We start from the raw sequence: 114649 nt of genomic DNA on the forward strand, positions 1-114649 counted from the left end.
CTTCTGCGTAGCGAGCTTGTTGCAACGCCAAGGCCTTATTGAATACAAAACGACACGACCCAGCGAAACGACGCATTGCGCGCTGTTGCTCGCCGTTTGGCATGAGTTCGTCAGCAAACGCCACCGTAGCCTCAAACGTAGTATCAAAGGACGGCGTTGCCGTCCGCGCTATTCTTCCTCGCCCTAAACGACGAGGCTTTCCGCGCATTTTGGTAAATCTAATAAACTTAGTCAGAAAAATGTTTGGCAACAATACTCTCTGACTCACCCTTAAACACCGTATCGCCCCCCACAATAGTTTCAAGCACTTTAATGTCTTTGATTTTCATGGGGTCGTTATGAGCCACAGTTAAAGGATTACCCGAAAGAATCACAAAATCAGCGAGCTTACCTGGCTCAATGCTGCCTTTGATGTCTTCCTCAAAAAATTGCCAAGCGGCATTAATAGTAATCGCTTTTAAGGCATCATAAGGATTAATACGCTGATCTTCCCCAATGACATCACCTCCCGTAGACATACGGTTCACTGAAGACCAAACCATCTGTATACCATCTATAGGCGTAATATACGTATCTGTATGCGTGGAGAAAATCAACCCTTCGTCTAAAGCCCCTTGAAGTGGGCTCATGTGATTAGCGCGGTGTGGGCCAAAAAATATGTTTTTATGGCGATCGCCCCAAAAAAACGTATGACCTATAAAGAAACTAGGTGAAACATTTAAAGCCGCCATCTGGACTAATTGATCTGGTCTAGTGAACTGTGCATGAATCACACCATGGCGTGCATCCTTGCGAGGATGAGCACGTTGGGCTGCGGAATAAGCATCAAGAATATCTTGAATACCTTGATCCCCATTACCATGAATAGTGAGTTGATAGCCATCCGTGTGTAATTGCTCGATGATATCAAAAATTTCATCGCGATCATCCCAATAAGCAAAGCCGCGATACTCGCCATCATCCTCAGGGCGCTGCGTGGTGTATGGCTCAGAAAAATGAGCCGTATAACCTTGAGGTGAACCATCAATTGTAAATTTTACCGGCCCTTGTACCAGCATACGTTTACCATCACTTATATCCGTACCAGATTGCACGGCTGGAAAAGCATGCACGGCCTCTACGCTACGTACTCGAGGCCAGAAATTAACGCGTACTGTTTGATCACCACTATCTAACGCCGCTTTGAAGTAGTTAATTTGGTTAGGACTAACAAAATTATCAGAAGCTGTGGTAAAGCCTGCTGCTGCCCATATTTCTGAACCTTTTGCAATAGCAGCCACCCAATCCTCTTCTTTGCTTTCAGGGATTAACTTATAAAGTAAGGCCGTAGCATTACCCTGCATAACCCCTGTGGGCTCACCTTTCTCATTTTTAGTGATGCGTCCGCCATCGGGGTTAGCTGTATCACTATTAATTTCTGCCATTTCTAAGGCTTTGGTGTTGCCTGAGGCTAAATGGCCTGATATGTGCGTAATAATGACAGGAAACTCTGTAGAAACTTTATCCAAATCCTCTTTAGTTGGATGACGCATTTCCGTAACTAGCGTGTCATCATAACCAGAACCTAAAATGACACCCCCTTCTTTAGTGTCAGCCACTCGCGTTTTAAGTTTTTTGATGATGTCGTCAATATTTTTAACATCACCAATAGGAGGAGAGTTAAGGTCAACCTTCACTAACGCATTAGAACCGGTAGCCAAGAAATGACTATGCGCATCGATAAAACCTGGCATCATGGTTTTACCTTTTAAGTCCACACGCTCTGTTTTTTCATCCGCCATTGCTTCAATAGTGCGTAACCTATCTACTGCTATGATTTTGCCATCTTTAATGGCTACCGCTTCTGCCATTAAGGCATCATCATTCATGGTCACAATAGGACCACCATAGTAGATTTTCTCCGGTATCTGACTGACATCACCAGCTTGCTGTGCTCCCGCCATACCTATACCCGTTAGCAAGAGTGCTGCGGATAATGCTGTAAATCGCCTTATCTTCATAAATCCATCTCCACCTATTCATGATTTTTATTCAAATTTGTGGAACTAAATGTCTCATTAATAGCTAGATAAGGCAATAGGGCTAATGCCAATCGTCTCTATAGACAAAACGTGGCATCTGCCAATTAAAGCGTAGCGCTAAAAAGCGGAAAATTAGGCCAATCCCCATAGGAATCAACATGCTAGCTAACTCCCCTAGCTCTAAATGGATAGCGCCTAAATACAAACCACCTGTTACCATCGATACACTTGCATACATTTCTTTACGAAATAACAGCGGAATATCGCCGCACATCATATCGCGCAGCACTCCCCCCGCACAGCCAGTCATCATGCCACTAAGTAATATAATGGTAATGGGCAATTCCATTTCCAGCGCAATTTGACAGCCAATTACCGTAAAAGTCACTAATCCTAGGGCATCTAAGGCTAAAAACAACTTATTTAGATGACGCATCATACGTGCTGTTAAAGCCGTAAAAATAGCCGCACCTGCTGTTAGCCATAAGTATTCGGGGTGGGTAACCCATACTAGGGGATAATGCCCCAGCACCACATCACGTACTGAACCGCCTCCCAGTGCCGTAATACAGGCAATTACACACACACCTACCCAATCCATATCACGCTTACCAGCAGCCAGTGCAGCTGTCATAGCTTCTGCTGTAATAGCGATTAAATAAAATATTAAAAGCATCATGATGAAATAGGTGTATCTAAAGCAGATATAGCAGCGCGTTTACGCCACAATAACCAAAGTCCGGGTAAGGCTAACACCACGGTAACCAAGAAAAAACTAGGCCAGCCTAAGGATTCAACCAAAGGAGGAGTTAAAGGCCCGGCTAAATAAGTACGCCCTACCGCTGACAAGGCAGATAACAGAGCAAATTGCGTAGCAGAAAACTGTTGTTGGCATAAAGCCATTAATAAAGCCACAAAAGCAGCAGTGCCCATACCACCACATAAATTTTCAATAGCCACCACCACGCTCATCATAAAAATATGGGGCTCACTTACCGCCAAAACCCAATAACCAAAGTTGGATACTGCTTGTAATAAACCAAACAACATTAGCGATCTATATAGGCCTAAGCGCGCCATAAGGCCACCACCTATTAAGGCGCCAACCACGGTTGCAGCTAAACCAAAAATCTTATTGACCGTACCCACTTCAGCCACACCAAAACCTGCCCCACGAATGAGAAAAGTGGTAGATAAGGCGCCGGCAAAGGCATCACCTAATTTATACAAAACAATTAACACCAATAAACTGATGGCCTCGGGACGTTGAAAAAACTCCCTCAAAGGGTCTACAACAGCACGACCTAAGGAAAGCGGTGGCGTAACGGCAACCTCTGGTTCAGGCGCCAAAAAGGTTGCTAGGGCACAGAGCACCATAATGGCGCCCATTAATAAATACATCCCCCCCCAACCCAACCATTGATCAGCAATAATCAAGGCCAAGCCGCTAGACACAATCATGGCTAATCGATACCCCAAAACTTTAACTGCAGCCCCTGCCGCGCGCTCATTATTACGCAGCACATCTGTGCTGTAAGCATCAAAAGCAATATCTTGGGTGGCCGACATAAACGCCACAAAAACCGCTAGAAACGCAATAATCCCCAGCTGCCCCGCCGGATCAAAGCTGCCCATAACCGCTATAGACACCCCAAGTAACAGCTGGCTAAGCGCTATCCAACCTCGTCTGCGCCCTAATATAGGTACAGCGTAGCGATCTATAAGTGGGGCCCATAAAAATTTTAAGGTATAGGCAGAGCCCACCAATGTTAAAAAACCAATTTGCGTTAAAGAAACCCCAGCTACGGTGGCCCACGCTTGTAAAGTGCCACTCGTTAAAGCTAAAGGCAGACCACTGGCAAAACCTAAGACCAATAAAGGAAGAACTCGCGGGCTAAAATAAACATTAGACACAAAAGTAGCCGCCGGTCTTAACGTGCAGCATGAGGAGATTCAAACCTATAGACGGCTAATGTACCGCGCAAGCTAGGTAATAAACTTGTTTCTTTTTTACCCGCAAACACCACTCGATCGGTAATGTGTAAGCCTAATGATTTAGCCAAATCCTGAAAATCTCTAAGCGTACAAAGATGAATATTAGGGGTGTTATACCACTCGTAGGGCATTTCTTTAGATACGGGCATGCGCCCCGCTAATATAGATAAACCGTGCGACCAATGCCCAAAGTTAGGAAAAGACACAATGCCGTAACGTGCTACGCGCGCCATTTCACGCAGTATATGCTCAGTATTAAGCATAGACTGCAAGGTTTTAGAAAGCACTACCGTATCAAAGTGCTGATCTTCAAACAATGCTAAGCCTTCTTCTAAGTCTTGTTGAATAACCGGCACGCCTCGGCGCACGCTAGCCACCATTGCTTGAGGGTCTCGTTCTATACCTGCGGCTTGTACATTTTTAGTTTGCTGCAGATGTGCTAAGAGCTTCCCGTCTGCACAACCTAAATCCAAAACACGCGTGGAAGGTTCTATCCAGCCCGCTATACGTACTAAATCAGGGCGCTGCGCTAAGTTGACGGCATTAGTTGTATTATTTATTAGCTGATTCATGCTAAAACCCCTGTGGTGCGTTGCCTGGCGCCTAATCCTAACTGCTCCGCAATTTGATCATAATAGCCCTGCACCACGCCGTGGTAATTTTGATCGTCTAATAAAAAAGCATCATGCCCATGGGGTGCGTCGATCTCGGCATAGGTCACAGAACGTTTGTTTTTTAACAACGCTTGCACAATTTCTCGAGAGCGTTGGGGCGTGAATCGCCAATCTGTGGTGAAAGAAACCAGTAAAAACTTAGCTTTTGCTGCCGCTAAACCACGCGCTAAATCTCCGTTAAAATCACGTGACGGATCAAAATAATCTAAGGTGCGGGTTAATAATAAATACGTATTGGCATCAAAATAATTAGAGAACTTTTCTCCTTGATAACGCAAGTATGACTCTATAGCAAACTCCACGTCATAATCGTAACGATAGGCTCCATCATCCGTTGGGTTTTGCTGGGCTCGACCAAATTTCTCTGACATCAGCTCATCAGATTGATAGGTAATATGCCCCACCATGCGGGCTACTGATAACCCTTTTTTCGGGATAGTATTACGACTGTAATAATCTCCTTCGTGAAAATCCGGATCTGTAATAATGGCGCGTCTAGCTACTTCATTGAAAGCGATATTTTGTGCGCTTAACCGTGAGGTGCTGGCAATTACTATGCAGTTTTCAAGGCGATCAGGGCAGGTAATAGCCCAACTTAATGCCTGCATACCGCCTAAAGAGCCACCCATTACAGCAGCAAATTTTTTAATACCTAAATAATCAGCCAAACGCGCCTGAGCCCGCACCCAATCCTCTACGGTAAGTAAAGGAAACTGTGCACCCCAAGGTTTACCGGTATCAGGATTAATAGAAGCAGGCCCCGTTGAGCCAAAACAAGAACCAATATTATTGACACCGATCACAAAAAATCGATCGGTATCTAGGGCTTTGCCTGGACCCACCATATTATCCCACCACCCCACATTTTTAGGGTCGTGAGAATCTATACCCGCTACATGGTGCGAAGCATTTAAAGCGTGGCAGACTAAAACAGCATTATTACGTTTGTGATTAAGCTTGCCATAAGTTTCAAAGGCCAGCTCGTATTGCGGCAACACTTGACCACTTGATAAATGCAACGGTTCATCAAAGGCAAGTATTTCAGGCGTGACTACGCCTACTGAACCTTCGGGAATATCAAGAGAGACTGTGGCAGAAGAATTTGGAGAGTTATTTGAGACCATAAGAGGACCTCTTTAGCTGGATTTATGGGGCGCCCGCAAGCAGATCAAGCAAATCGGCGCTGACAAAGAAATACAGATAAGTGTAGCACCTCCACCAACAAAATCCAGATGCCTACCTATATTTCAATATTTTGCCTATTGATATATATACCTAAGGATTAGCCCTAGGTGTAAAAACTTGAGCTATTTTTCTTTTCAGCAAACAATTTACCCTACCGTAACAATTTGATACCTCGGTGAATCAATTTACTGAGTACAGAAAGGATATAGCTATGTTTAATAAATCATCTTTAAGCCCGAGAGAACATGATTGTTTACATTGGGCTGCCTTAGGTAAAACTTCTGAAGAAATCGCTATCATAATGGGATTAAGTCATCACACCATCAATTTTCATTTACGCAATGCTTGCAGAAAATTAGATGCACCAAATCGCTATGCCGCTATCGCCAAAGCCTTTCATAGCTCTATTTTTAAACCATTACAGAACTAATCACCTCCTTGAACTCTGTGAACGTTCCCTTAAATGGTAATGCCCATTACAATCAAGGCATAATTAGTCAGTAATAAGTGAATTCAGGTAATGACATCCAGTAGCCAACACATAAATACTTTAGCCGCTAACCTCCCACTGCTAGGCGATATACGCCGTGGTGTAGAAAAAGAGGGCTTGCGAGTTAATACCGCTAAATTTTTAGCTTCCACTCTCCATCCTACCGCTTTAGGCTCCACCCTATGTAATAGTCGCATTACCACTGACTACGCAGAGGCTCTGCTTGAGCTCATCACAGCCCCTCGCAACTCAGTAGAGCAATTACGCAGTGAGTTATTGCATGTGCACACCTTTGTGACGCAACACTTAGGCGATGAAGTGATGTGGAACCAATCCATGCCCGCCCAGTTGCCTCCAGAGCCTGATATAAAAATCGGCTGGTATGGCCCTTCTAACGCTGGCATGTTTAAGCATATTTACCGACGCGGCTTAGCCGAGCGCTACGGTAAGCGTATGCAGTGCATTGCTGGCGTGCATTATAATTACTCTTTACCTGATGCGCTGTGGCAAAAACTGGGCGTAGATGGTGGTACCTTGCAAGAAAAACGCTCTAATGGTTATTTAGCTCTGATACGTAACTTCACTCGTTACTCATGGCTATTAATGTATTTATTCGGTGCCTCGCCCGTGATATCTAAAGATTTTTTAGGTAACCATAACCTGCCTTTAGAAGAGGTGGCTCCTGACACTTACTGTTTACCTTGGGCCACCAGCTTACGCATGAGCGATCTGGGCTATCAAAATAAAGAAGCCCAAGCTGAGCTGCAGCTTTGTTATAACGATCTAGACACCTTTTTATTGCGCATACGACATGCGTCCAGTACCTCGTGGCCTGCTTACGCAGCCATAGGCACACACCGCGATGGTGAGCGCATACAACTCAATACCAACATTTTGCAAATTGAAAACGAATATTATTCAAATATCCGTCCTAAGCGTACCCCTAAAGCAGATGAACGCCCTTCTACTGCCTTAGCCAATGACGGCGTGGAATACATAGAAGTACGCTGCTTAGACGTAGATCCTTTTGACCCTATTGGTCTATCAGCAGACAGTGCACGTTTTTTAGATGCTTTTTTATTATTTTGTGCCACTGAACCTAGCCCTATATTCCCAGAGGGTGGTTTTTGCCAAGATAGTAAAAACAACTTTGCAAAAGTAGTGATTGAAGGTCGCAAGCCTGGTTTATTATTACGTAATCAGCATAAGCAAGAGGTAGAGCTCAAAAACTGGGCCGAAGACATACTTATTTCTATGCAGCCTTATGCTGAACTCTTTGATAAAGATTCTGGAGAATCTCTGTACCAAGAGGCTCTACAAGTACAGTTGGCTAAAGTCCAAGACTCTAGTCTGTGCCCTTCTGCCCAACTGCTACAACAAATCAAAGACTCAGGCCAAAGCTTTGTAGATTTCACCTATGCCCAAAGCCAAGCTCATAAACAAACCTTACTCCAAGCCGAGCTACCCGCGGCTGAGAAAGTGGCCCTAGAAGTCGCCGCCATAAAATCCATTGCGCAGCAAAAAGAAATTGAAGCCGCTGAAAATGAGCCTTCGTTTGAGGAATATTTAAAAAAGTATGAGGAAAACTCACACTAAAATAAAAAAGCGGCTCAGAATAAACTCTGAGCCGCTTTGAAATATTGCCCGACAGTATTCACATCAAAGCCCGTAACCCTTACAAACAAAGGCCTTGCGAAAGGCGTAAAAAATAAATACCGTCAAAAATACCGTCACTTATAAAAAAACATGCGGTTTTTGCCTTATTACCACTACTGGGCGCATTGAGTGCTGCCAGTCGTAAAAGTTTTACGTCCCCTCTTTAATTAATGCGGCGGTGGTCAGCTTAGGGTATGCGATTTCAAATCGCTAAGCCTCGATGGTGAGCATTAGCGCAAAGCTGCGTTGATGTTTGCACACCTCTTAAAGGGGCTTGCATGGGGTGTTTCCCCAGAACACCAATACGGGGGTCTCGAACGCGATTAGTCACTGGTTACTACAAAGCGGGAAAATCCCGCATCTACTAACTAGGTAAACGAAAAGTTTTCGCAAATACAGCCAATAGTGACTTAGAACCACTTTTGCTAGGATTAATCTATTTCTAATGATTGCATGGGATTGTTTTAGTATTACGCGTTTAGTGTGGTTTCGCGCACTCAAAGCGCGTGACGATGGTGCGCGAAAGGTGCGCAGTTGTTTCCATTTTGGAACCCATCATTGCGGCGGTGCGCTCAAATCTGAGCCTATCTCAATGCACAACGCAAATCTGCGTTATGTCTTGCTGCGTCCTATCACATACACGCCTGTGAGCGACTTTACGATAAATTTATCAAAAAGCTCTGGGTGTCCCACCACGTACGCGCCTGTGAGCAAAAGACCGATCCAAACTTGGGCTGATCTTCTGCGCCCCATCACGTACGCGCCTTTGCCTCAAATTGAGGAAAAGCCCACGCCTTTACGGTGTGAGCTGCCAATACGGGTTACTGTCTAAAATAAGTCTTTTAGAAAGTAATGCCTAACTTCCGCTAATCCCTCCCGTCGCGAGATGGGTTTGTAATTGAAAAAGTCATAGATTGCTCTTTGTGATGTTTTGCCAGTCTTCCTTATCTATTGCAGTCAATGAGCTGATAGTCATGGGTACTAGCATTTCAACAAATTTGCCTGAGCTGTCCACCGGTGACGATAAAGGCTGGCCAATGGACTCAATCACCATAGGCGCAAACATGCGGCCCTTATAAGCGAAGCCAATCATTACGGGCGAAACGGAAGGCATAAGCGCCTCCACTGCATCCCTCTCTCCTTTGGTTGAGTTAACCAGGCGCGTCAAAATGGTGCCATCGTTAGATAGCTTTTCTGGCAAAGCCCACTCCATAAGCTGATTTACCGGGGCTTCCACCTCGCTCTGAGGATTAAGCCACGCCCTAAATAACGCTTGCACCTGTATTTTTACTGGTGGCATACCTGTGAACACTTGCGTACTGTTGAGCTTTGTTATTCCAGTCCTACCTTCAGACTTATTGAGAAAATCGTCAGCTCTACGTCTTGCCGCAGCCATTAGACTACTGCTGTTTTCTTGGCTCTCTTTTTTCTCACCGAGGATAATGTCAGCAAACGGCTGCAATGCGCCTGATTGCAGCATGGCCATTAGCGCAGGCGCTTTGCTTTCAGGCCCAGCTTGCTCAAAAGGTGACTGCCAATTTAGACTCATCTCTAGTTCAGCTTCGGTCAAAGGTGCTTTTACTATTGGCCCCTCAAGAGGCAAACCATCCTTATCGCACTGAAAAAAGGACGCGATTAGGTGTGGCGATAAGCCATCCCAAAGCGAACTTAAAATAGGTGATGCTGTCTGCGGATTTGGATTTTTACTCGCTGTCATGGCCTACCCCATCTAAATTAACACCAAGGCGCTCAGCCCGGCCTTTAACAATACGCTCTTCAATTTCTTCAGCCTCAGCCAGCGCTTTCTCGTAAATAGCGTCCAACTGCTCTTTCGGTGGGAATACGTTTAGGTTTATATCTTCTTTTACCTCCACCTTATCTTTCCACAGCTTGGGCTGCCTGTTCTTTAGCCACCACGCAGCCGCCCACGGCTCCGGCGGATAGTGCTTTGTATAGGTAGTCTGTATCACCTCACCGTCAACTGTGGCGAAGTGAATCGCTTCATGCTCATAGCCCACTGCCCTCTGAAATAAGGCGCTTGCCACCTCAGCATCGGCTAGAAGTTTCCCCCCCTTCACGGACTCAAGAAATGACGCGTATTCAGACTTCCAATTATTGATGGTCGTCTCGGACACTCCAAAAAACTCCGCAAGCTGCTTATCTGTTGCACCTAGCAAGCAAAGCTGATGCGCTTGGTGGTCAAATTCAGGCCGATATTTAGCAGGTCTCCCTGCCTGAAACCCATGCCGTTTTATCCACTTTTCACGCCTTGCACGCTTGGCAATAGCCGAGGCGCTTATCCTGCCTTCCACAACCTCAGATGCCCCTACAAATGTCATGCCCGGGTCAGATTCCCACTGGCTGCGTACCTGCTGCCATTCGTCCGAAGTCAGTTTTGATCTAAAGCGCGTCATTGATGCTCACCTCTTCGCCGGTATGGTTACGCGCCCTCATAATAAAAAAACGCTCGGGCATTGATTCTAAGAACTCACGCTTAGGTATATCCGTCTCCATAAATTCGCGTATTTGATCTAGTATCTCCAGCAGCTCGTCCTTTTGAGCTTGTAGCTCCTCTAAGCTAAATTTAGGCGGGTAGAGCTTGAGCAGATTTTCTCGATTATGCCCTTTTTGAACTAGGTCGTTGAATTCTATGCCGCACTCAGATTGCCCTTGTGTCTCGATCCACTTCGCAATTCGCTTATTCAAATGCTCTAACTTCCCTTTTGTGTCGTACTGGTAGTTAACCACGCCATGAAGGTGCTGACTCTTTAGCGCCGTCCGTTTATTACGCTCCAACAGCCCCAGTTGATAAACGGTTTGCGTGTCCTCTAGCCAGCTGTCGAACAAGGCTCGTAATCGAGTAATAGCCCCTAGCTGCGTTTGCTCTGTGGGAAACAAACTAGCGGCCAATACCGCGATATGCAGCGGGTTTGAGCGATGATTGAATTGCAGTAGTGACTGCTGTGCCTTTCTTGCCTCAGTAAGGGCATCGTCTCGAAGACCAAAAGAGACTACATCTACGGCTGCTTGGTTTTGAATTACTTGCGCCTGTACATCACCGCGTAGCTCTGTTTTGATTTGAAAATTTGATTTCAATTTTATTTCCTTTATTTTTTATATGTTAAAACCTAATTCTCTCCCACGAATCCCCCCGTATTCCTGCACTTTTCCTAATTTGAGCGCCACTAAGACTTACACGCGCCTGTTTGTCTCCCGCCCCCTACGCTTAGGTGCGCTCTTAAAACTAAAGCCACCCAATAAACCCGTAATAACAGCCCGAAATAAGGCGCTAGGCACAAAAAAACCACCGCTAAGGTGGTTAAAACCACCGCTAAGGTGGTTAGGGATAGGTGAGTCAATAAAGACGCGCTAATCAACGAATAAACCTAACTGCTTCGATGTCTTTGCTGAAATTGCAATATCGCGCTTGTACTGCTTTAGTGAGCGGTCGGCGGCCTCTGATAACTCGTGCAGTTGATCTAAGGCAATAGCCAACTGGTTGCCACCCTTCATGTCTTCAAAGTCTGGGTTAAGCTCTACAAATCGTTCAAATGCGGCTTGCTGGCGCAATGACGTAGAGACCATGGCCGGTATATCCGTATTTACCGCGTCCACACGCTGCTTGAGCCACACCAGCACCTCTAGGTCTCTACGCCTTGCCAGCTCCCACGCCTCGTTAATCCACTGCGATTTTTCATGGTCAATCGTGTGCTTGGTGTCTATTTCCCAGTCTTCCGATATGCCCATTAGGTAGTCAGTGCTTACGCTGTAAAGCTCGGCGGCTTTGGCTATGGTGAGCAACGGTACTGAGTTTTCAGTAGCCCCCTCAATTTTGGATAGCTTAGCGGACGTTTGATAGCCTAATCGCCTTGCTGCATCAACTTGGTTTATGTTGCACATTTCCCGCGCTTCCCGCATACGCTGTCCAATAATACGCACAAGGTTTGTTTGCTCAGCCTTGTTGGGCCTTTTAACCTTTCTGCCTAACATTTTATCCGCCTTCATCACGCCCCCATAATTAAAAACCAACTCTAAACCTGCTCATGCGTCGTAAAAGAAACGGCATCCGCGAACGACACAGAGGGAGTTTCCCCAAACGACCAAAGGGCAGTTGGGGAACAACGCAAAAAGCCCACTCGGTAAAGTGGGCCTGGTCTTAGGTTGTTGGTTTAAGGTTTATCACTTGCCAGCCAAACTCATAAATTGCAATAACTCCCCAGCTTTGTTTGTAATGATACTATTGATACCATCGCTTTTCTCTGGCGGCAAGGCTACAGCCAGGTCAGACGCTAGGCACTTCATTGCGGCTTCAATCTCAGCCATGCTCTTTGGCTTAGCTGCGGCCTGAGTAGCCTGTAAGTAGCTGGCCGCATCATCAAAGCCATCTAGCTCGCCCCCCTCTTTACCAATACGGGCAAAGTCTAAGGCTACCTGTAGCTTTGTTTCGAGTGATGCCATGCCTGTAGGCTGCTCAATGACTGCAATAATGCCATCAAAAGCCGCTTGCATCGCGTCTGTGTTTAGTGGTGCAGACTTTGCTGTCTGCTTAGGTGTGGTTTTATCCGTCATAAAAATCCCCTATCTGATTATCTGCCTTATAGCAGAATCTAAAAATACTAGTTAACAGCAAATGCTAGTACACGGGCTTGCCTTTGCTACGCTGCATGTCATAAACATCAAGGTCAGTACCTATTTCACCAGCAATCTCAGCCGCCCACCCTGCTAACATCGCCGCATCACCTACTTGGTTGTCTGACGCATCATGCAATGCTGTGTGGATAGTTTCGAGTAACGCCTCTAGCCGTGTAGCTGTGAATTGAATCTGTATCAGCGCCTTAGCTTCTGGCTGCCCTGTACCTATAGTGCCTAGCTCAGTCTCCGCCTCATGCAGCATTAGTGAAGCAATACCCTCACCAGTAAAATAATCTCCAGTTATTACCGTTCCATCAACACCCACCTGAGCCATATTTTTGATTGCCGTCAGCTTCACCGCATCACTAGCATCAGCGCGGCTAGTCTCTACAACCTCAATAATGACTCTGAATATGGAACGGAAGTATTCTTCACGGTTTTGGTATTGCTCGATTGTGTATGTCATAAATAAATCTCTCTGTTAATAAAATTGCTATCGGTTGATAAGGGGGGTGATACTTAATCTAAGCGCTTTAGCGCATCGTCACGATAAGCCCCCCACTCAGCCCCACCCTTTGTAAAATCACTTACCCATTCCAGTCCGGCCTTGCCGATTAACTCCGCTTCTTCTTGGCAAAGCGTCACCTCAATGGTTTCAGCGTAATCAACAATCCTGCTGTGAGTCTCAAGTACCTCTATCAACGTTTTATCGTTGTCTTCGTACTCGTTTACAAGTGCAATTAATATTTTTTGTAGTTTGTTCATAAATAAACCTCTTTGTTTGTAAATAGATTGGTTAATACAGTAATGGTCAAAAGCCTATGGTTGGTGCTCAAGAAGAAGGCGGTATTCACTTGCTTTTCTCCTAGTTCCAGCCGTTACCAACTCAAGGACCTCATCAATCACGAGCGCTTTTAACATCTTGGCTGCGGTGCCATGGTCTACCCCTAGTAAATCTCCAGCAATCCTAGAAGATAAGTAAAAAGGCTTATCGCTGTGATGCTGCTGAGCCGCGATGCAAATCTTGATTAAATTGTTTGTACGGTCTCCGTACTCCATCTTGAGTAAGCAGTCAGGTAAAGCAATTAACTCGCTGGCCTTAACAATAGAATCCATTGTTTCTCCATAAGGAGTTCTAACTTTCTCCCAACCTCTTATGAAATCTGTCCACGTTTCAGAAAACTCTTTAGTTCCAATGACGGGTAAAACCTCTTTATGCCAAGCCAAAACAAAACTTCTTAACTCTGAAGGCTTAGCACCAGGTATTTGAGACTTAAGAAAACGTGCCAACTCAAAAAGGCATCTATTTCTTTCACCCTCTACCGTTGGATAGCAGCCAGTTGGAAACTGGATGTTTAACCCCCCCACCCCCTGACTTGTGTCTTCTTGAGTAGTCTGTGTAGTCTGTGTAGTCTTGTGTACCTCCTGTGTTCTCTTGTGTTCCTCTTGTGTGGTCTGTGTAGTCTGTGTTCTCTTGTGTTCCTCTTGTGTGGTCTGTGTAGTCTGTGTTCTCTTGTGTTCCTCTTGTGTGGTTTGCTCACCCCCTAACGCTTTAGACGCATCAACAAACCCATTGAGATCAACGATGCCACCATCAAGTAACGCATTGCCAGTGACGGTTAAATAACGCAGGTCTGTATAAAGCTCAGCCTTTACACCATCAATAACCCCTTGTTTGCGGCTTATTTCGCCTGTAGAGCGTCCAAACGCTCTCAAGCCCGTACCTGAAGGTGACAGCTCAACGTAAGCGGCGCCTATACGCTCTAAAATTGCCATTGCTTCAGGGTGTGGCCTGCCATTGACGACGCAGTCATCAAGATCTACACCCACGATGTCATCATCAGGACTCAGCACAAAGCCTAAGCCGCTAAACTTTCCTAATTCGCAGGTAATTTTTGCCTGCTCAAACGAAACCCAACTGCATGACTTTGTAATGTCTGCGGCCTTGCCTTGCGGTTTGGCAACGTAAGGCACTTTACGCTTGCCTTGTAATCGCCAAACTACCCAGCGTGGAATTTCTTTAAGCTCAGGCGCAATTTTGCTGAAATTAACTTCTAGCATATGCGCCTCCTTTTAACGGCTAGATGCTTCAGTAGTGGACTTGTCGTCCGTCTCGGTAAGCAGGGCATACGCTTCGTGAATTAGATCACTCAAAAGCCAAAGCACCGCGTCTCTATCAGCATCATGCAGAGCATCGACGCCAGCCTTACCATTGCCATGTGTCAGCAGAGAAAGGCTCTTTGACTGGGCGAGCACCGTCTCAAGGCGTAGTTTATTTTTAATCATGGCCACGGCCTCCAGCAATGATTAGATTGCCAATTTCACACGCAAAAGCAGTATCAAACGCAGAACCGCGCTCTTTAGGATTAGGTAAGCCGTCACAATGGGCTAGGCGGCACGTATCGCGCCACTGGGCAAGCGTTTGCACGGGAACGCCACAATACCACTGCCTAGCGGCTTTACGCGCGGCACGGGCGGCTAAATGAAATGTATTGGGGGAATGTGTTTGCTCAGAATGAGCGGGAATAGATATAGCTGCCATGTTATGGCCTCCTTGGACGGGTAAGTTACCCCGTGCCCTACTGCTAAATAGGGTGGACGGGCATATAGCAGGGTTAGCAGACTGGTGTCCAAGGGTACCAGCAGGGCTTACGCCCTCCCCACCATAACCCGCCCATAAAGGACGCTCTACGGCATGGCGCAGACGCAAAAAAACCGCTAAACAGCGGCGGTACGTCCGCCTTAGACTAAACAGGCTGCTAAACCCGGCGGCCATTTGTTTGACCGCAGATATAGAATAGCCGCGATTTAATTTAATTGCAATAGTCATGACTGTACCCCTTGCTGCATGAGACGGTAGTAGCCAGCCTGAACCGTCTCACCGAAGCGGTTTTCTACACTTCGCATCTCGCAATGAATAACAAAGCCTTTTGCACGAAGTCTGCGGATAATCTCAGGGCTATTAGACGATGCACAAACCGCATCTAGCTCTTTGCGGCTAATGCCTCGCTCCCCCGCCTTAATTAATGCGCTAAGGGCACGTGACTCATTAACGTTGCTTGTTTTTGGGTGATGGTGCGTGTTATTCTGATTGCAGTCTTGCAGTAACGCGCTCTCATTGCTATTTGTGATGGGGGCGTTTTTGTTTTGTGAAGTCATTACGCACCCTCCAGCAGACTGTCTTCGTAAGCATGACTATTGCTAGGCAGAGCCTTTGTTAGCACTCCTAGCTGCTCTTTTAGGTCTTTGTAGGCATGTTTCAAGTCGCCATCACTTTGACTAATAGACTGCACGGCCATCATTTGAGCCACCACCACAGCCGATTTAATAGGCACTGCCACCTGTGAGCGAGTCTCAAGCTCTATTCCTACGGCGTGATTAATAGCGCGATTAAAGTTGATGTGCTGGAATCGTCCGCCCCCAACCTCCTTTATTTGGTCATGCAATGCGTGATAGGTAGGCAGGTACTCAGTGTGATGCTGACTAGCAGCTTTACGTGCCTGGCTAAAGGCTTTGACTAGCTTCACCTTTAAGGCTCGTACCCGCTCTGAGTTGCGAGAATAGGTCAACAATAAGTAAGACTGGTCTTCATTGAGCATGGCGTACTTTTCAGGCTGTCCACGCCCTTTGATTACTTCTATTTGAAATCGAAGTATTCCCAACTCTTTGAAATCGCTTAAATATTTATTAAGCAGAGCAAAGGTACTATGATGCTTCGTGCCTAAGTGCTCAGCTAGGACGCGGCTATCAATGCGAGGCTCGTCTTTACCTACGGCTTGGATTAATAAGTCTTGATTTAGTGTTAAGGAGGTCGTCATTATGCGCCCTCCTGCTTTGCGGCCCAACCTTGTGGGTCTTCAACCCATTCTTTTAGGTCGCTAGCACGCCACGCTACGGCACGCTCACCTAGTCTTACGGACTCTGGAAATCGGCCCTTGCTGATCCAATCGTAGATAGTGGCTTTAGCTACGCCCCCCGCAATGCGTGTAACTTCCGGTAGACGGTAAAAGGCTTGTTCAATCATCTTTATGACTCTATCGTTGTTAACGGACAATGGAATCAATTTAGTTATTAGCTACAACATTTAATAGATGGGATGGTTGAGTAAACCTAGCACTAAAAAAGCATAGGGGGGGGGCGGGTTGTTCACCTTGTTTCAATAAAAACCTGTTAACAAAACGAAGAAATCCTTTGCTTTCAAGGCTTAGATGGGGTGGGTAGGTTATTTTTTACTTGGAGTTTTTGGTGCCCCACCTCCTAGCGACCAGTTAGCCACTTTAGATATTTCATCTACAGCCGACTCAAAAGGGTTGCCATCATCATTCAGCAAATTATATTCGGAGGCGTGTTTTCGCAACCATATCATCAGCTCTTGCTTTGGGGACTTTCCTGTCGGCTCAGTTACCGCCTCCCATGCTCTCACTGCCGCTGCTAACTTAGGTGCATATCGTGGGTGACTAGGGTTTAAGTAATCAGTCGACTCTTGTACCTTTGGAAAAAAGAAACCCTTATTAAATCCGCGTGACCTTAGCCAGTCTTTTAGCGACTCCACATCAACGGTAGATTCCATCACATCAACAGAACCCTCTATTTCACCGCAGGGGTTATCGTTTATATCGTAGTGTTGAAGGGCTATAAGCTGGCCTTCTATATTGCCTTTTTTAAGTGAGTTGGATATCGCTGTTTTAGCCGCCTCATAACCTTGCGGCCTTTCGTGCACTTGCCAGTTTTCAATGTAACTATGCTCGCCACTTGGGTCTTCTCCAATAATCAGTAAAGCCGCTTGAAATATGCTCAAGCTGTCGCATAACCTCCAGTAATCAAGGCTATCTAATTCACTAAAATCATTTGTATTCATAGCTCACCTGTCCTAGTAAGCGTCCAATTAATTAGTAGCTGGTGTCAGGCGGTGGACTTGCCGCTTTTCTTCTGGCCGGAATAGACACCAGCGTTAACTTTTACCCTGTTTTCTTAATAGGGAAATCTAATACATTACCTTTACGCAAGCCATCAAGGTAATCACCCCACCACGCCATCATCTTAGCGCGTGGCTCCAGATACAAAGCATGGTTATATGAGGCGCTTACTTCGTCTCGCTCTTGGTGGGCAAGCTGCAATTCTATATGCTCATGCGGCCACCCTTTTTCATGCAAGATAGTAGATGCCAAACCCCTAAAGCCGTGGCCCGTCATACGCCCCCTGTACCCCATGCGGTATAAGGCATAAAGAATAGTGTTATTGCTCATGTGACCACCTCTGCGATTATCAGACGGGAACACATAGCGGTCACTGTATGAAATGGCTTGCAGGCTCTCTACAATCTCCACGGCTTGATTACACAAAGGCACGATATGCGGGGTACGCATCTTCATGCGCTCAGCGGGTATCTCCCAGCGCTTAGCTTTTAAATCAAACTCAGCCCACTCTGCCTTGATTAGCTCAGCCGTGCGGACGAACGTTAAGGCGATTAGCTGCAAGGCTAGGCGCGTATGCTCGTTGCCTTGGTAGTCATCCATGTGGTTAAGTAACTGCGGTAACTCCTTAGCATCAATACGCGCATGGTTTTGCTTTCGCCTTGGTTTTAATATGTCGCTAGGCTGTATATCTGCGGCGGGGTTACGCTCTGCGTAGTCATGAGCCACCGCAAAGCGCATAATCTGGCTGCATCGCTGTAGTTGTCTCTTAGCCACGTCCAAGGCACCGCGTTTTTCTATTCGCTTTACGCAATCTCTAAACTGAGCGGCGGTCAAAGTGTCCACTAGGGCGTTACCAATAAATGGCAGTATGTTTATCTCAAGGCCGCGCCATGCGCCCGCTGCTGTTACCCCTGCTTTGTCTGTTTTCCAGTGCTCAAACCATAACAAGGCCACCTCACCAAAGGTTTTGCGCCCCTCTGTGCGCTTCCTTTGTTCGGACGGGTCTATCTCATTAGCCAGTAACCGCTTAGCCTCTTGGTGAGATTGCCTTGCTGCCTCCAGCGTAATAGTGGGATACACGCCATAGGACAATGTTTTACGCCTACCGTGAAATCGGTAATCATAGCGCCAATACTTACCCGCTTTGTTAACCAGCAAGTAAAGGCCCGTGCCATCGGTCAGCTTATAGGCTTTATCTTTTGGCTTGGCATTTCTAACGGCTGTGGCGCTCAGTTTTGGTCTCATGACGGTACTTTTTTCAGTGGTTTTGGTAGATACCGTCAAAAATGCTGCCTATTGACGGTATATGTCAATGTACCTTAACGGACTACTCCAGACAACAAAAAGCCCGCTAACCTTGTAGTGGTGCGGGCTTAATATGCTTTACTGAACCTTAATATACTTCGATATGGCGCGCCCGACAGGAATCGAACCTGTATCGAGAGCTTCGGAAACTCTAATTCTATCCATTGAACTACGGGCGCCTAACTTACCATTTTAACCGGTAAAATTAATTTTGTTGAGTTTAATTTCTGATTAATAAAATCAAACCTTATGCACTATACCCCAGAAAGCAGATAGTTCGCTATAATCACACTTTGGTACATACCATAACTTATAATCTTGCGGCCCCCATAGTGCTTTTCACGGTGGTCCGCCAGCCCACTTAGTACGAATTCGCAGGATCCGACTATGAGCCTTACGGAAAAAAACTCTCAAAAAGACAACCAATCAGTAGCCATCAGTAATCCGCTTACGATTTTTATCATAGCGATTATTTTTATGGTCGTGGCGGGGGGGATTATGTTTTATATCAATTCCCAAACTAACGACTTACGCACCGGTAAATCGCGCGTAGATACCTCTGAAGGGGTTGCAAGCCGCCTACAACCTGTAGCTAGTTTTGCTTTGCAAGTAATTGAAGAAGACGCTCCGCTTAAAACCGGTAAAGAAGTTTACGAAGCCACTTGCACTACCTGTCATGCCACCGGTGTAGCGGGAGCTCCTAAGTTTGGAGACGAAGCGGCTTGGGCTCCTTTCATTGCTGCTGGTTACGAAGACATGCTGAATGTGGCCTTAAATGGTAGAGGAGCTATGCCTGCTAAAGGTGGCAACCCTTCACTTGATGACTTAGAAGTAGAGCGCGCCATGGTGTATATGGCTAATGAAGCGGGTGCAGGCTATGCTGAGCCGGGTGAAGACGGTGCTCAAGCCGCTGCTCCTGCTACAGAAAGTACCGAAACAGAAGTCGCTGATGCTAATAGTAGTGCTGCAGCTACCGAAGTAGCTTCTGCAGAAACTGCCACGGCTGACGCTTCCGCCGCCGCTATTCCGGCCGCCACCCAAGAGCAATTAGATGTAGGTAAAGAGCTCTACAATGCCTCTTGTTTTGCCTGTCATGGCACTGGCGTAGCAGGTGCACCTAAAATTGGTGACAGCGCTGACTGGAAACCTTATATGGATACCGGTCTAGACACCATGCTGCAGCTTGCCATCTCAGGCAAAGGCGCTATGCCACCACGTGGCACAGCGATGAACGCCTCTGACGAAGACTTACGCTCCGCTATTCTTTATATGATTGAAGACGCGCGTTAAGATAACCATTACTAAGTTACTTAGCCAAATCTAACGGCTTACCTATGCCCAATACGGCATTAGCCTCCTCAAGGCTAAGGTATTGAGACAACTCAGTACCCGTAGACTGGGCATAGGCTTGCAATACATGCGCCCACGTGGCTTTATTTGTAAATTGCATACCAAACTCATCCAATGTGCCTCCCCGGTTAATATAGCCTAGCACCTTGCTGTGCGCTTGTGGCATTAAATGATGCAAGTGCCCCTTAAATATCTCTGGACGCATATGCGTTAAGGCCACGCTGTGTTCGTAATTATGTGGACTAAAGGTTTCAGCAATGTGTTCAACACTGTGCACCTGCTCCTGCTCATAATTATCACGCGCTAGGCGTACTCGGCCGGGCTCTTGTATATAAATCAACCTATAAGCACAACCACGTTCTTTAAGACGTGCAGCGGCTTTCAACATCTGCTCTAGCTGATAACTACCATTAGCGAGTAGCTGCACGGGCTTTTCTCCTGCCTGCTCAGCGACCACACAAAATCCTTCAGTTGCCAAATGTTGAGCCTGCTCAGCCGAGAAATAAACCTGACGATCGCGTTTAGCCACCACCAAACAAGCTATTTGCCCTCTGCTGCTATAAATAGTAGGCAACAATGCCATAAGGCTGTTGTAATCAGCGGGAAATAACACGCGTGATACATCGCTCATTTCCCCTAATAAAGCTTCGGCAAAGGTCGTATCTTGGTGCGATTGCTGATTTTTACCGTTTTCCCATGTGTGTGAAGTGGCAACTACCGGCCAGCTTAACCATTGTGCTGGACGGCCTATTTCTTTTTGTTGACGCGCAAAAATAATACGCTGACGCAATGCTCCTAACATCTTCACACAAAAGGCCTCATAACTGGCCACTAAATTAAGCCCACCCTGATTGCCTATACACGCCGACACCACGGCCTCTTCATTCAAGGCCGTAATGATGTCACCGTACACTGACTCATTTTCACTTTCAGGTTGGCTCACACGATGTTTTAAGGTTTTAAGCACAGTAGTGAGTTTATTACTAGCGAGCTCATCGGGATTACCCACGCGCGGGCGTAGCTCTGGGTTTTTTTGCACCAGCTCAACAAAATATTTATCGATGGCTGCCATAGGACTATTCACAGTGCCTTCAGCCACAAAATGCATCTCAGGTAAGACCGCAGCTTGAGGATTACGATTTGCCAAAGGTGTATCACGTTCTAAAACGCGCTGCTGCGTGCTGTGCGTTTTGAGTAGAGCCAAACTTTGCTTTAAGGTAGAAGGCTCTACCCATAAGGGTTTAGCGTATTGATTAAAAAGCGCTCTGGACTCAGCATCTTTATGGGGATTAGCTGGTAGAGGCAAATTATGTGCGGCATTTTCATCGGCACCATAAAAGCCAAAGCCTTTAGTGGTATGAGCAATACCATAAGGAATAGACAACGGGTAAGACATCTTACCGGCTTGAAGCGCTAACTCACGCTGCGCTAAACGCTGCTCCATTTCCCATAGGGTATATACAAACATGGCCGGATCACGGCCATCAAAGGCGATGGGATCAAAACCACAACCTTTAAGATGATCTATAAAACCACTCAAACCTTCTAAAGTTCCCATTTGCGTACGCTGCTCAATGCGGCGGCCATTCGCGATCATAATAGGCAAGGCCGCCCCAGAATCTTCGGCACGCCACCAACGCGGTATCCAATCACTACCACGTTGCTCCTCAGCAGCGCCATCAGATAAAAAGGTGACTAATTTCTCACCGGGCAATGGCATATGCGCGTATTGCAGCTCCGCAAAACCTAAATAACCGCCTTCAATCACACCGCCAGCAGTATGTGGATTCACATGACTACCTAAAGGTGCAGCTGCAGAACCATCTGCCGCCATCTCATAACCGTAAAAATCAGTTAAAAGACGATTTAAACCTGCTTCATTTAATTCACCACTTTGCTTAGAGCCATAGCGTTGCGCTTGTTCGGGGTGTAGATTTTCTAATAAGACATTTACCGCCTCAATGGCTGCCACACTGTGGCCTTGGCCCATTACCCAAGCACGGGTTTCACCCGTTAAGCTATTTAGCGCCATATAAGCCGCGTAAGCTGGCACCATGTTTAAGGCACCCCCCGTATGTCCCTCAGGAGTGACTTTAAAGTCAACGCTTTCTAAGTCTGAGCCATCTAGACGCACTTTATTTGCATAGGTCATATGCACCACTAACCACATAGCTGCCGCAGTTAGGTGATCTAGAGCAATCAGTTTTTCATAGACCGCTTCTACATTAGGTTGTTTGCCCGCATGCACTAACTGTTGAGCCAGCTGAGCGATTAAATTTTGGGTTTCTTTACTGTGTTGTATGGGCCCATGGCCTTTTTGCCACAATAACTTCATGTTTTCTGCCATATGGTTCTCCTACTAGGGTTTACCCTTGACTAACAGCTAGGGAAAACCCTATAATAGAGTTATTGTCAAATTAGATAAAAAGTCTAATAGATTAAGTTAATCAACTAATTAAAGGTTTATATGTCTACATTATCTGCAGATTTAAATACCCCATCCGTATCTGCAAGTTCTTTGCCACAAGCATCTAAATCACGTTTAAGGAAAGTAGCTGCTTCCATTGGTAAGTATATAGTTGCAGTATCGGAGTCAATTTACGAAGCGCGCAAAGAAGAAGTGCGTCTACGTGCACATTATCGTATCTAGTACACCTTAGTACTAAAATGAAAAGCAAGCCATGTAATTGAACATGGCTTTTTTATTATCTATGGGTTTTTTTTCAATAGTTCCTTCAGCATAGACAAACGTTCTTTGGGGCTCACATGAGCAGTTGCTGCCTCAACTATTGCTGTTTCTGCTAAGCCCATTTCAGTAATAAAACGAGATCTCTCACGCACGGTATATTCTTTACCTCGGCGTCTACGTTTGCACCAACTTAAACGTAAACTGCGTTGCGCTCGCGTAATACCCACGTACATCAGCCTACGCTCTTCTTGGATGCGTTGCGTCATTACGCTTTCTTCTTGCCCTACCGGAATGTCTTCGTCATCACGGCCTAAATGCGGCAATAGACCCTCTTCAACTCCGATCAAAAACACATGCCTATACTCTAGGCCTTTAGCAGCGTGTAAAGTAGATAAATGGACTGCATCGATTTCATCGTCTTTGTCATTACGCTCAAGCATAGTAATCAAAGCCACATGCTGTGATAGGTCTAATAAACTCATCTCATCGTATTCAGCTTTACTTTTCAACCAGTCAATCATTTCTAAGACGTTTTGCCAACGTGATAAAGCAGGCTTATCATCAAACACATCGTATAAATAGCCTTCGTAATTAATCGCTGAAACCAACTCATCTAAGACGGCAGCGCCTTCACGTCCAGTTCTCTCTGCTTTAATACGCAAACGGCTAATAAATTCCGCAAAAACTTGTAATGGTTTCAGCTGCCTAGGTGCTAATCTATGGGTAAGCGCAATCACATCAATGGCTTCAAACATAGATAATTGCTGTGCCATGGCCACCTCTCCTAGCTGCGTTAAGGTAGCCTGGCCTATGCCTCGTCGTGGCGTAGTGGCAGCGCGTATAAAGGCGGGATCATCGTCATGATTAGCAATTAAGCGTATATAAGCCAAGATATCGCGAATTTCTGCTTTATCAAAAAAACTTTGGCCACCACTCATCACATATGGAATGCGTAAATCACGCAGCTGCTGTTCAATTAAACGCGCTTGCTGATTACTGCGATACAGCACGGCAAAATCACCCCATTTACATTTACGCTCAAATTTTTCAGCCGATAAACTAATGCCTACCCACTGTGATTCTGCCTGCTCGTCATCACAATCTTTAATAACTATACCTTCACCTAAACCTAAATCTGACCAAAGTTTTTTTCCAAATACGACCGGATTATGGCCAATCACATTATTTGCTGTTTCTAAAATACGCTGTGAGGAACGATAATTTTGCTCTAATTTAATCAGCTTTAAATGGGGATAGTCTACGGCTAACTGCTGCAAATTTTCTACGGTGGCGCCACGCCAAGCGTAAATGGCTTGATCGTCATCCCCTACTGCGGTAAACATGGCTCTATCGCCCACTAGCGCTTGCACAAGCCTATACTGACAAGCATTGGTATCTTGATACTCATCCACAAGTAAATAATGCACCCGCGCCTGCCAACGAGCGCGCACCACTTCGTTTTTTTCTAAAAGCTGAGTGGGCAAGCGAATCAAATCATCAAAATCCACCGCTTGATAAGCACGCAAGGTTTCATCATAACTACGATACACCTTGGCCGATTCCGCTTGACTGGGGGTGAGTACTGCTTGGGCAGCAGCATCAGGACTCAGGAGGGCATTTTTCCATAAAGAAATATCTTGTTGTACCGCACGTAAGCGCCCTTTATCAGTGGTCGCTAAGATTTCTTGGATTATGCTTAAGCTATCATTGGAATCCATGATAGAAAACCGTGGCTTTAAGCCGGCGGCCTCAGCCTCTTCGCGTAGTATTTTTAAGCCTAAAGAATGAAAGGTGCTAACCGTTAAACCTTTAGTCATACGCTTATCAATTAAATCTTGCACGCGTTCTGTCATTTCTTTGGCCGCCTTATTGGTAAAGGTGAGCGCAATAATATGGCGGGCACTATAACCACACGATTCAATTAAATAAGCAATTTTTTGTGTAATCACCCGCGTTTTACCACTACCGGCACCCGCTAATACCAAAGCTGGCCCATCCAGATACAACACGGCTTCACGCTGTGCTGGGTTTAAGGCTAAAGAAGACATTTAAATATCCTGTGGATCCACTTCTAAGATAAATTTACAACGATGGTACTTGGCTAAAGGATCTAACTGCCCACCCCAAACTCGCAAAAAAGCTTGTAAAGCCACCCTACTTTGGCTTTCTATAAGTAGTTGTGCCCGCTCTACATTTGCCACACGCACAATGCGTAGTGGCACAGCATCGTAAAGCAACACCTTATCGCCACCTGGCATATCGGGGTGCTGCGCCCACTCTTTGGCTTGCTGTAAAAAAGCTAAAGCGGCATCGATGGATTTGGCTTCAGCAGTGATCAGAGCCAAATACGCATACGGTGGCAAACCCACCGCTTCCCTCTGTTGTAACTCATGAGTAGCAAACAACTCATAATCATGCTTTAACAGAGCTTGATAAACGGCTTGATCAGGAAAGTCGGTTTGTACTAACACAGTAGCCCCTTCACGGTGACGCCCAGCCCGTCCGGCCACCTGCATTAACTGCGCAAATAAACGCTCTGGCGCACGAAAATCTTGAGCAAACAACATGGTATCGGCATTAAGAACCCCTACTAAGGCCAAATTGCTAAAGTCATGGCCTTTAGATACCATCTGCGTACCCACTAGTATATCTACTTCACCGGCGTGCACTTGAGCAAACAAGGCTTCAGCACTACCTTTACGCCGTGTGCTATCGGCATCAATACGCAAAACTCGCGCGGTGGGAAAGCGTTCAGCTAAAAACTCTTCCACTCGTTGTGTGCCCTGCCCCATAGGCTTTAAATCTATATCACCACAGTCCGGACAGTGTTTAGCCACCGGGCTTTGTGTACCACAATGGTGGCACTGCATATAATGCCGGCGCCCTTTATGCAGTACGGCATAAGCTGAGCAATGCGTACATTCACTGAGCCAGCCGCAAGACCCGCAATGCAACACCGGGGCGTAGCCTCGTCTATTAATGAATATCAACGATTGTTGACCTGCGGCTAATACTTGCTCTAAGGCGGTAATAAACTGTGGCGATAACCCCTGTTCAAGTTGTGCCCGTCGTGTATCTACCAGTTTAATGGTGGGCAACGCCATAGCAGTGGCACGTTGTGATAATGTTAGGAGCTGATAATTGCCATTTTGGGCATGATACCAACTCTCTAAAGAAGGCGTAGCAGAACCTAAGACTACGGGTATTTGTAATTGCTGGCTGCGCCAAATCGCTAAATCACGAGCTGAATAACGCAAACCATCTTGCTGCTTATAAGAGCTATCATGCTCTTCATCCACAATAATAAGACCTAAATTTGGCGTAGGTACAAAAATAGACATGCGGGTACCTAAAAGCACCTGTACTCTACCCTTGGCTACCTGCAGCCAAGACTCCAAGCGCTTACCATCTGCTAAACCGCTATGCATCACGGCAATGCTGTAGGGTTGCCCTTCTGCATTTACCAAACGTTGGCTTAAGCTTTTTGCAAACTGTGGAGTTAAATTAATTTCAGGCACCATAAACAGCACCTGCTTACCCGTTGCCAAAACCTGTAAGGCAACCTGCATATAAGTTTCAGTTTTACCACTGCCGGTAATACCGTATAACAAGTAACGCCTAGCACCTGCTGTGATATTAGCGGCAATAGTATCTACTGCGTATTGCTGTTGATCATTTAATACAGGCGCCCTATAGCCTGCTTTTTTAACGGTTTTGGTCGTTTTAGTAGACTTAACTGCTTTTTTATTATGACGTTTTCTAAGCCGTGCTACTGGACCACCATCGGCCCGCTTCCCCGTATACGCTACAGGTTTACGCAAAGGCCCTGGTAGAGGTGGCATGACCACCTCACCTAAAGGGCGTTGGTAATAAGCTGCTGCAAAAGCGGCTAAAGCTAACCACTCTGCAGGCATGGGTGCTACATCATCTAGCACTCTTTCTATGGCCTTCACCTTTGCCGCATCAAACTCAGGCTGCTCCGGTGTTTCTATGACCATACCAATGAGTTTACGCCTACCAAAACTAACAAGTACGCGTAGCCCCACAGCCACTGGCTCAGAGTGATAGTAATCAAACAACCCAGGTAATGGCACATCTAGAGCCACTCGAAGCCAGTGTTTAGGCATATTTCGCCTTAGTTTTGGTGCATTTTAGCGCTATAACTATGCACCTCATTAACTAACACTTCAACCATCTCTGGAGGCGTAAACTGCGAAATACCATGACCAAAGTTAAACACATGCCCACTACCGGCTGTAACGGGACCAAAGTCATCAATCACACGGCGCACTTCACGACGCACCGCCTCTTCACCACCAAACATAACCATGGGATCCATGTTGCCTTGTAAGGCCACACGATTATTTAAACGCTTACGTGCGTTTGTCATGTTAACGGTCCAATCTAAACCTAAGGCATCAGCACCACATTCTACGATGTCTTCTAGCCACTGACCGCCGCCTTTGGTAAACACTACTACCGGCACACGATTGCCTTCATGGTTACGGATTAGGCCATCAACTACCTTTTTGGTGTAATGCAAAGAAAACTCTTGGAAGAGCGTATCGGCCATCACACCACCCCAGCTATCAAAAATCATTACCGCTTGAGCGCCGGCTTTGATTTGCTCGTTGAGGTATTGAATGGTGGTTTGAGCGTTAATTTCTAAAATGTGATGCACTAGATCTGGACGGCCATACATCATGCCTTTGATTAAACGGTAATCTTTGGAGCCTTGGCCCTCAACCATGTAGCAACCAATGGTCCAGGGGCTACCCGCAAAACCAATCAAAGGCACTTTGCCATCTAATTCTTTGCGAATTAAATCTACAGCATCAAACACATACTGCAATTTTGACATATCCGGCACGGTTAAACGCTTCACATCTTCTTCAGTGCGTAGTGGATGCGCAAATTGCGGACCTTCACCGTGCACAAAATCCAAACCTAAACCCATGGCATCAGGAATGGTTAAAATATCAGAAAATAAAATAGCAGCGTCTAAATCAAAACGGCGTAAAGGTTGTAAAGTTACCTCACACGCATACTCTTTGTTTTGTGCTACCCCCATAAAGGAGCCCGCTTCAGCGCGTGTGGCGCGGTACTCGGGTAAATAGCGTCCGGCTTGGCGCATTAGCCAAACCGGCGTATAGGGAACTGGCTCGCGCAACAAAGAGCGCAACAAAATATCGTTTTTAAGCTGAGGTAATGACACGACAATTCCTAAGTTATCTATGCCTGCTTTTTTTAACGGATTGATAGCTGATCTGGGCAGGCAGAAACCCGGTAAATGTCAGCATCAATATTGTGTTTACGCATAAGCTCCCAAAACGAGCGCCTATGCTTTTGGGCGGTACGCGCAGCGCGTGTAATATTGCCTTGATTACGTACTAAAGCGGCACGTATATAAGCGGTTTCAAAACGCTGCACCACCGAATTTTTAGCCTGCTGGAAAGGATGACCCTTTGAGGCATATCTAGATGCCACAGCAGCGGTATAAGCATCTAAAGAAGTGGCATCTTCTTTAAGTAAAAGCTGATTTTCTATACTTTCAGCCGCCTCTAACTGCGTAACTAAAGGCTGTGACTCATAGTGCAGCGACTTTTTAAAACGCTGCTGCAAAAGCTTAACACGAATGGGAAGCTCTGTTATGAAGTTATGATCTATGATGAAATCAGCGGCCCCCGCATCTAAAACATCTTGAATCGCGATGGGTTGTAAATTTTTTACTACAGCTAAGATAGGCGTATTTAAATAACTGCGTGCGTAGTGCAACTGGCTACGTATCCAAGATAAGTTAGTGGGACTTACCGCCACTAAAGCTAAATCATAATTTAATAGACTTACAGCCCATTGACGCAAACCTTGCTCAACAGAGTCTCCGGTTAATAGTGGCTCAAAGGCTCTGGTTTGTACCCGAATATTTTTATAGGCGCCAGCAAAACCCAACGCCCACTGGCTTGATTGATCTATTAATAATACGGTACGAGTTATACTTTGCATGGTTATCTCTCCTTAATATTATATTTCTATTTGCCTAAACATCATAGAAATATTGCTTAAGTGATACCATGCGTAATTTACGTAAAAATGCAGTGAAGGCTTAGGTAAATATACGTAATACTAAATAACTATACAAAAAACTTACACAAAAAATAGGCGCCTAATGGCGCCTATTTTTACAAGATTACATCAAATTAATGACGTGATACTTTGCTAAATCTACGTGCAGCTTCTGCTTGAGCAGCTAACATAACTAACTCAGCTTCTACGGCTGCAATATCTGCTTTACCTTTAGTATTGCGTAAAGCATCTTCGGCATGTTTACGTGCCTCAAGTGCTTTTTGCTCATCTAAATCAGCAGCGCGAATCGCAGTATCTGATAACACCGCAACCTTACCGGGCTGAACTTCGAGAATACCACCAGCAACGAAGATAAGCTCTTCGCTGCCGTCGGCTAATTCGATTTTCATGGTACCCGGACGAATGCGAGAAATCAAAGGTGTGTGCCCAGGCAAAATACCTAGCTCACCGGATTCTCCAGGTAAAACCACAAATTTGGCCTCACCAGAGAACATGGATTTTTCTGCACTAACGACGTCAACTTGAAGCATAGCCATGAATTAATCCTTAATTAGATTAGAGGTTTTTCGCTTTCTCGAAGGCTTCGTCAATACCACCAACCATATAAAACGCTTGCTCAGGCAAAGCATCACACTCGCCATCAACAATCATTTTAAAACCACGTAGTGTTTCAGCCAACGATACAAACTTACCAGGTGCACCCGTAAAGACTTCGGCTACGTGGAATGGCTGTGACAAGAAACGCTGAATTTTACGAGCGCGAGACACGATAAGCTTATCTTCTGGAGACAACTCATCCATACCAAGAATAGCAATAATATCGCGTAATTCTTTGTAGCGCTGCAAGGTTTCTTGTACGCCACGGGCTACGCTATAGTGCTCTTCACCTACAATTTGCGGATCTAACTGACGGCTTGTGGAGTCAAGTGGGTCAACCGCTGGATAAATACCTAAGGCTGCAATATCACGTGACAATACAACCGTAGAGTCTAAGTGCAAGAACGTAGTAGCAGGAGATGGGTCAGTTAAGTCATCCGCGGGTACGTATACGGCTTGAATAGACGTAATAGAACCAGTTTTAGTGGAGGTAATACGCTCTTGGAGCTTACCCATTTCTTCAGCTAGTGTAGGCTGATACCCTACTGCTGATGGCATACGACCTAATAGCGCAGAAACCTCTGTACCAGCTAGCGTATATCGATAAATATTATCTACGAAGAACAATACATCTAAGCCTTGGTCACGGAATTTTTCAGCCATGGTTAGACCAGATAGCGCTACACGTAAACGGTTTCCTGGAGGTTCATTCATCTGCCCGAACACCATGGAAACTTTAGACTCACTAATGTCTTCTAGATTAATTACGCCAGCTTCTATCATCTCGTGATAGAAGTCATTACCTTCACGCGTACGCTCACCCACGCCAGCGAACACAGATAAACCACTGTGCTGTCTAGCGATGTTGTTAATGAGCTCAAGCATGTTTACTGTTTTACCTACACCCGCACCACCAAATAGACCAACTTTACCACCCTTAGCAAAAGGGCAAACCAAGTCAATCACTTTAATGCCGGTTTCGAGTAGTTCTACTGAAGGCGATAACTCATCAAACTTAGGCGCTAACTGGTGAATAGAACGCAGCTCATCACTTTTGATCGGGCCAGCTTCGTCGATAGGACGACCTAACACGTTCATAATACGACCTAAGGTGCCTTCACCCACAGGTACAGAAATAGGCTTACCTGTGCTGGTTACGCTCATACCACGACGCAAACCATCACTGGAACCCATAGCAATGGTGCGCACTACGCCATCACCTAATTGCTGCTGTACTTCAAATATTAAATTTTCCTCGGCAAATTTTGAGGTTGCATCTGCAAGTTCGAGTGCGTCGTAAACTTTAGGGATGCTGTCGCGGGGGAACTGAATATCCACCACGGCGCCGATGCACTGAACGATGGTACCGTTGCTCATGTTTAGTCCTTGCTTAATAACGTATACGGTAAGCCTTGCGGAAATAATTAAACCGCAGCGGCTCCCCCCACAATTTCAGAAATTTCTTTAGTAATAGCCGCCTGACGAGTTTTGTTGTAAACCAACTGTAATTCGTCAATGATTTTACCGGCGTTATCGGATGCGGATTTCATAGCAACCATACGCGCGGATTGTTCTGAGGCCATATTTTCTGCTACTGCTTGATAGACCAGGCCTTCAACATAACGCTGTAAAAGCTCATCAATCACAGTTTTAGCGTCAGGCTCATAGATGTAATCCCAGCCATACTCAGATTTATTTACTTCTAAAGCCGCTTCTGCAGCCTCGTCTTTACCTTCTTGAAATGGATCCTCAAGACCTGTAGGTAAGGGTAAAAGACGAATAAATGTGGGCTCTTGTCTCATGGTGTTTACAAAGCGACTGGTAGCTAAGTAAACGGCATCAATCTTGCCATCCATGTAATCATCTAGCTGTACTTTTACTGCGCCAATTAAACGTGATAAATTTGGCTCATCGCCTAACTGGACTTCTTGTGATACTAAATTTGCACCTACGCGTACTAGGGTTGAAGCCCCTTTGCTACCCAAGGCTGTGCTTTGCACCTCCACCCCTTGTTCTGCAAATTCACGTAAACGGCTTAGTACCAAGCGAAAAATATTTGTGTTTAAACCACCACACAACCCTTTATCTGTACTAACTAACACGACTCCTACCGCTTTGAGCTTTTCGCTCTCCACCATGTAGGGGTGTGAGTACTCAGGGTGTGCTTGCATCAAGTGTGCTGCAATTTGGCGCACCTTGGCTGCATAAGGACGGCCTGCATGCATGCGTTCTTGTGCTTTACGCATTTTAGATGCAGCTACCATCTCCATGGCTTTAGTGATCTTCGTCGTGTTTTGCACGCTTTTGATCTTTGTACGAATCTCTTTAGTTCCGGCCATCACACTTTCCTGTAAAGGCATTGTTGAGCCTGCCTAAGCAGGCTCAGTCAACGTGCCTATGAATTAGAATGCGCCGTTCTTTTTAAAGTCTTCGATAGCAGCTTTCAATTCAGTTTCATCTTCTTTACTGAGTTTATTTTCATCAGTAATGCGTTTAACTAAATCAGCATTTTTACTGCGTAACGAATCTTTAAGCGCTTTTTCAAATGACAATACCTGCTCAACCTCTAGGTCATCGAAATAACCATTGTTGATAGCGAATAGAGCAACGGACATTTCCCATACGGGCAGTGTGACGTACTGAGGCTGCTTGAGTAGCTCTACAACACGACGCCCACGCTCTAACTGACGACGAGTGGCTTCGTCTAGATCAGAGGCAAACTGCGCAAAAGCGGCAAGCTCTCGGTACTGCGCCAAGTCAGTACGAATACCGCCTGACATTTTCTTCATGATGTTCGTTTGTGCAGAACCACCAACACGTGATACCGAAATACCCGCATTAATAGCAGGACGCACACCCGCGTGGAACAAGTCAGTTTCTAAGAAAATCTGACCGTCTGTAATTGAAATTACGTTAGTGGGAACGAAAGCTGACACATCACCCGCTTGGGTTTCAATTATAGGTAATGCCGTTAACGAACCGGTTTTACCTTTGACTTTACCCTCAGTAAATTTCTCTACGTACTCAGCGCTTACACGAGCAGAACGCTCTAGTAGACGAGAGTGTAAGTAGAACACATCACCGGGGTAAGCTTCACGCCCTGGAGGACGACGTAGCAACAAAGACACTTGGCGATATGCCCACGCTTGTTTAGTTAAGTCATCAAATACAATCAGTGCGTCTTCACCGCGATCGCGGAAATACTCACCCATAGTACAACCCGCATAAGGGGCTAAGTACTGCATGGCAGCGGAATCAGAGGCTGGTGCCGCCACAATAGTGGTGTATTCCATTGCGCCATGCTCTTCGAGCTTACGCAATACGTTGTTGATAGTGGATGCTTTTTGACCCACAGCAACGTAAATACATTTTACGTTTTTGCCTTTTTGGTTAATGATGGTATCTACCGCTACAGCCGTTTTACCTGTTTGGCGGTCACCAATGATAAGCTCACGCTGACCACGCCCAATAGGAACCATTGAGTCAATGGCTTTAATACCTGTTTGCAGTGGCTCATCAACGGATTGACGATCAATTACCCCGGGGGCAACTTTCTCAATCACATCAGTTTGTGCCGCATTGATTGCACCTTTGCCATCAATGGGGTTTCCTAAAGTATCAACCACACGGCCTAGTAATTCTGGGCCCACGGGTACTTCAAGAATACGACCTGTTGTTCTAACAGGGTCGCCTTCGGAAATGCCTACGTACTCACCTAAAATAACAGCACCTACGGAATCACGCTCTAAGTTGAGCGCTAGACCGAAGACGTTGTTGGGAAACTCGAGCATTTCGCCTTGCATTACATCGGATAAACCGTGAATGCGAGTAATACCGTCGGTCACGGATACCACCGTGCCTTGGGTGCGAACGTCTGTGGACACGCTTAAGCCTTCAATTCGGCTTTTTAGCAGTTCGCTGATCTCAGACGGGTTAAGTTGCATGTTCAGACTCCTGGAATCCTATAATCTGGCCTGCGATCAAGCTGCCAGTGTGTCGCGCATGCGGGCCAGCTGGGCCTGCACGGAAGTGTCTAGTACTTGGTCACCAACCATTACGCGTACACCACCGATCAAAGCAGCGTCAACGGTCACATTGGGTTTGAGTTTTAAGCCAAACTTCTTTTCGAGCCCAACAACAAGTTCGTTGATTTGCTCAGGACTTAACTCGTAGGCGCTAGTAATATGCGCCACCTCAATGCCTTCGAGTTGGTGTTTTAAAACCTCAAATTGCTCAGTAATTTCAGGCAAGAGCAATAAGCGCTCGTTGCTAATTAGCAATTCAAGAAAATTCCGCGCTTTGTCGGAAAGCGGGGTTTTCATCAGACCAGCAAAAAGCTCATAACGCTGTTGGCTAGTGAGCCCTGGTGCTGCTAGGGTTTCTCTAACCTCTGGGTGAGCGGCCACCTGAGCCATTTCGGACAACAGGGCCGACCACTGCTCTAGCGTTTCTTCATTGCGTGTAGCCGCAAATAGAGCCTCGGCGTAAGGTCTGGCAATAGTCGATAGTTCAGCCATGGCCTGCCTTCAGATTAAAGTTGAGCCTTAAGCTGCTCAAGCAGCTCGGCATGCGCTTTGGAGTCAACCTCGCGTTGCAAAATCTGCTCCGCGCCTTTCACTGCCAATACGGCCACATCGCCACGCAATGTATCGCGTAAGCGTAGCACCTCTTGGCCAGCTTCTTGTTGAGCCTGCGCAATAATGCGTGCTTTTTCCGCTTCTGCCTCGTGGCGAGCCTGTTCGATTAGCGCTGCTGCTTGCTTTTCAGCATCAGCTAAGCGCGAATGGTTATCAGACTTTGCGGATGCTTCCATCAGACTGATTCGTGCCTGAGCCTGTGCTAGGTCAGCTTTGCCTTTTTCAGCTGCAGCTAAACCATCAGCAATTTTCTGGCGACGATCATCGAGTGCTTTGGTCAAAGGTGGCCATACGAATTTCATCGTAAACCAAGCTAAGACGAAAAACACGATCATCTGAAAAAAGAGAGTCGCGTTTAAATTCACGGTCGTTTCCCTTATATACCACTCGTGTCCGGCGTAAAAGCCACCTGACACCTTCTAATCAAGCCGCTAGCGGCGCATTACAAAATAATGAGCACCGCTTACGACTGCCTGTCCGCCTTAGGGGCAGCGGCGAACCCGCGCAGCAATTAACCTACAAATGGGTTAGCAAACGCAAACAACATGGCAATACCAACACCAATTAGGAAGGCCGCATCAATCAGACCTGCTAATAGGAACATTTTGGTTTGCAATGCGTTCATTAATTCTGGCTGGCGAGCAGATGCTTCTAGGTATTTACCACCCATTAGAGCAATACCGATACTGGCACCAAACGCACCCAGACCGACGATAATACCGCAAGCAAGGGCAACGAAAGCAACGTTGGTCATGACAACTCCTTGGTTAAAAATCTTATGAGTTCAAAGTTATAAAAAAACGGCTTAGCAGAGGAATTCTGCCTCCCGGTTTTGGCGACCAGACCAAAAACCGGAATTAGATTAATGGCCTTCGTGTGCCTGACCGATATATACCAGTGTTAGCATCATGAAGATAAAAGCCTGCAAGAGTATGATTAAGATATGGAAAATAGCCCATACAGAACCAGCCAATATATGGCCAACACCCAAGCCAATGCTTGCTCCATTAAACCCTGTCCATGCACCACCTAGTAAGGCGATAAGCATAAATACTAATTCTCCGGCAAACATATTACCAAACAATCGCATACCTAATGATACGGTTTTAGCGCCGTACTCGATGAGATTGAGGAGAAGATTAAACGGTGAGAGTAATACACCTGCGATCCCACCAAAAGAGAAGGGCGCAGCAAAAAGTTCTTTTACAAATCCACCTGGCTTTTTAATTTTAATGCCGTAATAAAGCGTCAATAAAAGCACAGATAGTGACATTCCCATAGGAATGTTTAAATCAGCCGTAGGTAGTATACGGTGGTTATATAACGGATCACCCGCCTCTGCTCCCAAGCCTGTTACCTGGAATGTCCAGGGCAGCAAATCCACAGGTAGCAAGTCAAGCACGTTCATTAAGATGACCCATAAAAACACAGTCAGTGCTAATGGGGCCACATACTTACGTGAGTCATCGTTATGCACAATGGACTTAGCCTGATCTTCTACCCAGTCTACAAGCATCTCAATAGCGACTTGAAAACGGCCAGGCACACCTGTAGTGGCTGCACGCGCAGCACGGTACATAACGAAGATGGCGATAAAACCCGTTAACAACGCCCAGAAAATGGAGTCATAGTTGATAACGCTAAAATTAGCGATTACATCTTGCTTCTCACCGATGTTGTTCAAATGAACTAAGTGATGCTGTATGTAATCTGACTGAGGCGAATTAGTACTAGCAGCAGCCATCTTTAATTACCCTTGTGTTAGAGGCTTTATGAGCCCACGATTAAGGCAGCTTGCCAAAAGCAAGCAGCACTACGTATCCCTTTAAAACGCCTATTAAACCAAACAACAAAGCAGGCCAGACTAACCAGTCATGAAATTGCCAAGCCGCAAGACCTAATAAGGCAGTGGCAGTACCCAGCTTAAATGCCTCACCCCAAAAAAATGAAGTTGCATCAGCGTTACCGCCGCCTAACAAGCCTAATAGTAGCCGTAAGGCAAAAACAGCATTTGGTATAAAATAAGCTCCCGCGCCTATTACAGCGGAGCCCGCTGCATTTATACCACCTAACCACCATGAAAATAGGGTGACAACTAAAGCTAATAGTGCTTGCGCACCTAACACTTGCACAATACCCAAAGAGGATCGGCGCGCTAAGCGCTGCCTTTGCTCTGCTGTAAGTACAATGGCTTTAGTCTCTGTTTCTGTTTGATTTGCAACTGGCTGCATACTTAATACTCCCTTACAAAACCTTTAAAAAGCGCATTAAAAAAACGTAGGCCGCCAGTCCTAAGCCCATGAAGTATAGCGTTATTATTTTGCAACAAGCAAATATGTTTTGCACTGTGTGCAACAAACAACGCCAAAATCTTCATAAAAACCACCAAAAACACCATGGAAAACCCTAGCTAACGCCCCAAGCCACAAGGGTTTCACCCTATATTAAAATTATTATTTATTTTTAAACTGGGGTTGACGTTTTTCTACAAATGCAGCCATACCTTCTTTTTGATCTTCGGTAGCAAACAAAGCATGAAAGTTTCTACGTTCAAAAATCAAGCCTTCTGTTAAACCACTTTCATAAGCTCTATGAATGCTCTCTTTGGCCATCATTACAGATGGTAAAGACATAGCTGCTATGGTTTGGGCGGTATCCATGGCTTCAGCCATCAGTTTTTCAGTGGGCACAACGCGCGACACTAAACCTATAGCATCGGCCTCCTCTGCTTTAATGGTGCGGGCTGTGAGGATTAAATCCATAGCTTTAGCGCGTCCTACAGCTCGAGTTAGATGCTGCGTACCCCCATAGCCTGGCATAATGCCAAGCTTAATTTCAGGCTGACCAAAACGGGCATTATCAGCGGCAATAATAATATCGCACAGCATGGCTAATTCACAGCCGCCACCCAAGGCATACCCCGCTACTGCGGCAATCAGTGGTTTACGCAAACGGCGTAAATATTGCCAATCGCCCCCTAAGTAATCGTCGTTATACACATCGCTATAACTCCAATCTTTCATCGCCTCAATATCTACGCCAGCCGCAAAGGCCTTTCCATTACCCGTTAAAATCATCACACTGATTGCGGGATCTGCTTCAAACTTACGGACTTCTGCTGCCAACTCTGCTATCAATGCATTATTTAATGCATTTAAGGCTTTAGGACGATTTAAGGTAATTACCGCTACCTTGCCGTGGGTTTCCACTAACACTAAAGATTCACTCACACTGCCTCCGATTATTTGTAAAATGAAAACTATGACACAAGATAATGCTATTTTATATACCCTTCGTTTTGACGATCTAAACGGTCACCGCTTGCACCTAAGCCTAAGTATTCCCCAGCCAGACCCACAAGGTCAAAAACTGTTTTTGCCCGCTTGGATTCCAGGCAGCTATTTGTTACGTGATTTCAGCCGTCAAATAGAGAGCATACAGGCTTTTAATACACAAAGCGCTAAGCCTATCTGCATAACCAAAGTGGCAAATCACGAATGGCAATGCGCGCCCTGCGAGGGACCTTTAACTATTGAATACGTGGTCTATGCTTGGGATTTATCCGTACGCAGTGCACACGTAGATGATAGCCATGCTTTTTTTAATGGTACCAGTGTGTTTTTAGGCGTAATAGGTCAAGAAGAGCAGCCTTGCCAATTACACTTAACTCTGCCCGCAAATAAACCCGACTGGAAGGCATACACCAGCCTGCCTGAATCAAAAGCCACTGATGTGGGTGGAGTGTATATAGCGCCTAATTACGATGCGTTTATAGATCATCCTTTTGAAATAGGTACACCACAAGTTATTGATTTTGAAGTGTACGGTGCTAGACATGAACTGGTGTTTACTGGTGTGGCACCCAATTTAGACTTGGCTCGTATTGCTGCCGATGTAAAAAAGATTTGTGCCGCACAAATAGAACTGTTTGAGCCAGAAACCAAAAAAGTGCCATTCTTAGATAGCTCTGATCGTTATGTGTTTATGACCATGATTACTGCTGATGGTTACGGTGGTTTAGAGCATCGCAGCTCTACGGCTTTAATGACTTCACGCGCCGACTTACCCACTATCCATAGCGATAAAACAACAAAAACCAAGGGTTATCAAGATTTCTTAGGTTTAGTGAGTCATGAGTATTTTCACACTTGGAATGTAAAGCGTATTAAACCCGCTGCTTTTGCTCCTTATGATTTACTACGTGAAAACCACACCAAACTGCTTTGGGTATTTGAAGGCTTTACCTCTTACTACGATGAGCTCATGCTGTGGCGTTCTGGCGTGATTGACCAGCAAACCTTTTTAGATCGCCAAGCTAAAGTCATCAGCATGGTACAACGTACTGGCGGTAGACATAAACAATCCACTGCCGAAAGCTCTTTTGATACGTGGACACGGTTTTACAAACAAGATGAAAACTCCCCCAATGCCTTAGTGAGCTATTACAGCAAAGGGGCGTTGGTGGCATTGGCTTTGGATTTACACATACAGCATCAAAGTGATAAAAAACACAGTTTAGATGATGTGATGCGCCTAATGTGGCAACGTTACGGTGTTGATTTTTATCAAGGTAACCCAGTAGGCGTACCTGAGGATGCTATGCCTGCGCTTATAGTAGAAGCCACGGGCGTGGATTGCTCTGAGTTAATTCGTAATTGTGCCGAAGGCCGTGAAGATCCGCCTTTGAATGAGCTATTTGCTCTACATAACATCAGCCTAAAATCAAAGAAACCAAGCACTGCTCCCGTATTAAATGTACGTCTCAAAGAGCAACACATTGCCACGGTTTATGAGCATGGCGCCGCTCATGCGGCCGGTTTATCCGCCGGAGATGAGCTGGTGGCTATAGACGGTTTGCGCATTAGTTCTGCTAAGCAATTAGACACATTACTTAACGCATATACCGCCGGTGATACTGTAGCAATCCATGTGTTTCGCCGTGATGAGCTGCGTTGCTACGAAGTGCAACTAGCCGCTGCTGCTGCCGATGAATACGAATTAATTATCAATGACGACTCAAAATCAACTCCTCACTAAAACAGCCTTAGTTACTGGCGGTGCTAAACGCTTAGGCAAGGCCATTGCCTTAGCCTTAGCGAATGAAGGATGGGATATTGCCTTGCATTATCACTTTTCCGAGTGCGAAGCGCGACAAACCGCGGCTGAAGTTAAGGCGTTAGGACAACATTGCGAACTTTTTTGTGCCGATCTCCAACGCCCAGATGCTGGTAAACATCTGATGGAAGCGGTGATAGCAAGCATGGGAGTGGTGACATTATTGGTGAATAATGCCGCCCTCTTTGAATACGATAGCGCGGCTGATTTTTCAGCGGATTGTTTACAACAGCACTTAGGCACAAATTTGGTGGCTCCCCTGCAATTAACGCAAGCCTTAGCCGCACAAAAACCACAAAACTCGCCAGCTGTTGCCATAAATATGCTGGATCAAAAGCTTTGGGGCTACAATCCTGACTTTTTCTCTTATACCTTGTGCAAAGCGGCGTTAAAATCAGCCACTATTATGATGGCTCAAGCTTTAGCGCCTCATGTACGAGTAGTAGGTGTTGCGCCCGGCTTAACCTTACCTAGCCATTTACAAAGTGCTGAAGACTTTGAGCGTACGCATAAATTGTCACTCTTAGCGCAAAGCAGTAGTGCTGATGATATTTGTAACACTGTGCTTTACGTAGCAAATACACCCAGCATTACTGGTAGTTTTATCGTGGTGGATGGCGGCCAACATCTGCTTGGCTTACAGCGTGACGTTAGCCTACTTTAATTTTGGATATATTTGTTTTATGATTTCCAGCTCTACCCCTAGCCACACCTCTATTCCTACGCCTACGGTACGTCGTATTTTTTTCGAAAAACTCACGGTAGGCGCGCGCATTGGCATCTTAGAGCATGAATTGCGAGCCACACAGCCTATTTATATTGATGCCGAATTTGATACGGTTGTGGACCAGCCCAGCGATGATAATCACATAGAGACCGTGCTGGATTACAGGCAACTGCGCCAAACCATTTTGGACTGCTGCTTAGCACAACACGTTAATTTATTAGAAACCCTCATAGAGCACACTGCCCACACCTTATTAGCACAATTTCCTAGCGTAATACGCGTGCGTTTACGCATTAGCAAACCCGAAGCCTTTGCTGACTGTGATGCCGTTGGCATTGAAATTGAACTACACCGTTAACTCTACTTATGTCCAACACAAGCAAATTTCTCACTCAAGCTGAACTCAAACAAAAACACGAAAACAATAAACTAGAAAAACGTTTATTACGTGAAACCGGTCGGGCCATTGGTGACTTCAATATGATTGAAGATGGCGATAAAGTCATGGTGTGTTTATCAGGTGGTAAAGACTCCTATGGGCTGCTAGACATTCTACTCAAGCTCAAAGCCCGTGCACCTATTCAATTTGATATTGTGGCGGTCAATCTAGATCAAAAACAACCGGGCTTTCCCGATCATATATTGCCTGAGTACTTAGAAAGTCTAGGGGTGGATTATCACATAGAAACGCAAGACACTTACTCTATCGTTAAGCGCGTTATTCCAGAAGGCAAAACCTATTGCTCCTTATGTTCACGACTGCGTAGGGGAATTTTATATCGTGTAGCCAATGAGCTAGGGGCGACGAAAATTGCACTGGGTCATCATCGCGACGACATCATCGCTACGTTCTTTTTGAATTTATTTTATGGTGGCCGTCTTAAAGCCATGCCGCCTAAGCTGCAATCTGACAACGGCGACCACATTGTGATTCGCCCTCTGGCTTATGTGGCAGAAAAAGATCTCATTGCCTACGCCAAATTACGCGAATTTCCGATTATTCCGTGTAATTTATGTGGCTCACAAGAGAATTTGAAACGCCAAGAAGCCAATCGTATGATTGCTGAATGGGATAAGAAATTTCCAGGCCGCACCTGGAATGTCTTTGGCGCCCTAAATGATGTGGTGCCTTCGCACCTCATGGATAGAAAGCTGTTTGATTTTGAAGGCTTAAGCCTCACCGGAGAAGAAAACCCCGACGGTGATACCGCCTTTGATATGCCCTTTGAAGAAGCCAAATCACAGCCTGAGCCTAAAGCGCGTACTATTGCTATTACCCCGCTTAAGGCTTAGGCAATAACATCACAAGCTTGCAATCATCACGGATGGCTAAACGAAAGGTAAACTGCTGAAAGATCACCCGCCCTTGTTGCGGGTGATTGAATTCGCGTACGCCACCTTCGCGCTCGGTGACCGTTTGGCGCCCCCACCACTGGGTAAATAAAGGGCTGTGCTCTTGCAGCTCTACCACTAAGGCGCGCACTTCAGGCTCATCTATGTGCGAACCCACATCGGCTCTGAACTCACCCACCACGCGGCGTGCACGCTGCTCCCAATCCACTACCAAGCCCCGCGCAGCCGGATCTAAGAAGATATAACGCAATAAATTGGGTTTAGTACTGTTATCGGGCCAACCATCAAACAGCTCTACCAATGGCGTATTACGCGCCAGTACATTCCAACTACGATCTAATATATAAGCCGGTGCGGCAATATGATCCACACAATCACTCAACCCTTGAGGCAAAGGCTTTAAAACGGCAGTATTACTTTCTGGATCGGTGCAACCCGCTAAATCAAATAAATACCTACGCTCTGCAGGTGTGAGTTTTAATGCTTTGGCTAAACGAGCACACACAGCTGGAGAAATAGACACATCACGCCCCTGCTCTATCCAGGTGTACCACGTCAGGCTGATAGCACAAAGCTGCGCCACCTCTTCGCGGCGTAAACCGGGTGTGCGTCGGCGCGTACCCGCCGGCAAGCCCCAATCTTGGGGCTGCACGTGAGCACGTGCCTCACGAAGAAAATTGCCTAGCACTTTACGCATGCCTTATATCAAGCGTTTATTATTTATCACGTAAAGCAAAGGCTAAGGCACGGCGCACCTCAGACTCTTCGCGGCCACTACGCGCAATGAAATCCGCCAGCTGATCTTCACCAATGTCACCCACACTGAAGTATTGAGACTCAGGGTGACTAAAGTAAAAACCCGACACGCTAGAAGCCGGATGCATAGCTGAGCCCTCAGTTAAAAACATCTCAATATCCTCACAGCGCATCACGCGGAACATATCCTCTTTGACAGTATGCTCTGGACAAGCCGGATAACCCGGTGCCGGACGTATACCTTGATACTTTTCACGTACTAAGGCTTCATTATCTAAGTCCTCATCCGGCGCATAGCCCCATAAATCTTTACGCACTCTGGCATGTAAACATTCGGCAAAACCTTCAGCAAATCGATCACCTAAGGCTTTGAGCATAATATCGGAATACACATCACCTTCAGCTAAGAAACGCTTAGAATGCTTTTCTATATCTAAGCCACCGGTCACAGCAAACATACCTATGTAATCAGCAATGCCCGTTTCTTTTGGGGCGATGTAATCGGCTAAGCATTTACTGTCTACGCCAGCGCGTTTTTCTGTTTGCTGACGTAAGCCACGCCACGTAAACAACACCTCGGTGCGACTTTCATCAGTATAAATTTCAATGTCATCGTTATTAACGGTATTAGCCGGATAAAAAGCAATCACGCCATTGGCACGTAACCAGCGACCATCGATAATTTTCTTTAGCATGGCTTGGGCATCAGCAAAGAGTTTTTTCGCTTCTTCACCTACCACCTCATCTTCTAAGATTTTGGGGTAACGGCCAAATAAACTCCAGGTTTGGAAAAAAGGCGTCCAGTCCACGTAATTCAAAATATCGCTTAAATCGTAATTTTTAAATAAACGTCTACCAATAAATTTAGGCTTTGGTGGTACGTAATTGCTCCAATCAATTTTCGGTGCGTCCGCTCGGGCTTGCTCTATAGATATCAGCGGCGTGTGCTGACGATTAGCGTGGCGCTCACGCACTAAATCATATTCTTTACTTAAGGCTTCTAAGTAAGGCGCACGTGCTTCTTCAGACATCAGCTGCGTAGCCACCCCTACGGAGCGACTGGCATCAGGCACATAAATCACCGGCCCATCGTAATTTGGGGCAATTTTTACGGCAGTGTGTACACGGCTGGTGGTCGCTCCCCCTATCATTAACGGAATATCATGCTCTTTAAAGTAGGGGTCACGCTGCATCTCAGATGCCACATAGGCCATTTCTTCAAGACTTGGCGTAATTAACCCCGATAAGCCCACGATGTTGGCTTTGACTTCTTTGGCTTTGGCTAAAATCTCGGCACAGGGCACCATCACGCCCATATTTTCCACATCAAAATTATTGCATTGCAACACCACATCAACGATGTTTTTACCAATGTCGTGCACATCACCTTTAACGGTAGCAATCACGATTTTACCCTTGGAGCGCACATCGCCTCCGGCGGCTTCGATTTGGCGTTTTTCCTCTTCAATAAAAGGCACTAGGTGATTAACCGCTTGCTTCATCACGCGGGCTGACTTCACCACCTGCGGTAAAAACATCTTACCTTCACCAAATAAATCGCCTACCACGTTCATGCCGTCCATGAGAGGGCCTTCAATAACCTCAATAGGTCTACCCCCACGATCAGCGATTTTTTGACGTACCTCTTCGGTGTCTTCCACAATAAAAGAGGTAATACCATGCACTAAGGCATGCGCTAAGCGGCCTTCTACGTCTTGCTCACGCCACGACAGATCTTCTTCACGCTTTTTACCATCCCCTTTAACGTTTTCCGCGAGTTCTACCAAGCGCTCGGTATTCGTACGGTCATCATCAGGGTCTATTTTGGCAAGAGGTGGGTTGCGGTTTAGCATTACGTCTTCCACCATATCGCGTAGAACCGGATCAATATCGGCATACACACCTAACTGACCCGCATTCACAATGCCCATCGTTAAACCTTCACGAATAGCGTAGTACAAGAATACGGTATGAATAGCCTCACGCATGGCTTCATTACCACGGAAGGAGAAACTGACGTTAGAAATCCCCCCAGAAGTACGCGCATGTGGCAAATTTTTATTAATCCACGTAATGGCATTAATAAAATCTAAGGCGTAGTTATTATGCTCTTCTAAACCGGTGGCTACGGCAAATACGTTAGGATCGAAGATAATGTCTTCGGGTGGAAAGCCCACCTCATTGACTAGAATATCGTAAGCACGACCACAAATCTCTACACGGCGCTCGTAGTTATCGGCTTGCCCTACCTCATCAAAGGCCATCACCACGGCGGCGGCACCGTATTTTTTACATAGCTTAGCGTGCTCAATAAACTCGGCCTCGCCTTCTTTCATGGAAATGGAGTTCACAATGGCTTTGCCCTGCACACACTGCAGACCGGCTTCAATTACTGACCATTTTGAGCTATCAATCATGATAGGCACTCTAGAGATATCGGGCTCAGAAGCAATCAGATTGAGGAAACGCGTCATGGCGGCCTCAGAATCCAACATGGCTTCATCCATGTTGATATCAATAATTTGTGCCCCATTTTCTACTTGCTGACGGGCTACTTCTAAGGCCTCCTCATACTGTTCGTTTTGTATAAGGCGTAAAAAGGCTTTACTGCCGGTGACGTTAGTGCGCTCACCTACGTTAATAAACAAACTGTCTTCATCAATGTTTAAGGCTTCTAACCCAGACACTCGTGTTTTGAGTGGTACAGTAGGCACTTCACGACGTGGTAAATCCTTCACCTGCTCTACAATAGCGGCGATGTGCTCAGGCGTAGTACCACAACAGCCGCCCACCATATTCACTAAGCCGGATTCCGCAAACTCTTGCAATAAACCGGAGGTATCGGCAGGACTTTCATCAAAGCCAGTTTCCGCCATGGGATTTGGCAAACCCGCATTGGGATACACGCATAGGTAGCTATCACAAATCTTTGATAACTCAGCAATGTACGGGCGCATTAAGGCCGCACCCAACGCACAGTTCAGCCCAATGGTTACAGGACGCGCATGACGCACAGAGTTCCAGAAAGCCTCTACCGTTTGGCCGGACAAAATACGACCTGAGGCATCGGTTACTGTGCCTGAAACCATTACCGGTAAACGTATACCGCGCTCTTCAAATACAGTTTCTACCGCAAAAATAGCGGCTTTGGCGTTTAGCGTATCAAAAATGGTTTCGATGAGGATAATATCGACTTCACCATCAATAAGCCCATTCAACTGCTCCGTGTAGGCATCACGCAGTTGCGCAAAAGTAACGTTGCGCACGGAAGGATCGCTAACATCAGGTGAAATAGACGCGGTTTTGGGTTGCGGCCCTAAGACGCCAGCCACATAACGCGTATCGCCTTTGGTATTAAACTCATCACAGACTTTACGGGCAATACGAGCGGCCTCCACATTAAGCTCATAGCCCAAGTCGTACAGCTCGTAATCACCCTGCGCCACCACCGTGGCACCAAAGGTATTGGTACAGATTACGTCTGCCCCCGACTCTAAGTACTCGCGATGGATGGTTTCAATAATATCGGGACGCACTAAAGACAACAGCTCGTTATTGCCACGTACATCACGGTGGTGCGCTTTAAAACGCTCACCACGAAAGTCCTCTTCAGTGAGTTTGTATTGCTGGATCATGGTACCCATAGCACCGTCTAAAATAACAATACGCTCGCCTAAAAGACGCACAAAATCAGCAGCTCGGGTATAGCTAGATAACGGATAAGGGGCAACAGGGTAAGACACGGTTCACTCCAGCAAAAGATAAATTGACATAACAGCGCTCTAATTGTAGCCTTTTAGGCGCTAACTCTCATAGAAATCACAGTTATATACAGGAAAGGCCAAAAAGCCTACTGCCCCCGCAACGGTAATCAGACACTGTCTCTAGTCCGGAACTGGCTGTGATTTCTACCTACATTAATTGAAGTGCGGGGACGCACTTCCCACAGGTACTCACAAATGACTTTACGCTCTTTCCGCCCCAGCCTCGCCTGTACGGTGTTGGCTAGCCTTGTTTCTGCTCCCGTTTTTGCTCAAACCCCCGTTCAACAATTAGATCAAATTGTGGTGACTGCAGCGCGTACGCCACAGTTAGAACAAAATGTAGTGGGTGACATTACCGTTATTAATCAAGCAGAGCTCGCTAAAGCGGGCCAAAATAGCGTAGCAGAAATCCTGTCGCGCCAGCCTGGCATTGAGTTTTACAGTAATGGTGGCCCTCAAACCGTCACCAGTGTTTCTATACGGGGAGCCAATCCTAACCAAACCTTAGTACTCATGAATGGAATGCGCATTAACGGTAGCGTACAGGGCGGGGTGAACTGGAATGCCATTGACCCAGCCAGCATTGAGCGTATTGAGATTATACGCGGTGCTGCCAGCAGTTTGTATGGTGCGGATGCCATTGGTGGGGTCATTAACATCATCACCAAACAAGGGCAAAAAGACCAAGCCACTCAATTCTACGGTTCCGTAGGCGTGGGTAGCCATAAAACCGTTAAATCCAGTGTGGGTTTAGATGGGGGCGTAAATGGCTTTACTTATAACTTCAATGCGAGTTATGCCAAAAGTAACGGCTTTAACTCCACCCATAAAAACAATGCCTTTTCCTATTATGGTGATAAAGATGGCTATCACAGCAATGCCTTTACTGGTGCTTTAGGCTATGAATGGGCGGACGGTCAACAGATTGGTATCAATGCGTACAATAGCTACATAAATGGGGACTTTGATGCTGGGGACTTTTACCCAGACGCTTTCACCCAAACTCGCCAGCAAAGCTATGATGTTTTCAGTAAAAATCGTTTAGCAGACAACTGGGTCAGCACGCTTACTTTTGGCTTAAGCAAAGAGCAAAATGCCACGCCCATCTATGACAATACGTTTAGTACCCTACAGCGCCAATACAGCTGGCAAAATGATATTGCTTTAACAGCCAACCAAGACCTATCATTGATAGCCGAGCGCTTGGAAGAGCGCATTGCGCATAGCGCTACGGATTACACCAACACCGACCGTAATACGAATTCATTTGCTGCCGTTTATAGGGCTGATTTTGGCCCACATAATCTACAAGCCAGTGTGCGTAACGATAATATCAGCGGTATTGGTCATCGTACAACGGGTGGTTTGGGCTATGAACTGGATATCACACCAGAGTGGTCCGTAGGTGCTGCCGCCAATACCGGCTTTAGAGCGCCCACCTTCACTGAGCTCTATTCACCTTTATCTTATGGCTTTCAAGGTAATCCAAACCTCAAGCCTGAAAAATCAAAAAATATTGAAGCGCATGTCGCTTTTGATAACGGTGGCAGCCAATTTAAAGCCACGGTATTTCAAAACAAAATAGATGACTTAATTGATGGCTATGTGTGCAATAGCAACTTTGAGTGCACCGCGATGAACGTTGATAAAGCCACCATTCGCGGCGTTTCTTTATACGGCGCTCATAATTTTGGTGATGTAAACCTATGGGCTTCCGCCGATTTCCTCAACCCTAAAGATGATGCCACCGGCAAGCAACTCACACGCCGTGCTAAACAAAATATCAAAGTGGGTACCGAATACCAATGGCAAGATCTAGGCTTGGGCGCAGAGTACCAATACACCAGCAAACGTTACGACAGTGCAGATAATAGGGAAGAAACGCGCTTAGGCAGCTATAGCTTAGTGAATTTAACGGCTAGCTACGCCATTCATAAAAACCTAGATGCGCATTTGCGCTGGAATAATGTGTTTGATAAAAATTATTACAGTGCTTACGGCTACAACATGCCCGGTTCTAATGTGTTTTTAAACTTTGCTTGGCGCATGTAATTGATGAAATACGCCTTTGCCGTGGCCGCACTGCTGCTTTCCTTTAGCAGTGCGGCCTATGAACGCGCCATTAGCTTAGCGCCCAACATTACGGAATTGATTTATGCCATTGGTGCGGAAGACAAACTAGTGGCTACTGTAGATAGTAGTAACTACCCGCCTGCCGCACAAGATTTGCCACGTGTGGGTGACGGCGTCTCCGTTTCTGCGGAATCGTTATTGGCTTATAAACCGGATGTGGTGTTTGCGTGGCAGCCTACGCGAGCTTTAGTGGCTTTAGAAAACACCTTAGCGCAAAGCGATATTGCATTACATTATGTGAATCCACAATCCCTTAGCGATATTGCTGATGCCGTCTTACAGTTAGGTAATTGGTTAGATCAAAGAGAAAAGGCCGCAGTCCTTAATCAGCAATGGCAACAACAACTGCACCGCCTAAAGCAGCAATACCAAAGCAACAGCCCTAAAACCGTTTTCATTGCTCTAAGCACCGCACCTCTTTACACCTTAAATGATGCCATCAGTAATGACGTATTAAACCTATGTGGTGCACAAAACTGGGCGCAACACAGCAGCACCGTGGCCCCGGCAGTTAATATAGAGCAACTATTCACTGCACCAATTGATGGGATAATTTATACTGCTATGGATAAGCCTTTAACTCGTATAGTAAAAATGCTTGATGCTGCACAGGTCCAGCCTGTAGCCACTTATAAGGTTAATGCGGATCAGTTTTATCGAGCCGGGCCACGTTTATTTGAGGCCACAGAACTTCTCTGCACTCAAATATCACCTATTGAAAAGTAAACCACAACACAAATCTCATGACTGCAGATCCTTTTGTAATTGCTGGAAAAACCTACTCCTCACGCCTTTTAGTGGGCACAGGAAAATATAAAGACTTTGACGAAACACGCCAAGCCGTAGACACCAGTGGTGCTGAAATCATTACGGTAGCCATACGCCGTACCAATATTGGTCAAGACGCAAGCCAGCCTAGCCTTTTAGATTACCTGCCTCCTTCTGAATTTACCTTATTACCCAATACTGCTGGCTGTTACACCGCTGACGATGCGGTGCGTACCTTACGGTTAGCACGTGAACTATTAGACGGCCGTAATCTAGTCAAACTAGAGGTTTTGGGTGATCCCACAAATCTCTTTCCTAACATGCCTGAAACCCTCAAAGCGGCTAAAACCTTAGTAGATGAAGGCTTTGAGGTGATGGTGTATTGTGCTGATGACCCCATCCAGTGCAAGATGCTAGAAGACATAGGCTGTGTAGCCATTATGCCTTTGGCTTCTTTAATTGGTTCGGGTATGGGCATTATTAACCCGTGGAACTTACGCTTGATTATTGACCAAGCCACCGTGCCCGTATTAGTGGATGCCGGTGTAGGTACGGCCTCAGATGCCACCATCGCTATGGAGCTAGGCTGTGATGGTGTATTGATGAATACTGCCATTGCAGGCGCTCAAAATCCGATTCTTATGGCAGCTGCTATGCGCGATGGTGTGAAAGCAGGCCGTGCCGCCTATTTAGCGGGCCGTATTCCACGCAAATACTACGACGCAGACCCAAGCTCACCGACTGAAGGCCTTATTCATTCTAGGTAGTAATTATCATGATTCCTAATACTCTTAGCGTTGCTGGCGTTGACCCTTCTGGAGGCGCTGGTGTGATTGCAGATGTTAAAGCCATGAGCGCTTTGGGCGCTTATGCTACCGGTGTGGTAGCGGCACTCACTTCTCAAAACACCCAGGGTGTAGTTGGCATCTACCCTATTGATCCTGCTTTTATTAAAGAGCAAATCGATGTGCTCTTTGATGATGTACGCATTGATGCCGTCAAAATAGGTATGCTAGGCCAGCAACCAGTAATACGCACAGTGATTGAACGCCTAAGTCACTGGCATCCTAAGCACATAGTGCTTGATCCAGTGATGGTAGCTAAGAGTGGGGATCATTTACTAGAAAAGGCGGCTACCGCAGAAATGCGTGAAGGCATGCTACCTTTAGCCACTATGATTACGCCTAATCTACCGGAAGCCGGTGTATTGCTAGCTATGCGCCCTGTAGAAACCGTAAAAGAAATGTATGGGGTAGCAGAAAAACTACGTAAACTCATGGCAGATGATAACAATCGCTGGGTATTTTTAAAAGGTGGTCATTTACCCGGCTCTGAATGCACCGATTTACTTTATAACGGTGATCAAATGATAGAAATGCCCGCACAGCGTATAGAGACTAAAAATACGCATGGCACAGGCTGTACTTTATCTGCAGCCTTAGCCGCATTATTGCCCCAACATACCAGCGCCATTGACGCGGCTAAAGCCGCTAAAAAGTATCTGTACGAAGCCATTGCTCGTTCTGGCGATCTCTCTGTAGGCTCTGGCCATGGTCCAGTTAACCATTTCCACCATTGGTGGCCTATAATACCTTCAAACTAATTTATCTCTACCTTTTTATATAAAGACCTCTAACCACTATGAAAATACATGCGCTGTCAGAACTCGAGCTCGCCCGTTATTATATGGTTGAACAACAAATTCGCCCTTGGTACGTAGAAGACGAAGGGGTGTTAGAGGCGCTATATAATGTACGTAGAGAAAATTTTGTACCTTCTGCTTACAAGGGCATGGCCTTTGCTGATAGTGAAGTGCCTTTAATTATTGATGAAGTAGACACCAATGAATACATGCTTAAGCCCGTCATTGAAGGCCGCTTAACCAGAGAGTTGCAATTACAGCCTACAGACGGTGTGCTTGAAATCGGCACGGGCTCCGGGCATCAAGCCGCTCTATTGGCTTACTTAGCTCAGCATGTAACTTCAGTAGAAATTAATAGCACTTTAGCTGCATTTGCTACAGATAATTTACAGCGTGAAAAAATCACTAACGTTACAGTAGAAATTGGCGATGCGCACGAAGGTTGGGGTACCACTGAATACGATGCCATTTTACTTACTGGTTCAGTACACGTAGTTCCGGATGCCTTAAAATATCAGTTATGTATAGGTGGCCGTCTGGTGGCCGTAGTAGGCACAGGTCCCATCATGACAGCCACTCGTATCACACGCACTAGTGCCGCTAGCTTTGAGACCACGCCACTCTTTGATACAGTGATTAAGCCCTTGCGCGGCAGCAGTGTCTCACGCTTTAATTTTTAAACCTTTTCTATGCGATTTGTCTTGCAGTTATTAGCCACCATAAGTCTGAGTTTATCGGTGGCTGTTTCTTATGCAACTCCAGCCCTAGATCTTTGGGATATTTGGCAACTAGCTCTACAACGCGATCCCATCTATGCTGCCCAAAGAGCCAATACCCAAGCCAATCAAGAAAAAATCAATCAAGCTCGAGCAGAACTACTGCCGCGTATTGATGCCGTTAGCGCTATACGCCATAACGATGTGCGCCGCGTCTCAGGCTTAGATAGAAGTCAACATCACAATCCCAATGAATGGCAGCTACGTTTAAACCAACCACTCATAAATCTCAGCGCTATAGCTCAGTTTGAGCGTTCACGTTATCTGGCTGGCATAGCAGTACTTGATTTAGAACAGGCGCGTAATGATTTGTTTTTACGTGTAAGCGAAGCGTATTTTGATGTATTAACAGCCCAAGACAGTTTGAAATCATTAGCTGCTGAGCAAGAAGCGATAGAACAACAGTTACGGCTAGCTGAGTATGAGTTTGAGCTAGGGGGCGCCACCATTACTGACTCTTACGAAGCGCAATCACGCTTAGATTTAGTGATTAACCAGCGCATTAGTACAGAAAATAATTTACAAGCGGCTAAAAACCAATTAAGCCGTATTGTTGGCCAACCTATTTTTGTATTAGCCCCCTTAAATCCTAACGCTGAACTGCCCGCCCCTGAACCCTTACAGGTAGATGCTTGGCTTCAACAAGCGGCACTAGGTAGTATTACTATTGCCAAAACCAACTTAGCCATACATGCTCAAGAGCAGCAACTACAAGCCAATAAGCGTGAACATGCCCCTACCCTATCCTTACAGGCTCATAGCGGTAGCCAAAGTAACCAAGGTATTTATGGGCCTAATAATGGCCCACGGGCACTCAATAGCAGCATAGGCATCGAACTAGCCATTCCGATTTATCAAGGAGGAGCGATTTCCTCAAAAGTCCGTGAAAACGCATCCTTACTACAGCAAGCCAACTACGAACACGAAAACGCACGCCGCCTCACCGCGGAAAATATCAACACGTACTTTATCAGTGTGAATAACGGTATACGCCAAGTGAATACCCTGCAATCGGCAGAACAAACGAGCCTAAAGGCAGTAGAGGCTAATGAGCTAGCTTATGAAATAGGCGTACGCACGAATATTGATGTACTTAATGCACAAAAGCAGCTTTACGAAACGCAACGTGCCTTAGCAAAGGCACGTTATGACACGCTGCTCTACAGCATCAGGCTTAAAAGCACGGTAGGCCAATTACAAGACGATGACATTGCAGCCATTAGTCGTATGTTAATACCAGCACCTTAATCCTTATACTTCTCAGCCTTCTGGACGTTGGCGTATTTTATCTACTAAAGCTGTAGTAGACCTCTCAAAGGTGATGGGAATCGCTACGGCATCTCCCCCCCAACTACGTACTAAAGCCGTCTCAGGCAAACTTTCCATATCGTAATCCCCACCCTTTACAATAAGATCGGGTTTAAGTTCAGAAATAATCTGCTCAGGGGTAGATTCCGTAAACACAGTAACCGCACTAATAGAGGCCAAAGCGGCTAATAATGCACACCTATCATTCTCATTATTAATGGGTCTATCTGCACCTTTATTAAGACTGCGCACGGAGACATCAGAATTTACGGCTACGATTAAGCTTGCACCAAGCTGCGCTGCGGCATCTAAATAACTGGCATGACCCCGGTGCAAAATATCGAAAACTCCATTCGTAAACACCAAAGGGCGGGCAATTTGCCCGCCTTTTACCGCAGCTACTAAGGCGTCACGGCTGTATATTTTTTGCTCAAAGCTTATCATTACGTATCATTCAGCCGTAACGATTTGCTTGCTTAAGCTTCTACGATAACGATTTAAGGCCGAAGGGGATTCAAATTCTTCGCCCATTAACAGCGACATATTGTGCAAAATGCGTGTGCTCACACGACCTTCCCACTCTTTATCAAAGCAAATCTGGTTATCGAGCCAATTTTCTAACCAGCCTGGGGTGGGTAGTTTGGATTGCACGGTGTCGTTTGGATACATGTCTTTATTGACGTGTAAATTTGTGGGATGCAAAGCTTGAGCGGTACGATGTGCTGATGCCATAAGTACGCCGATTTTAGAAAAAGCCAAACGCGTATTTAATTCCGCTTGCTCATCGCCCAACTTTAATGCTCTACGCATATAACGTAAGTAAGCCCCTGCATGACGGGCTTCGTCTTGACCTACAATCTGATAGATGGCTTTAATCACAGGCTCAGTGTGCCAATCCGCCGCACGTCTGTACCAGTGGTTTAGGCGCACTTCGCCGCAAAAATGCAGCATAAGTGTTTCCATAGGAGGAGCAGGGTCAAACTCAAAACGCACTTTATGGAGCTCTTCCTCGGTAGGTACAAGCTCTGGGCGAAACCTACGTAAATACTCAATCAACACCAATGAGTGTTTTTGCTCCTCAAAGAACCAAATGGACATAAATGCGCAAAAATCACTATCATCACGGTTATCACGCAAAAACATTTCTGTGGCAGGCAAAGCAGCCCACTCAGTAATGGCATTCATTTTAATGGTATAGGCTTGCTCATCAGTGAGTTTACTACCATCAAAATCATCCCATGGGATGTCATGGGCCATATTCCAGCGTACGGCTTCCATTGATTTAAACAGTTCAGGGTAAAGCATAGTAATCCTTATCAATTATTGATCAATGCACTAGAGCCCATAGCGCCACCACAATTGCTATTGCCAGTATGGCGCAGAGTGTAGCTAGCAGCTTATTATTTTGCTGCTGTGAAATGCGAAGTAGTTTTAGTTCGCGCTGCAACTCTGGCCGATAATCTGGGCGATTTAAATTGTCAAAAACCAAGCGTGGAATTTGTGGTAAAAGTTGTGACCACTGCCCCGCCTCTTGGTTCATACGTTGTTTTAGACCCGCTAGACCTACACGCTGATGCATCCAGTTTTCTAAATAGGGTTTAGCGGTATCCCATAAGTCTAAGTTTGGGTCTAAATCACGCCCCATGCCTTCTACGTTTAAGAGAGTTTTTTGCAGCAGCACAAGCTGTGGCTGAATTTCTACATTAAAACGGCGTGAGGTTTGGAACAAACGCAACAACACTTGGCCTAGTGATATTTGTGATAGCGGTCTGTCGAAATATGGCTCACAGACTGCACGTACCGCTCCTTCTAACTCATCTTCACGAGTATGGGCTGGAACCCAGCCTGACTCTATATGTAACTGAGCTACACGGCGGTAATCACGATTAAAAAAGGCTAAAAAGTTTTGCGCTAAATAATTTTTATCAAATTCAGATAAAGAACCCACAATACCAAAATCTAAGGCAATATAACGCCCTATCGTTTTAGGGTTATCTGATACGTAAATATTACCTGGGTGCATATCAGCATGAAAAAAACCATCTGAAAACACCTGACTAAAAAATATCTCTACCCCTTTACGGGCTAAGTCTTGAAGATCCACACCTGCAGCCAGTAAACGTTCTACTTGGCTTACGGGTATGCCTTTCATGCGGTCCATGGTGAAAACATTAGTGGCACAATAGTCCCAATGCACCTCAGGCACCATTAACAACTCGGCACGCCCAGACTCCACAGAGAAATTACGACGTAACTGGCTGCAATTAGAGGCTTCACGGATTAAATCCAGCTCATCATGCAAATGCTTCTCAAACTCCGCCACTACTTCACGCGGACGTAAACGTTTACCATCAGCCAATAAGCGATGCATTATATTGGCAAAGGTACGCATTAACGCTAGGTCTTTGTCTATGGCTTCACGCATGCCTGGGCGCAAGATTTTTACTGCCACCTCACGGCCATCTGGCAAAACAGCAAAGTGCACTTGCGCAATAGACGCTGAGGCGATAGGGTCTATATCAAACTGCTTAAAAATAACATGCGGCGAAGCCCCTAGGGCCTTTTCTACTGTTTTAGCAGCTAATTGGGAAGAAAAGGGTGGTACCCGATCTTGTAATAAGGCTAACTCAGAGGCAATGTCAGCCGGTATTAAATCACGCCTAGTAGACAGCACCTGACCAAATTTAACAAAAACAGGGCCTAATGATTCTAAGGCTAAACGCAAACGCACGCCACGGCTCTCTTTAGGCTGACGCCTAAACCGCAACCACTTTAAAAGCCTAACAGCCCACGGATGCTGAATACCGGAAAGCACTAGCTCATCTAAGCGATACTTAAAAGAGATGTACATAATAAAGAGAAAGCGACTAATTCGTAACATTTAGCTTCCCCTTTAAAAGAGCAGTACGCTGCTCTAAGGCTTGTAAACGTTGCTCTAACTGCATAAAGCGATCTTCCCATAAGTATGAGTAATTTGAGCTTACTAACAAACCGCTTTCCTCGCCTAAAAACTCAGCTACATTTGACTCAGCATGCTTAGCGGTACGCTGACTGCTAACTATCAACTGTTTAAGCAGTGCCATACTACGAACAGCGAATACATCTCCCGTATAACGTGCTATTTCTGCTTCGGGATCTAAACGCAGCTGACTCACTATTTGAGCCACAGCATGCGCTAAACCGGCATCACCCTGTATATGCACTAACGCTAAGAGCGCATCAGGATTAGGCGTAGATTGCGTTAAGATCGCCGGAAATTGCCGTAAATGATCTGCCGGAATTGTGAGCTGCACATCGGCTTGCTCTACAGGCTCTGTAAGCACCACGGTGCCAGCATAACTAAAGCTAAGAGGCAAATGTAAGCTGCCTATGGTTATGCCTACGGTACGCCCTACGTATTGCGCTAAACGTGACTGAGCCCAAGGCTCACGGTTTAACACGGCATTAAGCGCCCGCACTACTACAGCAGTGGGGCGCAGGGCTGACGGCATGGGCAGCGAAGCAAAAAGGGCTGGCAAAGACACAGTCTAAGTCCACCTATACAGTGAGAGTTAAATAAAGTCTTAGTTTAACCCTTTGTGCTTGCTAATACACACTTTACTGATTGGGATTAATCTGCTGAATACCAGCTAATAACCAGCCAGTCCCTTCGGCTTTGTATAAGTTCCATACTTCTTCAAAGCTAAAGGCTTCGGTATTGGCTTCTTCACGCAGCATACCAGAGTAGCGCACACTCGCTAAATGACCGTCTGTTACTTTTTCAATGCCGAGTAACTCAGCATTTAATAAGACGATTTGTGTTTCTTGAGCGCCTTCGCGTGCTTGAATCTCAGGGGTAATCTCTTTAAGTAAATCATCAGTTAGATAATCTCTTAAAACGGCTGGATTGCCTTGATCCCAGAGATTTTGAATCTCACGAAACTGCGTTTTCGCATTATTTAAAAAGCTAGTGATATCAAAATCATCGGGAATAAACCAAGTAGGGTCTATTTCTTGAGTAGCTTGTACGGACTCAGACGCAGCTGCAACCGTGGCTGCTGCCGGGGCTGCGGTATTTTGAAACTCTGTAGGACGACTAGCAGGCATGGAAGGTGTGGACTCTCGGTACATAGGCGTGGCAGAGCTAGCAGCCGATTGCGTAGCAGGCTTTTTAGCACCTCCGCGTAAACGACGCACCACAAAAATCACCGCAAAAATCACTAGACCTATGAGCACCATGCTAGATAAGGCTTCTAGCAAAGGCCCAGCCAAACCTAGGCTAGACAATAACGCTGCAATGCCCAAACCTGCGGCAATACCCGCTATGGGCCCTAAAAAACGTGACATGCCAGTTTTAGGAGCAGCGGCGGCACCACTACGTGCGGCATTCGCACCTGCGGGTGTGGCTGTATTACGGTTAGCATTAGCGGCTGGGGGGGTTACAGCTTGACGCTGTTTGGTTATGTTAGAAGATTGGCGACCAAAACTCTTACCACCGCCCATGCGACGGGCCTCTGCATCAAAAGAGGCACCCAACATAGCTAAGGTAGAAAAAGCCAGCACTACCACCATCAATAATTGGGATAGACGCGTAGATATCATGAAAACTCCTGTGGCGGAATAAAACTTACAATAAGCTGACAGATTAACACAATATCTACTTAGTGCGCTAAATTAAATCAGCCACTAATAAACCAGATCCGCCGCCTAGACCTGGACCAGGATGCGTGGCTGCACCTATATGAAAAACATTTTTTATGGGTGTTTGATGGCCTTTTACTGCTCCTTTTTTAGCAAAAGGGCGGAACCAGAAAAACTGATCTAAAGAGCACGCCCCCGAATAAATATCACCACCCACTAGGTTTGGATTTAAATGCGCTAAATCAGCGGGAGATAACACCTTACGCCCAATAATTTGAGTGGATAAATTAGGTAATACCTGCTCCAACTGTTGAATAATGCGATCAGCCACGGCCTCACGCACAGACTCTGTCCAGCCTTGCTCTGCATCAATAACAATTTCACCTTTAGCATCGCCTTTAAGTTCGCGTGGCATATCTTGAATTTGTAACCATAAAATCCAACCACCCTCTGGAGCCCGACTCGGGTCCACCGCTACCGGCTGGCCAATCGCTATGGTAGGTGTACTTGGTATGAGACCACATTCAGCTTGCATCACACCTAAAGACACCTGATCTAAATCTTGCGCCATATGCGCTAAAGGTACTTTTAGCATTTCCGCATCCGACCAATTCGGTAAGGAATCTAAGGCCAAATGTATTTGCATGGCACCACGCCCGTAACGGTAATTTTGCGCTGCTTTTTTAACTGTTTTTGGTGTATGTGCAGCAGGTAAAAGCTGTTCATAAAGTTGATTGGGAGTGACATTACACACTACGGCTTTATTCGCTTTGTAAGTTATATCACCTGCTTTAACCCCTACAGCTTTACCGTTTTCCACAAGCACTTGGTCTACTTGAGCATTCGCTATAAAACGCCCACCTAAGCTTTCAGTGAGCGCAACTAAAGCATTCACTAATTGAGTGCCACCTCCTTTGACCACCGGCATCCCACCTGCTAACACCGCCGCAAAAGTTAACTTGCCTATGAGTGCAGAGCCTGCATCTTGAGGGCCTAACCCTGAATGTAATACCCAAGGCGCCATGGTGGCTTCTGTAATACCGTGTTTAACATGTTGTTGAGACCAGGTTCTAAAGGGAGCCAAAGCGCCCGCAGCAAAAGCCAATAATTCGTCTACCCCGCGTTGACGCCATTGCTTAAAAAGCAATTTAAATGTGGAAAATTTATACGGTGAGCCACCTAATAAACCAAATAATAACTCAGCGTTTTGATTAAATATTTCATCGGCCATTTGGCCAATTAAAGGGCCATCGCCTACAGCCACGGTATTTAAGCGCTCTATCGCATCTTCTATATCTTGCTTAAAGGCTAATGTTTGCCCTTCATGCGTTACTACACCCGTGGTATAGCCATTATTTAGGAACTCCACCCCGGCGTGATCTAAATCCTCTTTTAAGCGGGCGTAAGCACCACCGCCTAAAAACAAGGGGTACCAAGACGCCATTAACTCATGGGTATAGCCCGGAAACAAACTTTCAGTGCGTATACAGCCACCAAATACAGCATTACGTTCTAGCACTAGTGGCTTCAAACCACGTTTGGCTAATAAAGCAGCACAAACTAAGGAATTCAAGCCACTGCCTACTATAATTACATCTGCATTTTGCTCACTCATGCCTGCCCCTTGTCGAACCAGTGTCTAGGCCCCTTACCCTGGTCTGGGCCAAGAATAGAAAAGCCACCATCTACAGGAATATCTACGCCAGTAATCCAGCTCGCCTGTTCAGACGCCAGAAAACTCACCACCTGAGCCACTTCTTTACCATCTCCAACTCTACCCAATGGATGAGTAATTGCGCCTACGGCATCGGCCTGTTCACGTTGATTATTTGCCATGTTTGCTAGTGCCGGTGACCAAGTCCACGCCGGCGACACTGCCACCACACGGATTCCTTGAGGAGCCAACTCCACAGCCATATTTTTTGTTATTTGTAGCATCGCTGCCTTAGAAGCCGGATACAGCATGCGACCTGCGGCCGCCACCTTCCCTCCTATGCTGCCCATATTAATAATGACGGAGCCTGCAGACATGTGAGGCACCACTTTTTGGCTAAATAAAGCCGCGGAAATTAAATTCACCCCTAAGGTGTGATGCCATTGCTCGCGGCTAGAGGCCAAACCCGAATCATCATAAATACATGCATTATTTACCAGCACATCTATACGGCCAAATTTATCTACTATCTGCTGTATGCAATCATCAATGGCCTGATCATCTTGAATATCGGTACGAATAAATAAAGCCGTGCCCTCCTTTTCTAATAGTCGTTGACGCTGCTCACCCTTATCTTCGGCTACACCTAGGATGACCACTGCATCGCCTTGCGCTACGAAATACTGAGCAATATCCGCACCTAAACCTTGGGTGCCACCAGTCACTATTATTACGCGCTGAGACTGACTCATACCGCAGCCTCTTTAAAAATATCTGTCATGTGTTGATCTCTATGGATTTGGGCAATAAGCGCCATGCTGGCTAAGGAGGCCTCATGTGTTGCGGGGGGGGCACCGCAAGCCGCAGCAGGCACTACTACCTCATAGCCCATATCTACCGCATGCCGCACGGTGCTTTCCACTACAGAATGCGTCGCCACCCCGGCAATCACCAAACGCTGCGGTTTAAGCTGACTTAAAATTGCTTCTAAGGTAGATGCATAAAAAGCATTAATGCGTTTATGGGTAACCACAAACTCAGCACTGCTTGACTCTAGGGGCGCCAAGCTTGACAAAAACTCCACGCCCCAACTACCTTCTTGGACCGCCTGCAACTGCCGCACTCCTTCAAATATAGGGGCATTATGAGGCAAATCCGCATAATCTGGCCTATAGGCCACCCGTACATGAATAATTGGAATATGTGAGGCTCGGGCTTCAGCTAACAAATCCTGCGCAGCGGTAATAATACGCTGGCGCTCAGGGCTATTTGCTTCCACCCCCACGCGAATTTTGCCTTCTTCATGTAGCACTTCATTTTGATAATGCAACGCTAATAATACGGTAGTCACAGATGGGTCCTTTACGGCTTAAAGAGGGTTAAATATGCACTTCTAAGCTGGCGTGCACTTCTTCTCTGTTAACTAAATTAACTTGCTTCATATAGAGCTTCCAGCTATCGCCATGCTCAGCCAGTTTATAAATATACGAACCCGCTAATTGACGCTGTCTGTTCTCATCACGCCATTCGGTGGATTGAAAAGCGGCCCTAACCACTAAGTAACCGTCTTTATCTTTACCTTCTATGGAGATATTACCCATAAGACGAGACGATCGGGTTTGAGGTTGCTGGGACCAATTACGTTCATTTTCTAAACGACGTACCCGTAATTCGCGCAGCATTTTGTTTTCCCAAAACAAAGAAATATGATCATAAGGGCTGGTTTGATCAAAAGACTTAGGCACCCAATACATGCCATCATCCGTCCAAAGATCTAACCACTCTTGCCAACAACGATCATCAAGTAAGCGCGCTTCTGCGTACAAGAACTGTGCCACTTGCTCTTTCTCTTCTAGAGAAAAGTTAACTGGCTCTAAATTATCTACGCTTACGTCAAAATCAATATCAAATAACATAATCCCCTCCTTTTAGGCATCCAACATGAATTTTTTCCATGCACGGTATAAGTTACGTACTGGCAGCTCACTGGTGCCGTTGGTTGCCTTATAACCGCCTTCGATGGTTTCATCTGTGCCGTGATAACGGTGCATACTGATCCAGTCACCACCATCTACCAAGTTACCTTGCTGACAACGACCATAAAGCTCTACGTCGTCAGGCATCACATTAGAAGAAGGAGAATTAATTAAATTGGCATACATTAAGCCACGATGAAATAGCTCCTCAGGTGCTCCTTTTAATCTAAAGAGCTGAATTTCCACCTCAGTTTCATCCACCGCTACAGGACGAATCACGCGAAACTGCTGAAATACCGTATGGGGAGAGCCACTGCCATAAAGTACAGTGTTATGGCGGTTTTCACTTAAAATTTCTAATGCTCTCTGCTCACCATATGCATCGCTTAAGAGCTCATAATGACGCTTAGAAACGGGATCGGTTTCAATAGAGCCTGGATCAAATATCCCTTCCATATAGCCATGACCATTATCAAAGGCATATAAATCTAGCTGCTCCCAGAAGGTATAAGGCTCGCCATTACCTGCCATAATATGCAGCTCTAAAGGCATGTTGCCTTCCACCTCTGCCTGCTCTTTGGCGGCGGCATGGGAGGACTCATGAGTGACTACCGCATGCATGGTGTCGTGGAGATTTTCATAAAACACTTTCCAATTAGAGGGCTGTTTCACCTTAAAGCTACCTGGCACCACCTCAACCTCACCCACAGGAGAGCGATCACATAAGTTATCTATGGAGCTGATTACACCACCCAAAAACTCCTCTAAAGCGTCACCTTCGGCTGATTGGCTCGCAAATACAAAACCTCTATAGCTTTCTATGCGAGGGAGACGACGCATAGAAAAATCCGGGTGCTTAGGATCAAAACAGGTACCCTCAAATCCGCCACGCATAGGCGCGGCTAAGTGATCACCATCTAGTTTAAAAGTCCACGCATGGTAAGGACAGCGGAAAAACTTTCCGGTGTTACCACAACCTTTAGCCACCACTTGAGCGCCTTTATGGGGGCAGCGATTATAAAGCACATGCACTTTTTTATCGCTACCACGCACCATAATCACGTCTTGAGTACCAATGGTGGTAGTAATGTAATCCCCCACATTGGGTACTTGGCTTTCATGGCCCACATACACCCAGACTTTTTTGTAAATTCTATCCATTTCCAGCTGGAAAATAGCCGGATCGGTATAAAGCTTTTTATGTACACTTTCATCACGAATCATGTGATGTAAATCTTCATTACTGTATACGTTTGTCATGTTGTCTCCTATTTATATAGTTATAGTTTGCAGTTTTTAGCAAAAGGATCTTCATAGTTTTCAAAAATCATTTCAATTAATTTATTTTTAATTACCCCATCCTCATCTTTATATACTTCGCGCATATAATAATTTTGAATGGGATAGTTATTAGTATTGAAAGAAAAATCCCCTCTTACAGATTCAAAGTTTGCCTTTTTTAATTCGGCGCGTAGCTTATCTTTATCTTTGAAGTCCCCATCTATATTTTTAATAGATGCGTCTAGTAAGCGAGCGGTGTCATAACCTTGGGCCGCATACATAGAAGGAATACGATCATATTTTTCTTGGAAGGCTTTCACAAAAGCCTGATTGGCTGCGTTATCTAAATCCGGCGACCATTGAGAGGCGTTCATCATGCCCACCATGGGTTCTCCTACCGCTTTAATGGTGTCTTGATCTGCAGAAAAACCCGGGGTGTAAATCGTGATTTGTTCATCTAAGCCAGAGCTCACTAACTGTTTAATAAAACTAACGCCCATCCCGCCAGGTAAAAAGAAAAAGACGGCATCTGCACCAGAAGCTCTAATTTGTGCGACTTCAGCAGCAAAATCTATCTGTCCTAATTTCACATAAATTTCGTCTGCAATCTCCCCTTCAAAGTAACGCTTAAAACCACCTATGGACTCTGTACCACCGGGATAATTCGGAGCAATTAAAAAGACTTTGTCATGTTTTTGTTCTGTAACGTATTTACCCATAGCAGAAGGGATGTCTTCGTTCTGCCAAGAGACGGTGTAATAGTTTTTATTGCAATTTTCACCGGCGTAGTCTTCAGGTCCCGTGTTAGTAGAGATATAAATGGTGTCATTTTTTAAAATACGCGGCATCACAGGTAGCAGCACATTAGAAAACACCATGCCTGTCATTAAATCCACTTTTTCACGGCGCAACAAACGTTCTGCCGCTTGACGCCCTTCATTCGCATTTTGTTGGTCATCGGCAATAAAAAGCTGGGTATTCACGCCACCTAGCTGATTATTTGCTTGCTCTAAAGCCAGCTCAAAACCATCTTTAATTTCATTACCTAAAGCAGCACCAGGACCCGATAAAGTGGATAGAAATCCCACTTTAAGATCATCGGCCGCCAATGCAGTAAAAGATAGTCCTAGCGAACCTATTAGCAAGCTAATACAGGTTTTTTTCATCGCTGTCTCCTTTTAACTAGTAAAAACCCTTAGGTTCTACTCGTCATTATTTGTTTATTTATTAATACTTTATACCTAAACAATGTTATGTTAGGTTTCTACCTTAAACTAGCCATATTTGGATAAATCTATCCGTTTTGAGCAATTATTTGGAGACAATTATGACAACATGGCTCCTAAATGGTTTACATAATCTCTACGCTCAGCCGCCTCTTTTTGAGTCCATAGACCCGGCTATAGCAAAATCAAAAACATCGGGAATGCTCAAAGAGCATCGTTTAACGTGGAGTGCTGGGAAGGTGAACTCAGCCTTGCGCTGTGTAGAGGTAGGCGATCTATCTTTTATGTTGCTGCGCTATGGGGCTGCTGTACATGTGGCGCCAGACGCACTGCATGATTTTTATCTATTTCAAGTGCCGGTGCAGGGAAAATCATCCATAGGAGTGGGTAAACACACGGTTATTGCAGATCAGAATACAGCTACTATTATCTCTCCTAAGCTGAATTTACAGCTAGACTGGGAAGAAAACTGCGAGCAATTTTTAATTAAAATTCCCAAAAACTTATTAAATGAAGCCTGTATGCAATTGCTGGATATTGCACCTGAGGAACAAATACAGTTCCACCCTCAATATCAAATCAATAGCGCTCATGGTGCAGCGTGGCAGCATCAAATTAGTACCGTACTGGCTTATGCATTGTCAGAGCACAGCTTGCCTACCCGCTGGTTAAAAAACCATGAACTAAGCTTATTGCAGCATTTATTACTCACGCAACCTAATAATTATTCGCGTTACTTTCACCACTCTCCCCGCATGACGGGGCAACGCCGTTTGCGTTTAGCTAGACAGTATATTGATCAGAATCTAGGAGAGAATTTAAGACTGGAAGATATTGCACATGCCTGTGAGTCGAGCGTGCGTAGTTTAACGGAAGCTTTTAGAGTGCAGCTAAACATCAGTCCAACGCACTACATTAGAAAAGCACGCTTAGACGCGGTGCATCAAGAGCTTATTAGAGCTAAACCCACCGCGCAAGTCACTGAAATCGCCATACGGTGGGGATTTAATCATTTAGGGAGATTTAGCGCTTGGTATAAAGAAGCCTATGATGAATCTCCCCATGAAACTTTACAAAAATAAAAAAGTTAACCTAGTTTAATACCTTCATGTAAAGCACAAATACCCGCGGTTAAATTAAAATACTTAACGCGCTCAAAACCCTCTGCACGTAACATGCCTGCTAAGGTTTCTTGATTTGGATGCATACGTATAGACTCAGCTAAATAACGATAGCTTTCCTCATCTTGGGCCACCACTTTGCCTACCTTTGGTAAAATATTAAATGAATACCAATCATAAACAGGCGCTAAGGGCTTAGCAATTTGAGAAAACTCTAAAACTAATAACTTGCCACCGGGTTTTAAGACGCGATACATTTCAGCTAGCGCTTTATCTTTATGCGTCATATTACGTAAACCAAAGGCTACACTCACCCTATCGAAATAATTATCTGGAAAAGGCAAAAACTCCGCATCGCATACGGCTACAGGAGTAGTAATGCCTAAATCCAAAAGTCTATCGCGGCCCACGCCTAGCATAGAACTGTTTATATCGGTGAGCCAAACTTGGCCGGTAGGGCCTGCTTTACGGGCAAAGGATTTAGATAAATCACCGGTGCCCCCGGCAATATCTAAGACCTTCATACCGGGGCGTACTGCAGCGCGGCCTATGGTGAAGGTCTTCCAAATGCGATGCAAGCCACCTGACATTAAATCATTCATAATGTCGTAACGCTGAGCTACCGAATGAAATACATCGGCTACCTTGGCAGCCTTCTCATGTTCGGCTACAGTCTGAAAACCAAAGTGCGTGGTTTCATCTGAATTTGATTGAGGTGTTTTATTTTCCATGATGCTGTAATCGTACCGCAAATTGAGTGTGAAAGCGTATATTGATCTATCATCTTAATCTTATTTTCATCTTATGAGTACTACTATTCTGATCGTTGAAGACGAGCCTGCTATTCAAGAGCTCATTGCTCTGAATTTATCTTTTGCTGGTCACAAGCCTTTACTTGCTTCTAATGCGGCACAAGCGCAACAGCTTATACATGCCGAGTTACCCACATTAATTTTGTTGGATTGGATGCTACCCGACACCTCCGGTATACAATTAGCGAAGAAATTACGCGCCTCTGATCGTACTCGTGATATTCCTATTATTATGCTCACCGCTAAAGGAACAGAATCAGATAAGGTAGCCGGCTTGGAGGCTGGTGCTGATGACTACATCACTAAACCTTTCTCCCCTAAAGAGCTCTTAGCTCGTATTAAGGCGGTGCTACGTCGCCGAGCTCCACAAACCACCGATGACCTCATCACCATTGGCGACTTACAATTAAACCCCACTACACATAGCGTGACTGGCGCTACTGAAACCCTTACTATTGGGCCTACTGAATTTAGGCTGCTGCATTTCTTTATGACGCATACAGAACGGGTGTTTTCTAGGTCTCAACTATTAGATAACGTTTGGGGAGATCATGTGTTTGTAGAAGAGCGCACGGTAGACGTGCATATTAGGCGCTTACGCAAAGCCTTAGCCCCAAGTGGTCATGACGCCCACATTGAAACTGTGCGTGGCGCTGGCTATCGTTTTTCTTCTGCTTTACCCCCTTTACGATGAAAAAAACCTTAACAACTGTTGGAATATGGGCAACTATTTCTGCCGCTTTAGGCTTATGGCTGGGCGCAGATACCGGCTGGGCGATGTTTGCCATTGGCATGTTATTTATGGTGTTAGTGAGTGGTAGCCAGCATCATAAAATTGAACACTGGGTACGTAATCTCAACGGTTCCCCTCCTGCCTCAGTGGGTCCGTGGGATGATGTATTAGCCCCTATTTATAGACACTTAAAACAGTCTCGTGAAGAATCCCAAGCCCTAAGCCGCCAATTAGGCGGCATTATGATGGCGGCTGAAGCCCTACCTGATGGTGCTGTCACACTAGATAGCGCCATGACGATTCAATGGTGCAATAAAGCCGCTTGCCACCACATAGGGCTTAATCCTTCCACAGATAGACACCAAAGCATTTTTAATATTTTACGTTCACCTGAGTTTGCCCATTATGCGCATCAAACCGATAAGTGGGAAGACTCTTTGCTAATTCATGTGGGGCCACAAGGACGTGCTCGTGCCCTGCTGTTGCAACTGATTCCTTATGGTCTTAACCGATATTTATTAATATCTAGAGACGTAACCCAAGTAGAGAAGCTAGAAACCACACGCCAAGATTTTGTGGCCAATGTTTCTCACGAACTGCGCACACCTTTAACGGTATTATCTGGATTCCTAGAAACCTTGCGCGATATGCCTTATGACTCCGTTTCTGTAGATCAACGTCAACGCTATGAAGAAATGATGCTAGAACAAGCTAAACATATGCAGGCCATTGTTTCTGACTTACTGACTCTATCTACTTTAGAATCTTCGCCCAATGCCGAAAGTGGAATCGTCCCCATGCCACGTCTCATTGAGCAATCGCTACAACAAGTCGTAGCGCTATCACAAGGCAAGCATCACTTTATCAATGAGATAGACCCCAATTTATTTATAGATGGAGTAGAAACTGAGCTGGTTTCAGCCATTAGTAATTTACTTATTAATGCCGTACGTTACACCCCCACAGACGGCACCATTACTACGCGCTGGTTAGTAAATGCCGACGGTTCAGCCACATTCTCAGTGGAGGACACCGGTATTGGCGTAGCACCTAGAGATATCCCGCGCTTAACAGAACGTTTTTACCGCACCGACAGGGGGCGCTCACGTGCTACCGGCGGTACGGGTCTGGGCTTAGCCATTACTCGTCACGTAGCCATACGTCACGAAGCCGAACTGAATATAAAAAGTCGTTACGGTGTGGGCAGCACCTTTAGTTTTCACTTACCTAAAGAGCGGGTGCATATTACTGAAACCACGACCAACAAAACCACAGGAGCACCCTTATGACTACCGCATCACTTCGCCCTTTTCACTTAGCTTTTCCAGTGCATGATTTAGATTTAGCCCGTGATTTTTATGGCAAAAAAATGGGCTGCCCGGAAGGTCGATCCTCAGACGAATGGATTGATTTCAACCTATTTGGCCATCAAATTGTGGCGCATTTGTCTCCCCACGCGAGTGCTCCTGCTGCAATAAATGAAGTGGACGAGCACCATGTACCAGTGCCTCACTTTGGTGTGGTGCTCGATATGCCAACCTGGGAAGCGCTTGCCGAACGCCTACAAGCCGAGGGCACGGAGTTTGTGATTGAGCCCTATGTGCGTTTCAAGGGCCAACCCGGCGAGCAAGCCACGATGTTTTTCATGGATCCATCGGGCAATGCGCTAGAGTTTAAGGCCTTTAATTCTTTAGAGTCGTTATTTGCTAAGTAATTTTTACAAATAGGCTGAAAAACCTATTACAAAAACAATTTATAAGCCGGGTTATCCGTTTCATCCCAGTGCGGATAACCCAAATCACTTAAAAACTCACCAAACATTTGTTTATCAGCCGGTGGCACTTGCATGCCTATCAATACGCGGCCGTAATCATCACCTTGATTTCTATAATGGAAAAGACTGATATTCCATTCCGGATTCATACTGCTTAAAAACCGACGTAAAGCGCCTGGGCGCTCAGGGAATTCGAATCTATATAGCAGCTCATGATGAGCCAAATCGGATCTACCACCTACCATATAACGTAGGTGTGTTTTAGCCATTTCATTGTTGGTTAGGTTTAAGGTAGGAAAACCTAGGCCTCTAAAGTGACCCTCCAGCAAATCAATCTCCCCCTCAGAACGTATCCCCAAACCCACAAACACATGCGCTTCTTTGTCATCAGAAATACGGTAATTAAACTCCGTCACCGCTCTATCACCTAAGGCCTCACAAAGGCGTAAAAAACTACCACGCTCTTCCGGTAAAGTGACTGCAAATAACGCCTCACGGGCTAAACCCACATCTGCACGCTCGGCCACAAAACGCAAACGGTCAAAGTTCATATTGGCACCAGAGGTAATAGCCACAAAAGTCTGACCACTAATTTTATGCTGACGTATGTATTTTTTAGCGCCCGCTACGGCTAAAGCACCAGCAGGCTCCATCACACTACGCGTGTCTTGGAACACATCTTTAATCGCAGCACAAATGGCGTCCGTATTTACCAGTACAAAATCATCCACGTATTGTTGTACGAGCTTAAAGGTTTCTGCGCCTACTTGTTTTACCGCTGTACCATCAGAAAACAAGCCCACATCATTTAACACTAAGCGTTCATTGGCTTTCACACTGCGCTGCATAGCAGCGGAGTCTTCTGTTTGCACGCCAATAATTTTAATTTCAGGGCGCAATTGTTTTACGTAAGCAGCCACCCCCGCAATCAGCCCCCCGCCTCCAATTGGCACAAAAATTGCATCGATGGGTTTAGTGTGTTGATGCAATATCTCCATGCCCACCGTGCCTTGACCGGCAATCACATCGGGATCATCAAATGGATGCACAAAGGTCAGCCCTTCTTCTTCCATCAGCTGCACGGCGTGCTCATAAGCGTCGGTGAAGCTTTCACCCACCAAAACCACTTCACCCCCAAAATTACGTACCGCATCTATTTTTAGCTGTGGCGTGGTAACAGGCATTACAATTACGGCTCGCGTACCTAAACGCTTGGCAGAAAATGCCACTCCTTGAGCATGGTTACCTGCTGAAGCCGCAATAACACCACGTGCTAAGTCTTCTGCTGGCAACTGGGCCATTTTGTTGTAGGCCCCGCGTAATTTAAAACTAAATACCGCCAGTTGATCTTCACGCTTAAGTAATATACGGTTGTGCAGCTGCGCCGAGGTCAGAGGAGCTAGCTCTAGTGGTGTTTCTGCCACTACATCGTAGACCTTAGAGGTTAAGGTGCGTTTAAGGTAGTCATTGGACATAATTGAATATAATCGATTGATAGTGATTGATTGAGCAATCAATCATTTTAGCATTTTCATTGGAATCATATGGAAGCCTGGACACATAATGCCGTCATTTGGCTCTTACATGCTTTTGCCTTGCCAGAGATAGGCTTAAGCGCCATTTTTATTATTAGTCTAGTTTCAGCTACCCTACTTCCCTTGGGCTCTGAGCCGGTGGTCTTAGCGTATGTGGGCTTAGCTCCCACTATGTTTTGGCCGGCCGTCATTGTGGCCACTATAGGTAACACCATAGGCGGTGTTATTAGCTATTGGATGGGGGTAGGGGCCGCCAAAGCCTATGAAACTTGGCGTGAAAAAAACCCCACTGAAAGTGAAGAAGCCACTGAAAACTATGGCACCAAAGCCGGGGGGCGTTGGTATAAGCTAATTAACTCTTGGCTGTATAAAATGGGGCCTAAAGCCTTATTATTATCCTGGCTACCCGGTGTGGGTGACCCCTTATGTGCTTTAGCGGGCTGGGTACGCTTACCCTTAGGCGCCAGCATTTTTTACATGGCCATAGGTAAATTTCTGCGCTATACCATTATGACGGCTGCTATCTTATGGATCTTGCCCCATTTAGGGTGGAGTTTTTAACCTAATTGTAAATGTAAAAAATGGCGCTCAATCACACTACGCACACTTTGCGCCACTACCCAAGACGACTTCGGGTTTGAAGGAGAGGGTGCATTATTAATTTCCATTGTCATTTCTCCAAACTGGCTACTGACGTGAATGCTGTGTTTGTTTTGGCTTAAAGCCGGATCTACTATCACCTGTACTTGCGTGGCCTCCATACCAGCTCCAGCTAAGGCTAAAGTAGCGGCCACATTGAGGTTTTGCGGATAGCGACTAGCCGCTTCACTAGCATTCCCTTCAAACAGCAGTAGCTCATCTTTTATGCTTTCTGGATCTATACCTAGAGCGTGTAACTCTGGCAGCCAAGCTGTTACGGGTTTACGTGATTCATAAGTGATTTTAAGATCGGGGGCGTAGCGCACGGCTCTAATGTAATCCAACCCCCCAATTGCTCCGGAAGGCACGATAAAATTTGTCTTATGCTGCTTGGCTAATTGCTGTAGCTCTGCGTAAAAACAGGCATCCGCTAAAGCTCCAACGGAGCTAATAATTACTGTAGCACCGCTACGTAGACAATCTGGAACATACGCTTTAACTGCTTCCTGAGAAGCGGTTTCAATGACTAATTGCGGTTTGAAGGCTAGAAGATCTTCAATGTCCACACCGCCCTGCTGACGGCGTAAAATTAAAATCTCAGCATTGATTTCATCAAATAATGGTGCTAAATCACGCCTTGCATCTTGACCAATAGAACCCATGCCAATGAAAGCAATACGATATTTCACGATTCACTCCTGTAATAATCCTTGAAACTTACGCTCAGCCACCACGTCTTTAATTACCGGTATAGCAAACCACGCATAAGCCAAAATACTCAGCGTGCACACAGCCACTAAGCCCGTGAAGCCCCAATGCAAATACAACGTTTTAGTAAGCTCTATAAGCAATGAAAAAAACACCATCACCACGGTTGCCATAGCGGCGGCTACTGTCCCTTTACTAATGTCTGAGGCCACCATAGCAAATCGAAACAATACCGCATAACTTAAGCCCTCAGCCAAAGCAATCAAACTCATACCCACAATTAGTGCAAGCAAAATATGTGTTTTAAGCATTAACCCCACTAACATTACCGCCACCCCAATAATTAATAAGGGGAAAGTGCCTAATACGGTTTTACCCAAGGGGTAGCTATCAACGAAACGCGCCAAGAGCAAATTCCCTGCTACCAAAGCTCCCATCACTGGCAATTGGCTCAATGCATATTCATAAGCACTTAGCCCTAAAGTGCTCATTAAAAACATAGGCGATAAAGAAATCCACAGCATAATAGGTAGCCCAATCATGGGGCCGGCCAAGGCTAAAATCATAAAACGTCTATGCGTGTAAAGATGAAAATAATCACTGAGTACACTTTTCACGGTGTGATTTTTTCTTAGGTGTAGATTGACCGTTTCAGGCATATGAAAATACAGCCCAAAAAAAGCAATGCTAGCGAAAACAGCCAAGCTAATAAAACCCCAGTGCCAAGAAATATGCTCAATCATAACTGCACCAAGCACAGGACCAGCTAAAGGAGCTAAGAGACTTATATTTGCCATCAAAGCCATCACTTTAACGGCTTGGTTTTCCTCATACGCCTCTTGCACGGTAGCAAATCCCACCGCAGTAATTAAGGTCAGAGCTGTGCCTTGCAACACGCGCATCAGCATAAACTGCTCTATGCTTTGCGTAAAAAGAATGCTTAAGCAGCAAGCAATAAAAAAAGCCGTACCAAATAAAAAAACCTTACGTCGTCCTAACTGATCGGAGAATGGCCCCCAAATAGAAGCTAATACGGCACCACCTAATAAATAGGCAGACATGGAAGTGGGCCCCCACTCTGCGCCCACAGTGAAGTCTTGTGCAATCTGCACCATCGCTGGCAGCATGAGATCATTACCCATATAGACAATGACTGTAAAAAGCGCTAAGGCTAAGGGGAATTTATTATTTTTTAGCAAAGAAAAATACAAAAAGGCCGGTGAGCATAATCACTAAGCCAATAATTTTATTAAGTGTGATTTCACGTATAGGAAGATTAAAAAGCCCAAACTGGTCTATGATAAGGCCAAATAGCAATTGACCTAAAATCATAAAAAAAACCATATTTGCTACGCCTAGCTTGGGTGCTAGATAAATACTAGAAAACACCAGGCCACTACCTAGTAAACCACCTATAAGCAACCACCATGGCTGAGAAGGAATAGCACTTACAATCTGCAACCAATTGCCCTTAGCAAACCACAAAGACAGGGCAATTAAAATACAAGTACCAGAAGTAAATGACCACAGCGCAGCAAAAATGGGTTGATTATATAAGGCTTTACCTAGCTGCGAATTAATCGCAGCTTGCATTGCCATACCCGTGCCCGCGCTAAAGGCCATGATCAAATACCACATAGCAGTTACGGGTTACCCGGATCGTTTTCGTAAAAAGTACATGCCGTAAAAACAGATAAGCCTGTCTCTTTTACCGCTTGTGAACCGCCTAAATCAGGCAGGTCAATAATGGCTGCCGCCTCTACGGTATTTGCTCCCAAACGATGCAGCAGTTTAGAAGCTGCCACCATGGTGCCACCCGTGGCAATCAGATCATCAATCAGTAATACGCGCTGCCCTGGACGAATGGAATCCGCATGAATTTCTACCGTGGCATTGCCATATTCCAGTGTGTACTCTTCTTCTACCGTAGCGGAAGGTAACTTGCCTTTTTTACGTACAGGAATAAAGCCTAGATTTAGTTCGTAAGCCAACACAGAGCCGACGATAAAGCCACGCGCATCAATACCTGCAATCAGGTCTAAGCGCTGACCCATATAACGGTACACAAATAAATCAATAAGCACACGAAAAGCCCGTGGATCTTGTAAAACAGGGGTAATATCTCTGAAGGTAACGCCCGGCTTAGGCCAATCGGGCACACTACGTATGGTTTGACGGATGTATTCGGCTGGATCAGTATGCATAGCTAAAATAATAACCACAAAAAAGCCCAAACGCACCATGCGTTTGTGGCACAGGTAGTAGTTTACACCGTGGAGAGTTTACGTGTTGAGAATGCCATTTTGTAATTGTAGGCTTTGATCCACCACGCCCTCGGGTAAAGTGGCATGCGTGACTATAATAACGGTACGCCCAGCAGCCACATGTTGTAAATCAGTAAACCAAGCGTCGGCCGTGGCTTTATCTAAGCCAGAGGTGGGTTCATCCAAAAGCCATACGGTGGCGGCAGACAACACGGTACGCGCTAAACTTAAACGACGTACTTGGCCTGTAGATAAGGTATTACCTCCCTCACCTACCCAAGCATCTAAACCACCTATTGCAGTAATATGCTCAGCCAAACGTACTTGCTGTAAGGCGGCCCATAATTCCTCATCTGAAGCCTGTGGTGCCGCCAACAATAAATTGTGGCGCACCGTGCCCATAAATACAGGTGAATGCTGTGAGAGCAAAGAAAACCGCTGGTAGAGCTCAGTGCTATCTACTTCTGCTAAATCTACGTCACCATAACAAATACGACCTGCACCAAGAGCCTGCACCTGCATAATGGCCATTAATAAAGTAGTTTTACCGGCACCGCTTAAGCCTTGTATGGCGATGCGTTGCCCTTGTTCTATGTGCAAACTTAAATCAGACAATACCGTTTCAGCACCATAAGATACCGTGATGTTTTCAATAGTTAAATTGCCACTAAACGGCACAGCCAAGGCGTTAACCGTAGATTGTGCAGCTGTAGGGTGTGTCGGAGCTTCGGTCAAATTACGGTTTAATTCTTGTATACGTGCTGCTGCTGCTTGTACGGCTCCCAAGCCCGCAGCACCTCGCATAATAGGAGCCAAAATTTCAAATAAACCCATAGCGCCTAACAATAAACCTACCCACATGGGTGCAGTGATTTGCGCTTGCATCTGTGCATTAGCCCCTAACCACAATAAAGCCAATACTAGGGCCCCCATAAGTAGCTGCTGCATGAGCGTGCCAAAGCTGCCGGCATTTGCCATACGTTTTTGCGCCTGAGCCAAACGCCAGCCGGCGGTATTAAACTGCGCTTGAGCCGTATTTACCGCATCAAACACTAATAGATCTGTGTGGGCAGCAATAGCATCATGGGCAATAGCACGTAAATCCGCTTGGGCCGCTTGCACATCAACTCCTGCATTCGCAGTGCGTTTAGCCAGAAAATAAGGCAATACTGCCGCTGCTAAGCACAGCACAATTAGCATGGTCCAGCCCATGGCAGGAAAATTAACCCCCATAACCCAACTAAAGAACCCACCGGCTAACACTGCCGTAAATATCGGAGTAATAATTAATAAAAAGAAGGTATCTAAACGCTCAGTATCTGCAATCAGACGGGACAACAAATCACCATCACGATACTGCGCCAATTGCGCCGGCTTAAACGCAGCTAATCGCGCAAAACTCTGGGTGCGTATTTCAGCCTGTAAATCCAACGTCACAATATGGCCAGTTACTCGTTCCATATAACGGGAGACGATACGCAATAGTGATAAACCGCGCACTAAGGCAGAAGGGGCGAATAAATTAAAACTTACGGTACTGCCCGCTAAAAAAGCACCCGTTAAAAACCAACCCGCCACTGACAACAAGCCAATACCCGCAAATACGGTGGTTAGGGCTAAAAATAAAGACAATAGCGTAATGCCTTTATGTGCTTTAATCCAAGCACTAGCCAATTGCCACCATAATTTCACCGCAACACCTCATTATCTGTAATGTGTAGCTGTTGCTCAGCTAAGAGCCACGTTTGCTGTAACTGAGCGGCTACCTCTTCATCGTGGGTAGCAATCAATAAGGCGCGATTTTCACAGAACCGTAAAATAGCGTCTAAGACGGCATCACGAGTTTGATTGTCTAAATAAGCCGTGGGCTCATCCAATAAAACAAGATCCGCCTCCGTTAAAAACAAACGCGCTAATGCAATGCGATGGGCTTGGCCACCAGAAACACCGTGCCCACGCGTACCTAATACCGTGGCTAAACCTTCAGGCAAAGCTCGTATAAAATCCGCAGCCTGTGCTTGCTCTAAAGCGTGCCAAAGTTGCTCATCCGTGGCACTGCTATTTACCATACGTAAGAAATCAGCCACAGAGCCCAAGGCCATAAAAGGCTGTTGGCCAATTAACGTAAATTGATTTTTATCAAAATAGTGCTGCACTTGCCCATGGGCATATGGGCGCAACCCTAGCAAGGTTTCTAAGATAGTGGTTTTACCCGCCCCACTAGCCCCCATTAATGCCACCGGTTTATTGCGCACTAGCTCCAAATCACAGGGCTGTAATAAGGTGCGTCCATTTGGAGTTTGTACACTGAAGCGCTGTGCCCTTAAAACTATAGGCTGGTCAAACTCAGCGACAGCAGTTTGTTGAATCACCGGCGAAGACGGCATTAAAGGAACCTGTGCCGTAGGCGCGGGCAATTGCACGTATAACTGCTGTAAGCCATGCACCGCTGCCTTAGCTGTGGCCCTATCGTGATAGCTAGCAGCCATTTGACGTAATGGATTGTAGACCTCGGGGGCCAAGAGCAGACAAAACAACCCATGCTGCAAGGTAAAACCGGAAAAATGACTACCCAATAAGCCTAAATAACTCAAGCCTATGTATACGGCTACTCCCGCTACTCCTAGAGCGGCAAACAACTCCAGCACAGCTGAGGACAAAAAAGCAATGCGCAGGACTTTCATGGTGGTTTGGCTCAGCACTTCACTGGCCTCGCGCACCGACTGCACCTCATCTTTAGTACGCCCTAATAAAGAAAGCGTAAATAAACCGCGTATGCGATCTGCAAACACCCCAGATAAGCGACTTAAAACGAGTTGATGCTTTTGATTAGCGGCCTCAGCCCGTATTCCAATTAATGCCATAAAAACAGGAATCATAGGCGCGGTAAACAAAAATAACAGTGCCACTATCCAATCCACCGGAACCACGGCAATAGCAAAAGCTAAAGGTAAGAACAGCGCCGCAATAGTAGCCGGTAAAAACCGCTGTAAATAACCATCTAAGGCTTGTACTTGATCTAGTATGGCTACGGCTAAAGAGCCTGCCGGTGTTTGTTTACTCCAGGCCGGTCCACGTGCTAAGAGCTGTGCAAAAAACTGGTGCCTGAGCTGTTGCTTAATGGTCTCAGAGGCATGACTAGCCGCCTTTTCTCCGGACCATAGCAATATGGCTCGCACCGCAATTAATACCGCAATCGTAACCATGCCAGACCAAAGCTGTTCTGGTGGCACCGATAAACGAATGGCTTGGTCTAAGACATGTGCTAAGTACCAAGCCTGCATAATCAATAACCCGCCGGCAATGAGCGGAGCGCCAATGGCCCACATCATTGCGGCAGGTGCTACCCGCCAAAGCCCAGAAAGCCAACGGCGCTGGGCCGCGGCTTCGGACTTGGAGGGTGTAGATGAAATAGTGTTATTCACTCTTTAGCTCAGCGGTGCTCGCCTTCTCTTTGGCGCTCACTACGCGTAACTCAAACCACATCGCGTTTAAAATGGCAAAAGCACATGCTAAGCCTAAACCTAAAACCCACGCAAAATACCACATAATAGCTTTCCTTAGTAAGAATGAGGGGCGTCGCTAACGGATTCGGTAGTAACTTTACCGCGCATTACACTGTACACCCAACTGGTATAAGCAATAATAATAGGTAAAAACACCGCACTAATTAGCAGCATGATCCAAAGCGAAAAGTGACTGGCTGATGCATCAAAAATAGTTAAACTTGCCTCAGGCATTAAGGAAGATGGTAATAGGAACGGGTAAGTAGTGAAGCCAAAGGTAAAGATCACGCCCGCTATGCTAATTGAAGACATAAACACGGCTAAAAACCCACCACCACGGCCCACTAAAAACATGGCTAATAAGGCCCCAGCGAAACCAAGGGCTGGCGCAATCCATGTCCAAGGTGCAGCGGCGTAATTGCTCATCCAAACACCAGCACCTTGAGCTACCTCTTTAGCACCTGATAAGGGATTTGATTCCACATTAACGGGTAAGGCGTTTGTATTTAATACATACCCCCCCACACCACTGGAGACCCAAACACCACCAATAATAAATAGCACTACAACGACTACACCAGAAATAATGCCCCAACGTCTAGCTAAGCGGGCAATGTTCCCTTCGGTTTTCCAACCCAATACAGTGGCTCCTTGTAAGGCCATCAGAGCCACACTGAGTAAACCGCTGAGTAAAGCAAAAGGCATAAACAAACCAAAGAAACTGCCTTCATACACTGGACGCATGGTGTCTGACTCAAAACGGAAAGGCACCCCTAAAAGTACATTACCAATGGCCACACCAAATACCAGCGCAGATACCACACCGGTGGCGCACCAAATCGCATCCCAGTTTCTACGCCATTTCACAGATTCCATTCGGCTGCGATATTTAATAGCAACCGGGCGTAAGATTAACGCGACTAAAAGCAGCATCATCGCCAAATAGAAACCGGAAAAAGCCATGGCATAAAGCAGAGGCCAGGCAGCAAAAATCACACCGCCCCCTAAAATTAGCCAAACTTGGTTCCCTTCCCATACTGGGCCAATCACGTTATAGAGCACTCTACGTTCATCATCGTTTTTGGTGACCAAAGGAAGCAACATAGCTACCCCTAAGTCAGCGCCATCCATGACGGCAAAAGCAATTAAGAGCACGCCAAGCAACAGCCACCAAATATGACGTAGGGTGTCGTAATCTAATAAAATTAACGAATCCATTTTTAGTCTCCTTATTTAGCGGCAATCGCGCTATTAGCAAAGGCGTTAGCACTAGAGTCTAGATTCTCATCTGGGCCTCCACGTATGGCGTGCAACATCACCTTGGCGCCAATCACTGCCAAGATACTGTAGAGGGTGACGAAAATACCAATACTAATGGCTAAATCGGTCACACTTAGGCCGGATACCGCATAGTAGGTGGGTAATACGCCTTCGATAATCCAAGGCTGACGCCCAAACTCCGCTACAAACCAACCGGCTTCAATGGCCACCCAAGGTAGCGGTGCGGTAATCACTGCCGCTTTAAGGAAACGGGGCGAAGTAGTAAGACGATCTTTGGTTGCTAAATAAAATGCCACCGCAAAGAAAGCAATAAAATAGAAGCCTAAGCCCACCATAATGCGGAAAGCCCAAAACAGCGGAGCTACCTGCGGTACGGTATCCCATGCGGCTTGATCTATCTGCTCAGGCGTTGGGTTACTAATATCCTCGGTATAACGCTTCAGCAATAAAGCATAACCAAGCTTTGGCCAATACTCGTTAAAGATCGCTTGAGCTTCTGGATTTTCTTGCTCAGCGCGTAATAAATTAAGCGCATTGTAGGCTTTAACGCCATCCACCACATGAAGCTTAGCCCTATCCACCAGCTCATTAATACCTGCCATAGGTTCGGTTAATGAACGGGTACCAATTAAGCCCATGGCCCAAGGGATTTCAATGGCAAATTCATTTTTACGCTCTGCTTGATTAGGCAAAGCAATTAAATTGAAGTTAGCCGGTGCAGGCTCGGTCTCCCACATAGACTCCATAGCAGCAATCTTCATTTTCTGGTGCTCACCTATAAGGTAACCACTTTCATCACCTAATACCACCACCGATAAAGATCCAGCTAAACCAAAACAGGCTGCTACCACCATAGACCTACGGGCAATTTCCAGATGACGGCCACGCAGTACATACCACGCACTAACCCCCAGCATAAAAGCGGAGCCCAGCACATAGCCCGAGCTAACTGTATGCACAAATTTTGCTTGTGCTACGGGGTTTAAAATAACAGAAACGAAGTCTGTCATTTCCATACGCATAGTCTGTGGGTTAAAGGTGGCTCCTACAGGAAACTGCATCCAACCATTAGCAATTAAAATCCACAGCGCGGAAAAATTAGCCCCAATAGCCACTAACCAGGTAACAACTAAGTGAGCCCCTTTAGATAAGCGATTCCAACCAAAGAAAAACATACCTACGAAGGTAGCTTCTAAAAAGAAAGCCATTAAGCCTTCAATAGCCAAGGGTGCACCGAAAATATCGCCCACATAATGGCTGTAATAAGACCAGTTCATACCAAACTGGAACTCCATCACAATACCGGTGGCAACACCCACAGCAAAGTTAATCCCAAATAGCTTCCCCCAGAACATGGTCATGCGCCGCCAGATGTCCTTACCGGTCATCACGTACACACTTTCCATAATGGCTAATAAGAAAGCCATTCCTAAGGTAAGCGGGACAAAAATAAAGTGAAACATCGCGGTCAGTGCAAATTGCAAGCGCGACAGCGTGACTACATCAAGGTCTATCATTTTGATTCTCCCGAACCGACTGATTTACGCACTCTACCCGCCATCCCTAATACTTTTTGCACCTTAGAGCCTAAGCGCATCAGACTTTGTAAGGTTTCAGGGGGCAAGCGATGAACTTCATCGAACCAACTAGTGGATAGCTCGATTAACTCTAGCATATCGGTAATGCGTTGCTGACCGTATGCTTCCTGCTCATTAGCTGGTTCCTCTAATAAAAGACTACGTAACAAAGAAAGAGTGGGATCTATTTCCCGTTTGCGTTTCTCTTCTACTAAGATACGAAAAATCTCCCAAACATCTTTAGGAGCTTCAAAATAATCGCGTCTGTCGCCCACCTTATGTACCATTTGTACTAAGCGCCATGATTGCAATTCACGCAAACTCATAGAAACATTAGAGCGTGATATACCTAAGGTTTCAACAATGCGGTCTGCATTTAATGCGTCGGGCGATAGAAACAAGAGGGCGTAAATCTGACCAACGGTGCGATTTACTCCCCATCTTCCTCCCATTTCACCGAAATGCAATATAAATCGCTCGGCTTGAGGTTCTAATTTCATTTTGAATTTTCAGTAATTACAGAAATCACAGTAACAGAGTTGGTTACAATCATATAACTGCTGACTCCTTAAAATCAAGCAAACTACGTTAAAATAACGATCCGTGGCCGCTTTTTAACCCAAAAAACCACTCTTAGCCTTTATACTTCTTTCATGAACACTTTTAGTATGACGCCCTCCTACAAGCAAACCCTTGCCTCTGCACAGCGCACTTTTACGACTGAAATCGCTGCGCTCAATGAGCTATCGCTACGCTTAGGTCAAGATTTTTATGCTGCAACACAGCATATATTGCACTGTGAAGGGCGTGTGGTGATCACGGGCATAGGTAAGTCCGGCCATATTGCACGTAAGATTGCGGCCACTTTCGCTTCCACAGGCACGCCTGCTTTTTTTATGCATGCTGCTGAGGCTTTACATGGTGATTTAGGTATGATCACCGCAGACGATGTAGTAATTGCTATTTCTTATTCCGGTACGGCTGCTGAACTTTCCACCATTTTATCTGCGAGTAAACGTTTAGGCTGTGTGTTTATCGCCATCACAGGTCACCCGGCCTCAGAATTAGCTAAAAATAGTGATTTACATCTCAATGTGCATGTGAAAACTGAGGCCTGTCCGCTAAATCTCGCTCCTACTTCTAGCACTACCGCCACCTTAGTATTAGGTGATGCTTTAGCCGTGGCTTGCTTGGAGGCCCGTAATTTTAGCCGCGAAGATTTTGCTCGTTCCCATCCTGGCGGTGCCTTAGGTAGGCAGCTCTTAACTTATGTGAGCGATATAATGCGTCAAGGCGCAGCCTTACCTACCGTACCTACTGGCACCTTAATCCCTGCAGCGTTGGCCGAAATGTCCGCTAAAGGTATGGGGATGACCATTGTGGTAAATGCGGCGCAGCAGCCCATAGGTATATTTACCGATGGCGATTTACGCCGTCTTATTGGCCGTTGTGGTGATATACGTTCTATTACGGTAGACGAAGGCATGACGGCGCAGCCTCAAACCATTCCTCCTACCCAGTTAGCCATCAAAGCTGCTAATACTATGGATAAAAACCGTTTAAACCAGCTGTTAATTGTGGATGACAACGGGTTACTATTAGGGGCTATACATATGCACGATTTGCTCGCTGCTAAAGTCATCTAATCTTTCTGAATGCTTAAGTCTTAAATTTTTATTAATTATAATTATCTACAATGTAAATGTAATGAATCATTCTGATATTTCTTACCACCCTGTAGAGTCCCTACTCTTAGCGCCTATTCCTTCTGAAGTCCAAGAGCGGTTGCGTAATATTCGTCTTATGGCCTTTGATGTAGATGGGGTGCTCACCGACGGCCGTTTATTTTATAACGAAAACGGCGAAAGCTTTAAAGCGTTTCACGCCTTAGATGGTTATGGCCTTAGGTTGCTTAAAGAATGTGGCATTACCGTTGCACTTATTACAGGTAGAGACGGGCCTATTGTGGCTAGACGCGCTAGCGAACTTGGGGTCAATGAAGTGCATCAAGGCATACGTGATAAATCTATCGTTTTACACGATTTAGCAAAGCGTCACGGTTTAGACATGAAACAAGTGGGCTATATGGGTGATGATATTATTGATCTTACCGCCATGAAATGCGTAGGCTTTTCTGCCAGCGTGCCCAATGCCCCTAAATACATACATCAACTTGCCCATTGGGTATCTGATATAGAAGGGGGTTATGGCGCAGCCCGTAAATGCTGCGATTTAATTCTTGCCTCACAAGCAAAGCTTGGACAGTACTTTACGCCCACGCCTCCTATTAGCCTCATCACCGGCAGCCCCCAATAATGCGTGAACGCTTACCCACCTTAATCACCTTTCTCTTGCTAATTGCTTTAGTAATAGGGACTTGGTGGGCAGCCTACTACACCAACACTACTGTAGCTTTAGACCCACCGCGGAAAAACACCCATGAGCCCGACTCGTGGGCTAAAGATTTCGTCATGCTGCAATCCAATGAACAGGGTGTGGCGACGAATCGTTTAGAAGGCAGTTTTATGCTGCATTACCCTGACGATGACTCCTATCATTTAGATCAAATCATCGCTAGAGGTTATAAAGAAAACAACCCGATTACTACCGGCACCTCAGATACTGCCATCATGGATCAAGGGGGTGAGCGCATACAAATGATAGGTAATGCGCTTATACACCGTCAACCAGATGAAAAAGGTGAGCTTTTTTCTATTAGCAGCCATAGACTCACCCTATTTCCTCATCAAGACAAAGTGCACACCACAGACCCAGCAACAGTTATTGATGGTCCTAACACTTTAAAAGGCAAAGGCATGTATTATGACAACAACACGCGCCAACTGCAGGTACTCGAACAGTCACATGTCATTATGAGCCCGAATAAAAAATGAAAAAACCGCTACTCTCTATCTACATACTTTTTAGTTTCTGTCTAGCTCCTGTAACCGCTATAGCGCAAGCGATAGAACCAGACACCATCATATTGTCTGACTCCTTAGACTATGATGATCAGGCACGTAAAAGTGTGTTTAAAGGCAATGTGATTGTTACCCGTGGCAATTTAAATTTACACGCCGATCGCGTTGAGGTCGATGAACTAGAAAACGGCTCACAACAAATAGTTGCAACCGTGGCCGCTAGCAACAGGGTGCGCATACGTCAAGAAAGCCCTGAGAAGTATGAAATCATCAAAGGCGAAGGCTTAAGAGGTGAGTTTAATAGTGGCACTGAACAGTTAACCTTAATCGGTCAGGCTTCTTTAACGCGTTATATCTGCGGTAAGGCCATAGATAGCATTCAAGGTGAACGCGTTATTTATAACAAACAGTCTGACACCTATCAGGCATTAGGCGGCCCAGACTCTGCTGATAGTCAAAAACGGGTACGCTCTATTGCTCGTCCTCGCGCCAATATTGAGCGTGCCATTGCCGAATGCAAAGCCAAGTCCAATTAATTACTACCCCCTCTATGCCTAACACCTCCACACCACTATCTGCTGTCTCTACAGGCAGCTTACGCGCCGTAGGCTTACGTAAAACTTACGGTAAACGCACGGTAGTTAAAGACGTCAGCCTCTTAGTAGAAAGCGGCGAAGTGGTGGGGTTGCTGGGCCCGAATGGTGCCGGTAAAACCACTAGTTTTTATATGATTGTGGGCATAGTGCCCGCAGACTCGGGTCGTATTGAAATTGATGGCAAAGTGATTACTTCTTTGCCCATGCATAAACGTGCTCATCTAGGACTATCTTATCTACCCCAAGACGCCTCTGTGTTTAGACGTCTAAATGTAGAAAACAACATACGCGCCGTACTTGAACTACAGCGCGATCAACACGGCAAACGCTTATCTAAAGCTGACATAGAAGAGCAATTAAACCATTTAATTGATGAGCTACAAATTCAACACATACGCCATAACACCGCGCTTTCTCTATCAGGCGGTGAGCGGCGGCGAGTAGAAATAGCCAGAGCTTTAGCCACCAATCCGCGCTTTATCTTATTAGATGAGCCTTTTGCGGGTGTAGACCCCATTGCAGTGATTGAGATTCAGCGTATTGTGCAGTTTTTAAAATCACGCCAAATAGGTGTGCTTATTACAGACCACAACGTGCGCGAGACCTTAGGTATTTGTGACCGTGCTTATATTATTAGTGATGGCTCTGTATTAACCAGCGGCAAGCCTGATGAGATCATTAATAATGAAGCTGTACGCCAAGTTTATTTAGGCAAAGACTTCAAAATGTAAGCCTACACAACAGTTGATTTTTCGCATGGCTTTATGTGATTATTTGAGTATACTGAAATTGTGTAGGCGCATTTTTATGAATGCTCTCTACTCATTAATTAGCTCACAGGAGGCATTATGAATCTACATATTACCGGTCGTAATTTTGAAGTCACCCCTGCTATTCACGAATACGCGCTTAATAAGCTAGGTAAGCTAAATAAACACTTCGATGCCATCATCGATGCCCAAGTTATTCTCTCTATAGTAAAGCACAAACACATCGCTGAAATTACGGTACGGGCTCCGGGTAAAGACATCCACAGCTCTGAATCTGAAGAGTCCATGTATGCCGCCATCGATTTACTAGCCGATAAAATAGAGCGCCAAGTTATAAAATACAAGACCAAATCCAAAGCCGGTAATCATGCCCATAAGCGTATGGAACCTGTCTCCATGGCAGATGAGCTGTAGTTAGCTGAGTTTCAAATTAACCACGTATTTACTTAGCCCCAACGCTCTTTAGCTAGGGGCTTATTTATTTTCCACTAATCGCACTATAATGGCAGATATGAACTTACTGTCACGCATCCTCCCCCCTTCCAATATCGTTTTAGATATGGTGGCTACCAGTAAAAAACGCGCTTTTGAACAAGCCGGATTACTGTTTGAGAACCATCACGGTATTGCACGCACTCAAGTCTTTCAAAGTCTTATTGCTAGAGAGCGTTTAGGCTCCACCGCCTTAGGGCACGAAGTGGCCGTGCCTCATGGCCGAATTAAAGACTTAAAAGACCCCATTGGTGCTTTTATGCGCTTAGCGGAGCCCATTCGCTTCGATGCCAGCGATGGCCGCAGCGCTCGCTTACTTTTCTTTTTATTGGTGCCAGAGCACGCCACTCAAACCCATTTGGATTTATTAGCTGAAATTGCTCGTCTTATGTCTAATACTGAGATTCGTCATAAGTTAGAAACTGAAGAAGACAATGCCATCATTCATCAGCTATTAACAACGCCCCCAGAGCTCACTCCGCATGCTGACCATTGAGGACGTAGTTAAAGACAACCAAAACCACTTTAACTTTCAATGGCTAGCTGGCCTAGAAGCCGCTAGCAGCATAAAGTTAGAGCACGGCATGGCATCCGCAGATCTTATCGGCCACCTTAATCTTATTCACCCCAAGCGCATTCAAATTCTTGGTGCCGAAGAGATTGATTACTACTATAAGCTCGAACCTACTCGGCGCGGCCATCTTTTTAGTGATTTAATCCAAGAGGGTGTGCCCGCAATGATCGTAGCGGGTAGTAGTCAAGCTCCCAAAGATCTTATAAAGCTTTGTCAGCAGCTAAATACGCCTTTACTTAATACGCAACATGATGCCGCTGATCTTATTGATATTTTACGCATCTATTTAACTAAACGTTTAGCCCCTTCCACCTTAATGCATGGTGTTTTTTTAGATGTATTAGGGCTAGGTGTGCTGATTACTGGTGAATCTGGTTTAGGTAAAAGCGAGTTAGCTTTAGAGTTAATATCACGTGGCCATGGTTTAGTAGCAGATGATGCCGTTGAATTTTCACGCACTGCCCCCCAACTAATAGAAGGCCAATGCCCTACGCTTTTACAAAATTTGCTTGAAGTACGTGGTTTAGGCCTTTTAGATATACGTACTATTTTTGGTGAAACCTCTGTGCGCCGTAAGATGAATCTCAAACTTATTGTGCATTTGTTGCGTTCTAAGCCCGAAAACTTTCAACGTCTCCCCACGCAGCAACAAACCCAAACAGTACTCGATGTAGAAATTAAACAAGTGATGTTGCAAGTCGCGGCAGGGCGTAATTTAGCCGTACTTGTAGAGGCAGCGGTACGCAATGCCATTTTACATTTACGTGGTATAGACACCATGAAAGAGTTTATGGAGCGTCAAGCATTGGCTATCAAAGAGAGCAGTCCGCCCCACTCTTAGCCCACTCTTAGCGCCACTCATTAATTCATTATTATTTATCAATCATAATTTATGCTTAAAGTCGTCTTAATTACAGGTATATCAGGCTCAGGTAAATCCGTGGCTCTACGCTTACTTGAAGATACCGGTTTTACTTGTGTAGACAATTTGCCTGTTCCATTCTTACAAGAGTTTATCTATAGATCGGCGGATACAGGTCTAGAGCGTGTAGCTGTGGCTATAGATGTACGCGCACCTGGTGATTTGCATCAGCTACCTAGTGTAATTACCGATTTACGCGAATCAGGCATCCCTATTCGAGTGATTTTTTTAGATGCCAATGATCACACTCTTACCCAGCGCTACTCTGAGTCACGCCGCCGCCATCCTCTGACAGACCGACTAAGCCAAGATGGTAAATCTCCTTCTTTGGCAACCTGTATTACCGCCGAAAGGCATTTATTAGCGCCACTCAGAGAAACTGAACACACCATTGATACCACCGGCCTCACTCCAGGTCAACTACGTGCCTGGGTACGCGATTTAGTACAAGCCGATAGACCTCCTGTTGTCTTAACGTTTGAATCTTTTGCTTATAAACGTGGTGTGCCGGGTGATGCTGATTTGGTTTTTGACGTACGTTGTTTACCAAATCCGCATTATGATCCCAAACTGCGTCCCATGAACGGCAAAGATGAACCTGTAGCACAATGGCTATCGCAGTTTGGCAGTGTAGAAAATATGATTGACGACATTGCTAATTTTGTAGAGCGTTGGTTGCCTTTATATATGCAAGATACGCGTAATTACTTAACTGTGGGTATTGGTTGCACGGGTGGGCAGCATCGTTCGGTATATGTGACTGAACAATTAGCGCTGCGCTTTGCCGATCACTCGCCTTTACTCATTCGTCACCGCAATCAGCCACCTGCTGATATACCGTTATGATCTTACGTGCCTTTACCCTATTTCTACTTTGTTTAACTGTGTTGGGCTTCGTAGCGGGCTGTTCTAGTAGTCCTAAATCCTCAACAAGTAGAGGGGGTGGCTATTATAAAGATGATGGCCCCGGCACCAACATACCTAAAAACCTACACGCCATTCCTAATGCTCAACCACGCATAGAACGCCATGCACCTGCCAATATGCGGCCCTATACCGTATTAGGCCAACACTACACTCCCCTTGCAGCCGATAAACCCTTTAGGCAAACCGGCAATGCCTCTTGGTATGGTAAAAAGTTTCATGGCCGTAAAACAGCTAACGGTGAAACCTACGACATGTACGCCATGACAGCGGCTCACCCCACTCTGCCCTTGCCCAGCTATGCCAAAGTGACTCGCCCTAAAACCGGGCAATCCGTCATAGTACGTATTAATGATCGTGGCCCTTTCCATAGCAGTCGTATTATTGATTTATCTTATGTAGCTGCTGCTAAATTAGATATTATCGGTTTAGGTACCGATACCGTCATAGTAGAAGCCATTACTCACGACGATATACGCAACGGTAATTATCTCACTGACGCCCCTGCTCCTGAAGAGCACCGTCTTAGTTCGGCTAAAAGCCGTAGTGAGCAAAGCTCAATAACCCCTTCTCTTGCTCCTATTACGGGCACAGGTTTACCGCGGATTTATCTACAGTTTGGTGCTTTTAGAAATGGGGAAAGCGCGACTCAGCTAGCTCAACATATTAATGCTGAAGTTGGGCAGCTTGACTACCATGATGCCCACATTGAGCCCAGTAACGAATTTTTCAGAGTACAAATGGGACCCTATAACAGCCGTGCTGAAGCCCTCACCGCCGCTGAACTCATTCGTATAGAAACTGGTTTAGAGGCGAGTTTAGCCATACGCTAGCCTAAAGGTTTTAGTCTGGCTTATTTGCTAAAACCCAATCGTAAATTACAGCGCGTGGTAAATCGGTAGCTGTCACGGCTACCTTTACTGCATCTCGAGCTGAAACCTGAGTTAATAAAGCATGTAGCCATTTTTGCGTAGCTGCATCTAACTCAGTTTCGGTAGCCTGCACGGGGGCGGCATGTAAAATAACCACAAACTCCCCTTGCTGATGATGACTATCACTTTTTAACCACTCTTCAGCTTTAACTACCGCGCAAGTATGCACTTGTTCAAAACGTTTTGTAAGCTCACGAGCAAAGGTGACTTCACGATCGGTATACAACTCGGCCATATCTTTAATGGCTGCAGCCAAACGATGAGGGCTTTCAAACATCACTACCGGTGCTGCGCACGCTCCCCATTGCTGTAACCACTTTTTACGTGCCTGACTTTTATGCGGCATAAAACCGGCAAACACAAAAGCAGGGTTTTCATCGGTGGTCACTCCACTAGCCATCAGCGCAGTAATCACCGCGGAAGCGCCTGGAATAGCCACCACCTTATAACCCGCTTCGCGCACAGCGCGTACAATACGCGCGCCCGGATCACTAACTGCCGGGGCGCCCGCATCTGACACCAAAGCCACCCGCTGCCCTTCTGCCAAACGCGCCACTATCTGCTCTGCCACCGCCGCCTCGTTATGACGATGTGCTGCAATAAGGGGAGTTGCCACACCCCACGCCTCAAGCAATGGGCGTGTGGAGCGTGTATCCTCAGCCGCAATCACATCACATTGCAATAAAGCTTGCCAGCCACGTAGGCTAAAATCGCCCAAGTTACCTATAGGCGTAGCCACTACATATAAGGTATGTTGGGGCCAAGACTGGCTTTGGATACGTTCTTGTAAACGTTGCCAGGTTTGTAACTGTTGCTCTTGTACTATCATCTTTACTTTACCCCATGAGCCCTGAAAAATTAGCCGCTAACGCCCAACAAAAAATGTTGCGTAGAAAAAAACCAAAGAAAATGAATAAGCCAGCATGCCTAGTTATGTCGCACACTTCACCTACTCAAAAACGTGGCCAAAGTTACGAGCAGTACGCAGTGAACTATTTGCAGCAACAAGGTCTAACGATATTGCTACAAAATTTAGTATGCCGCTCTGGTGAAATCGATATTGTGGCACGCAGTGCGGAGTATTTAATCTTTATAGAAGTACGCCAACGTATTAGTAACTTATATGGCGGTGCTTTATATAGTGTACAGCGTGATAAACAAAAGCGCATAATACGCACCGCCCAATTCTTTCTCCCTATGCTGAGCAGACGTTACTTTAATAATCAGCTGCCTTTTTGTCGATTTGATGTGATTGCTATTGAGGGTGATACTATTACATGGATACCAAATGCCTTTGAATAAATTGATGAATAAAGGGCTGGAGATGGCTGGGTGGATTAATTACTTTCATTAATTACTTTCATTAATTAATCTATACAATATATATCAGTATCCCCTTGTTTCTCTCTACATGCCATAATAAGACATGGATTTAACTACTCTTATCAACTCTCACTTCAATGACTCGGCCGACGCTATTCAAAGCAGTGCCGCCGCTTTGTCTGAGCCTACTGCTGCTGCAGTAGAATTACTTTTTGCCACTCTCACTAACAATGGCAAGATTCTTGCTTGCGGTAATGGTGGCTCAGCTGCCGATGCCCAGCACTTTATCGCCGAGCTAGTAGGCCGTTTTGAGCGCGATCGCTTACCTTTAGCTGGTATTGCTCTTAACACGGACACCTCCATACTCACTGCGGTAGGCAATGATTACGGTTTTGATCGTATTTTTGAACGCCAAGTAGCTGCCCTCGGCCAAACCGGTGATATTCTAGTTGCTATCAGCACCAGTGGTAACTCCCAAAATGTGATTCGTGCCATACAAATTGCACACGAGCGCGACATGGTAGTTATTGCCCTTACAGGTAAAGGTGGAGGTGATATCGCTAATATGCTGGTAGAAACGGATATTCATTTATGTGTCCCTCATCAACGCACTATGCGTATACAAGAGGTACATATCGTCTTATTACACGCTTTATGTGATGGTATTGATGCGCTACTGCTCGGAGATGTTTAATCATGACACGTTTCTACCTAACCACCGCCGCTGCACTGCTTGCTCTAGCACAGCTTAGTGCGTGTGTGCCTCTTGCTATTGGTGGCGCCGCCACAACTACCGCTTTGGTTGCTACTGATCGCCGCACAGCCGGTGAACAGGTTGATGACAAATCCATCAATATAAAAGTGAATATGGAAGCCAGCAAAATTCTCGATGGTAAACCAGGACGAGTGGATGGCTCTTCCTATGCTGGTCAGGTTTTATTAGTAGGCGATGTGCCCAGCGCACAAGACAGCCAACGTATTGCTACTGCTGTAGAAAAAATAGATAGTGTCAAAGAGGTCATTAATCGCTTACGCGTAGGTGCCGTTACTGAGCTAAGCGTACGCTCTAATGATGGTTGGATCACAACCAAAGTAACTACGGCCTTAATTAATACTAAAGACGTACCTAGCCGCACTATTTCGGTTACTACAGAGCGTGGTGTAGTGTATTTACAAGGCTTAGTTACCAAAGAGGAAGGAGATTTAGCAGCGCGTGCTGCTTCTACAGTACCTGGGGTAAATAAAGTCGTAAAACTATTTCAATACGTAAGTGCAGAAAGAAGCTTGTTACCTAAAAATGGCGCACCTAGTACCACTACAGAGCAAAATCAAAGCTCAACCTCTACTACTCCAGAACCGGCAGCAAATAGCAATGAACCTGAAGTCTTCAAAATTGAATAATTTCTTAAAACTATGATGGTATCCCGTTTTTTTACTGCTGTTACTGCGCTTATTGTTGCGCTTTCTCTTGCTGGCTGTGGTGATTCTGGCTCTTCAGCCGCACAAGCACCAAGCTTTAGTTTTACAGATATAGATGGCAAAGAGTACAGCTCAGAATCCCTTAAAGATCATGTAACTATGGTGAAATTTTGGTCTACTGACTGCACCACATGCGTAGCGCAAATGCCAGATAATATTGAATACTATAACGAGTTTCATGATCAAGGCTTTGATCTAATCGCCGTCGCTCTCAAACACGATCCGTTAGACTATGTGCGTAACTTTACGGATTCCAGAAATTTACCCTTTATTGTAGTCAGCGATCACGATGGCGCTATTTCTGAAGCCTTCGGTGATATACGCATGACGCCCACTGCCTTTTTAATTGATAAACAAGGCCGTATAATCAAACGTTATTTAGGCAATTACGATAAAACTGCCTTTAAACAAACACTTAAAAAAGCCTTAGATAAATCATGACCCAAAACGCCGAGCAACCAAATTACTCATCCACAATCAAAGCCGATGTTTTATCTGAGGCGCTCCCTTATATCCGTCGCTTTCATGGTAAGACCATTGTTGTAAAATATGGTGGTAATGCTATGACTGAGGAGCACTTACAGCGCAGCTTTGCTCACGACGTAGTGCTTTTGAAACTTGTGGGTCTAAAGCCTGTTATTGTGCATGGTGGTGGCCCTCAAATTAATGATGCACTACGCCGTATAGGCAAAGAAGGCACCTTCATTCAAGGTATGCGCGTGACCGATGCTGAGACCATGGAAGTGGTGGAATGGGTGTTAGGTGGTCAAGTACAGCAAGACATTGTGATGATGATTAACGAAGCCGGTGGTAAGGCGGTAGGACTGACGGGTAAAGATGGGCAGCTCATCCAAGCGCAAAAGAAGATGCTACCCGATGATAATGACCCTGAAAAATTGTTGGATATAGGGTTTGTGGGTGACATCACTCGCGTAGAGCCTGCGGTAGTCAAAGCGCTACAAGACGATGAATTCATTCCCGTCATTTCCTCCATCGGTTTTGGTGAAGATGGTCGCTCATATAACATTAATGCCGATGTGGTAGCAGGGAAAATGGCGGAGGTGTTAGGGGCTGAAAAACTCATTATGCTCACGAATACACCGGGTGTATTAGATAAAAGCGGTAAATTATTACGTCAGCTATCTGCCCAAACCATTGATGAGCTCTTTAAAGACGGCACTATTTCTGGTGGCATGTTGCCTAAAATCTCCTCTGCTTTGGAAGCAGCCCGCTATGGGGTTAATTCCGTACATATACTTGATGGCCGTGTGCCGCATAGCCTGCTCTTAGAAATTCTCACCGATAAAGGTGTGGGCACCATGATCCGCTCCCACTAAGCACTAATCGTTCTGTGATTTGGTTATTTGATTTAGACAACACCTTACATAATGCTTCGGCGGCTATCTTTACGGAAATTGATAGCCGTATGGGGCAAAGTATTGAAGAGCTATTAAACATAGATGCCGTGGAAGCAGATTATTTACGCCGTAAATATTGGCTGCGCTATGGCGCCACGCTTATTGGTTTAGTTAAACACCATGGTGTAGATGCTGCAGATTTTTTGCATCGGAGTCATGACTTCAATGTATGCGATCACTTACATAGTGAAAACGCTTTAGGACCACAATTACGACGTTTATTAGGCAAAAAAATAATTCTAACGAATGCCCCCGCCAATTACGCGCACCGTATTCTTAACGCCTTAGGTATTAATTATTTATTTGAGCGCGTCATCTCTATTGAGGATATGCAACGTCAACAGCAGTTTCGCCCTAAACCTTCCAGACGTTTCATGAAACAGCTGCTGGTCGAACTAGGTGTGCAAGGCTCCCAATGCCTATTTGTAGACGACACCCTACGTAACCTCAAAGCCGCTCATCAACTCGGCATTAAAACCATTCACTTCGCCCACCCAGCCACCCCCTTCTCTTCCCAATACGCCGGCCGTGCTCCTTACGTAGATTTACGCGTACACAGCATAAAACAGCTAGCCCAAACCTGGCACCAGCTGTTTTATTAACTTCTACTTCCATCAGAATGAATAACTGATGGTTTATGATTTATTTAGCTGTGTGACGCGCTAAGAAATCCACAGAACGCTGCACCGCTAAGGCATCGGCCTCGGCATTAAAGTGCTCGCCCTTGGGGCGGGCAAAGGCGTGATCGCAGCCAGCATAAACGTGAGACTCCCAACCTTCACGTTTAGCCACTTCACCTTGAATGATTTCCAAGGCATCGCCTTGTACCCATGCGTCATTTTCAGCAATATGTAGCAAAACCGGTGCAGTGGTTTTCATGGGAGGCACTACATTCTCTAGGTTGACACCGTAATAGCTCACTGCCGCTTTAAGCGGGCTGTTTTCTGCCATTTCCACCACTAAACGGCCACCTAAACAATAGCCCACAGCCACAATATTATCGTGACCTAACTTTTGTGCTAATTGCGCACGCGTACTTTCTAGGTCCGCTAAGGTGGTAGGGGTATCTAGCTCCTGCATAATTTCTACCCCTAGATTAAACTGCGCTTCATTTGTAGGATCTAATTCTAAGCCAGGTTCTGCGCGGAAAAATAAATCCGGACACCACACATTAAAACCACGCTGCGCCCAATCTTTAGCTAATTGACGCATAGACGCATTAATGCCGAAAATCTCTTGAATTAATACTAAACCTGGGGCATTTTTATTATTGCTTAATACTTCAAAAGCCTGCATTTTTTGACCGTCAGCGGTAGTTACTTGTACAAAACTCATGAAAATCTCCTAATTAAAATTAAAGCCCCTGCCAACTGGGACCATCCACCTCTATTCCCACATGCTCAAGCATACGCACCACACTATGATCTACTAACTCTTCCATATTTTTAGGCTGAAAGTAAAAAGCCGGCAGGGGTGGAAAAATAACACCGCCCATTTCTGTTACCGCCGTCATATTACGTAAATGCGCTAAATTAAATGGCGTTTCACGCACGGCTAACACCAAACGTCGACGCTCTTTAAGCACCACATCGGCAGCGCGTGTAATGAGGTTATCAGCAAAACCATGAGCCACAGAGGCCAAGGTACGCATGGAGCAAGGCACAATAATCATACCCTGCACCTTAAAACTGCCACTGGCCACAGAGGCACCCACCTCTTTAAAACTATGCACCACATCGGCGTATTCTTCCAATGCAGAACGTTTTAAGCCCAGCTCGTGCTGCAGGTTTAATACTGCGGCTGGCGACACAATGAGGTGGCTTTCCACCTGTGGCTGCGTACGCAGCATTTTTAAAAGACGCACAGCATAAAGGGCGCCAGTGGCGCCCGTTACGGCAACGATCACTCGTTGTTTAGGATTAGGCATCCAAGGTACCGGCTTCACGCAGCGCCGTTTCTAGCTCACCACTTTCGAACATTTCAGAAATAATATCTGAACCACCCACAAATTCGCCTTTAATATAAAGCTGAGGAATAGTAGGCCAATCTGCGAAAACCTTAATGCCTTCGCGTACTTCTTCGTCATCTAAGACGTTAATGGTGACCACTTGGGTCAGCCCTACGGCACGTAAAATTTGTACTACACGTGCAGAGAAACCACACTCAGGGGCTTGGGCAGTCCCTTTCATGAAAAGCACCACAGGATGCTCAGTAACCGTTTCGCGGATAAAATCTTGTACATCAGTCATAATTATCTCTCAAATATAAGCGCCGGTAATACGTGGTATACCGGCCAAATCAGAAATGCTGGTGGGCTGGTTAAAATTAGCTCTAGCAAATAAATTTCGCACCATAACGGCTTGATCCCAACCATGCTCTAGCCAGATTGAACCAGCTTCCGACAAATAAGGATGGGCACCACTAATAATTTGCCGTATATCATCTAAGCCATTTTGCGCTGCACTTAAAGCCGAAATGGGCTCAAAGCGTAAATCACCTTGTATAAGGTGAGGATCCTGTTCAGCAATGTAAGGAGGATTAGAAACAATAATATCAAAAGCGGCTTGCCCTTTTACTGCATCGTACCAACTCCCCTGTAAAAATTCGACCTTAGCACATAAATTGTGGGCGTTTTGTTGGGCCACTGCTAAGGCATCAGCACTAATATCAGTAGCAACTACCGTGGCATCAGGGCGAGCTAAAGCGATAGAAATGGCGACTGCGCCGCTGCCTGTGCCCATATCTAAAACACGCGCCTCGGGCAAACCTTTAATTTGTGCCAAAGCCTGCTCAACTAAAAACTCTGTCTCAGGACGTGGTATCAAAACCGCAGGGCTAACCATAAAGCTATGCCCCATAAACTCTCGACTACCAATGATATATGCCATAGGCTCACCTTTTAAACGGCGGGCGGCTAAGCGTTCGTATTGCTGCACCACCGTTAAGGGTAGAGGGTCTGTATCATGAGCAATTAACCAAGACCTAGGCACCTTTAAAACATGCTCCCAGAGCATGGTTTGCTCTAAACGCGGCAACTCGCTGCTTGTTGACACATTTTTTATACTGAAGTGCCCGTCAGTATTCGCATCCGGCATATAGTTACTCTTCTGCCAAAGCCGCCAGTAGATCGGCTTGATGTTCAGTTAACAACGCATTAATCAGCTCGTCTAAATCGCCTTCCATCACATAATTTAATTTATGCATGGTTAAATTAATACGGTGATCGGTAATACGACCTTGTGGGTAGTTATACGTGCGAATACGCTCAGACCTATCGCCGGTACCGACTAAGCTTCTACGCTGCTCGGCCTCTTTGTCTTGCATTTCTTGCAGCTGCTGGCTCTTAAGACGTGCTGCCAATACTTGCATGGCCTTATCACGGTTACGGTGCTGTGAACGATCATCTTGACACTCTACTACTAGCCCTGTGGGCAAGTGTGTGAGACGAACGGCGGAATCCGTTTTGTTAACGTGCTGGCCCCCAGCGCCACTGGCTCGGAAAGTATCTACGCGCAAATCACTAGGATTAATGTTGATTTCTTCGGCCTCATCGGCTTCGGGCATAATGGCTACCGTAGACGTAGAGGTATGCACTCGGCCTTGAGCTTCCGTTTCTGGTACGCGCTGTACGCGGTGGGTGCCCGACTCAAATTTTAATTTGCCGTAAACCCCATCTCCATCAATGCGCGCAATCACTTCTTTGTAACCACCACTTTCTGATGCATTACTCGACATGATTTCCACTTTCCAATTTTGATCTTCCGCATAACGAGTGTACATACGCAGTAAATCACCCGTGAAAATAGCGCTTTCATCACCACCGGCACCCGCACGAATTTCTAGAAATACACTGCGCCCATCATCTGGATCTTTAGGTAACAACAGCACCTCAAGCTTTTCTTCAAGCTCTGCAATACGGTCTTTAGCCAGTTGATACTCCTCCTCCCCCATTTCTTTCATTTCCGGGTCACGCATCATCTCTTGTGCAGCCTCTAGATCGCCTTCAATGGCTATATAAGCATTAAACACATCTACCACTGGCTCTAACTCGGCGCGCTCACGCGAGAGCTTGCGGAAGTTATCCATATCATTAACAACTTCGGGCTCGGAAAGCATGGCATCAACTTCAATTAATCGATGAGCTAAACGCTCTAACCGATCTCGCATCGTATCTTTCATAAATTATTTTGGTCAAAAAAGAACCACAGAAACCTATTTAGTTTAATTAAATTTAACTAGCGGCTGCGGTCCTGAGAAGGGAGTAAATGAGGGACTAAATCTAGCAACTGCTCGCGCTGACTACCTTGGCTTTGATTCAGTTGTGTGAGTGGGCCATGTAAATACTTGTGCGTTAAATTATGGGTAAGCCACTCTAACACTTGATTGGGGTTATCACCACGCGCAATCATGCGTTTCGCACGCTCTAATTCTTGAGCCGCCACCTGTTGCGCTCTATCTTGTAGACTGACTAATGTGGGTACAATTTCACGATTTTCTAGCCAGTGCATAAAACCTTGCACTCGAGTATCTATGATGGTCTCAGCCTGAACCACCGCGGCCTGACGCGCATCAGTGGCTTTTTGAATCATACGCCCTAAATCATCTACTGAATACAAATACACATCAGATAATCGGGAAACTTCAGGCTCAATATCACGCGGTACCGCTAAATCAACCATAACGATAGGGCGACGTTTACGCAACTTAATGGCACGCTCTATCATGCCTAGCCCCAGTATGGGCAAGGCACTGGCCGTACAGGAAATGATGATGTCGTAATCTGCGATACGCTCTGGTAAATCTGCCAAACGCATCGTCTTTGTATTGGTAAAACGAGCAGCTAAGTCTTCTGCTCGTTCGGCAGTGCGATTAGCAATCATGATGCTTTTAGGTCCTGCTGCCGCAAAGTGCGCCGCACAAAGCTCAATCATTTCACCCGCACCAATAAACAACACATTAGTATCAGCTAAATCGCCATATACACGCTGTGCTAAACGCACAGAGGCGGCCGCCATAGAAACCGAGTGTGCACCAATGGCCGTTTGAGTGCGTACTTCTTTGGCCACTGCAAAGGTACGCTGAAAAAGCTGATGCAATAAAGTACCTAAAGCTCCCGCTTCATTAGCAGCGCGCATAGCATCTTTCATTTGCCCAAGTATTTGTGGCTCACCTAACACCATAGAATCTAAACCACTGGCGACTCTAAACGCATGTTTTACGGCTTCATTTTTCTCATACCTATACAAGTGCGGCGTTAAATCATTGGAATGTAAACTGTTAAATTCCGCCATCCACGAAGGGATTTGATCAATCACATGTGGTTCTGCCGCACAGTACAACTCGGTACGATTACAGGTAGATAAAATAGCGGCTTCACGCACACTAGAACCAAACGCCGACCGCAAACCTTCCAGTGCAGGCCGTATCACATTAATAGGAAATGTGACGCGCTCACGCACCGACACAGGCGCCGATACATAGTTAAGGCCAAAGGTAAGAACGTCTACAGACATGGGCAGATTCAACGAATAAAGTAAAAGGGTGACAAGGAGCTTATTATGTGATTATAATCGCCCTTGGCCGATAACTGAAATCTATCGACTTTGTGTACGTAGCTATTATACTAAACTGTTGTTTAGCTGTGTTTATGTGTTATTTTTAATATCTTTAGACAAAGCTAGACAAATAAAGTTCCTTCATGCTATAGTAAACTCTTTACTGCATACCGAGGCAGTAAATAAGCAGTATATGTGGCCCTGTAGCTCAGTCGGTAGAGCAGAGGATTGAAAATCCTTGTGTCGGTGGTTCGATTCCGCCCAGGGCCACCACAGAATTTTAAAAGCCCCGCTATTTACATGGCGGGGCTTTTTTTGTTTTTAGGTATCAGATCGGCCATAGCCGATCTCTACAGGGGGTGTTGGTTACAATCAATGCAGTTATACTATCTATTCCTTTAATTTTATTCTTTAGGTGCACCCTTGTTCCCAGACTCAGACCATGATTTTGATGGTTATTCCATCCTCACGAACACCACCCTAGATGTGCCCTTCGTTCCCACTGATGAAAGCATAATAGAAATTATGTTAGACATGGGACAAGTAGGCCCTAAAGACATACTTTATGACTTAGGTTGTGGTGATGGCCGGATTCTGATCACGGCCGCCAGAGAGCGTAATACGCAAGGCGTGGGCATAGACATTGATCCAGAGCGTATTGCAGACGCCATGGAAGATGCCGCGCATTCCCACGTGGAATTTCTGATTGATTTTGTAGAAGAGAGCATTTATACGGCTGACTTCAGTGAAGCCACTGTGGTGACGATGTACCTGCTGCACTCCGTTAATTTAGACTTACGCCCTAGAATATTAAACGAACTACGTCCCGGCACTCGTGTAGTCTCTCACGCCTTTGATATGGGCGATTGGAAGCCCGATGAGAAGCGCGAATTAGGCGGTATCTGTATTTTTAAGTGGATTGTACCCGCTCAAGTGGCTGGTATTTGGAAGTGGCAAAGCGTAGAGGGGGAGTGGTATGGCATTGACTTAGAGCAAGAATTCCAAGAAGTCAGCGGTACGGCTTGGCGAGATGGCCAACCCATTGAATTAATAAGTGCAACGCTCTGTGGAGATACCTTAGAGCTTTGTCTTCAAGAAAATGAAACCGCAGCCCCACAGTATTTCACGCTAATTTTTGCAGATCAGGAATTACAGTCTGTGGAGCAATACATCTAAGCATTCAAGCTATTACTAAATAGACTAGGAATTAAAGACTAAGAGGCTCCCTGCTCTTTTTTTAGCCGTGTCACGACGAGTGGATCGTGCTCAGGGCCACGTACACGTCTGCGATTGGGCTCGGGAGCAGTTAAAGGCGCTGCTACCTTTTTCATCGTGTGCTTAGCTTCTAAGGCTAAGCGCTGATAAATAACGGTGCCTTCGTGCTTCCACGCAATTTCTTGCGGCTTGAGTGGTCTAACCACTCGTGCAGGGGACCCCACAGCCAAATGGCCTGCGGGGATCTGCATTTCAGCTTTTACAAAGGCCATGGCACCCACGATGGCATTTTCACCTATAACAGCGCCGTCCATGACCACGCTATTCATGCCTACCATGGCATTTTTACCTACTAGGCAACCATGTAAAATAGCACCATGACCAATATGGCCATCTTCTTCAACGATGACATCCGCCTCAGGAAAACTGTGGGCTACACAATTATCTTGGATGTTAGATCCTGTTTTTAACTGGATCCTACCAAAATCACCGCGCAACACCGCTCCAGGCCCCACATAACAGGCGGCGCCAATAATGACATCGCCAATTAGAGTGGCTGAAGGATGCACATAGGCAGACGGATCCACCACAGGGGTCACGTCATCGAAGGAGAAGATTTGAGCCATAAATTAATGCTCCCAGGTTTTCTTAACCATGGTTAATACATCATACTGCGCAACCACTTCGTCTTTCTGATTAGTGACTACACAATCCCAACGAACCTCGCCGTATTCGGTGTTATCGCGAGGATTAATTTCTTTACATGTGAGCTGCACGCCTAAGGTATCACCTGCATACACCGGGGTGAGGAAACGCAAATTATCTACGCCGTAATTAGCTAACACAGGGCCAAAATCAGGATGAATGAATAAACCCGCGGCAAAGGAAGCCACTAAATAACCATGCGCAACCCGGCCATCAAAGAAAGGGTTGGCACGCGCCTCATCTTCATTCATGTGAGCGTAGAAAGTATCGCCCGTAAAATGAGCAAATTTCTCAATATCCTCTAAAGATATGGTGCGCTTTTCTGTATTTAACTGATCACCAATTTTGAGATCGGCTAAAGACTTACGGAATGGGTGTACCTCGTCTTCTTCTACCTTAGCACCAGTGACCCAGCGCCCAGTTACAGCTGTGAGCATAGACGGGGGCGCTTGAACACCAGTACGCTGCATATAGTGATACACACTGCGTAAACCACCCAACTCTTCACCACCACCAGCACGCCCCGGCCCACCGTGTACCACAAAAGGTACGGGCGCACCATGAGTAGTAGAGCTCTTAGCGCTGTCGCGGTTAGAGACTAAGACACGACCATTAAAAGCGGATACGCCCAATACCAAATGCTGTACCGCTGCCGCATCATAGCTAAATACCGACGTCACTAAGCTACCTTGACCTTTATTAGCAAGAGTAACGGCCTCGTCTAAAGAGTCGTACGGCATCACTGTGCTCACAGGACCAAAGGCTTCTACCTCGTGTACTAGCTTGGCTTTCATAGGCTGATCACAGTACAACAGTACGGGAGAAAAGTAGGCGCCAGACGCCCCAGTATCTTTAGGCTCAGCATCACCAAACCAAAGCGTAGTTTCAGCCAGCAACTCTTGTATGCGCTCTTTAACCTCTGTGACTTGATCAGCACTGGCTAAGGGGCCCATAGTGGTTTCTTTTTTGGACGGATCACCCACCACCACTTTCCCTAGAGCCTCAGACAGGGCTTTTTCTACAGCTTTTACTTGGCTTCTAGGAACCAATACACGCCTAATAGCGGTACATTTCTGCCCCGCTTTGGTTGTCATTTCATTCACAACTTCTTTAATAAACAACCCAAACTCAGGTGCCTCAGGTGTCACTTCAGGCCCTAATATAGAGGCGTTAAGACTGTCTGCCTCCATAGTAAAACGCGTGGAGTTATTGATAATGCTAGGACTGCTGCGTAGCATACGACCTGTGGTGGCTGAACCGGTAAAGGTCACCACATCTTGGCCATCAACTAGCTCTAATAAATTACCAACCGAACCACAAACCAGCTGTAAAGCCCCTTCAGGCAATGCACCCGTGTCTAACATACGGCGTACTAGCAGTTCGGTTAGATAAGCCGTTTGGCTAGCGGGTTTCACAATGGCGGGCACCCCTGCCAAAAGGTTTGGAGCCAGCTTCTCTAATACCCCCCAACAAGGAAAGTTAAAAGCGTTAATATGTATAGCCACGCCTTGTAGCGGGGTATAAATATGCTGCGCACTAAAACTATTATCTCTAGAAAGACGCTCTACCGCACCATCAACTAAAACAGGAGCATTCGGGAGCTCACGACGACCTTTAGAGGAGTAAGCTAATAAGGTACCTATACCCCCCTCAATATCTACCCAGCTGTCTACACGTGTAGAACCGGTATGAGTTGACAGCGCGTAAAGCTCTTCTTTGACTTCTAGCAAAGCTAGGCCTAACTCCTTGAGCATCGCAGCGCGTTCATGAAATGACATAGCGCGCAACGCCTTACCACCTTTCTCACGCGCATAGTCACGAGCGGCAGCAAAATCTAGACCTGTGGAGTCTACTACAGCAATAGGCTCGCCCGTTACAGCGCTTAATAGCGTCTGCCCGGTGCCGGTGCCTGCTGTCCATTTACCACAAACATAGCTCTCAAGGCGTTTGGGCATAGACGATGATGTAGTCATGTAATATTCCTTCTTTAATTAAATTTACTAAGTCTTTATTAGGTTTTAATGCCTAAGCCCTGCAAGGCTTCATTGACACGATTTTGCCAGCGCTGCAATAGTTCAGCATTGTTATCGTGACGTAGACCTAAACGACTTAACACCTCAAAGCGAGAGGAATTCACTTGTCCAAAGCCTGCCGCTACACGTGGCTGCCAGTAATCAAAGCTACTTTGCAGTTGTTCGGTGTGGGAGCCGTCTTTAACTAGATAGGCCAACCCTTCTAGACCTAATTCGGTATGACGTTTTTCTCGGGGGGCAATGTCTCTGAGCACTTCTGCTAATGGCGCATACGAAACGCGTGCTAACTCTTCAATTTGCACATCTGCAGCTAGACCCTGTAGCACATTCATCATCACCGCATCTGCCCAGTTAATGAGCGGGTAATAAAAAACAGATAAACGCATATCGTCCAGCTGTCTATCCGTATGTAGATCACTGTCACGGGGCAATCTGGCAGCCCAATCATGCTGCTCGTAACGCTCTACATCGGTACCAAAGCTGCGCATAATTTCTAGTACACGCTCTGCATGATCTGCTTTCTCAAGCGTAATACGACTAGCCGCAATACGACCTCTGATGCTAGAAGCAAAATTAATAGAGGAAGCAAAGCCCGCTGAAGCAGCCAATTCACTGTCTACAAAGGCTGACATGATACGCATAAGCTCACCTCTATAACGCGCAGGCGCATTTTCAGGAGAACTTAAGACGCCGCCTTGGGCGAGGTAATCTTCAATCTTCATTGTGTCTGACATAGCGACTCCTTTATTCGTCGTAACTGACCACGACGCGGTCACTCACTGGATAACACTGACAGCTCAACACATAACCTTGCTCGACCTCGTAGTCTTCTAGCGCGTGGTTAATTAGCATATCAACCTCCCCCTCTAAGACCTTAGCCTTACAGGTGGAACATACCCCTGCCTTACAAGCATAAGGAGCATCTAAGTTGTTTTCTAGTGCAGCATCAAGCAGGCTTTGACCTTCTTTAGGAAAATCAAAGGTACGGGACACACCATCTAAAGTAACTGTAGCTACAGCGCGTTTAGCAGTAGTACTCCCACTCGCTTCTTTGCTTTGCTGACGACGCGCACGACCAGGTTGAGCGGAAGCAAACAACTCAAACTTAATCTGCTCTTTGGGTAAACCATGATCTTTCAACGCTTCTGCAATGGTAAGCATCATGGGTTCAGGACCACAAATAAACGCCGTGTGTATGGAGGGTAAATTGATCCAGTTATTAAATAAACCTTCACATTTTTCACGGTCTATACGACCCGTGAACAGGTCAATTTCTTGCCCTTCACGATCAAAAATATGAATAATGGACAAGCGGCCCATGTACTTATTTTTCAGATCTTCTAGCTCATCGCGGAACATCATAGAGCTAATTTGCTGATTGGCGTACACCAGAGTAAAACGTGAGTTAGGCTCTTGAATTAACCGACTTTTAATAATCGACAATAAAGGCGTAATACCACTACCACCGGCAAAACCTAAATAATTTCTTGCTGTCTCAGACTCAACGGGAATATGAAAGCTGCCCATAGGAGGCATGGCTTCTAGTACGGCGCCTGCAGCGAGCTCTTCATTAGCCCAAGTAGAAAATGCACCACCGTCTACACGTTTAATGCCAACTTGTAATACGCCGTCTTCCACACCAGAACAAATGGAATACGAACGACGTAACTCTTCACCATCGAAATCTCGACGAAATGTTAGGTACTGACCAGGGATAAAATCGAATATCTCACTGGCTTCTGAACTGGGTTTAAGTGTTACTACTACTGCATCGCGTGTATCGCGATGCACATCTATCACCTGCAGGGGATGAAAGCGTGCCATGATTTCCTCCGATGGCTTGGCTTAGTTAAATACATTTGAAGTAATCAAACGGCTCTAAGCAATCTAAACAACGATAATTGGACTTACACGGAGTAGAGCCAAATTGGCTTACTAAGGATGTGTTATGAGATTCACAGCGAGGACAAGCGACTACAGGAGCCCCTTCAGAGCGGATCCAAATGCTTTTACTGTCGCTACTTTGCTGCGCTGGAGGGGCAATCCCGTAATTACGTAGATTTTCACGCCCTTTCTCACTCATCCAATCGGTAGTCCACGGTGGTGATAACTGTCGCTCTAAGCGTAGATTCTCGATACCGTTTTCACGTAATTTAGCTTCAATGTCTTGATTAATCACTGCAGTAGCAGGGCACCCCGAATAAGTCGGGGTAACCACTACTACTAATGTGTCGTCTTCATAGCGTAGCTCGCGAATAATACCCAAATCTACCAGAGATATAACTGGAATCTCTGGATCAGGTACAGTCTCCAGCCATTGCCACACGTCTTTTAATTCGGGTAGAGATGGTTTCATATTCAGACTCACTACCAAGTACAGCCCGGATAGGCTCGTTGGAGAAATTGCATTTCAGCTAAAATAAAGCCTAGATGCTCGGTATGACGGCCTTGCTTGCCCCCTTTATGCATATACTTGCTCTCAGGAATTGTTAGCGTGGCCTCTTTCATTTTTGCTGTCACATACGCCAACCACTCTTCGTGCAAGCTTTCTGGCAGCGGTGCAATACCGGCCTCAGCTAATGCCACGTCGTAGTCATCGTTAGTAAACATTTCACCGGTATAAGACCAGATGTAGTCTACGGCCTCTTGCATACGTGCATTACTCTCTGCGGTGCCATCACCTAAACGTACAAATAAATCGGTAGTACGCTCTAACTGATAACTCACTTCTTTGAAGGCTTTGGCAGCAATATCAGCAATCTCAGCATTTGTGGAGTCCATTAAGGCACGTAATTGCAAAAAATGCCACGCATCAAAAAAGAACTGACGCGTTAAGGTTTGCGCATAATCACCGTTAGGCAACTCCACAAGAAGGAAGTTAAAAATCTCAGGGCTATCGCGTAAATAAGCCAAATCATCGGCAGTTTTGCCTTCACCACCTAGCTCAGCCGCTAAACCTAGCCAAAACTGAGTTTGACCAATTAAGTCTAATGCTACGTTAGCCATGGCAATATCTTCTTCTAAAACGGGGGCATGGCCACACCATTCAGAAATACGCTGCCCTAAGATTAGGGTGTTATCACCCATGCGCAACAGCTTACGCTGCAGCGCAACATTAGTATCTAATACAGTTGTGCTCATTACATATGCCCCACTTCTTCAGGAATTTTGAAAAAAGTAGGATGGCGATACACCTTAGAGTTAGAAGGCTCAAATAGAGGACCACGCTTAGAAGGTGCGCTCGCCACAATATCATCGGATTTTACCGCCCAGATACTTACCCCTTCGTTACGACGGGTGTAAACATCTCGCGCGTTATTAATTGCCATTTCCGCATCGGGAGCATGCAAGCTACCCACATGACGATGGTTTAAACCGTGTTGACCACGGATAAAAATTTCCCATAAAGGCCAGTCTTGAGACATGATGTGATTCTCCTAATATCGTTCGTTTTAATAGATTAAGATTAAGCTACGCGCTTTTTCTGTGAGTTTTGCTTTTTTTCAGCATTGGCTGTTAGCGCCTCACGGAACCAAGCACCATCTTCCCAAGCTTTAACTCGCGCACCTAAGCGCTCTTTATTACATGGGCCATTACCTGCAATCACTTCAAAGAATTCATTCCAATCAGGCTGAGAGAAGTCATAGCAGCCGGTTTCTTCATTCCATACTAAATTTTCATCAGGAATGGTTAAGCCTAAATACTCAGCTTGAGGTACGGTTTGATCGACGAATTTTTGACGTAACTCGTCATTCGTATTGATTTTGATCTTCCACGCCATGGATTGTTCGGAGTGCACAGAATCTTTATCAGACGGACCAAACATCATAAGCGCAGGGTACCAGAAGCGGTTCAATGCATCTTGTGCCATGGCTTTTTGCTCAGGGCTACCGGCACACATCTTCATCATAATGTCGTAACCTTGGCGCTGATGAAAGCTCTCTTCTTTACAAATACGAATCATGGCACGGCTGTAAGGACCATATGAAGTACGCTGTAAAGGTACTTGGTTCATAATAGCGGCACCGTCTACTAACCAGCCCACTGCACCCATATCTGCCCAGTTTAAGGTGGGGTAATTAAAGATAGATGAATACTTCATCTTCCCTTCGTGCAGCAGCTCAGTTAGATGATCGCGGCTTACACCTAAGGTCTCAGCAGCACAGTACAGGTACAAACCGTGACCGGCTTCATCTTGAACCTTAGCTAATAAAATAGCTTTGCGCTCTAAGGTAGGAGCACGTGTAATCCAGTTACCTTCAGGTAGCTGCCCTACCACTTCCGAGTGAGCATGCTGACCAATTTGACGGATTAAGGTTTTGCGATAGCCTTCAGGCATCCACTCTTTGGGTTCGATTTTTTCATCGCGCTCAATGCGCTCCATGAAGGCTTGCTCTTCCGCAGACATTTCATCGATGCTGCGTACTTTGTCACTTCCAGTGTTAATTACTTGTGCATACATAGGATCACCTTTGTGTCTAAACTCGTTCAATAATTAAAGCAATGCCTTGGCCTACACCTACACACATAGTGCACAAAGCATAACGACCGTTTTGACGCTGCAACTGATAAGCCGCAGTAGTCACTAAACGGGCTCCGCTCATACCTAAAGGATGACCCATAGCAATGGCTCCTCCATTAGGATTTACGTGAGGCGCATCATCTGGCAGGCCTAACTGACGCGTTACAGCTAAAGCTTGCGCGGCAAAAGCTTCATTCAATTCAATTAGATCCATATCTTCAATACGTAGGCCTGCACGTTTTAAAACACGACGCGTAGCTTCTACTGGGCCTATACCCATGATACGGGGCTCTACACCTGCTGCAGCCATCGCCACTACACGGGCAATAGGTTTAAAGCCTTGTTGATTAGCCATTTCTTCAGAGGTCACGATAAGTGCACACGCACCGTCGTTTACCCCAGACGCGTTACCTGCAGTAACAGATAGATCACCGCCATTTACCGCACGTAAGCGGGCTAATTGTTCTACCCCTGTACCAGGACGAGGATGCTCATCTACGGAAACAATGATGGGGTCTGCTCGGCGTTGGGGCACGGTAACAGGAATGATTTCTTGCTGAAATACACCCGCCTCATTCGCTTTTGCCCAACGCTCTTGACTGCGTGCAGCCAGAGCATCTTGATCTTCACGACTTATTTTAAAGTCAGCCGCTACGTTATCAGCGGTTTGTGGCATGGTGTCTACCCCAAAGGCGGCTTCCATTTTAGGATTCGGAAAACGCCAGCCAATGGTGGTGTCGTAAACCGCATTCGCGCGGGAAAAAGCACTTTCTGCCTTAGGCATCACAAAAGGTGCACGGCTCATGCTCTCAACGCCACCAGCAATCATAAAATCACAATCACCAGCGCGTATGGCACGGGCTGCCATACCAATCGCATCCATACCGGAGCCACATAAACGATTAATGGTAGTACCCGGCACACTTATAGGCATACCCGCTAATAAGGCTGCCATGCGGGCTACGTTACGGTTATCTTCACCGGCCTGATTAGCACAGCCATAAATTAAATCATCTACTAATGACCAATCAGCATTAGGATGACGTTCTAACAAAGCAGCTAAAGGGAGCGCAGCCAAATCATCTGCCCGTATAGAGGACAAGGCGCCCCCATAACGGCCAATGGGTGTACGAATGGCATCACAGATAAAAGCCTCAGACATAAACGTCTATCTCCTATTGGGGCCCGTTAGTCAATTAAGTTTAGTGACTGACCGGACGGTTATATGTAAACATTATCTATATTAAAGCACTTCACACATTACACTTCAATAAGGGTTTTCGCTTAAGTTGTAATGTTTCAAGAAAATACCATGCTGTTCAAGCAAAACTCAAAGTAATAAAGCTAAACGCTCAAGGCGTTGATTAACCTGCTCAGTGCGTGCTGCTAAAGCACCTTGATCATTGATGAAATCTGCGCCTACTTTATGGTCTGCGCTATGAGAAAGATCTAAATAAAGACGTGCGAATAATTGACGAGCTGCATGCCCTTCCCAAGACTCAGGCAAAACGCCATCAGGAAAATGAGGAGCTCGTAATGCGATATGACGGTACTCATGTACCATTAACAACCGTACTGTTAAAGCCTTAGCGGGGTCTAAACGCTCCAGCAAAGCCAATACGGGCTGAAAAGAAGAAATAAAACCTTGATAAGCGCTGGCATAAGTGGGTAGGTCCCAATGCTCAGCTACAAACTTACGCATGGCATCATGGCCTTGCAACACATTTGCCTGCCACACTAATACCTGCGGCGGCAGGGGTACATCGTCTGAGCCTATAGCCATGCGTGTATTAATAGCAGCATAACCTAATCTTTTTAAGGCTCGCATATTGGCATCCGCCTCTGGCCCATCTAAATACACCAAACGCCATTGTGCGGCTGCCTGCTGGTTATAAAGTACTTTGGCAGCATAAATAAACTCGGTACGCGCCGCAGCAGTAAGACGATAGAAGCTGCGTCTACCTGCTCGCTCGCCTTGCAATTGGCCGGCTGCCATTAGTCTAGAGACGGCTGTACGCACTAGATTTTCACTAATGCCTACGGCCGCACAACTTTCAATGATGCTGCCTATCCACAGCACACCCCCTCTAGGTTCTACAATATCACCATATAAGGTAACTATAAATGCCGCTGCTCTAATTGGATTGGCTTCTAAAAGCTGATCTATTAACGCTTGGGAGCAAGGGGTATGCTGTAAGGAACTCAAGCTCATTTATTAACCATTAAAAACAGGAACATACTTAAAATGTACCAGTTTTTGCCGCCTCCTTCAGCTTTTCACAAGGAGCTGGGGTTAAATCTTGGGCAGAAAAGTGCTCTAAACGTGCTACTACTTGATCTAAACCGCGCTCTACGGCATCTTGCAGCAAGCCACCACGCCAGCGTGGGAAGCCATAACCGAATATTTTCACTAAATCCACATCAGCGGCACGCTGTGCAATACCTTCCTGCAGGATTAAAGCGGCTTCGTTTACCATTGGCAAAACTAAACAATCCACAATATCGTCTGCTGTCCACTTCTGCTGCGTATGATCAGCGGCTACGTTTTTAATGATATCAGCTACTACCGGTGAAGGAATGGGCTTACGATCCCCTTCGGCGTAATCGTACCAACCGCCTTGGGTTTTTTGACCTAAACGGCCTAATTCACATAATTTTTCAGCTACGGGAGCAAACACCTCTTCGCCACGCTCTATGGCTGCCTTACGTTGGAAGGCTGCAATATCTAAGCCACCCAAATCCTGCGCTTCGAAGGGACCCATCGGCATACCATAAGCACGCATGGCCGCATCCACTTCTGCAGGGGAAGCGCCAGCCAATAGCAAACGTTCTGCTTGAGCACGCAATACACGCAAGATACGATTCCCAATAAAACCGTCACAAATACCGGAGCGTACAGGGATTTTGCGTAACTTGGCAGCTAATTTAAAGGAAGTAGCTAAGGTTTCATCTGAGGTTTCAGGAATGGGCACAATTTCTAGCAACTTCATAATGTGCGCTGGACTGAAAAAGTGCAAACCAATAAAACGCTCTGGTGAGGGGATAATATCTTTAGCTATGGCACTTGGGTCTAAATAAGACGTGTTAGTAGCTAATATAGTATCGGTTCTGCACACTTTGGCTAAACGCTCAAAGAGTTCACGCTTCACTTGCATGTCTTCGAAAACAGCTTCTATGACTAAATCCCGATCAGCTAGAGCACTATCCTCTAGGCTTCCGCTAATAGCTGCCATACGTTTCTCTGCCACTTCTGCGGAAATACGACCCCGTTTTACGCTGTTTTCATAGTTGGCGGTTATACGTTGTAAACCAGCATCTAAGGCGTCTTGGTTGCGCTCTAGTAACACCACTTTTATGCCTGCATCAAGTAAAGCAATAGCAATACCTGTACCCATGGTGCCACCACCTACTACACCCGCTGTAACAATGTCTGCAGCAGGCACACCTTTAAGCTCAGGCGGACGTACGGCAGCACGCTCAGCAAAGAACACATGACGTAAGGCGCGCGCTTGCGCAGAGCCACGTAACTCTAAAAAGGTAGCGCGCTCAAAGGCTTGCGCCGCAGCCACATCGCTTTCGCACGCCTTTTTTACGCACTGTAAAGCCAAGGCTGGAGCTAGCATGCGCTTATCTCTAGGTAAAAAGCGCTCAAACTGCTCCCATTCTTCAGCCGAAACTGTGGGCGCCGGGCGTGATAGCACCGGCAAAGGCAGAGGCTGCGTTAAGGCGTGCTCTAACCAAGCTAAGGCCTGTGCGTCTAAGTCTGCCTCAAAGACGGCATCCACTAGACCTAAATCTGCCGCTTCAGGAGCTTTAATAAAAGAGCCTTTGATAATCATTTCAGCGGCTTTTTCAGCACCCACTAAGCGGGGCAGACGCACACAACCCCCCGCCCCAGGAACCAAACCTAATTTAACTTCTGGCATCCCCATTTGAGCACTTTCTACCGCCACTCGGAAGCGACATGCCATGGCAATCTCTAAACCACCACCCAAGGCGCTACCATGAATAGCAGCTAACCACGGCTTGGTGGCGCTTTCTATGGTGGCCACCACATCGGGCAAATGAGGTTCTTGGGGTGGTTTACCGAATTCATTCACATCGGCACCCGCAATAAAAGTACGCCCGGCACAGCTTAATAACACGCCCTGTACATTTGGATCTGCGTCTAGCTTTTGTACCGCTTCAATCAGGCCGCTACGTACGGCTTGTGAGAGAGCATTAACAGGGGGATTATCCACCTGCACAATAGCAATAGCACCTTTGTGCTCAATAGTGATACTCATACTTTTTTTATCCTAACCATTAATTAAATTCCTAGGTAGGCTTCACGTATACGCGGGTCTTCTATCAGCTCTTTGGCTGAGCCCGACATGGTGATGTTCCCCGTTTCCATCACATAACCTCTATCGGCTATAGACAGGGCACCAAACGCATTTTGCTCTACTAATAGGACGGTGACATCTAGCTCTTTCAAGCTCTTCACCACATCAAAAATTTGTTCTACTAATATAGGAGCTAAACCCATACTAGGTTCATCTAATAACAGACACGATGGACGACTTAACAACGCTCTGGCTATGGCTAACATTTGCTGCTGACCACCGGATAAGCCACCCGCGGCGTCATTGCGTTTTTCACGTAATATGGGAAACATATTGAAGGCGTCTTCCATATCACTATCTACTTTAGCATCCGTGTATAAAAAAGCCCCTAATCTTAAGTTTTCCTCTACCGTGAGACTGGTAAAAATCTGCCTGCCTTCAGGCGACTGTGCTAAACCCCGTTTAACACGCTGGTGAGCAGGAACAGTATTGAGGTTTTCACCTCTAAAGATAATGCTGCCATCTTGTACCGGCTGAATACCGGATATGCATCTTAAGAGGGTGGTTTTCCCCGCGCCGTTTGCTCCGACCACAACAACGATTTCACCCGCGTTGATTTCTAAGTCTATGCCATGCAGCACTTCAATACGGCCATAGTTTGAGCGTAACTGATTAACACTTAGCATATTCTGCGGTCTCCTCTTTTGCTGCAGCGCCTAGGTAGGCTTCAATAACTCGTGGGTGTACGGCGATTTCAGCAGGTGTGCCTTCCGCAATTTTTTGACCATAATCTAACACCACAATTTTATTTGATATGCGCATAACCATTTTCATGTCGTGCTCTACCAAAAGAATGGCAATACCACTAGCAGCCACTTCAGCCACTAATTTCTCAATCTCTTCGGTCTCTACTGCGTTACAACCCGCCGCGGGCTCATCAAGCAAAAGCAACTCTGGTTTTAAAGCAAGCGCTCGGGCAATCTCCAAACGCTTTAAAGAACCATACGATAAAGAGCCCGCCTCCACATCAGCGGCTCGTCCTAAACCAACTCGCTCTAAAAGCTCTCTGGCTTGATCTTCTGAATGGCGCACTCGTTTACGTGCCGAAGGCAACGCTAATAAGTCAGCAAATAATGAACCTTTTTCCTGCAAGTGAAAGCCCGTGGCGACGTTTTGTAGTGCCGTCATGGCAGGGAAAACCTGAAGGTTTTGGAAAGTTCTAGACATGCCACGCCGTGCTAATAAATGAGAAGGCATCCCCGTAATGGTTTCACCATTTAACTCCACCTCGCCTTGCATGGGTAAATAAATACCCGAAAGCATATTGAACAGGGTGGTTTTACCAGCACCGTTAGGGCCAATGACGGAAACAATCTGCCCTTTACCTACCGTAAAGCTCACGTCTTGCACCGCTTTTACGCCACCAAAAGAAATACCTATGCTTTTAACGTCAAGTAAACTCATTAGCCTCTCCCTCGTAGCACTCGTGATAAATGAGGCAATACCCCATCACGCAGAAAAATCATGACCAGCATCATAATTAAGCCCATCACAATTTGCTCATAATCTTGTAGGAAAGTGAGTATTTGCGGTAAGGCCGTTAAAAAGGTAGCGCCAAAAACCGCACCTAATACAGAGCCTGCCCCCCCTAATACCGCCATGGTGACAATCTCTACGGAGTGCATAAAACTAGACACATCTGGCGTAATAAAACGATTTTGCATGGCTAATAACGAGCCTGCAAAAGAGGCGTAAATAGCAGAAATCACAAAACCTTTGAGCTTGTATTGGGCTACGTCTACCCCTACAGTACGTGCCGCAACCTCTGATCCATGCAATGCATGTAAGGCTCGACCTGTGGCACTGTATTGCAGATTTAAAGCAATAATGGCCCCAATAACTAGTGCTAAGCCGCTAAATGCATACCAAAACTCAGAGTTTGTGAACTTGAACCCCCAGCTTTTAAGCAAGGCATTCATGCCTGGATCCTGAACGGCCATACCATCTGGCCCACCAGTAAGCCACGCTTCATTTGTTAATACCATAGAAACGAGGATGCCGAACCCCAGTGTGGCCACTGATAAATAATAACCTTTCAACTTTAATATAGGCCGCCCTACTATCCAGGCCACAGCCCCTGATATAACGGCGCCTAAAAGCGCTGCGGCTAAGACGGGAATACCTAAATACTTCGGTGCAATGGCGCAAGCATAAGCGCCAATCCCAATAAAACCAGCATGGCCCAGACTAATTTGACCCACAAAGCCTATTAATATAACCAAACCTAATACGGCTAAGCTATTAACAAAAACCAAGGCTCCTACACGGAAATAATAAGAAGAAGAGAAAAATAAAGGTGCAATAACAATAAAAAGCACCAATATCAATATGGAGATGTGCTTAGGTGATAATTTTCTCATGGCTTATACACGCTCCATTTGTTTGCTGCCAAACAGCCCTTGAGGCATAAAGAACAGCACAGCTAAAATCATAATAAATGCCGCAGCATCTTTGTATTGAGAGCTAATGTAGCCCGCCGTCATGGCTTCAAGTATGCCTAAGGCTATACCCCCGACTAAAGCGCCTTTAGGATTTCCCATACCACCTAGCATCGCCGCCGCAAAACCTTTAAGTGCCATTGTCATACCAATATCGTAGCTAGTAAGCGTAATCGGCGTCACCAACACCCCTGCCAATGCACCAATCGCCGCCGACACCGCAAAAGACAAGGTCATGATGTAATTCGTATTAATACCCACTAAGAGCGCAGCGATACGATTATTTGCTGTAGCTAATACGGCACGACCTGTAAGGGTGTGATTGAAAAATAACCAGAGCAGAAAGAAAATACCTAAAGCTCCCGCAATCACCCACAAGCTTTGTGGCAAGATAGTGGCACCTAATACACGAATGGGGTCATCGCCAGTAAAGGCGGGAATATTATGCAACTGCTTACCGAGTAAGAGCTGAACTAATCCACGAATGAAAATGGAAGCCCCGATGGTAATAATAATTAAACTCACCACCGGTGCACCGCGTGCTGGCTCAATGGCAAGTTTATTTAAAAGCACGCCTGCGCCCGCTGTGAGGATAATCGCCATCAGAGCGGCTAAAGGTAAGGGCACACCCACAGCATAAGCCGCTGCAGTGATCATGCCCCCCAGCATGACAAACTCCCCTTGGGCGAAGTTAGCCACATCGGAGGCGTTATAAATAATGGTAAAGCCTAACGCCACTAAAGCGTATACGGCGCCAACAGTCAGCCCCGATAGCAGGAACTGCATAAACTCAGACATATCTGTCTCCGGATGATTAGTCTTGTTTTCAAAGAGTAAGAACGACGGCTCTTACTCTTTCACTACTTTTTTAATCTACGATTGTCCACTTACCGTCACGAATTTCCAACATACGGAAAGCGCTTAAGTCTAAACCTAAGTGATCCTCAGGAGACATGGTGTAAATACCCGTTGCACCGACTAAACCTTCTGTGGACTCTAAGGCATCACGAATGGCTGTGGGATCGGCTTTACCAGCACGTTCAATAGCATCCACAATTAGATACAAGGCATCGTGAGCATAACCACCAAAGGTGGATACGGGTTTCCCTGTTTTTGCTTCGTAACGCTCTTTATAGTTTTGTACTAAAGGGCGTTGTGCATCGTCTTCTGCTAATAAATCAGCCACTAATAAAGGGGTACCAGGAATACGTATGCCTTCAGCGGCTTTAGCTCCTGCTAACTCAATAAAAGCATCAGAAGCTACACCATGAGACTGGTACAGAGGAGTATCTAAACCTAGCTGACTGTAGTTTCTAGTCACAATAGCAGGACCAGAGCCTAAACCCAGTACCATCAGCGCTTGGATGCCATCTTTATTATTTAAGTTTGTGAGCTGTGGTGTCATATCAGCGTCAGTGGGGCCAAAAATCTCGTCGCCCACTATGGTGATATCGTACTCTTTCACAATATCGTTACACTGCTTACGCATGGAGGAACCAAAGCTGTCTGAGCCAGACAAAATACCTACCTTGCTAAAACCACGCTCGGTCATATCTTCAAAAATTTTGGCACAAGCCATACGGTCTGTATGCGGTGTTTTGAAAGTATGAGGACGCACTGGCTGAGTGATTTCAATAGCACCGGCTAATGAAATAAACGGAATACCCGCTTCTTCCATAACGGGCATCATCGCCATAGTCGCTCCGGTAGTGGTGCCGCCAATAACAGCTACCACCTCATCATCTTCTACTAAACGTGTGGCAAAGGTACGGGCTTTATTGGCATCACTACCATCATCGTAAGAAATCAAACGTATTTTTTCGCCTAATACACCTCCCTTAGCGTTGATATCTTCTACCATCATCTTCAAGGTTTGATCTTCGGGCTCACCTAAAAAAGATGCAAATCCGGTAGAGGATACGGTTGAACCAATTAGTATTTCAGCATTTACGCTAGGCACTAGGCAGGTTAAAGCCGCTGCAGTAGCTAGTGTAAGTACGCTTTTTTTAGAGGTTTTTTTAATCATGGATGTCTCCTGAATTTGAATATATTAACTTCTTAGGTTTAACCAGCGACAGGACGTCGCCACATAACAGTCCGGAACCGATTTGCTACAAAAGCGGCATCGGTAAAACAAGCATTCCCTGCAGGGTTAGCACCTGTGA

121 protein-coding genes, 2 tRNA genes and 1 riboswitch (1 of these 124 cut by a window edge) are annotated in these 114649 nt (G+C 45.9%); of the genes, 37 read left to right on the forward strand and 86 right to left on the reverse strand.

Features of this window, described 5'->3' with window-relative positions; all coding sequences use genetic code 11:
* From AC2UZJ_RS04665 to metX, 6 genes are all read right to left on the reverse strand, one after another.
* On the reverse strand, positions 1 to 208 hold a 208-nt coding region (locus tag AC2UZJ_RS04665), incomplete at its 3' end, for a helix-turn-helix domain-containing protein (protein WP_486948965.1).
* Between the two features lie 19 nt (positions 209 to 227).
* Positions 228 to 2000 (reverse strand): amidohydrolase, encoded by a 1773-nt coding sequence (locus tag AC2UZJ_RS04670; RefSeq protein WP_486948966.1) that lies wholly within the window; start codon positions 1998 to 2000, stop codon positions 228 to 230.
* An 82-nt stretch (positions 2001 to 2082) separates the two neighbouring features.
* The gene (locus AC2UZJ_RS04675; RefSeq protein ID WP_486948967.1) at positions 2083 to 2700 is read right to left on the reverse strand and encodes a trimeric intracellular cation channel family protein; all 618 of its coding nucleotides are present in this window, start codon (positions 2698 to 2700) and stop codon (positions 2083 to 2085) included.
* Entirely contained in the window at positions 2697 to 3935 is a 1239-nt protein-coding gene (locus tag AC2UZJ_RS04680; protein WP_486948968.1) for a muropeptide transporter, read from the reverse strand. The genes AC2UZJ_RS04675 and AC2UZJ_RS04680 overlap by 4 nt, the downstream gene beginning before the upstream one ends.
* Positions 3936 to 3952: 17 nt before the next feature.
* Positions 3953 to 4588 carry a methionine biosynthesis protein MetW gene (gene metW / locus AC2UZJ_RS04685; RefSeq protein ID WP_486948969.1) on the reverse strand — a complete coding sequence of 212 codons (636 nt, stop codon included), beginning with the start codon at positions 4586 to 4588 and terminating at the stop codon, positions 3953 to 3955.
* A complete protein-coding gene (gene metX, locus AC2UZJ_RS04690) occupies positions 4585 to 5814 on the reverse strand; it encodes a homoserine O-succinyltransferase MetX (protein WP_486948970.1) in 1230 nt (409 codons plus the stop codon). The genes metW and metX overlap by 4 nt, the downstream gene beginning before the upstream one ends.
* A 272-nt stretch (positions 5815 to 6086) precedes the next feature.
* On the opposite strand from metX, the gene AC2UZJ_RS04695 reads away from it, so the two are divergent.
* Together AC2UZJ_RS04695 and gshA are read left to right on the forward strand one after the other, a co-directional pair.
* Positions 6087 to 6305 carry a helix-turn-helix domain-containing protein gene (locus AC2UZJ_RS04695; protein ID WP_486948971.1) on the forward strand — a complete coding sequence of 73 codons (219 nt, stop codon included), beginning with the start codon at positions 6087 to 6089 and terminating at the stop codon, positions 6303 to 6305.
* Positions 6306 to 6395: 90 nt separating this feature from the next.
* A complete protein-coding gene (gene gshA, locus AC2UZJ_RS04700) occupies positions 6396 to 7961 on the forward strand; it encodes a glutamate--cysteine ligase (RefSeq protein WP_486948972.1) in 1566 nt (521 codons plus the stop codon).
* 967 nt (positions 7962 to 8928) lie between these two features.
* On the opposite strand, the gene AC2UZJ_RS04705 is transcribed toward gshA, so the two are convergent.
* From AC2UZJ_RS04705 to AC2UZJ_RS04780, 16 genes are all read right to left on the reverse strand, one after another.
* Positions 8929 to 9738, reverse strand: a complete 810-nt coding sequence (locus AC2UZJ_RS04705; RefSeq protein WP_486948973.1) for a hypothetical protein — start codon at positions 9736 to 9738, stop codon at positions 8929 to 8931.
* The gene (locus AC2UZJ_RS04710; RefSeq protein ID WP_486948974.1) at positions 9725 to 10360 is read right to left on the reverse strand and encodes a hypothetical protein; all 636 of its coding nucleotides are present in this window, start codon (positions 10358 to 10360) and stop codon (positions 9725 to 9727) included. Before AC2UZJ_RS04710 ends, AC2UZJ_RS04705 begins: the two co-directional genes overlap by 14 nt.
* A gap of 61 nt (positions 10361 to 10421) precedes the next feature.
* Positions 10422 to 11117, reverse strand: a complete 696-nt coding sequence (locus tag AC2UZJ_RS04715; RefSeq protein ID WP_486948975.1) for a hypothetical protein — start codon at positions 11115 to 11117, stop codon at positions 10422 to 10424.
* Positions 11118 to 11390: 273 nt separating this feature from the next.
* Positions 11391 to 12011 (reverse strand): helix-turn-helix domain-containing protein, encoded by a 621-nt coding sequence (locus AC2UZJ_RS04720; RefSeq protein WP_486948976.1) that lies wholly within the window; start codon positions 12009 to 12011, stop codon positions 11391 to 11393.
* A gap of 189 nt (positions 12012 to 12200) precedes the next feature.
* Positions 12201 to 12590 carry a hypothetical protein gene (locus tag AC2UZJ_RS04725; protein ID WP_486948977.1) on the reverse strand — a complete coding sequence of 130 codons (390 nt, stop codon included), beginning with the start codon at positions 12588 to 12590 and terminating at the stop codon, positions 12201 to 12203.
* Between the two features lie 64 nt (positions 12591 to 12654).
* The gene (locus AC2UZJ_RS04730) at positions 12655 to 13119 is read right to left on the reverse strand and encodes a hypothetical protein (RefSeq protein WP_486948978.1); all 465 of its coding nucleotides are present in this window, start codon (positions 13117 to 13119) and stop codon (positions 12655 to 12657) included.
* Between the two features lie 53 nt (positions 13120 to 13172).
* On the reverse strand, positions 13173 to 13418 hold the full coding sequence (locus AC2UZJ_RS04735; protein ID WP_486948979.1) for a hypothetical protein: 246 nt from the start codon (positions 13416 to 13418) through the stop codon (positions 13173 to 13175).
* Between the two features lie 54 nt (positions 13419 to 13472).
* The gene (locus tag AC2UZJ_RS04740; protein ID WP_486948980.1) at positions 13473 to 14714 is read right to left on the reverse strand and encodes a hypothetical protein; all 1242 of its coding nucleotides are present in this window, start codon (positions 14712 to 14714) and stop codon (positions 13473 to 13475) included.
* Between the two features lie 12 nt (positions 14715 to 14726).
* The gene (locus AC2UZJ_RS04745) at positions 14727 to 14939 is read right to left on the reverse strand and encodes a hypothetical protein (protein WP_486948981.1); all 213 of its coding nucleotides are present in this window, start codon (positions 14937 to 14939) and stop codon (positions 14727 to 14729) included.
* Positions 14932 to 15483 (reverse strand): hypothetical protein, encoded by a 552-nt coding sequence (locus AC2UZJ_RS04750; RefSeq protein WP_486948982.1) that lies wholly within the window; start codon positions 15481 to 15483, stop codon positions 14932 to 14934. The genes AC2UZJ_RS04745 and AC2UZJ_RS04750 overlap by 8 nt, the downstream gene beginning before the upstream one ends.
* Entirely contained in the window at positions 15480 to 15812 is a 333-nt protein-coding gene (locus AC2UZJ_RS04755; RefSeq protein ID WP_486948983.1) for a hypothetical protein, read from the reverse strand. The genes AC2UZJ_RS04750 and AC2UZJ_RS04755 overlap by 4 nt, the downstream gene beginning before the upstream one ends.
* The gene (locus AC2UZJ_RS04760; RefSeq protein WP_486948984.1) at positions 15812 to 16471 is read right to left on the reverse strand and encodes a Rha family transcriptional regulator; all 660 of its coding nucleotides are present in this window, start codon (positions 16469 to 16471) and stop codon (positions 15812 to 15814) included. The genes AC2UZJ_RS04755 and AC2UZJ_RS04760 overlap by 1 nt, the downstream gene beginning before the upstream one ends.
* A complete protein-coding gene (locus AC2UZJ_RS04765) occupies positions 16471 to 16677 on the reverse strand; it encodes a helix-turn-helix transcriptional regulator (protein WP_486948985.1) in 207 nt (68 codons plus the stop codon). Before AC2UZJ_RS04765 ends, AC2UZJ_RS04760 begins: the two co-directional genes overlap by 1 nt.
* 198 nt (positions 16678 to 16875) lie before the next feature.
* Positions 16876 to 17511, reverse strand: a complete 636-nt coding sequence (locus tag AC2UZJ_RS04770) for a hypothetical protein (RefSeq protein WP_486948986.1) — start codon at positions 17509 to 17511, stop codon at positions 16876 to 16878.
* Positions 17512 to 17611: 100 nt separating this feature from the next.
* Complete coding sequence (locus AC2UZJ_RS04775; RefSeq protein ID WP_486948987.1) at positions 17612 to 18853, reverse strand: tyrosine-type recombinase/integrase; 1242 nt, start codon at positions 18851 to 18853, stop codon at positions 17612 to 17614.
* 125 nt (positions 18854 to 18978) lie between these two features.
* Positions 18979 to 19053: transfer RNA gene (locus AC2UZJ_RS04780), tRNA-Arg, on the reverse strand.
* Between the two features lie 208 nt (positions 19054 to 19261).
* Between AC2UZJ_RS04780 and AC2UZJ_RS04785 the strand changes: the two genes are divergently transcribed.
* Entirely contained in the window at positions 19262 to 20164 is a 903-nt protein-coding gene (locus tag AC2UZJ_RS04785; protein WP_486948988.1) for a c-type cytochrome, read from the forward strand.
* Between the two features lie 16 nt (positions 20165 to 20180).
* Here AC2UZJ_RS04785 and AC2UZJ_RS04790 read toward each other — a convergent pair whose 3' ends face one another.
* The gene (locus AC2UZJ_RS04790) at positions 20181 to 22571 is read right to left on the reverse strand and encodes a phosphoketolase family protein (protein ID WP_486948989.1); all 2391 of its coding nucleotides are present in this window, start codon (positions 22569 to 22571) and stop codon (positions 20181 to 20183) included.
* A 120-nt stretch (positions 22572 to 22691) separates the two neighbouring features.
* Here AC2UZJ_RS04790 and AC2UZJ_RS04795 point away from each other — a divergent pair, with 120 nt between their 5' ends.
* Positions 22692 to 22874, forward strand: a complete 183-nt coding sequence (locus tag AC2UZJ_RS04795) for a hypothetical protein (RefSeq protein ID WP_486948990.1) — start codon at positions 22692 to 22694, stop codon at positions 22872 to 22874.
* Between the two features lie 59 nt (positions 22875 to 22933).
* Here AC2UZJ_RS04795 and AC2UZJ_RS04800 read toward each other — a convergent pair whose 3' ends face one another.
* The 14 genes from AC2UZJ_RS04800 to AC2UZJ_RS04865 all read right to left on the reverse strand — a co-directional run bounded on the left by AC2UZJ_RS04800 (position 22934) and on the right by AC2UZJ_RS04865 (position 37461).
* Positions 22934 to 24961 (reverse strand): UvrD-helicase domain-containing protein, encoded by a 2028-nt coding sequence (locus AC2UZJ_RS04800; protein WP_486948991.1) that lies wholly within the window; start codon positions 24959 to 24961, stop codon positions 22934 to 22936.
* The gene (locus tag AC2UZJ_RS04805) at positions 24962 to 27040 is read right to left on the reverse strand and encodes a primosomal protein N' (RefSeq protein WP_486948992.1); all 2079 of its coding nucleotides are present in this window, start codon (positions 27038 to 27040) and stop codon (positions 24962 to 24964) included.
* An 8-nt stretch (positions 27041 to 27048) separates the two neighbouring features.
* Positions 27049 to 28128: a uroporphyrinogen decarboxylase gene (gene hemE, locus AC2UZJ_RS04810; protein WP_486948993.1), complete on the reverse strand. Its 1080-nt coding sequence runs from the start codon at positions 28126 to 28128 to the stop codon at positions 27049 to 27051.
* Positions 28129 to 28160: 32 nt separating this feature from the next.
* Positions 28161 to 28916 (reverse strand): hypothetical protein, encoded by a 756-nt coding sequence (locus AC2UZJ_RS04815; RefSeq protein ID WP_486948994.1) that lies wholly within the window; start codon positions 28914 to 28916, stop codon positions 28161 to 28163.
* 194 nt (positions 28917 to 29110) lie between these two features.
* Entirely contained in the window at positions 29111 to 29533 is a 423-nt protein-coding gene (locus AC2UZJ_RS04820) for a F0F1 ATP synthase subunit epsilon (RefSeq protein WP_486948995.1), read from the reverse strand.
* Between the two features lie 19 nt (positions 29534 to 29552).
* The gene (gene atpD, locus AC2UZJ_RS04825) at positions 29553 to 30971 is read right to left on the reverse strand and encodes a F0F1 ATP synthase subunit beta (RefSeq protein WP_486948996.1); all 1419 of its coding nucleotides are present in this window, start codon (positions 30969 to 30971) and stop codon (positions 29553 to 29555) included.
* A 47-nt stretch (positions 30972 to 31018) separates the two neighbouring features.
* A complete protein-coding gene (gene atpG, locus AC2UZJ_RS04830) occupies positions 31019 to 31933 on the reverse strand; it encodes a F0F1 ATP synthase subunit gamma (protein ID WP_486949266.1) in 915 nt (304 codons plus the stop codon).
* Positions 31934 to 31996: 63 nt separating this feature from the next.
* Positions 31997 to 33538 carry a F0F1 ATP synthase subunit alpha gene (gene atpA / locus AC2UZJ_RS04835; RefSeq protein WP_486948997.1) on the reverse strand — a complete coding sequence of 514 codons (1542 nt, stop codon included), beginning with the start codon at positions 33536 to 33538 and terminating at the stop codon, positions 31997 to 31999.
* 36 nt (positions 33539 to 33574) lie between these two features.
* Positions 33575 to 34111, reverse strand: coding sequence for a F0F1 ATP synthase subunit delta (locus tag AC2UZJ_RS04840; RefSeq protein WP_486948998.1), 537 nt, complete (start codon positions 34109 to 34111; stop codon positions 33575 to 33577).
* A 14-nt stretch (positions 34112 to 34125) separates the two neighbouring features.
* On the reverse strand, positions 34126 to 34596 hold the full coding sequence (locus AC2UZJ_RS04845; protein WP_486948999.1) for a F0F1 ATP synthase subunit B: 471 nt from the start codon (positions 34594 to 34596) through the stop codon (positions 34126 to 34128).
* A gap of 146 nt (positions 34597 to 34742) precedes the next feature.
* Positions 34743 to 34985, reverse strand: coding sequence for a F0F1 ATP synthase subunit C (gene atpE / locus AC2UZJ_RS04850; RefSeq protein ID WP_077734422.1), 243 nt, complete (start codon positions 34983 to 34985; stop codon positions 34743 to 34745).
* A gap of 108 nt (positions 34986 to 35093) precedes the next feature.
* Positions 35094 to 35975, reverse strand: a complete 882-nt coding sequence (atpB, locus tag AC2UZJ_RS04855; RefSeq protein ID WP_486949000.1) for a F0F1 ATP synthase subunit A — start codon at positions 35973 to 35975, stop codon at positions 35094 to 35096.
* Positions 35976 to 36015: 40 nt separating this feature from the next.
* Complete coding sequence (locus AC2UZJ_RS04860; RefSeq protein WP_486949001.1) at positions 36016 to 36462, reverse strand: ATP synthase subunit I; 447 nt, start codon at positions 36460 to 36462, stop codon at positions 36016 to 36018.
* 222 nt (positions 36463 to 36684) lie between these two features.
* Positions 36685 to 37461 carry an enoyl-CoA hydratase gene (locus AC2UZJ_RS04865; protein ID WP_486949002.1) on the reverse strand — a complete coding sequence of 259 codons (777 nt, stop codon included), beginning with the start codon at positions 37459 to 37461 and terminating at the stop codon, positions 36685 to 36687.
* A 31-nt stretch (positions 37462 to 37492) separates the two neighbouring features.
* Here AC2UZJ_RS04865 and AC2UZJ_RS04870 point away from each other — a divergent pair, with 31 nt between their 5' ends.
* The 4 genes from AC2UZJ_RS04870 to ttcA are packed head-to-tail and all read left to right on the forward strand — an operon-like array spanning position 37493 to position 41366.
* Positions 37493 to 39268: a M61 family metallopeptidase gene (locus AC2UZJ_RS04870; RefSeq protein WP_486949003.1), complete on the forward strand. Its 1776-nt coding sequence runs from the start codon at positions 37493 to 37495 to the stop codon at positions 39266 to 39268.
* Positions 39240 to 40010, forward strand: a complete 771-nt coding sequence (locus tag AC2UZJ_RS04875) for an SDR family oxidoreductase (protein ID WP_486949004.1) — start codon at positions 39240 to 39242, stop codon at positions 40008 to 40010. The genes AC2UZJ_RS04870 and AC2UZJ_RS04875 overlap by 29 nt, the downstream gene beginning before the upstream one ends.
* 19 nt (positions 40011 to 40029) lie before the next feature.
* Positions 40030 to 40431, forward strand: coding sequence for a dihydroneopterin aldolase (locus tag AC2UZJ_RS04880; protein WP_486949005.1), 402 nt, complete (start codon positions 40030 to 40032; stop codon positions 40429 to 40431).
* Between the two features lie 8 nt (positions 40432 to 40439).
* On the forward strand, positions 40440 to 41366 hold the full coding sequence (ttcA, locus tag AC2UZJ_RS04885) for a tRNA 2-thiocytidine(32) synthetase TtcA (protein WP_486949006.1): 927 nt from the start codon (positions 40440 to 40442) through the stop codon (positions 41364 to 41366).
* On the opposite strand, the gene AC2UZJ_RS04890 is transcribed toward ttcA, so the two are convergent.
* Both AC2UZJ_RS04890 and metH read right to left on the reverse strand, forming a co-directional pair.
* Positions 41356 to 42123 carry a helix-turn-helix transcriptional regulator gene (locus AC2UZJ_RS04890; RefSeq protein ID WP_486949007.1) on the reverse strand — a complete coding sequence of 256 codons (768 nt, stop codon included), beginning with the start codon at positions 42121 to 42123 and terminating at the stop codon, positions 41356 to 41358. The two genes, ttcA and AC2UZJ_RS04890, sit on opposite strands and share 11 nt — an antisense overlap.
* A 19-nt stretch (positions 42124 to 42142) precedes the next feature.
* A complete protein-coding gene (gene metH / locus AC2UZJ_RS04895) occupies positions 42143 to 45925 on the reverse strand; it encodes a methionine synthase (RefSeq protein ID WP_486949008.1) in 3783 nt (1260 codons plus the stop codon).
* A 62-nt stretch (positions 45926 to 45987) separates the two neighbouring features.
* Positions 45988 to 46100, forward strand: a riboswitch (cobalamin riboswitch).
* Between the two features lie 41 nt (positions 46101 to 46141).
* Here metH and AC2UZJ_RS04900 point away from each other — a divergent pair.
* From AC2UZJ_RS04900 to AC2UZJ_RS04925, 6 genes are read left to right on the forward strand one after another with little or no spacing between them, the layout of a single operon-like run.
* Positions 46142 to 47998, forward strand: a complete 1857-nt coding sequence (locus AC2UZJ_RS04900) for a TonB-dependent receptor domain-containing protein (protein ID WP_486949009.1) — start codon at positions 46142 to 46144, stop codon at positions 47996 to 47998.
* A gap of 3 nt (positions 47999 to 48001) precedes the next feature.
* A complete protein-coding gene (locus AC2UZJ_RS04905) occupies positions 48002 to 48805 on the forward strand; it encodes an ABC transporter substrate-binding protein (protein WP_486949267.1) in 804 nt (267 codons plus the stop codon).
* A gap of 17 nt (positions 48806 to 48822) precedes the next feature.
* The gene (locus tag AC2UZJ_RS04910; RefSeq protein ID WP_486949010.1) at positions 48823 to 49614 is read left to right on the forward strand and encodes a thiazole synthase; all 792 of its coding nucleotides are present in this window, start codon (positions 48823 to 48825) and stop codon (positions 49612 to 49614) included.
* Between the two features lie 8 nt (positions 49615 to 49622).
* Entirely contained in the window at positions 49623 to 50450 is an 828-nt protein-coding gene (gene thiD / locus AC2UZJ_RS04915) for a bifunctional hydroxymethylpyrimidine kinase/phosphomethylpyrimidine kinase (RefSeq protein ID WP_486949011.1), read from the forward strand.
* A 38-nt stretch (positions 50451 to 50488) separates the two neighbouring features.
* Positions 50489 to 51169, forward strand: coding sequence for a protein-L-isoaspartate O-methyltransferase family protein (locus tag AC2UZJ_RS04920; RefSeq protein ID WP_486949012.1), 681 nt, complete (start codon positions 50489 to 50491; stop codon positions 51167 to 51169).
* 9 nt (positions 51170 to 51178) lie between these two features.
* Complete coding sequence (locus tag AC2UZJ_RS04925) at positions 51179 to 52513, forward strand: TolC family outer membrane protein (RefSeq protein WP_486949013.1); 1335 nt, start codon at positions 51179 to 51181, stop codon at positions 52511 to 52513.
* A gap of 12 nt (positions 52514 to 52525) precedes the next feature.
* On the opposite strand, the gene AC2UZJ_RS04930 is transcribed toward AC2UZJ_RS04925, so the two are convergent.
* The 11 genes from AC2UZJ_RS04930 to AC2UZJ_RS04980 form a co-directional block, all read right to left on the reverse strand.
* Positions 52526 to 53017 (reverse strand): adenylyltransferase/cytidyltransferase family protein, encoded by a 492-nt coding sequence (locus tag AC2UZJ_RS04930; protein WP_486949014.1) that lies wholly within the window; start codon positions 53015 to 53017, stop codon positions 52526 to 52528.
* Positions 53018 to 53023: 6 nt separating this feature from the next.
* Positions 53024 to 53878, reverse strand: a complete 855-nt coding sequence (locus AC2UZJ_RS04935) for a ferritin family protein (protein ID WP_486949015.1) — start codon at positions 53876 to 53878, stop codon at positions 53024 to 53026.
* A gap of 22 nt (positions 53879 to 53900) precedes the next feature.
* Positions 53901 to 55454 (reverse strand): ubiquinone biosynthesis regulatory protein kinase UbiB, encoded by a 1554-nt coding sequence (ubiB, locus tag AC2UZJ_RS04940; RefSeq protein ID WP_486949016.1) that lies wholly within the window; start codon positions 55452 to 55454, stop codon positions 53901 to 53903.
* The gene (locus tag AC2UZJ_RS04945) at positions 55441 to 56097 is read right to left on the reverse strand and encodes a ubiquinone biosynthesis accessory factor UbiJ (protein WP_486949017.1); all 657 of its coding nucleotides are present in this window, start codon (positions 56095 to 56097) and stop codon (positions 55441 to 55443) included. The genes ubiB and AC2UZJ_RS04945 overlap by 14 nt, the downstream gene beginning before the upstream one ends.
* A gap of 73 nt (positions 56098 to 56170) precedes the next feature.
* A complete protein-coding gene (locus AC2UZJ_RS04950) occupies positions 56171 to 57154 on the reverse strand; it encodes a Tim44 domain-containing protein (protein WP_486949018.1) in 984 nt (327 codons plus the stop codon).
* Between the two features lie 67 nt (positions 57155 to 57221).
* The gene (locus AC2UZJ_RS04955) at positions 57222 to 58808 is read right to left on the reverse strand and encodes a phytoene desaturase family protein (RefSeq protein ID WP_486949019.1); all 1587 of its coding nucleotides are present in this window, start codon (positions 58806 to 58808) and stop codon (positions 57222 to 57224) included.
* Positions 58805 to 59599 carry a glucose 1-dehydrogenase gene (locus AC2UZJ_RS04960; protein ID WP_486949020.1) on the reverse strand — a complete coding sequence of 265 codons (795 nt, stop codon included), beginning with the start codon at positions 59597 to 59599 and terminating at the stop codon, positions 58805 to 58807. Before AC2UZJ_RS04960 ends, AC2UZJ_RS04955 begins: the two co-directional genes overlap by 4 nt.
* The gene (locus AC2UZJ_RS04965) at positions 59596 to 60198 is read right to left on the reverse strand and encodes a cysteine hydrolase family protein (protein WP_486949021.1); all 603 of its coding nucleotides are present in this window, start codon (positions 60196 to 60198) and stop codon (positions 59596 to 59598) included. Before AC2UZJ_RS04965 ends, AC2UZJ_RS04960 begins: the two co-directional genes overlap by 4 nt.
* 28 nt (positions 60199 to 60226) lie before the next feature.
* A complete protein-coding gene (locus AC2UZJ_RS04970) occupies positions 60227 to 60763 on the reverse strand; it encodes an aromatic-ring-hydroxylating dioxygenase subunit beta (protein WP_486949022.1) in 537 nt (178 codons plus the stop codon).
* Positions 60764 to 60775: 12 nt separating this feature from the next.
* Positions 60776 to 62083, reverse strand: a complete 1308-nt coding sequence (locus AC2UZJ_RS04975; protein ID WP_486949023.1) for an aromatic ring-hydroxylating dioxygenase subunit alpha — start codon at positions 62081 to 62083, stop codon at positions 60776 to 60778.
* A 20-nt stretch (positions 62084 to 62103) separates the two neighbouring features.
* Positions 62104 to 63270, reverse strand: coding sequence for an ABC transporter substrate-binding protein (locus AC2UZJ_RS04980; RefSeq protein WP_486949024.1), 1167 nt, complete (start codon positions 63268 to 63270; stop codon positions 62104 to 62106).
* A 161-nt stretch (positions 63271 to 63431) separates the two neighbouring features.
* Between AC2UZJ_RS04980 and AC2UZJ_RS04985 the strand changes: the two genes are divergently transcribed.
* On the forward strand, positions 63432 to 64412 hold the full coding sequence (locus tag AC2UZJ_RS04985) for an AraC family transcriptional regulator (protein ID WP_486949025.1): 981 nt from the start codon (positions 63432 to 63434) through the stop codon (positions 64410 to 64412).
* A gap of 5 nt (positions 64413 to 64417) precedes the next feature.
* On the opposite strand, the gene ubiE is transcribed toward AC2UZJ_RS04985, so the two are convergent.
* On the reverse strand, positions 64418 to 65182 hold the full coding sequence (gene ubiE, locus AC2UZJ_RS04990) for a bifunctional demethylmenaquinone methyltransferase/2-methoxy-6-polyprenyl-1,4-benzoquinol methylase UbiE (protein WP_486949026.1): 765 nt from the start codon (positions 65180 to 65182) through the stop codon (positions 64418 to 64420).
* Between the two features lie 73 nt (positions 65183 to 65255).
* Here ubiE and phoB point away from each other — a divergent pair, with 73 nt between their 5' ends.
* The 3 genes from phoB to AC2UZJ_RS05005 are packed head-to-tail and all read left to right on the forward strand — an operon-like array spanning position 65256 to position 67710.
* On the forward strand, positions 65256 to 65957 hold the full coding sequence (gene phoB / locus AC2UZJ_RS04995) for a phosphate regulon transcriptional regulator PhoB (protein WP_486949027.1): 702 nt from the start codon (positions 65256 to 65258) through the stop codon (positions 65955 to 65957).
* Positions 65954 to 67285 carry a phosphate regulon sensor histidine kinase PhoR gene (phoR, locus tag AC2UZJ_RS05000; protein WP_486949028.1) on the forward strand — a complete coding sequence of 444 codons (1332 nt, stop codon included), beginning with the start codon at positions 65954 to 65956 and terminating at the stop codon, positions 67283 to 67285. The genes phoB and phoR overlap by 4 nt, the downstream gene beginning before the upstream one ends.
* Positions 67282 to 67710 carry a VOC family protein gene (locus AC2UZJ_RS05005; RefSeq protein WP_486949029.1) on the forward strand — a complete coding sequence of 143 codons (429 nt, stop codon included), beginning with the start codon at positions 67282 to 67284 and terminating at the stop codon, positions 67708 to 67710. Before phoR ends, AC2UZJ_RS05005 begins: the two co-directional genes overlap by 4 nt.
* A 26-nt stretch (positions 67711 to 67736) precedes the next feature.
* Here the strand turns inward: AC2UZJ_RS05005 and ilvA are convergent, their stop codons facing one another.
* Positions 67737 to 69245: a threonine ammonia-lyase, biosynthetic gene (ilvA, locus tag AC2UZJ_RS05010; protein ID WP_486949030.1), complete on the reverse strand. Its 1509-nt coding sequence runs from the start codon at positions 69243 to 69245 to the stop codon at positions 67737 to 67739.
* A gap of 69 nt (positions 69246 to 69314) precedes the next feature.
* On the opposite strand from ilvA, the gene AC2UZJ_RS05015 reads away from it, so the two are divergent.
* Entirely contained in the window at positions 69315 to 69866 is a 552-nt protein-coding gene (locus AC2UZJ_RS05015) for a YqaA family protein (RefSeq protein WP_486949031.1), read from the forward strand.
* On the opposite strand, the gene AC2UZJ_RS05020 is transcribed toward AC2UZJ_RS05015, so the two are convergent.
* The 10 genes from AC2UZJ_RS05020 to AC2UZJ_RS05065 all read right to left on the reverse strand — a co-directional run bounded on the left by AC2UZJ_RS05020 (position 69863) and on the right by AC2UZJ_RS05065 (position 79780).
* Positions 69863 to 70633, reverse strand: a complete 771-nt coding sequence (locus tag AC2UZJ_RS05020; RefSeq protein ID WP_486949032.1) for an aspartate dehydrogenase — start codon at positions 70631 to 70633, stop codon at positions 69863 to 69865. The two genes, AC2UZJ_RS05015 and AC2UZJ_RS05020, sit on opposite strands and share 4 nt — an antisense overlap.
* Before the next feature lie 3 nt (positions 70634 to 70636).
* Complete coding sequence (locus AC2UZJ_RS05025) at positions 70637 to 71851, reverse strand: MFS transporter (RefSeq protein ID WP_486949033.1); 1215 nt, start codon at positions 71849 to 71851, stop codon at positions 70637 to 70639.
* Positions 71838 to 72275: a DMT family transporter gene (locus AC2UZJ_RS05030; RefSeq protein WP_486949034.1), complete on the reverse strand. Its 438-nt coding sequence runs from the start codon at positions 72273 to 72275 to the stop codon at positions 71838 to 71840. The genes AC2UZJ_RS05025 and AC2UZJ_RS05030 overlap by 14 nt, the downstream gene beginning before the upstream one ends.
* 20 nt (positions 72276 to 72295) lie before the next feature.
* On the reverse strand, positions 72296 to 72856 hold the full coding sequence (locus tag AC2UZJ_RS05035) for an adenine phosphoribosyltransferase (RefSeq protein WP_486949268.1): 561 nt from the start codon (positions 72854 to 72856) through the stop codon (positions 72296 to 72298).
* A gap of 78 nt (positions 72857 to 72934) precedes the next feature.
* On the reverse strand, positions 72935 to 74608 hold the full coding sequence (gene cydC / locus AC2UZJ_RS05040; protein WP_486949035.1) for a thiol reductant ABC exporter subunit CydC: 1674 nt from the start codon (positions 74606 to 74608) through the stop codon (positions 72935 to 72937).
* Complete coding sequence (gene cydD, locus AC2UZJ_RS05045) at positions 74605 to 76341, reverse strand: thiol reductant ABC exporter subunit CydD (protein ID WP_486949036.1); 1737 nt, start codon at positions 76339 to 76341, stop codon at positions 74605 to 74607. The genes cydC and cydD overlap by 4 nt, the downstream gene beginning before the upstream one ends.
* On the reverse strand, positions 76334 to 76465 hold the full coding sequence (gene cydX, locus AC2UZJ_RS05050; RefSeq protein WP_486949037.1) for a cytochrome bd-I oxidase subunit CydX: 132 nt from the start codon (positions 76463 to 76465) through the stop codon (positions 76334 to 76336). The genes cydD and cydX overlap by 8 nt, the downstream gene beginning before the upstream one ends.
* A gap of 11 nt (positions 76466 to 76476) precedes the next feature.
* On the reverse strand, positions 76477 to 77640 hold the full coding sequence (cydB, locus tag AC2UZJ_RS05055) for a cytochrome d ubiquinol oxidase subunit II (RefSeq protein ID WP_486949038.1): 1164 nt from the start codon (positions 77638 to 77640) through the stop codon (positions 76477 to 76479).
* Between the two features lie 11 nt (positions 77641 to 77651).
* Entirely contained in the window at positions 77652 to 79220 is a 1569-nt protein-coding gene (locus tag AC2UZJ_RS05060) for a cytochrome ubiquinol oxidase subunit I (RefSeq protein ID WP_486949039.1), read from the reverse strand.
* Positions 79217 to 79780 carry a GbsR/MarR family transcriptional regulator gene (locus tag AC2UZJ_RS05065; protein ID WP_486949040.1) on the reverse strand — a complete coding sequence of 188 codons (564 nt, stop codon included), beginning with the start codon at positions 79778 to 79780 and terminating at the stop codon, positions 79217 to 79219. Before AC2UZJ_RS05065 ends, AC2UZJ_RS05060 begins: the two co-directional genes overlap by 4 nt.
* Before the next feature lie 168 nt (positions 79781 to 79948).
* On the opposite strand from AC2UZJ_RS05065, the gene AC2UZJ_RS05070 reads away from it, so the two are divergent.
* The 10 genes from AC2UZJ_RS05070 (at position 79949) to AC2UZJ_RS05115 (ending at position 87312) form a co-directional block, all read left to right on the forward strand.
* On the forward strand, positions 79949 to 80926 hold the full coding sequence (locus AC2UZJ_RS05070; RefSeq protein WP_486949041.1) for a KpsF/GutQ family sugar-phosphate isomerase: 978 nt from the start codon (positions 79949 to 79951) through the stop codon (positions 80924 to 80926).
* Between the two features lie 61 nt (positions 80927 to 80987).
* Positions 80988 to 81596: a KdsC family phosphatase gene (locus tag AC2UZJ_RS05075; RefSeq protein WP_486949042.1), complete on the forward strand. Its 609-nt coding sequence runs from the start codon at positions 80988 to 80990 to the stop codon at positions 81594 to 81596.
* Positions 81596 to 82174, forward strand: a complete 579-nt coding sequence (gene lptC / locus AC2UZJ_RS05080; protein ID WP_486949043.1) for an LPS export ABC transporter periplasmic protein LptC — start codon at positions 81596 to 81598, stop codon at positions 82172 to 82174. The genes AC2UZJ_RS05075 and lptC overlap by 1 nt, the downstream gene beginning before the upstream one ends.
* The gene (gene lptA / locus AC2UZJ_RS05085; protein WP_486949044.1) at positions 82171 to 82737 is read left to right on the forward strand and encodes a lipopolysaccharide transport periplasmic protein LptA; all 567 of its coding nucleotides are present in this window, start codon (positions 82171 to 82173) and stop codon (positions 82735 to 82737) included. Before lptC ends, lptA begins: the two co-directional genes overlap by 4 nt.
* A gap of 14 nt (positions 82738 to 82751) precedes the next feature.
* Positions 82752 to 83528, forward strand: a complete 777-nt coding sequence (gene lptB / locus AC2UZJ_RS05090; protein ID WP_486949269.1) for an LPS export ABC transporter ATP-binding protein — start codon at positions 82752 to 82754, stop codon at positions 83526 to 83528.
* Between the two features lie 117 nt (positions 83529 to 83645).
* Positions 83646 to 83981, forward strand: a complete 336-nt coding sequence (gene hpf / locus AC2UZJ_RS05095; RefSeq protein ID WP_486949045.1) for a ribosome hibernation-promoting factor, HPF/YfiA family — start codon at positions 83646 to 83648, stop codon at positions 83979 to 83981.
* Between the two features lie 97 nt (positions 83982 to 84078).
* Positions 84079 to 84555, forward strand: coding sequence for a PTS sugar transporter subunit IIA (locus AC2UZJ_RS05100; RefSeq protein WP_486949046.1), 477 nt, complete (start codon positions 84079 to 84081; stop codon positions 84553 to 84555).
* Complete coding sequence (gene hprK / locus AC2UZJ_RS05105; RefSeq protein ID WP_486949047.1) at positions 84542 to 85474, forward strand: HPr(Ser) kinase/phosphatase; 933 nt, start codon at positions 84542 to 84544, stop codon at positions 85472 to 85474. Before AC2UZJ_RS05100 ends, hprK begins: the two co-directional genes overlap by 14 nt.
* A 51-nt stretch (positions 85475 to 85525) precedes the next feature.
* Positions 85526 to 86401 (forward strand): RNase adapter RapZ, encoded by an 876-nt coding sequence (rapZ, locus tag AC2UZJ_RS05110; protein WP_486949048.1) that lies wholly within the window; start codon positions 85526 to 85528, stop codon positions 86399 to 86401.
* Positions 86398 to 87312, forward strand: a complete 915-nt coding sequence (locus AC2UZJ_RS05115) for a septal ring lytic transglycosylase RlpA family protein (protein WP_486949049.1) — start codon at positions 86398 to 86400, stop codon at positions 87310 to 87312. The genes rapZ and AC2UZJ_RS05115 overlap by 4 nt, the downstream gene beginning before the upstream one ends.
* Positions 87313 to 87322: 10 nt before the next feature.
* On the opposite strand, the gene rsmI is transcribed toward AC2UZJ_RS05115, so the two are convergent.
* A complete protein-coding gene (rsmI, locus tag AC2UZJ_RS05120) occupies positions 87323 to 88240 on the reverse strand; it encodes a 16S rRNA (cytidine(1402)-2'-O)-methyltransferase (protein ID WP_486949050.1) in 918 nt (305 codons plus the stop codon).
* A 14-nt stretch (positions 88241 to 88254) separates the two neighbouring features.
* Here rsmI and AC2UZJ_RS05125 point away from each other — a divergent pair, with 14 nt between their 5' ends.
* From AC2UZJ_RS05125 to AC2UZJ_RS05150, 6 genes are all read left to right on the forward strand, one after another.
* Positions 88255 to 88713 carry a YraN family protein gene (locus AC2UZJ_RS05125; RefSeq protein ID WP_486949051.1) on the forward strand — a complete coding sequence of 153 codons (459 nt, stop codon included), beginning with the start codon at positions 88255 to 88257 and terminating at the stop codon, positions 88711 to 88713.
* Between the two features lie 124 nt (positions 88714 to 88837).
* On the forward strand, positions 88838 to 89428 hold the full coding sequence (locus AC2UZJ_RS05130; protein ID WP_486949052.1) for a phosphoheptose isomerase: 591 nt from the start codon (positions 88838 to 88840) through the stop codon (positions 89426 to 89428).
* A gap of 2 nt (positions 89429 to 89430) precedes the next feature.
* A complete protein-coding gene (locus AC2UZJ_RS05135; RefSeq protein WP_486949053.1) occupies positions 89431 to 90135 on the forward strand; it encodes a BON domain-containing protein in 705 nt (234 codons plus the stop codon).
* A gap of 12 nt (positions 90136 to 90147) precedes the next feature.
* Positions 90148 to 90654: a peroxiredoxin family protein gene (locus AC2UZJ_RS05140; RefSeq protein WP_486949054.1), complete on the forward strand. Its 507-nt coding sequence runs from the start codon at positions 90148 to 90150 to the stop codon at positions 90652 to 90654.
* Positions 90651 to 91550 carry an acetylglutamate kinase gene (gene argB, locus AC2UZJ_RS05145; protein WP_486949055.1) on the forward strand — a complete coding sequence of 300 codons (900 nt, stop codon included), beginning with the start codon at positions 90651 to 90653 and terminating at the stop codon, positions 91548 to 91550. The genes AC2UZJ_RS05140 and argB overlap by 4 nt, the downstream gene beginning before the upstream one ends.
* Positions 91551 to 91564: 14 nt before the next feature.
* Positions 91565 to 92233 (forward strand): pyrimidine 5'-nucleotidase, encoded by a 669-nt coding sequence (locus tag AC2UZJ_RS05150; protein WP_486949056.1) that lies wholly within the window; start codon positions 91565 to 91567, stop codon positions 92231 to 92233.
* A gap of 40 nt (positions 92234 to 92273) precedes the next feature.
* Here AC2UZJ_RS05150 and AC2UZJ_RS05155 read toward each other — a convergent pair whose 3' ends face one another.
* The 6 genes from AC2UZJ_RS05155 to hemA are packed head-to-tail and all read right to left on the reverse strand — an operon-like array spanning position 92274 to position 97144.
* Positions 92274 to 92966, reverse strand: a complete 693-nt coding sequence (locus AC2UZJ_RS05155; protein ID WP_486949057.1) for a dienelactone hydrolase family protein — start codon at positions 92964 to 92966, stop codon at positions 92274 to 92276.
* 19 nt (positions 92967 to 92985) lie between these two features.
* Positions 92986 to 93558, reverse strand: a complete 573-nt coding sequence (locus AC2UZJ_RS05160) for a UbiX family flavin prenyltransferase (protein ID WP_486949270.1) — start codon at positions 93556 to 93558, stop codon at positions 92986 to 92988.
* Positions 93551 to 93880 (reverse strand): Grx4 family monothiol glutaredoxin, encoded by a 330-nt coding sequence (gene grxD / locus AC2UZJ_RS05165; RefSeq protein ID WP_486949058.1) that lies wholly within the window; start codon positions 93878 to 93880, stop codon positions 93551 to 93553. Before grxD ends, AC2UZJ_RS05160 begins: the two co-directional genes overlap by 8 nt.
* A 9-nt stretch (positions 93881 to 93889) precedes the next feature.
* Entirely contained in the window at positions 93890 to 94726 is an 837-nt protein-coding gene (gene prmC / locus AC2UZJ_RS05170; protein WP_486949059.1) for a peptide chain release factor N(5)-glutamine methyltransferase, read from the reverse strand.
* Between the two features lie 4 nt (positions 94727 to 94730).
* Positions 94731 to 95810 carry a peptide chain release factor 1 gene (gene prfA, locus AC2UZJ_RS05175; RefSeq protein WP_486949060.1) on the reverse strand — a complete coding sequence of 360 codons (1080 nt, stop codon included), beginning with the start codon at positions 95808 to 95810 and terminating at the stop codon, positions 94731 to 94733.
* A gap of 56 nt (positions 95811 to 95866) precedes the next feature.
* The gene (gene hemA / locus AC2UZJ_RS05180) at positions 95867 to 97144 is read right to left on the reverse strand and encodes a glutamyl-tRNA reductase (RefSeq protein ID WP_486949061.1); all 1278 of its coding nucleotides are present in this window, start codon (positions 97142 to 97144) and stop codon (positions 95867 to 95869) included.
* Between the two features lie 239 nt (positions 97145 to 97383).
* On the opposite strand from hemA, the gene AC2UZJ_RS05185 reads away from it, so the two are divergent.
* A tRNA-Phe gene (locus AC2UZJ_RS05185) sits at positions 97384 to 97459 on the forward strand.
* Positions 97460 to 97609: 150 nt separating this feature from the next.
* Positions 97610 to 98362, forward strand: a complete 753-nt coding sequence (locus tag AC2UZJ_RS05190) for a class I SAM-dependent methyltransferase (protein ID WP_486949062.1) — start codon at positions 97610 to 97612, stop codon at positions 98360 to 98362.
* Between the two features lie 38 nt (positions 98363 to 98400).
* Here the strand turns inward: AC2UZJ_RS05190 and AC2UZJ_RS05195 are convergent, their stop codons facing one another.
* The 17 genes from AC2UZJ_RS05195 to paaN all read right to left on the reverse strand — a co-directional run.
* On the reverse strand, positions 98401 to 99027 hold the full coding sequence (locus tag AC2UZJ_RS05195) for an acyltransferase (RefSeq protein ID WP_486949063.1): 627 nt from the start codon (positions 99025 to 99027) through the stop codon (positions 98401 to 98403).
* Positions 99028 to 99030: 3 nt separating this feature from the next.
* Entirely contained in the window at positions 99031 to 101079 is a 2049-nt protein-coding gene (gene paaZ / locus AC2UZJ_RS05200) for a phenylacetic acid degradation bifunctional protein PaaZ (protein ID WP_486949064.1), read from the reverse strand.
* Positions 101080 to 101117: 38 nt separating this feature from the next.
* Positions 101118 to 101873 (reverse strand): Phenylacetic acid catabolic protein, encoded by a 756-nt coding sequence (locus AC2UZJ_RS05205; protein ID WP_486949065.1) that lies wholly within the window; start codon positions 101871 to 101873, stop codon positions 101118 to 101120.
* Between the two features lie 10 nt (positions 101874 to 101883).
* The gene (paaE, locus tag AC2UZJ_RS05210) at positions 101884 to 102963 is read right to left on the reverse strand and encodes a 1,2-phenylacetyl-CoA epoxidase subunit PaaE (RefSeq protein ID WP_486949066.1); all 1080 of its coding nucleotides are present in this window, start codon (positions 102961 to 102963) and stop codon (positions 101884 to 101886) included.
* Between the two features lie 25 nt (positions 102964 to 102988).
* A complete protein-coding gene (gene paaD / locus AC2UZJ_RS05215) occupies positions 102989 to 103495 on the reverse strand; it encodes a 1,2-phenylacetyl-CoA epoxidase subunit PaaD (RefSeq protein ID WP_486949067.1) in 507 nt (168 codons plus the stop codon).
* A gap of 11 nt (positions 103496 to 103506) precedes the next feature.
* Positions 103507 to 104280 (reverse strand): 1,2-phenylacetyl-CoA epoxidase subunit PaaC, encoded by a 774-nt coding sequence (gene paaC / locus AC2UZJ_RS05220; protein WP_486949068.1) that lies wholly within the window; start codon positions 104278 to 104280, stop codon positions 103507 to 103509.
* On the reverse strand, positions 104280 to 104564 hold the full coding sequence (gene paaB / locus AC2UZJ_RS05225) for a 1,2-phenylacetyl-CoA epoxidase subunit PaaB (protein WP_486949069.1): 285 nt from the start codon (positions 104562 to 104564) through the stop codon (positions 104280 to 104282). The genes paaC and paaB overlap by 1 nt, the downstream gene beginning before the upstream one ends.
* Positions 104565 to 104605: 41 nt before the next feature.
* Positions 104606 to 105601 (reverse strand): 1,2-phenylacetyl-CoA epoxidase subunit PaaA, encoded by a 996-nt coding sequence (gene paaA, locus AC2UZJ_RS05230; protein ID WP_486949070.1) that lies wholly within the window; start codon positions 105599 to 105601, stop codon positions 104606 to 104608.
* A 16-nt stretch (positions 105602 to 105617) separates the two neighbouring features.
* A complete protein-coding gene (pcaF, locus tag AC2UZJ_RS05235) occupies positions 105618 to 106823 on the reverse strand; it encodes a 3-oxoadipyl-CoA thiolase (protein WP_486949071.1) in 1206 nt (401 codons plus the stop codon).
* A 168-nt stretch (positions 106824 to 106991) separates the two neighbouring features.
* Positions 106992 to 107873, reverse strand: coding sequence for a PaaX family transcriptional regulator C-terminal domain-containing protein (locus AC2UZJ_RS05240; RefSeq protein ID WP_486949072.1), 882 nt, complete (start codon positions 107871 to 107873; stop codon positions 106992 to 106994).
* A gap of 28 nt (positions 107874 to 107901) precedes the next feature.
* Positions 107902 to 109947 carry a 3-hydroxyacyl-CoA dehydrogenase NAD-binding domain-containing protein gene (locus AC2UZJ_RS05245; protein ID WP_486949073.1) on the reverse strand — a complete coding sequence of 682 codons (2046 nt, stop codon included), beginning with the start codon at positions 109945 to 109947 and terminating at the stop codon, positions 107902 to 107904.
* Between the two features lie 23 nt (positions 109948 to 109970).
* On the reverse strand, positions 109971 to 110672 hold the full coding sequence (locus AC2UZJ_RS05250) for an ABC transporter ATP-binding protein (RefSeq protein WP_486949074.1): 702 nt from the start codon (positions 110670 to 110672) through the stop codon (positions 109971 to 109973).
* The gene (locus AC2UZJ_RS05255; protein ID WP_486949075.1) at positions 110659 to 111450 is read right to left on the reverse strand and encodes an ABC transporter ATP-binding protein; all 792 of its coding nucleotides are present in this window, start codon (positions 111448 to 111450) and stop codon (positions 110659 to 110661) included. Before AC2UZJ_RS05255 ends, AC2UZJ_RS05250 begins: the two co-directional genes overlap by 14 nt.
* On the reverse strand, positions 111450 to 112406 hold the full coding sequence (locus AC2UZJ_RS05260; protein WP_486949076.1) for a branched-chain amino acid ABC transporter permease: 957 nt from the start codon (positions 112404 to 112406) through the stop codon (positions 111450 to 111452). The genes AC2UZJ_RS05255 and AC2UZJ_RS05260 overlap by 1 nt, the downstream gene beginning before the upstream one ends.
* A 3-nt stretch (positions 112407 to 112409) precedes the next feature.
* Positions 112410 to 113282 carry a branched-chain amino acid ABC transporter permease gene (locus AC2UZJ_RS05265; protein WP_486949077.1) on the reverse strand — a complete coding sequence of 291 codons (873 nt, stop codon included), beginning with the start codon at positions 113280 to 113282 and terminating at the stop codon, positions 112410 to 112412.
* Positions 113283 to 113352: 70 nt separating this feature from the next.
* Positions 113353 to 114510, reverse strand: a complete 1158-nt coding sequence (locus AC2UZJ_RS05270) for an ABC transporter substrate-binding protein (protein ID WP_486949078.1) — start codon at positions 114508 to 114510, stop codon at positions 113353 to 113355.
* A gap of 38 nt (positions 114511 to 114548) precedes the next feature.
* A protein-coding gene (gene paaN, locus AC2UZJ_RS05275) for a phenylacetic acid degradation protein PaaN (protein WP_486949079.1) crosses the window boundary here: on the reverse strand, positions 114549 to 114649 show its 3' portion. Its footprint extends 1561 nt past the window's final position; only the last 101 of its 1662 coding nucleotides appear in the window; the start codon falls outside the window, past its right edge; its stop codon occupies positions 114549 to 114551.

The sequence above is a fragment of the Paenalcaligenes sp. DL 309 genome, from assembly GCF_057475285.1.

Excerpts from the sequence above, each read along its gene's own strand:
- AC2UZJ_RS04670 (WP_486948966.1), bottom strand. The coding sequence starts at position 2,000 with ATGAAGATAAGGCGATTTACAGCATTATCCGCAGCACTCTTGCTAACG.
- AC2UZJ_RS04675 (WP_486948967.1), bottom strand. The coding sequence starts at position 2,700 with ATGATGCTTTTAATATTTTATTTAATCGCTATTACAGCAGAAGCTATG.
- metW (WP_486948969.1), bottom strand. The coding sequence starts at position 4,588 with ATGAATCAGCTAATAAATAATACAACTAATGCCGTCAACTTAGCGCAG.
- metX (WP_486948970.1), bottom strand. The coding sequence starts at position 5,814 with ATGGTCTCAAATAACTCTCCAAATTCTTCTGCCACAGTCTCTCTTGAT.
- AC2UZJ_RS04695 (WP_486948971.1), top strand. The coding sequence starts at position 6,087 with ATGTTTAATAAATCATCTTTAAGCCCGAGAGAACATGATTGTTTACAT.
- gshA (WP_486948972.1), top strand. The coding sequence starts at position 6,396 with ATGACATCCAGTAGCCAACACATAAATACTTTAGCCGCTAACCTCCCA.
- AC2UZJ_RS04705 (WP_486948973.1), bottom strand. The coding sequence starts at position 9,738 with ATGACAGCGAGTAAAAATCCAAATCCGCAGACAGCATCACCTATTTTA.
- AC2UZJ_RS04710 (WP_486948974.1), bottom strand. The coding sequence starts at position 10,360 with ATGACATTTGTAGGGGCATCTGAGGTTGTGGAAGGCAGGATAAGCGCC.
- AC2UZJ_RS04720 (WP_486948976.1), bottom strand. The coding sequence starts at position 12,011 with ATGTTAGGCAGAAAGGTTAAAAGGCCCAACAAGGCTGAGCAAACAAAC.
- AC2UZJ_RS04725 (WP_486948977.1), bottom strand. The coding sequence starts at position 12,590 with ATGACGGATAAAACCACACCTAAGCAGACAGCAAAGTCTGCACCACTA.
- AC2UZJ_RS04730 (WP_486948978.1), bottom strand. The coding sequence starts at position 13,119 with ATGACATACACAATCGAGCAATACCAAAACCGTGAAGAATACTTCCGT.
- AC2UZJ_RS04735 (WP_486948979.1), bottom strand. The coding sequence starts at position 13,418 with ATGAACAAACTACAAAAAATATTAATTGCACTTGTAAACGAGTACGAA.
- AC2UZJ_RS04740 (WP_486948980.1), bottom strand. The coding sequence starts at position 14,714 with ATGCTAGAAGTTAATTTCAGCAAAATTGCGCCTGAGCTTAAAGAAATT.
- AC2UZJ_RS04745 (WP_486948981.1), bottom strand. The coding sequence starts at position 14,939 with ATGATTAAAAATAAACTACGCCTTGAGACGGTGCTCGCCCAGTCAAAG.
- AC2UZJ_RS04750 (WP_486948982.1), bottom strand. The coding sequence starts at position 15,483 with ATGACTATTGCAATTAAATTAAATCGCGGCTATTCTATATCTGCGGTC.
- AC2UZJ_RS04755 (WP_486948983.1), bottom strand. The coding sequence starts at position 15,812 with ATGACTTCACAAAACAAAAACGCCCCCATCACAAATAGCAATGAGAGC.
- AC2UZJ_RS04760 (WP_486948984.1), bottom strand. The coding sequence starts at position 16,471 with ATGACGACCTCCTTAACACTAAATCAAGACTTATTAATCCAAGCCGTA.
- AC2UZJ_RS04765 (WP_486948985.1), bottom strand. The coding sequence starts at position 16,677 with ATGATTGAACAAGCCTTTTACCGTCTACCGGAAGTTACACGCATTGCG.
- AC2UZJ_RS04770 (WP_486948986.1), bottom strand. The coding sequence starts at position 17,511 with ATGAATACAAATGATTTTAGTGAATTAGATAGCCTTGATTACTGGAGG.
- AC2UZJ_RS04785 (WP_486948988.1), top strand. The coding sequence starts at position 19,262 with ATGAGCCTTACGGAAAAAAACTCTCAAAAAGACAACCAATCAGTAGCC.
- AC2UZJ_RS04790 (WP_486948989.1), bottom strand. The coding sequence starts at position 22,571 with ATGGCAGAAAACATGAAGTTATTGTGGCAAAAAGGCCATGGGCCCATA.
- AC2UZJ_RS04795 (WP_486948990.1), top strand. The coding sequence starts at position 22,692 with ATGTCTACATTATCTGCAGATTTAAATACCCCATCCGTATCTGCAAGT.
- AC2UZJ_RS04800 (WP_486948991.1), bottom strand. The coding sequence starts at position 24,961 with ATGTCTTCTTTAGCCTTAAACCCAGCACAGCGTGAAGCCGTGTTGTAT.
- AC2UZJ_RS04805 (WP_486948992.1), bottom strand. The coding sequence starts at position 27,040 with ATGCCTAAACACTGGCTTCGAGTGGCTCTAGATGTGCCATTACCTGGG.
- AC2UZJ_RS04815 (WP_486948994.1), bottom strand. The coding sequence starts at position 28,916 with ATGCAAAGTATAACTCGTACCGTATTATTAATAGATCAATCAAGCCAG.
- AC2UZJ_RS04820 (WP_486948995.1), bottom strand. The coding sequence starts at position 29,533 with ATGGCTATGCTTCAAGTTGACGTCGTTAGTGCAGAAAAATCCATGTTC.
- atpD (WP_486948996.1), bottom strand. The coding sequence starts at position 30,971 with ATGAGCAACGGTACCATCGTTCAGTGCATCGGCGCCGTGGTGGATATT.
- atpG (WP_486949266.1), bottom strand. The coding sequence starts at position 31,933 with ATGGCCGGAACTAAAGAGATTCGTACAAAGATCAAAAGCGTGCAAAAC.
- atpA (WP_486948997.1), bottom strand. The coding sequence starts at position 33,538 with ATGCAACTTAACCCGTCTGAGATCAGCGAACTGCTAAAAAGCCGAATT.
- AC2UZJ_RS04840 (WP_486948998.1), bottom strand. The coding sequence starts at position 34,111 with ATGGCTGAACTATCGACTATTGCCAGACCTTACGCCGAGGCTCTATTT.
- atpE (WP_077734422.1), bottom strand. The coding sequence starts at position 34,985 with ATGACCAACGTTGCTTTCGTTGCCCTTGCTTGCGGTATTATCGTCGGT.
- atpB (WP_486949000.1), bottom strand. The coding sequence starts at position 35,975 with ATGGCTGCTGCTAGTACTAATTCGCCTCAGTCAGATTACATACAGCAT.
- AC2UZJ_RS04860 (WP_486949001.1), bottom strand. The coding sequence starts at position 36,462 with ATGCAGCCAGTTGCAAATCAAACAGAAACAGAGACTAAAGCCATTGTA.
- AC2UZJ_RS04870 (WP_486949003.1), top strand. The coding sequence starts at position 37,493 with ATGACACAAGATAATGCTATTTTATATACCCTTCGTTTTGACGATCTA.
- AC2UZJ_RS04875 (WP_486949004.1), top strand. The coding sequence starts at position 39,240 with ATGACGACTCAAAATCAACTCCTCACTAAAACAGCCTTAGTTACTGGC.
- AC2UZJ_RS04880 (WP_486949005.1), top strand. The coding sequence starts at position 40,030 with ATGATTTCCAGCTCTACCCCTAGCCACACCTCTATTCCTACGCCTACG.
- ttcA (WP_486949006.1), top strand. The coding sequence starts at position 40,440 with ATGTCCAACACAAGCAAATTTCTCACTCAAGCTGAACTCAAACAAAAA.
- AC2UZJ_RS04890 (WP_486949007.1), bottom strand. The coding sequence starts at position 42,123 with ATGCGTAAAGTGCTAGGCAATTTTCTTCGTGAGGCACGTGCTCACGTG.
- AC2UZJ_RS04900 (WP_486949009.1), top strand. The coding sequence starts at position 46,142 with ATGACTTTACGCTCTTTCCGCCCCAGCCTCGCCTGTACGGTGTTGGCT.
- AC2UZJ_RS04905 (WP_486949267.1), top strand. The coding sequence starts at position 48,002 with ATGAAATACGCCTTTGCCGTGGCCGCACTGCTGCTTTCCTTTAGCAGT.
- AC2UZJ_RS04910 (WP_486949010.1), top strand. The coding sequence starts at position 48,823 with ATGACTGCAGATCCTTTTGTAATTGCTGGAAAAACCTACTCCTCACGC.
- thiD (WP_486949011.1), top strand. The coding sequence starts at position 49,623 with ATGATTCCTAATACTCTTAGCGTTGCTGGCGTTGACCCTTCTGGAGGC.
- AC2UZJ_RS04920 (WP_486949012.1), top strand. The coding sequence starts at position 50,489 with ATGAAAATACATGCGCTGTCAGAACTCGAGCTCGCCCGTTATTATATG.
- AC2UZJ_RS04925 (WP_486949013.1), top strand. The coding sequence starts at position 51,179 with ATGCGATTTGTCTTGCAGTTATTAGCCACCATAAGTCTGAGTTTATCG.
- AC2UZJ_RS04930 (WP_486949014.1), bottom strand. The coding sequence starts at position 53,017 with ATGATAAGCTTTGAGCAAAAAATATACAGCCGTGACGCCTTAGTAGCT.
- AC2UZJ_RS04935 (WP_486949015.1), bottom strand. The coding sequence starts at position 53,878 with ATGCTTTACCCTGAACTGTTTAAATCAATGGAAGCCGTACGCTGGAAT.
- ubiB (WP_486949016.1), bottom strand. The coding sequence starts at position 55,454 with ATGTTACGAATTAGTCGCTTTCTCTTTATTATGTACATCTCTTTTAAG.
- AC2UZJ_RS04950 (WP_486949018.1), bottom strand. The coding sequence starts at position 57,154 with ATGATATCTACGCGTCTATCCCAATTATTGATGGTGGTAGTGCTGGCT.
- AC2UZJ_RS04955 (WP_486949019.1), bottom strand. The coding sequence starts at position 58,808 with ATGAGTGAGCAAAATGCAGATGTAATTATAGTAGGCAGTGGCTTGAAT.
- AC2UZJ_RS04960 (WP_486949020.1), bottom strand. The coding sequence starts at position 59,599 with ATGAGTCAGTCTCAGCGCGTAATAATAGTGACTGGTGGCACCCAAGGT.
- AC2UZJ_RS04970 (WP_486949022.1), bottom strand. The coding sequence starts at position 60,763 with ATGTTATTTGATATTGATTTTGACGTAAGCGTAGATAATTTAGAGCCA.
- AC2UZJ_RS04975 (WP_486949023.1), bottom strand. The coding sequence starts at position 62,083 with ATGACAAACGTATACAGTAATGAAGATTTACATCACATGATTCGTGAT.
- AC2UZJ_RS04980 (WP_486949024.1), bottom strand. The coding sequence starts at position 63,270 with ATGAAAAAAACCTGTATTAGCTTGCTAATAGGTTCGCTAGGACTATCT.
- AC2UZJ_RS04985 (WP_486949025.1), top strand. The coding sequence starts at position 63,432 with ATGACAACATGGCTCCTAAATGGTTTACATAATCTCTACGCTCAGCCG.
- ubiE (WP_486949026.1), bottom strand. The coding sequence starts at position 65,182 with ATGGAAAATAAAACACCTCAATCAAATTCAGATGAAACCACGCACTTT.
- phoB (WP_486949027.1), top strand. The coding sequence starts at position 65,256 with ATGAGTACTACTATTCTGATCGTTGAAGACGAGCCTGCTATTCAAGAG.
- phoR (WP_486949028.1), top strand. The coding sequence starts at position 65,954 with ATGAAAAAAACCTTAACAACTGTTGGAATATGGGCAACTATTTCTGCC.
- AC2UZJ_RS05005 (WP_486949029.1), top strand. The coding sequence starts at position 67,282 with ATGACTACCGCATCACTTCGCCCTTTTCACTTAGCTTTTCCAGTGCAT.
- ilvA (WP_486949030.1), bottom strand. The coding sequence starts at position 69,245 with ATGTCCAATGACTACCTTAAACGCACCTTAACCTCTAAGGTCTACGAT.
- AC2UZJ_RS05015 (WP_486949031.1), top strand. The coding sequence starts at position 69,315 with ATGGAAGCCTGGACACATAATGCCGTCATTTGGCTCTTACATGCTTTT.
- AC2UZJ_RS05030 (WP_486949034.1), bottom strand. The coding sequence starts at position 72,275 with ATGGCCTTTAGCGCGGGCACGGGTATGGCAATGCAAGCTGCGATTAAT.
- AC2UZJ_RS05035 (WP_486949268.1), bottom strand. The coding sequence starts at position 72,856 with ATGCATACTGATCCAGCCGAATACATCCGTCAAACCATACGTAGTGTG.
- cydX (WP_486949037.1), bottom strand. The coding sequence starts at position 76,465 with ATGTGGTATTTTGCGTGGGTTTTAGGTTTAGGCTTAGCATGTGCTTTT.
- cydB (WP_486949038.1), bottom strand. The coding sequence starts at position 77,640 with ATGGATTCGTTAATTTTATTAGATTACGACACCCTACGTCATATTTGG.
- AC2UZJ_RS05060 (WP_486949039.1), bottom strand. The coding sequence starts at position 79,220 with ATGATAGACCTTGATGTAGTCACGCTGTCGCGCTTGCAATTTGCACTG.
- AC2UZJ_RS05065 (WP_486949040.1), bottom strand. The coding sequence starts at position 79,780 with ATGAAATTAGAACCTCAAGCCGAGCGATTTATATTGCATTTCGGTGAA.
- AC2UZJ_RS05070 (WP_486949041.1), top strand. The coding sequence starts at position 79,949 with ATGACGCCCTCCTACAAGCAAACCCTTGCCTCTGCACAGCGCACTTTT.
- AC2UZJ_RS05075 (WP_486949042.1), top strand. The coding sequence starts at position 80,988 with ATGAATCATTCTGATATTTCTTACCACCCTGTAGAGTCCCTACTCTTA.
- lptC (WP_486949043.1), top strand. The coding sequence starts at position 81,596 with ATGCGTGAACGCTTACCCACCTTAATCACCTTTCTCTTGCTAATTGCT.
- lptA (WP_486949044.1), top strand. The coding sequence starts at position 82,171 with ATGAAAAAACCGCTACTCTCTATCTACATACTTTTTAGTTTCTGTCTA.
- lptB (WP_486949269.1), top strand. The coding sequence starts at position 82,752 with ATGCCTAACACCTCCACACCACTATCTGCTGTCTCTACAGGCAGCTTA.
- hpf (WP_486949045.1), top strand. The coding sequence starts at position 83,646 with ATGAATCTACATATTACCGGTCGTAATTTTGAAGTCACCCCTGCTATT.
- AC2UZJ_RS05100 (WP_486949046.1), top strand. The coding sequence starts at position 84,079 with ATGAACTTACTGTCACGCATCCTCCCCCCTTCCAATATCGTTTTAGAT.
- hprK (WP_486949047.1), top strand. The coding sequence starts at position 84,542 with ATGCTGACCATTGAGGACGTAGTTAAAGACAACCAAAACCACTTTAAC.
- rapZ (WP_486949048.1), top strand. The coding sequence starts at position 85,526 with ATGCTTAAAGTCGTCTTAATTACAGGTATATCAGGCTCAGGTAAATCC.
- AC2UZJ_RS05115 (WP_486949049.1), top strand. The coding sequence starts at position 86,398 with ATGATCTTACGTGCCTTTACCCTATTTCTACTTTGTTTAACTGTGTTG.
- rsmI (WP_486949050.1), bottom strand. The coding sequence starts at position 88,240 with ATGATAGTACAAGAGCAACAGTTACAAACCTGGCAACGTTTACAAGAA.
- AC2UZJ_RS05125 (WP_486949051.1), top strand. The coding sequence starts at position 88,255 with ATGAGCCCTGAAAAATTAGCCGCTAACGCCCAACAAAAAATGTTGCGT.
- AC2UZJ_RS05130 (WP_486949052.1), top strand. The coding sequence starts at position 88,838 with ATGGATTTAACTACTCTTATCAACTCTCACTTCAATGACTCGGCCGAC.
- AC2UZJ_RS05135 (WP_486949053.1), top strand. The coding sequence starts at position 89,431 with ATGACACGTTTCTACCTAACCACCGCCGCTGCACTGCTTGCTCTAGCA.
- AC2UZJ_RS05140 (WP_486949054.1), top strand. The coding sequence starts at position 90,148 with ATGATGGTATCCCGTTTTTTTACTGCTGTTACTGCGCTTATTGTTGCG.
- argB (WP_486949055.1), top strand. The coding sequence starts at position 90,651 with ATGACCCAAAACGCCGAGCAACCAAATTACTCATCCACAATCAAAGCC.
- AC2UZJ_RS05155 (WP_486949057.1), bottom strand. The coding sequence starts at position 92,966 with ATGAGTTTTGTACAAGTAACTACCGCTGACGGTCAAAAAATGCAGGCT.
- AC2UZJ_RS05160 (WP_486949270.1), bottom strand. The coding sequence starts at position 93,558 with ATGCCTAATCCTAAACAACGAGTGATCGTTGCCGTAACGGGCGCCACT.
- grxD (WP_486949058.1), bottom strand. The coding sequence starts at position 93,880 with ATGACTGATGTACAAGATTTTATCCGCGAAACGGTTACTGAGCATCCT.
- prmC (WP_486949059.1), bottom strand. The coding sequence starts at position 94,726 with ATGCCGGATGCGAATACTGACGGGCACTTCAGTATAAAAAATGTGTCA.
- prfA (WP_486949060.1), bottom strand. The coding sequence starts at position 95,810 with ATGAAAGATACGATGCGAGATCGGTTAGAGCGTTTAGCTCATCGATTA.
- hemA (WP_486949061.1), bottom strand. The coding sequence starts at position 97,144 with ATGTCTGTAGACGTTCTTACCTTTGGCCTTAACTATGTATCGGCGCCT.
- AC2UZJ_RS05195 (WP_486949063.1), bottom strand. The coding sequence starts at position 99,027 with ATGGCTCAAATCTTCTCCTTCGATGACGTGACCCCTGTGGTGGATCCG.
- paaZ (WP_486949064.1), bottom strand. The coding sequence starts at position 101,079 with ATGACTACATCATCGTCTATGCCCAAACGCCTTGAGAGCTATGTTTGT.
- AC2UZJ_RS05205 (WP_486949065.1), bottom strand. The coding sequence starts at position 101,873 with ATGTCAGACACAATGAAGATTGAAGATTACCTCGCCCAAGGCGGCGTC.
- paaE (WP_486949066.1), bottom strand. The coding sequence starts at position 102,963 with ATGGCACGCTTTCATCCCCTGCAGGTGATAGATGTGCATCGCGATACA.
- paaD (WP_486949067.1), bottom strand. The coding sequence starts at position 103,495 with ATGAAACCATCTCTACCCGAATTAAAAGACGTGTGGCAATGGCTGGAG.
- paaC (WP_486949068.1), bottom strand. The coding sequence starts at position 104,280 with ATGAGCACAACTGTATTAGATACTAATGTTGCGCTGCAGCGTAAGCTG.
- paaB (WP_486949069.1), bottom strand. The coding sequence starts at position 104,564 with ATGTCTCAAGACTGGCCTTTATGGGAAATTTTTATCCGTGGTCAACAC.
- paaA (WP_486949070.1), bottom strand. The coding sequence starts at position 105,601 with ATGTATGCACAAGTAATTAACACTGGAAGTGACAAAGTACGCAGCATC.
- pcaF (WP_486949071.1), bottom strand. The coding sequence starts at position 106,823 with ATGTCTGAGGCTTTTATCTGTGATGCCATTCGTACACCCATTGGCCGT.
- AC2UZJ_RS05240 (WP_486949072.1), bottom strand. The coding sequence starts at position 107,873 with ATGAGCTTGAGTTCCTTACAGCATACCCCTTGCTCCCAAGCGTTAATA.
- AC2UZJ_RS05245 (WP_486949073.1), bottom strand. The coding sequence starts at position 109,947 with ATGAGTATCACTATTGAGCACAAAGGTGCTATTGCTATTGTGCAGGTG.
- AC2UZJ_RS05250 (WP_486949074.1), bottom strand. The coding sequence starts at position 110,672 with ATGCTAAGTGTTAATCAGTTACGCTCAAACTATGGCCGTATTGAAGTG.
- AC2UZJ_RS05255 (WP_486949075.1), bottom strand. The coding sequence starts at position 111,450 with ATGAGTTTACTTGACGTTAAAAGCATAGGTATTTCTTTTGGTGGCGTA.
- AC2UZJ_RS05260 (WP_486949076.1), bottom strand. The coding sequence starts at position 112,406 with ATGAGAAAATTATCACCTAAGCACATCTCCATATTGATATTGGTGCTT.
- AC2UZJ_RS05265 (WP_486949077.1), bottom strand. The coding sequence starts at position 113,282 with ATGTCTGAGTTTATGCAGTTCCTGCTATCGGGGCTGACTGTTGGCGCC.
- AC2UZJ_RS05270 (WP_486949078.1), bottom strand. The coding sequence starts at position 114,510 with ATGATTAAAAAAACCTCTAAAAAAAGCGTACTTACACTAGCTACTGCA.